This window comes from Flexilinea flocculi, assembly GCF_001192795.1.
GTDB lineage: Bacteria > Chloroflexota > Anaerolineae > Anaerolineales > Anaerolineaceae > Flexilinea > Flexilinea flocculi.
Genome location: NZ_DF968181.1, coordinates 1 through 115343, shown reverse-complemented (window position 1 = coordinate 115343; position 115343 = coordinate 1). Strand labels below are relative to the sequence as shown.

The following is a 115343-nucleotide window of genomic DNA, read 5'->3' as shown; positions in this document are numbered from 1 at the left end:
GTTGTTTTATCCATCGAATTCCTGTCATTTGACAGGTTTATTCTTCTGATCATTTCGAGTATGATAGTATGGACAACATGGTACAGGAGTGATACAAATGAATGATCCAATAAAAAGAAGTTTCGGCTATTTCATTTTCTCATTTTCTGTGCTGTTCCTACTGACATCATTTTTTACAATTCAGGCAAAGCCGCTGGAAGAATCCAAAAAGGTCCGCGTCGGATATTACGTCCTGGATGGCTACCACAATTTCGATAAAAATGGCAACCGATCTGGTTACGGATACGATTATCTTCAAGAGATAGCCAACTATACGGGATGGACGTATGAATATGTTGGAGGAACTTTAAATACCTGTATTCAGAATCTAAAAAACGGAAATATCGATTTACTTTCCAATGTCCAATTCTCGGATGAATTGGCAGAGGTTTTCGATTATTCAGCACAGAGCATTGGAACCAGTTATGGAACGCTTTCAGTAAAAAGCGATAATACGTCTTATTCTCTCGATGATTATGACAGTTTTAATGGGATGCGTGTTGGCATTCTTTCCGGTGATTATCATAACGCCCAATTTTCTGCTTTTTGTCAGGAACATAAACTAAAAATCTCAACCGTATTATTTTTCGATCCAAGTGTAATGGAAAAAGCGCTTCAAGCCGGGAAAGTGGACGGTGTCGTTAAAAGCAATTTTTTGAAGAAAGAAAATGAAAAGATCATCGCTCAATTTAACACCAAACCATTCTATTTTGTTGTAAAAAAAGGAAATACCGAACTGCTGCAACAACTTAATAAAGCAATATCGGAAATAACAACCAATAATCCCGGCATAGAATATCGTCTATACGAAAAATATTATGGTTCAGAAAGAACAGCTCTTTCCCTGACGAAAGAAGAGAAAGCTTTTTTAGAGCAAAAAGGTACAATAAGGATTGTATCCTCTCCGCAGACCTTCCCGCTTTTATGGCAGGATAAGAACGGATATAAAGGGATTTTTGCTGATATTATCAAATTGATCTCAAAGGATTTAGATATCAGGATCGATCTTATCCCGACATTCTCTTACAATGAATCGCTCCAAAAAATCCGAAATGGCGAAGCCGACATCATCCTCGATATTGACCATGATTATTCATGGGCGGAAGAAAATCATGTCGATTTGACAACGCCTTACCTCTCTATGCCGATCAGTATGGTTACGCGGGACGAACCGTTGCCCGCAAATCCATCCCTGGCAATTGTTGAAGGGTATATTTTTAGCAACAGAGAAGTTCATAAGTTATATCCCCGAAGTATTATCATTCCATATAAATCCTCGCAGGAAGCATTGGATGCAGTCAATAACGGGAAACAGGATATCACCTATGTCTCCAGTTATTTTTATCAAAGGTTGAAATTGGACAGAAAATATCAGAAATTAATATCTGATTTCAACAACAGTTTTACTGCTAATATTTCAATGGGCATTAATGAAAATCAGGAAAAAATATTTACTATCATTTTAAACAAGGAGCTCGGTTATATCGGCAACGAACAGATTCAATCGATCATCCGACAAAACACACTGATTGAATCAAAACCGACAACCATCAGTGATTTATTCTATGATCATCCAAAGCCTTTCCTGGCATCGATCGGAGTAATCTTCCTTGGAATTATCAGTATCCTGGCTTTCTATTCAAAATCAAAAATAAACTCTGAAAAAAGAATGGAAGCGCTCGCATATGGCGATGAACTGACTGGATTAAAGAACCGTTATTGGTTGGAAAAAAATTCACATTCCATTTTATTGTCAGACAGATATACACAATACGCCATGATCTCTTTTGATATTAATCGATTTGATATCATCAATGAATGTTATGGCAGAGAAACCGGTTATGCAATCATACGAAATATCGCAGAAGGTTTAAAATCTTATCAAAACGATGGAGTTATTGCTGTTCGGTCGAAAAATGACAATTTTCTTTGCCTTAAACCTTATAATACCAGGGATGATCTGATCAATTGGATCGATCAGTTAAAAAGGAATTACAGCAATTTTCAAACGGAAGATAAAAATATCCTGATCAGTATGAATTATGGCATCTACATGATTCCGGATGGAGGAACCGACATTACCAGTTCCATTGATAACGCGGATACCGCTCGGCACGAAGCGGAAGGGGATCCGACCTCCATCGTTTTCTATGATAATGACATGAGAGACCGTCTCGCTTTGGAAAAAGCAATCGAAAACATCCAGGATCGAGCCTTGAGAGACGGTGAATTTCAGGTATATTACCAACCAAAATTTGATATCCGAAATGATACCTTAATTGGCGCAGAAGCGCTCATTCGCTGGAGCAGCATGGACAGGGGATTCATGGTTCCTTCACAGTTTGTCCCGCTCTTTGAAAAAAATGGTTTTATTATTCAACTGGATTTCTTTGTTGTGGAAGAAGTCTGTAAAATGATCCGACAGAGGTTGGATTCGAATCAAAAAGTTGTACCGATTTCAATCAATCAGTCCAGAGCTCATCTGACGCAAAGCCAATATGTTCAACAGCTTCACGATATGGTGCACAAATATAATATACCACCTAAATTGATTGAACTGGAACTTACAGAAACCGCCTTTTCAGATGCTGCTGCAGCAAAGGTGATTTTGGAACAGATGAAGCAAATTGGATTTTTAACGTCAATTGATGATTTTGGATCCGGATACTCATCGCTGACACTGCTGAATGACATTCCGCTGGATATTCTGAAAATTGATAAATACTTCCTGACAAAATCAGAAGATTCTGAAAGAACACGCTTAATTATTGAAAAAATCGTTGAGATGGCAAAGGTGCTCAACGTCACAGTAATTTGTGAAGGGGTTGAAAAGCAGAAGCATATCGATTTTATGAAACAGGTAGGATGTTTCTACGCACAAGGATACTTCTATTCGAAGCCGATCTCCCAAAAAACCTTTGAAAATCAGATTGATGAGAACAGTTGGAGAAAACAATAAATTCGAACAACAGTCCGAATTCATTTTTCGGATAAGATTCCGTTCGGGGGAAAATTGCAACCTGCCATGGATGGATCATAACGGAAAACGCAGTTTTTTCCATGTCGCTTGGCTTCATATAATGCGATATCTGCTTTCCGGAAAAGCTCTTCATAGGTTTTCCCGTCTTCAGGAAATTCCGAAATACCAACACTGCTGCTGATTGAAAAATTTTGATCAAAGGTATTAAATTGACTGGTCACCAGAGAGCATAGATTCCTGGCCAAATCCACAGTTTTCGTCATCGATGTGACATTTTTCAAAAACACAACGAATTCATCTCCGCCGACGCGCCCGATTATATCAGTCGATCGGAAGGTTTCATAGAGTAATCTGCCCAATTCTGCCAGAACCATATCACCTTTCTGGTGGCCGAAAGTATCATTAACGCTTTTAAAATTATCCAGGTCAATCACCATCAATCCGTGTTTCTCATCAGAACTCTGATCGGACAGGAAGTTCTGGAGCAACCGTTCCGTGTGTTCTTTATTTAATAGTCCAGTCAAAGAATCATGTTCCGCTTTTCTTTTCAGAGCCAGCTCTCTGGTCTTTTGTTGATGGATATCCATCACAAAGAAAAAACCCAATACTTCATTTTGAGTCTGATCCGTAAATAAATATAATTCTGAAAGCGCCCAAATCATTTCATTGGCGGCATTGAGCCGTCTGTGTTCCAGTTTGATTTCTGTCGATCCATGATGAACAGCGTCGACCACGGATTGCCATCCGTAAGTTTTCAGATACTGTTTGCGATCATCTGAATGAATCACGGTCTCGGCAATCAAATTCACAGCATCGGAATATTTTTCAAAAACCTGCCCCTGAAATCTGGCCAGCCAATCGCCTTCCATTTTCAAGATACGATTTTTTGAAAAGTTGATCTCATACGCAGCCAATGCATTGGATAAAAGCGCAGATCGATACTGATTTTCTCTGATAAATGCAAGCTTGGCATTCATCTCTCTGGTGATATCCGATTCGAAACCGATAATACGAATGGATTTTCCGTCATGATCAAGAATATTTGTCAGAGATAATCTGATCCAAATATCCATGCCGATTCGATTTGCCCGAATGATCGCCGATGAGAAAAGAGCGCCATCCGAAATTTTTTGAAAAACCCGATAGAATTCCTCAACGGAATCCGGATGGATAATGCCCATCTTAACAATCGATTCAGGTACATTTTCCATATTTCGCGGAAGACCTAAAAGAATATCCGCTTCAATGAGCGATTGGTAGATCTTTGTCCGCGGATCGTAATCGAAAATAACGATGGATGTTGTAGTCAGCGCAATACGAAAACGTTCTTCTGATAAAAATGCCTCTTTTTCCATTTCTTTTTGAACGCTAATATTCTCACCGCAACAATGAATCCGAAATCTCTCACGACAGGATTCAATATTTCCCCGGATCCGCGTCCATAAAATGGATGAATCAGAGCATATCCAGCGAATTTCAGTTTCAAAGTGAGATAATCCGTCCTGAATGGCATTCTCAATGATCGCTGTAAATCGTTGAAAATCGTCTGGATAAAGCAAGGTTTGAAACGCAAGAATCCCATCCAAGGGAAAAGAATCCTTATCAATTCCAAGCAATTCATAAAAATATGAATTCATATGCAGGATCGTCAGGTTTTTCTCATGGTTACAGGCAAGATCAAACAAAAGAATCGGATATTGATCGAGCAGTTCTTGTCTTACATCCTTATTTATCAAAATCATCCTCTCATCTATTTTTTTTGGAATTGTTCCAAATTTATGTGCTTTTCACAAACCGATCATTTGCAGCAAATCAGAATTTGTAAAATCTCTATTAAAAAAAGACAAGATTTGATGTTGTGTTGTTTTTGCGCCAAACGGGGAAACAACACCATATCAAATAATCTTTCCTATTCTTTAAATAGCTACATCACAAAAAAAATCATAAAATTCGCATAAAATCATTAATCGGGATTGGTTTCGAAAAAAGGAACCCTTGTCCAAATCTGCAGCCGATACTCATCAAGAAATCAGCCTGATCCTGTTTTTCAACGCCCTCACAAACGACCTGGATGCCCAAAGCATGAGCCATCTCGACAACCAGACGAATAATTTCACGAGTCTTTTTGGAGTTATTCGACTCTATCAGGAAATTCCGGTCAATTTTAATGGCATCCAGAGGAACCCGATTCAGCATAGTTAAAGACGAATATCCGGTTCCAAAATCGTCGATTGAAATTCGATAATTCAAAGCTTTTGCCTGATTCAGGATATTTTCCACATCGTCAATCTCAGAGATTGCTGTTTCGGTTAATTCTAATTCAATCAGGCCATCCGGAATTGAATATTTTCTGATGATCTCTCCCAGCCGCTGGACATAGTGTTTTTCAGAAAGATGAACACGCGACTGATTAACTGAAATTGGAACGACTTTTTCACCTGCATCTATCCTTGAACGAAGGAATTTACAGACTTCTTCCAGAACAAAAAAATCGATTTGGATGATAAAGCCATTTTTTTCAAAGATCAGAATAAAATCTGATGGCATTCTGATCCCATGGACCGGATCATTCCAACGAATCAGCGCTTCTGCGCCGATAATTGAATTTTCTTCCATATTATATTTTGGCTGATAATATACTTCAAATTCATGATTTTCCAGTGCGCTTTCTTGCATCTCTTCAATATGTTTATATACGCGAAGCTTATCTTTTAAATAATCATCAAAGAAAACAATACCCGATGATACATTTCTGGCTTCTCTGCGTGCGGTTTCAGCATTGTCGATGCATGCTGTGATATCCTGATCGGAATCTGAAAGAATATAAACACCAACATGAATCCCAAATTTTATTACGGTATCATTCCCACTGTATGAATTCTTCTTTGACTTAATATCACTAATTTTCTTTTCAAGAATTTCTCTGGATTCATAAGGTACCAGACAAAGGAAATGATCTGCTTTTACTCTTGTACAGATCATACCGGGGACGTCAATCGACATCAGCGTATCCGCCATATATTGAATAATCTGATCACCGGTTTTTCTTCCATAATATTCATTAATGATGTCAAAACGGTCCAAATCGAATGAGATGAAAGCGAATTTCTTCGATCGATTTTCCTCGATGATTCTTCCCGCATTTTTCTCCATCCAGTGAAGATTTTTTAATTGTGTCATATCATCGACAAACGCCAGGTTAAATATCTGTTTTTTATCTTTCTGATGCGAATCGATCCGATAAGCAAGCAAATACAAAAAAAGTATAGGAAATACAAGAAAAATAAAGAAAGCATAAGCTGGCTGTGTGTTGATGAAATCAATCAATCGAACTTTCTGCGGTGTAATAAACACATTCTGATTGATGATAGAAAACCGTTGAAAAGAACTGATTGAATTGATTGCCTTTCTCAGAATTTGGACCAATCGTGGATCAGCGTTTCGACTGACAGCATATGAATATTGCAGGGTGAATCCCTGATTGGGATCAATCACTAAATCGTGATATTTCATCTTCCCTAAATTTTTTTGTGCCGCCCAAATATTGATAAAACTGATATCTTGTCCACCCGTGTTTACTGCATCCAGACAAGCCGCGTCGCTTTCATAATAAGTTACCTCTGATTTGGAATAAATCGCACGTAATGACGATGATAGCGGTTGATAGTTATTCGGTTCTGCAATTTTTACAGGATTCTTTACAGATACATCATTTCCTTTTTTATAAACAGCAACAACCTGACTTTCAAGAAATGCTGGCGATAATTGTAGATTGTTTTTCTCAGCAAACCCTTCGTCTATCAAAAAATCTCCGAGGATGTCTGCTTCACCATTTCGGATCTTATCCAGCGCTTCTTCAAACGATGCTGCCTCAACAGGTTCAATCTCCACATTCAGATCCCTGGCAGTTTTGTTCAAAAAGTCAGCAATAATTCCATGATAAGAACCATTTAAATAATAGGAGACCGGGTCTCCATCCGGAGCGATAATCACACGGAATGTCTTCTTATCGGACAGAAAATCCGTTTCCTCTTTCGTGAGATATAAGACTTCGCTGTCTGCATAAGCATAATATTTCTCATATAAACGATTTACGAATAAGGGCTCATGCAAACTGATCAAATTCATCGCACGATTTAATTCTTTCAAAAGCCGGTCATTTCCATTTCTTACAACAAAATAAAATGGCCGCAATGAAAAACGGGATATTACTTTAGTTCCGGGGAATACTGTTATTGAGGAGGAAAGAATACCATCAATTTCTCCGCTTTCCAAAGCAGAATACAGCTTTTCTTGTGGGTATTCCAACAGTTCGGGAGTTTGTTCAAATTCAGTCAGGTTGTCTTCAATAGCATCTGTAAATTTTGAACCGCTAAGTACACCCAATCGAAATCCCGAAGGTATTTTTAGATTTGCCGGATATTTACGAAAATTCTCTTCTAAGACCGAAATCGCGGCATATTCAGTTCCTGATGCTCTGAGAGAGAATAAAAAATTGTTTTCTGTTTTTTGATTTTTTTCGACATAATTTATGAGATCAATTTCTCCATCAGCCAGAAGGCGAAGGCACTCTTGATATTCACATTGCACAAAAGTAATATCCCACTCAGCATACTGCCGAATCTTTTGCAGATAATCAAAACTATAACCGTGATAAAGTCCGGATTGATCCAGTTCCTGAAACTGATTCATTAAAAAATAACCGACCTTCACCTGCCGAGGAGCCGATACAAAAGTCACGAATAACAAACTGAGAGAAAAATCAAGACAAATTACAAATACCAAAATAAGTTTCTTGCTGCAAATTTTCATATCGCGGCTTTCTTAGTTTCACAATGTATTAATAATGTTAAAATGTCATTGGTTTTGCTGATCAATCAATTTATTGCAATTGCAGGAAGGAAAATCCCATTTCTATTTTATATCTATTTTTATTTCTATACGAAGAAAATCATGAAATAGGTCACGCCGAAACTCCCGAATAATCAAGACAAAAGTCAGATACAATTCAAATGACGGTAGTGATTCAGCAATTCGAAAGATCGGAAAGATTCGTTGTTGTTGTGTTGTTTTGGTCGAAGTACAAAAAATACACAACAATCAATCAATCTTCCTATATTTTGTTTTATTGCGAGATATTGCATCATATTGACAATTTAAGATCATTATTTTATAAATAATTTAGTTTCTTCTTGCTTAGAAAGCAAAATGCCAGCAATTCGAGAAATCGATTATCGTATTGAATCGAATAAGACCGATTCGCCGACTGACATGGAATGAGCCCAAACCATTCCTACTATACAGCAATATTGTTCCCTGTCAATATTTTTAATGAAATCGCAGCAATTCCAAACATGGGGAGGATTTTTTATTGAAGTGATGTTTTTGCGCTTTACATAAAAAAATCACATCAATAAGATTTTTTATCTCAATTCGAATAGCAAGTCAGCAAATCAAATAACTGATGAAATCGTCAAATAAGCGATTTTTTCTCAAACAGACAATTCAGAAAGGAAGTACACTATGGCCGAAAAAACAAAAGGCGACTTAATTTCAGACATCGCTGAATCTTTGATTTCCGGGAATGGACCTGATATTCAAAATCTGATCGAAAAGGTTACCGATAACATATCGCAAGGTAAGAAAAATGCTGCATATCCGACACTGACAGCATCAAACTGGTCTGCCATTCGCGATCGATTTAAGAAGAATGTACCGGAAACAATTACAAAAAAGTGGATTGCCGATGTTCTGGATATCACTACTACTGCTGCAGAAAAAAGCATCCTTCCAGATCTGCAGATAACAGGGATCATCAATGCTTCCGGGAAAACAACGGATCGCGCGAAGGCATTGTCCAGCGACACCAGTTATTCCCGTGCATGTGCGAAAATTCTTAACGCTGTATATCCGGAATCATTGCTGGATATGGAGACAGCTACCAAGACAGCACAAAACAAAATTACCGCATGGTTTAAGAAAAATGCTGAAGCATCCGATACAACTGCCAAAAGGATGACCAATTTTTACTTGCTCCTTCACGATGCTTCAGGAGAAGAAGACGAAAACAGCGCGAAAACAACACCGGATAAAAAGGATTCTTCATCCAAATCCGGCAGTTCCGCAGTTGTCATCAATGTTCGCATTGAATTTCCTTCATTGAATGCGGCAAAACAGTTTGATGAAATTCTTACCAAAACAGCAGAACAGGTTCATGCAAAGGTCGAAAATCTGAAATAGAACCCGGTAAATTCAAACATGAAGTAAATCAATAAATTATCTGGATTTATTCAGCAATTCCTACGAAAATAGAATTCTATTTTCGTAGGAATTTCCAGATGGAACCTGTCATTGCGAGCCCTGTATGAGCGTGGCAATCCCCTCTCCACATGTAGGACAGAGCGCCAACAGGAAAGAGATTGCTTCTCTATGATCGTAACGACAGATTAATCCATGAATGATTCTTATAAAAATCTTTGGCAGTAAGCGCAAAAGCGACACAACTGTAATAAATCTTTCCGATATTCGGAATCGCTGGAATCTGACTTATTACATGTCCGGTTTTCAAAATGAAAAAAGATTTATCCAGGAAAATTCTGAAATTTCGTTCGTTGTCCTGCTGGATAAATTTCAATAGCACCATCGGAGTAATTAGGACAAACGACCAGACATTTTCCGCAGCCGCTGCATTTTTGCACATCCACCTGCGGAAATAATCCTTCTCTGCCAATTACGGTTACTTCTGTAAAAGCATGTTCAGGGCATGCAGCTACGCATAAATTGCAGCGTATACATGCAGAATAATTTACCTGAGCCAGACCGATTGGATATTTTGTTTTTTCGAGTTTTGTGAATGGTAAAATCGCACCACTGGGGCATACCGTACCGCACGCATTACAAGAAGGATCGCAAAAACTTCCCGCAAAATGAATCACCGGCGTATTGACTCCTTCCCATCCGCTTTCAAGAATGGAAGGTTTTATGATGTTTTGCGGACAAGCCAGAACGCATTGCCCACAGCGCACACATAACATCAAAAAGGTTCCCGGCTTCATTTCATTCGGGCGCAAACTTCCAGGCGGTCTTAATACATTTTTTGACTCTGGGATCAGCGCTTTGTCTTTCAACGTCATTAACCCTGCAGCGGCAGAACCCAAAAGTACCGTTCCAACAAATTCACGTCTTCCCGGATCAAATTCGTTGTGAAATTGGAAAACTTTCTCATCGGTAAAGTCGATTGCAAACTTCGGACAAACATCAGCACAATCCATGCAAAGGATACACTCTGCAGGATCCGTTCGATAATCTTTATCGGCATCGATGGCTCCTGTCGGGCAAATTTTTGAGCACTGATCACATCGGGAACAAGCATTCTGATTCACATGACGTTTATTTAGAGAGAATTTGGATAAAAGCCCAAGCAATCCACCAAGCGGACAAATATACCGGCACCAAAATCTTTTCTCTATAAAATTCAAGATCAGTGCGAATAGCATTGGCAAAGCAGTCAGCCACCAATACACACCGACAAATCGAAATGTTTTTAAGAATCCTTGATCAAGATATTCGGATGCCGGTTTAAAAAGCAAAAGTATCGGTTGTATTGCCATCGATATTGGATCCAACCATAGAAAAGCGAGACTGCCAAATATTGCAAAAACGAAAAAAACAATCAGAAAAATCCATTTAAAGCGGCGAAAATTTTGAGCTCGTATTCTTCGATCGTTCTTTCCGTAGGATTGAAGGAGCGTACCTGTCGGGCAAATCCATCCGCACCAGAACCGGCCTAAGAACACAGTCATAATCAAGACAACCAACGCAGGCCAATATTGGATTAATACTTTACGACCGGCAATGGCAGTCATGATAGCCTGAAATGGATCAGCAAGAGAAAATAACTGATTGGGTATAAAACTGAGTGATATCCCTGCTGCTGACATCAACATCAAAATCAGGAACAGGGACAAAAACAATTTGTTGGCAAAACGGCGATTCAACACCTGATTGTGATTCTTTTTCTTAATCCGCTGCCCGATGTTCAATCCAAGACTTTCTGTAACTGCTCCGGTTGGACAATAGTGGATGCATTGATTACAGGAATCACATTCACGGGAAGGTTTCCCATTCTTTGTCGAGACAAACCGCTGGTTCCCTTTGCCATAAAAATCAATCACTTTTCGCCCTTTTGTTTGGCAAATCTGAACACAATTTCCACAGGAAATACAATTTGTTTTTGGCGTGTTAATCACGAATGATGGTTCTTGAATACCGTAATGTGCTGCAATCTTCTGAACTTCCGGATGTGTGGGACAAAGAGAAAGCAATAAATTGGCCATCTCAGCGCGTGCATCAATAGCTTCGATGGAATCTGTAAAAATTACCATGCCTTCTTCAATATTCGTATCACATGAAGAGACGATTTTTCTCGTCCCATCAGCGAATATCACGGATACAAGACACATGCGGCATGAGCCGGAAGGAGCGATTTGATTGATATGGCAAAATGTCGGAATTTTAAATCCATGATCTCTTGCCACCTCTAAAATCGTTGTCGCTTCTTCTGCCTGAATTTTCTGATGATTAATCGTAATTTCTACCATCATTACTCACTTTTTTATAACCGGTAATTCGAAATGTGAGAGGCGTTCCGTGATTGACTTGAAAGGCTACGCTATTTTTGGATTCATTGATAGAAAACGAATTGCATAACAGTAATTTCAAAAATAGACTTGCTATTCGAATCAATCATTAAGTATTTGCTGTCGCAATGGTTGTAAGCAAAACACAAAGCCATCACTACGATAAAGAACCCTCCCCATATTTCGAATAGTGGATTGCATGATCATCACAAACGCGAAAACAAAATCCGCACGCAACACAGAGCGTTGCATCGATATTCCTTGCGTCATGATCGGATCCGGAAATTGCTTCTGTCGGGCATACCGATTGGCAGCGACCGCAAGCGCTGCATGAATTGATATCAATTGAATAAACTGTTAATGTAGGGCATTGTCCGCCGGGGCATTCACCCGTGCAGTGCGCCTCATACTCTGCATAAAATGAATTCAACGACGATAAAACCATGATGGGCACATTTTTTCCGAAATTACATTTTGCCGCATTTTGCATCTGGGTGGCAATTTCTTTTAAACGGACCAGTGTCAATTTGTCAGCCTTATTATGAATTAACAAATCCATCAAGCCGATCATCTGCGGAATACCTGCCAGACAGGCTGTGCAACGTCCACAGGATTCTTTTTCTGCGAACTTTAATCGTTTTTGCACTTCCTGAACAATACAGGTGTTTTCCGGAAAACTGTGAATTACGGAACCCAGAAATGATCTGCCACCTTCAAGCGATATGAAATCATAGGGGGTATTCAGATGATCTGCGGGGAGGATCGCCCCAAAGGGAGCACCAATTTGCACTGCCTTGATCGGATGACCCGCTGGAACACTGCCGATTTTTTCTACCAGTGTTTTCAAGGATGTTCCTAGCTGAATTTCTGCATAACCGCTATGACGGACAGCACCGGTCAGAGAAACCAGCGTTGTACCCCCGCTTTGTGCTGTCCCCATCCTGGAAAACCATTCTCCGCCATGATTCAGTATGGGAGGAATACTGCCCCATGTCTTGACATTACAGATAACCGTTGGCTTTCCCCACAAACCGGAAACAGCTGGGTAAGGAGGTTTCTTTCGCGGTTCACCAACAAATCCCTCAATAGAATGAATCAGATTCATTTCTTCGCCGGTTATATATGCGCTTGCAGCCAGTTGAATAACAATTTGAAAATGAAAGCCGCTGTTTAAAATATTGTTTCCAATCAGCCCGTGCTCAGCTGCTTCTTTAACAGCTTTCTCCATCCTTTTCACCGCACTCGAATATTTGTTTCGGATATAAATATATCCTTTGGAAGCCTGAACTGCATAGGCGCCGATGATCAAACCTTCCAGAATCAAATGTGGATTGGAACTCATCAATGCCTGGTCTTCCATCGAGCCAGGATCGCCCGCATCACCATTTACAATCACATATTTTGTTTCACTTGCCGTGGATCGGCAAATATCCAGCTTTTTCCAGGTTGGAAAGCCGGCGCCGCCTCTTCCCCGTAAATTGGATTTTTTGATTTCCTCAATCACCTGGTTTGGATCAGAAGATAGGACATTCGCCAATGCCTGATAGCCACCATGCCGGATGTAATCCTCCAAAGATTCCGGATCCAAATCCATCACAGATTCGGTCAAGACGCGGGTTTGATATTGAAAAAAGGGGATTTCTCTTTCAAGAGGAATTAGCTTCTGATTTTCCGGATTCCGATATAACAGAGAACGGATTAAATTTCCCTTGAGCAGTGTTTCTTCAATGATTTGCTGAACATCAGCCGGTCTGACTTTAACATACAGGATTCTGGAAGGCAGCAGCATGACCAGCGGTCCTTGTCCGCAGAAACCGCTGCAGCCGACCTGCTTGAGCCTCACATTGGTCTCCATATGCATAGAAGTCAGGACACGATGAAATTCTTCAAAAACTTTCTGTCCATTCTGAATGCTGCAACCATCACCTGAACAGATCGAGATGCAAGGAAGATGATCTTCCGTTTTAAGATTTGGAAACCATTCTTCAAGCAAAGAAAAACCGGTATTGTTCTCACGTTTTATGGTTAACGTATCTTCTTTTTGTATAGCGTCATCCGGTTTGGATTCAGATGAAATTTCAGTTGCCCCTTGATCTGAGATTGCAGAGTCCAAAAAAAGATGGGAAACGGTTAAATATTCCGCCTCATAGGCATTAGCTGGCCTTCTTTCAGTAATGGTTTTAGGATCATCTTTTGAAGAAAAACTGGGGGTAACTTTCTCATTTTTAAATGCTGCCGCTGTCCCCGTTTCAAATTCAGAAATTCGATCCAATCCCAGTTGATCGACCTCATGAGGAGGTCTGATCTTCAAGGAACCGGGGATCAGAATCGGCAGCAAATCCGGACAAACAATCATTCGCGTTTCAAGACAGTCATCCATTCGCATCAAAGGATCGTGCTCGGCGTCAAATGAAAAGGAGTGCATCCGAATATAATCTGAACTTGAATCAGCGCTTTTTTCAGCTTGTTGATCAGCCGCAATTTTCTCTTCATGATCAGCAGCAACAGCCTGTTTATCGGAAATCGGAACAGCGGATGGGTGAACAGAATCCACCGGCAGATGAGATGAATCCTGCGGCTCTTTGAAGACAGACGATTCATTCTGCAAAACATCCGCTTTCTTTTCGGACTTTTTTTTATTTTTGGATTTCTTCTTAATCTTGCGAACACCCAGAATGAAAGCACCCATTAAAGCGCTGCCGATTGTGTTTTTTTGAGAATCTGATAATTGCGTATGGCTCGTCGATTTCGTTTCGTCTTCTGCAGCAGAAAGAGGATCCGCAAAAAACAATCCTGTTTTTTTTAGTTCTGCCACAAAATGATCGATAATCGGATCGACTTCATCCAAATGAACCTGCGTAAACGATTGATTCGTTGGAGAAAGAATTACCACAGGACTGAATTCCGAAATGCCACTGATGGGAGTCTCCATCATATCCACGTTGATTTTAACTCTCCGTTTCTTGACAGCTTTTTCAAAAGCTTTTAGAAGATTTACTTCTTCAAGCCCCTCTCCATTTTCGAATAAACATATCGTGACCGTCGGTTTTGCAGGATCATGATCCTGATACATTTGACGCGTCAATTGGTTTAATAAATCAGACGATTGCTCTTGATCATTCATTTTTTTTATTTCTTTTCAGTCGTTGATTGGCTAAGGACTTACGCCTGTCCTTTTCATCTTTTTTTGTCGGGGACAAATCCCAGGCTTTTCGGTCAGCGATTCGAAATATGGACAATCTTTCCAAATAAATAGAGAAAGATTGTAGTTGTGTTGGTTTTACGCGAAGCGTAAAACTAACACAACTACAAGTAATTCTTCCCATATTTAATATTGCTGTTTTTCGGTAAAGTTGGTTCAATAAAAAATTCTGACAAAATTTTATCCGCTTTTTCGGCGGTTACAGCGATGTAAACCTGGTTGTTAACAATCATAATCGGTCCGAATCCGCATAAACCCTGGCAGGGAATCGATTCGACAGAATATATTTCCTGCCCAACGCTCATTTTTTTTCTGGTTTCAAACATCAGTTTCATTTTTTCCATTAAATAATGACTGCCTTTATCGTTGCAAGTAAAGCCATCACAAATACGAATAACATTTTTCTTCCTGGGATCCGAAGTGAAGTCGTCATAGAAATTAAGTATCTTCAAAATCTGAAGCCGGGTAGCAGAAAATTTTTGTGACAGGACAGGATACGCTTCCTCAGGGATGCTGCCAAATGTTTCATGGATCTTCAATAATGCCGGAATCAATCCGCCCGGATCTGAAGCATAGCGTTCCACGATCTCATCGATAATTTTTTTGCTGCCTTTCATTACATACTCCGTTACTTCATTATCGAATTCGTATTTTTAAACAGGCAAATACGAATAGTGGCGGGAATCCTTGTCTTATTTTCAGGTCAGTCATAATATCGAAATATTGCCGATGTTACTCTTTTATGAAGGGCAATGTAATCTTACTTTTCCTCCGAAAAGGCACAGCGGAAACCGCGGCTGTTTGAGATGGATGTCGCATAATTACCGGATCGAACAGAGACTCGCAAATACCAGTCTCTGCTGCCAAAGGATCCACCGCGAAGAACTCGGTAATCTCCATTTTCCGGTCCCTTCGGATTGGAAATCAATGCAGTACCGATATCCTGATAATAGGTTGCTGAATACCAATCAGAAACCCATTCCCAGACGTTTCCAGCCATATCCAATACACCATAAGGACTTTTTCCAGCCAGATATTTTCCGACCTCAACCGTATCACCAATTTGGTTATCAAAATTAACACGATACTCATCCGGTGAAATGTTCCCCCAAGGATAGATTCGATCATCATTTCCTTTTGCAGCTTTTTCCCACTCTGCTTCTGTAGGAAGGCGTTTCCCCTTCCAATTGCAGAAAGCATTTGCCTGATTCCAGTCGACATTGACCACCGGATAATTTGCATAAGCTGGATTTTGAAAATAATCTGAACGGCTTTTACTGCTCTGATCCGCCGGCTCTGAACAACTACCGGAATCAACACATCGTTGATAAGCTTGATTGGTCACTGGTGTCTTATCAATCCAAAAATCATGTAACCAGACTTCATGCAGCGGTTTTTCATCAGCATGCGCATCTGCAGCATCGGATCCCATCATGAAATTTCCCGCAGGAATTTTAACCATCCCGGATGTTACTGGAATTTCACTGGCTTCCGCTTGATTGCCTGCAGCGTTCGGTTCGGAGTCAGTTAATGGGGGAATTGTCCATAATATTAAAGGTGTTTGAGTTGGCTGGATTGTTTCAGTCGGACGCGGCGTTGCAGAAGGAGTAATCCATTTCGCTAAAAGGAGCAATTCTTTCTCAGAACGCGTCCACTCATGCTGCAGTGTCTCTGCCCGATCTTTCAAATCTGAGGAATAAGAATCCAAACCAGTAATCGTTTCTTCTAAAGCGGCAATTTGACGGTTATGAATCCCACTTTCCGCAGTTTGTTTCATCTGCATCATTCCAATTTGTTTTTGGGTATGATTATAAAAAGCATACCAAATAATTGAAGCTGAGATCAGCCCAATAGTAATCCCATAGAATAACATCCAGCCAATACCTTTTTTTTCTTTTCTATTTTTACGACGCAGCAACTTAATCCGGTGAGCAGACGGGATCACCACCGGTGCATCATCTTCAGGTAATTCTGTTTTATCAATCGGATGGATGGAATTCGAATCGTTATGTTCAGCTTGTTTTTCTTTTTCTTCCATCGAACCTGTCCTAATTCTCAGGATTTTTTTACATCGCTCTCATTTTACTGCAAATCATGCCGCGGATCTTTTTCCACAGTAATTCAAAAAATAAAAAGAATTCATTGTTGTTCTTAAGAGGATCGCAACTACAACGCTGCACAAGTTTTTTCGATAGAATCGAGAAATGGATGATTTTTAAACTACTGCCGCAGGATACCGGAATAAGAACAATTCATTGAATGAGATTATGCTTTTCTATTATAAGGAAAGCATAATCTCATTTTATCCGATTTTCTACTGAATTAATCCACAAATCAGCAATTCGAAATATGGGGAGGATTCTTAATTGTTGTAAAGTTTTTGCGCTTCACGCAAAAACTTTACAAAAACATTTTTTCCATAGATTCGAATGTCAAGTCAATAATTCGAATTACTGTTCATAAAAGACAGCGATTCGAAATATCGGATGAATTTTTTCGAATCGCTGATCTAAGAACGATAACCGGATTAATTCCGGTTCAAATCAGATACTTATTGAACGACGATGGAGACCGGTGCGGACACGAGATTCTGCTGCGGTATTTCAAGTTTCCAGCTATAGACTCCCGGATTGATCGTTTCGGTCGGAATATAATACGCCTCACCGCCTGTACAATTCACTCCGCTTTCACCACAGATCAACGGACCAAAAACCACTTCCTGCCCATCGGATCGAGTCAATCGAATCTTGTAATAAATCAGATTCACCGAGGGCGTGCCTCCTCCATCCGGTACTTTCCAGCGGAAAAGCGGCCGGGTGGGTACCGTCTCACCTTCCATCGGACTGAGGGTCAGTATCTGAGAGCTTTCACCGACACTGAATACCAGACGCGCAGCTTGCCCAGGTACACCCTGCCCGGATAATGGCGTTACTTCAATCTGGTAATTCAATGCTTCCGGAATCACCGTGAATCGAAGTGTACAGGTAGCGCCATCGCACCAGGACGCATCCCGCGGTTTGCTCGTGTCCAGCAGAACTTCCTGCTGTGATCCCCATAACTTGATCTTAAAAGACAGAACTGCTGATCCCGGATCTGTCCATTGGATTTCTGGTGCTGTCTTCGGAATCGATCCACCGTTTTCGGGCTTAATAAATCGGATCGCTTCAGCCGGCAAGACGATCGAGAAGTTGGCGCTGGCAGATCCCCACAGAACTCCGGCTGTTGTTCCGCCGGATATCTTCCACGAATACAACCCGTTTCCAGGGAACTTGAATCCCGGCGCAAAGTAGCAATAATCATAGTTGCAGTTTGCTTTGTCTACCGGAACATCCAGCAGTACGATTCCGTTTGCATCGTAGGCAGTCAGCCAATAGGCTCCGGCACCCGTTATTGCGCGCCAGATAAATGTCGGAATATCAGTCTGAATCGCTCCGACAGGGTATGTCGGTGTCGGATAGGTATTGGCATAGGTTGGCGGCTGCCATCCGCTCGCACATGTCGAACAGATTATTGAGAATTGCAGCGGATTCGACCAATGGCTGACGGACGTCTCGCTGTAGCCGCGAACTGACCAGTAGTAATTGCCGGTCGGCAGTTTCAAATCCACCGAGATGGCACAACGTTCTGCATCACAGGTGAAACCTTCCACATTCCAGGAGCGATCCATCATCACTTCACCCGATGAAGAATCATTGACACGGATCCGATATTCATACACCTCATCTTCGACGTTGGAAAACTCAAAGCGGATCTGTGCCGGATCATCCAATTGTCCATTCGGAAGATATCCTTCCGGTGTGTTGATGTTCGGATTCACCTGGAATTCCATCGGAGACGAGTTTGTTGAACCAATCGCATTGGTTGCGATCACATACCAGGAATATTTCCCTTCGGAAGGCAGCGTTGTCGCAATCGTGCAATGACCGCCCAAACAACTGGCATCGGAAGCCGACAGGTTCAGCTCACCGCTTCCGCCCGCTTCCAACGTCCACACCACCTTATAAGACTCAGCGGCGGATGATGGCTGCCAGGTAAAACTTAAGGATCTTGTCGGATGCTCTCCACTCGGACTTTCCAGTACCGGTATCGATGGAGCTGTATCTGCTGACAGAATTGTAAATGAGATCGGATCGGTATTAAGATCTACTCCTCCTAAACTTCCGAAAATCTGCCAGGTGTAATTTCCAGGAGATAACGTCCTTTGATATTGACATAGTCCTTCGGAACAAGAATACATTTGCATTAACCAATAGCCATTCTCCTTGAATGAAAAATTGGGTTCCTCATCAGTACTTTCGCTGACCTCATATCCCCACACAAAGTTGATCACGCCGGGAGAACTGGAAAAGCCTGTGTTCGGTGATATCGGAGTGATAGACTCCAGAACAGCATCCTCTCCACCTAGGGGCAGCGTAGGGATCTCGTAAAACGGTAAATCTTCCAGAACACCGATTTCCCATTCCGGGATCGGCGTAGGGATCTCGTAAAACGGCAAATCCTCAATTAATCCGATATTCCAGGTTGGAACCGCTGTTGCAATCGGAAATACCGGTTCAAATGGCATCACTTGCCAGACTGGCTCCGGTTCCGGCGGAGGCGGTGGAGGAGGCGGAGGCGGTGGAGGAGGTGGAGCCGTTGCGATCGGCACTATCGGTTGGATCGGTATCCTTTCCACTATATTGAATTTTGGCGTCGGCGTCGGGGTGGCAGTCTTTGCTAAAAAAAGCTGATTGGGAATCTTGATCGTCAAGTTGTCGCGTGCTTGACTGATAATTCCACTATCAGCAAAAAGAAACATGAGAATGATCAGTAAAAACAGACCTGATCGAAATTTATTTTTCATAGACCCTCCAATCTTGAAATCCAATTTGCTGTTACATTTCTTTCTGACTGTCTTTTTCCATACCAAGCAACTTAAAATTTGAACTTACTTTTCGAATAAAGAAAGAAATCTTGTAGATGCGATGTTTTTGCGCGAAGGGCAAAAACATCACATCTACACATAATCCTCTCCGTATTTCGGATTAATATTCCATTCCGGGTTGGCAGGGAAAAGGTTTTGTTCCTCCTTATAAATGGTTTATCATCCGGTTTAGACAGTTCATGTTAACTTCATTATCCGATTTTCCAGTTGTTTATACAATAGAAAATAATTCCTCAAACAGGACAAGAATGGATAACTGATGTATAAAATTCCATTGCATCAGAAATAAAAAAGACTCATCTTCCGCTGTCCCTTTCACGGGAGATCCGGAATGAATGAGTCTTTCTTTTATATCAGCTGCGTCTAATTTTGGTCTATGTTCTGCGAATAAAATATCCTACTCGACCGTGATCAAAGCCGGTTCGCTGGAAGCATTGAGCTCAGGACTATGCACAGTCCAGGAATAAGATCCGGAGGGCAAAGAATCAGAAGGAATGAAAAAGGCTTCATTCTCGGTGCAAGTCAGCCCGGATTTGCCGCAAGAGATCGGACCAATCTGCGCTGTATTGCCATCTGAACCGGTCACCTGGATAACAAACGTTATAGTCTCCTCAGGGGACTGCGGGATTTTCCATCGGAAAAGCGGTCTTGGCTGAACTACCGAATTGTCCTTCGGATAGATGATTTCAATCGTCTGTGAAACATCGGACACTGTGAAGTTTAAAGAAGCCGATGCAGCCTGTGCTCCATAGGTGGAATTCGGAGTCACCTCAATTCGATACTGTCCGGCGGGGATGGAAGTAAATTCCAGCGTACATTGTGTGCCGTCACACCACAACGTTCCCCGATCCATCGTTGTATTCAGCAAAACCTGGTTGCTGCTGTCATAGATGACAACTGTAAAATTTTCAACCAACGATCCGGCATCGGTCCATAGAATGGAAGAACCACTTGTCCCGATCACACCGCCATCGACAGGACGGATAAAGGAAATCGCCTTAGGAGCATCTACCAGCGTAAACGTCGTACTGGCAGATCCCCAGGTTACACCTGTGTTTGTTCCACCGGCTACCAGCCAGGAATAATTCCCGGCTGCCGGCAGCGAAAATCCGGGAGAAAACGTGCAGGTTTCATAATTGCAGATCGAGCTGTCGCTCGTATTGTTGTAGAGCACTTTTCCACTGGCATCATACAGCGTGATCCAATAGAAATTCGCGCCGGTCAGCGTCCGCCATTGGAAAACAGGAATCAGGTCTGATATCGTACCAGTAGGGCTGACCGGAGTCGGTACTGTATTGGTCTGAAAAGCAGATACTGTTGGAGATACCGGATTGGTGTAAGCGGAGGTTCCTGTGGAACCGGTACTGTAACCGCAAGTTGTGCAATAAACATAAAATCCAAGCTCATTTGACCAGTTGCTGGCGGAGTTATCGCTATATCCGCGAACACGCCAAACATAATTTCCGCCGGGCAGGAATGTATCGGTGGTGATCGAACATTGGTTCGCTTCGCAGGAAATCTCATCGACGCTCCAATAGCGATCCATCACAACGCGTGAAGAATAGACATCCAGCACCCGGATCCGATATTCTTTGACGTTATCCTGAACGTCAGTAAAAGTAAACGTTGTAAACCGATTGTCGTATACGGTACCGGATGGAGAATAGGCGTCCGGCGTTGAAATGTTGGAATTTAACGTGAAATCGATCGTGTCCGAATTGACCGTACCTTCCGTATTGATTGCGGCGACATACCAATGGTATTCCCCTTCAAATGGCAGTGTGGTTGAAACTGCACAGCGTCCCCCGCCGCAGCTTGCATCCGAAGCGGCAAGCGTCAGATTTCCGGAATCGCCGTTGTCCGAATTCCAATAAACCGTATAATTTTCCGCATTGGCGGCTGGATTCCAATAGAAAGTTAAAGTCCTTGAAAAATTATCATATCCTCTCGGGCTGACCGGATTGGGTTTGTCCGGCACCGCCATGAATGCCGGTTCGGCAGCGGCTGCAAAAAAATTTCCTGTCACACTGATAACAATGATCCATACAACGATCGCGATTTTAAGTTGATTTTTCATATGCACCTTCCTGTTGGTAAAACGAGATTCAGGAGATTTTTGTTTCACTCCTCCCTAAAAATTTTCGTTGATGATTGACTCATCTTTCCATTATATCCTCTGCCGATGAATCGAAATATGGAGCCAGCAATTCGTAATATGGAATGACTTTTCGAATAGAGAAAGAGAATTTTTTTTGTTCTAATGGTTTTGCGCTTCGCGCAAAACCATTAGAACAAAAAAAATTCTTCTCATATTTCTAATTGCAAAATATGGAGTGGCTTCCTGGTTGTTATCGTATGCTTGCGCTTTGCGCAAGCATACGATAACAACCAATTTTCTCTATTCATTCAAAGGGCGTTTCCCGGCAATACAGTGCGATCAGCTCATTGCGGGTATCAACATGCAGTTTTTTCTTGGCTTCCTTGATGTGATAATTGACGGTATCCGTACTGATTCGCATGGCGACCGCAATCTGACTGGCAGATTCACCACATGCCAGGCGCCGCACGATCTTTATTTGCTGAGGAGTCAACAGATGGAACAAGGTCTCCTGGCTCTGACCATAGATGACAAACAAGCCGTCGATCTGCAGCACCTTTGGCGTTTCGTAGCGGAATGGAAATTTCCATTGATGATCCTCCATTTTTTTTAAGATTTCGTCCTTTGAGGCATCGGTTTTGCTGAAAAGCACATTCGTTTCGTCGCATATGTAAATCAATTGTGTCATTTTTATCCTGAATTATTTAGAATTATTGTTCTATTATTTTTTTATTAAAATATAGAACACTTTTACTTGCCTGTCAATGTGCTTTTTGGCATTTTTCAGAAACAATAATTCGAAATAATAATCAATACAGTGCTTATCTATCTGCCGTGTTATGAATCTTTTTGTCTAATAATATGGATTTAAACAAAAAACAGACTGCAAAGAGTCTGTTTTCTTTTCCCCGGCTAAAGGTTTTTTGTCGGGGCACTGAGATTTGAACTCAGGACCTCTTGCACCCCATGCAAGCGCGCTAGCCGGGCTGCGCTATGCCCCGTACAACGTTACCTATTATACTCGCTTTTTCTGTTTCGACAAGGAAAATGCCTGGACGCCAGGAATTCGAAAATGGGCGTGAATTGAATCTGATTTTCATTTGCTTTATAAAACAAAAGATTCATTCATTTCTAGCCTCAAACAGCGTCCCCAAATTACACTTATTTTTCAAAATTGCATAGTAGTTTGATTTTTAAGTGTTATTTTTAACAATAATTACAAATTAGAACAAATTAACAAATACTTCAAAAATTTAGCCACGCTTAATTCGAAATAAATTCAGAAATTCTCCAATATAGGAACGGTAATTTTTCATTTTTTCCAATTTTATTCATCCACTACGATATTTCCATCATCCATTTTCTCAAGGGCATATTCGATACTTTGAACTACCAAATAGTTCAATGAAATGTTATTCTCTATAGCAAGCTGCTCCATCTTATCTACCAAATTTTCAGGAATACGAAACGTTTTAGTAATAGATTGGTATCCTGTTTTACGACAAACTTATTCATTTCCTTTTTCCTTTTTCTAAAAACGATTTGCGAATTTTTATATATTATTTTAGTTCATTTTATAATCATTTTGCAAATAATATTTTTCAATTGTAATAATTATTTGTAATTTTAAATAGATTCGTTAAACGAATAATTATTATCCATCGAAAAATTATTTGGATAAATGTTCAGGTCAATCCTATTATTTTTGATTTATTCTGAAATAATACCAATTTTCATAATCAGACCAATTCAAGAAAAAATCTAAATATTTGGCTACGATCGGATTCTCAGTAAAGCAAATGTACTCTTTTGTTTGATATTATTTCTTTCATTTAAATTTCAAAATAAACAATTCTAAACTCTTCCTTATGTAATCCGTGATTTACTTCGTACCACTCAGCTTCATTTCGCCATTTATATCTTTCAAATTGGAAAGCGCCCATAGGTAGTGAAAACCAGTCATCGCCAGGATTCGTTTCAAATATCAACTTATAAGGATCATTTTTCCCACCAATCATAGAATAAACACATCTGTTTGTATGAACAGTTTTTTCACCTTTTTCATCAGGCGTTGCGATATTGAAAGCTGATTCAAGTTGTTTCTTCATTATTTTGATCTTGGCTTTCTTTATTTCGATATCGTTGTTCATAATTTTCCTCCAAAATAAAAATACTAATATAAAAAAAAGAGGACGTCTAATGACATCCCCTTATCCAAGAAGGCTGGACTAATTAGGGGTTGTTCCATATTATGCAAGTTGTGGAATAGCCCCATTTTTTCTTCCAAAATTAATGAAAATATTGAACTTGCACAGGATTAAAATCCAATCTAAAAATTGCGACAAAAAATCTCTTAGCCTTTTAGCTAAGTTCAGAACTACAAAATACAGAGCAATCATGACCTTGCATGTATGTTCAGTCTTTCCTTTGATACAATCCATTCCATAGAACCGTTTCCCTTCACCAAATTTGCCTTCAACAGCATTCCGTTTTCTGGAATCCATTTGGGCAATTTTTCTTTCCGCTTTCTCCTGATTGACCTGTTTTCTGCCAAGTTTTGGCCCACTCAGTCGTATTCCTAATTCAGCACATTTTCGCCGGTTTTCTTTTGTTCGATAGATTTGATCTGCCAGAACAGCTTCCGGATAATGCCCCGTGCGAAGTTTATACGCTTCTATCTGTGACCAAAGGTCTTCACTTTCATTGTAGGAATCGAATTGGACGCGATCCAAATATGAATACCCATCAATTACGCTGATCGATATCTTTGCTCCGAATTCTGTTTTATTTTTTGCTTTTCCCCGGACAATCGGACGAATGTATGGCTGTGAAATGCTGACAATCCGGTTTTCGACATTATGCTTTTTTGCGCGATACATTTCCTCCTGTTGTTGATATACCAGACGAGTTGTCTCCAATTCCCTTTTTTGTTTCTCACTCAATAATTCAATTAAACCCGGCTCTTTTTCCAGCATCTGATCGATAGTTTTGAAATTCCTCCTGACATAGCCGATTTGTGCTTTTATTGCATTTCGGATCGCTCTTTGACTTGGATTCCGGTTCTTTGCAAACATCAAATACTTTTTTCGGGCAGTTTTTCGATAAGTCCTTGGTTTCTTTTTCCGTTCGCTGCTTCCAGCATACATGATGTCGATGATTTTTTCCTGCTTTTCCCTTCCTTCATTCAATAGATCGGTATCTTTCGGATATCGTATATCGGAGGGTACGCAAGTTGCATCAATTATCAGTTCGCCCTTGTTGTCACCTTTTCTCTCATCATCGCTCTTTTTTCCAGCCGTATTTGAATTTTCTCCGGGACGTCCGATTTCCTCAATCAGTCCCATAATCATCCCCAGATCGATCCTGTCTCGCCATTTGCTCAACATACTGTAACTGAATGGCAGCTCAAATTCAAACCTTTCCAACCCGATAAAGTATTGTAAGTACGGACTTTCCACAATTGCTTCTATCGTTTTCCGATCTGACAAATCCATCATTCGCTGGATTATCAACGTCCCCAATCCCATTCTTACCGGATGCGCTGTGTGCCGGGATTTCTCAGAAAATTGTTTGGCATATTCTTTTTCAAAACTATCCCATGGGATGATTTCTGCTAATCTTACCCATCGGTTTTCCGGATTTAAATTCCGATCGAATTGATACCACTGAGCGGTTTTACACAAATCTTGCTGTTGATTCTTTCGCAGATACATCGGCTTTTCTTTCTGATTGATGCAAGGTTTTTTGGTTCTTTTTGCTTTTTTCCGTGCACTAATTGTATCAGAAAGATCCTTTTTTATCCAATTTTACTCGTAGTTTTATGCCATCCTTAACAAATATTTCCTTTAGGAACAACCCCNNTAGGGGTTGTTCCATATTATGCAAGTTGTGGAATAGCCCCATTTTTTCTTCCAAAATTAATGAAAATATTGAACTTGCACAGGATTAAAATCCAATCTAAAAATTGCGACAAAAAATCTCTTAGCCTTTTAGCTAAGTTCAGAACTACAAAATACAGAGCAATCATGACCTTGCATGTATGTTCAGTCTTTCCTTTGATACAATCCATTCCATAGAACCGTTTCCCTTCACCAAATTTGCCTTCAACAGCATTCCGTTTTCTGGAATCCATTTGGGCAATTTTTCTTTCCGCTTTCTCCTGATTGACCTGTTTTCTGCCAAGTTTTGGCCCACTCAGTCGTATTCCTAATTCAGCACATTTTCGCCGGTTTTCTTTTGTTCGATAGATTTGATCTGCCAGAACAGCTTCCGGATAATGCCCCGTGCGAAGTTTATACGCTTCTATCTGTGACCAAAGGTCTTCACTTTCATTGTAGGAATCGAATTGGACGCGATCCAAATATGAATACCCATCAATTACGCTGATCGATATCTTTGCTCCGAATTCTGTTTTATTTTTTGCTTTTCCCCGGACAATCGGACGAATGTATGGCTGTGAAATGCTGACAATCCGGTTTTCGACATTATGCTTTTTTGCGCGATACATTTCCTCCTGTTGTTGATATACCAGACGAGTTGTCTCCAATTCCCTTTTTTGTTTCTCACTCAATAATTCAATTAAACCCGGCTCTTTTTCCAGCATCTGATCGATAGTTTTGAAATTCCTCCTGACATAGCCGATTTGTGCTTTTATTGCATTTCGGATCGCTCTTTGACTTGGATTCCGGTTCTTTGCAAACATCAAATACTTTTTTCGGGCAGTTTTTCGATAAGTCCTTGGTTTCTTTTTCCGTTCGCTGCTTCCAGCATACATGATGTCGATGATTTTTTCCTGCTTTTCCCTTCCTTCATTCAATAGATCGGTATCTTTCGGATATCGTATATCGGAGGGTACGCAAGTTGCATCAATTATCAGTTCGCCCTTGTTGTCACCTTTTCTCTCATCATCGCTCTTTTTTCCAGCCGTATTTGAATTTTCTCCGGGACGTCCGATTTCCTCAATCAGTCCCATAATCATCCCCAGATCGATCCTGTCTCGCCATTTGCTCAACATACTGTAACTGAATGGCAGCTCAAATTCAAACCTTTCCAACCCGATAAAGTATTGTAAGTACGGACTTTCCACAATTGCTTCTATCGTTTTCCGATCTGACAAATCCATCATTCGCTGGATTATCAACGTCCCCAATCCCATTCTTACCGGATGCGCTGTGTGCCGGGATTTCTCAGAAAATTGTTTGGCATATTCTTTTTCAAAACTATCCCATGGGATGATTTCTGCTAATCTTACCCATCGGTTTTCCGGATTTAAATTCCGATCGAATTGATACCACTGAGCGGTTTTACACAAATCTTGCTGTTGATTCTTTCGCAGATACATCGGCTTTTCTTTCTGATTGATGCAAGGTTTTTTGGTTCTTTTTGCTTTTTTCCGTGCACTAATTGTATCAGAAAGATCCTTTTTTATCCAATTTTACTCGTAGTTTTATGCCATCCTTAACAAATATTTCCTTTAGGAACAACCCCTAATTAAATTATACGTTTTTTTCTCGTAATTTTCAAACCACCCAGGAATTCGAAACAGAAGCGTGAATTGAAAAAGTATAGTAACGACTTGCGGAAAAAGCACCTATTCGATTCGCCAAACAAATTTGGCAATCTTATATTTGGAGCTCCTGGGCATATTGGTAGGAAATGATTTCACCGTCTTTCGTATTTCGATACCCATTTTCCTGGTGGGAGAAATCCTGGATTTGTCGGGCACTATATTTTTGGAATTTATTCTTGACAAATGCGAGAGCCGCCAGCTCAGAAGTGGAGAAAACAGTCAAATCAGGCTCGTTACTGGTGTAGACTTCGCCAACAAAATCGCCAAAAGCTTGTTCCTCGCTTGTTATTTGTTTGTCCCAATCCAAAATTGCAGTCAGCCAGGTATTAAATTGATCAGGAACTGGACCGTAATAGGCGTGGGCATAACGAGCACCGGAAATTGAAACACCATTCTCTTTAAAGTGTTTAAAATCCGCATAGAACAGCAGTTTATTGAGCTTTGTCTTTAAAACCTGATCTTTATAACAGAAAAATTTGATAGCCTGGAACAGCTTATTGGCATTAAAGCGAATGAATCCGCTCAATAAGCTCGGAGAATAACTGCCGAATTGCTCAATCGCTTCTTCAAGCAAATCACCACAATCTTGTTCTTTTTCCTGGAGACGTTGAACGATCCGATTCCTGTTATGTTCGGAAAGCAATTCTGGCTTTTTTTCCAGAATTTGTAACAAATTAGCCGATTGCATACTCAATCGAATAACCTGATCATGTGCTTCAGATTGCAGAGCCCCATTTTCATATCGATTTAAAGAAGCGATTCCAATTCCAAGAATTTCACTCAATTCTTTTTGAGTGAGCCCTAATTCCTTGCGATATTTTTTGATCTCTTCCGGCTGCACCATTCCTTTTCTATTTCGATATTCGCGATAGGCTGCATCCAATGGATCATAATCGGGGCGGGGAATTTCAAAATCCTCACCACATTCTTCACAATGATAATACTCCATATGAACAGGGATCATTTCACCCCGGATGACGATCTCTTCAAGTTTGTCCACAAATTTTTGTTCAGTTACTTTTTCGCAATTTGGACAAAATGCGTTCATTGTTTCGCCTCTTCTTCTTTACTCATTACAGATACTTTTTTCATCTTCGAAGCGGGTAATTCAAAGGGTATTCTGAAAGATGGAATGAATAACACACAGCCCGATCATTCCCGTTGTTATAAGTAACAATCTTAAGTTTGATGTAAATCTCATTTGAATCGATGTTTTTGCCAAAAATCCAATAATAACCAGGATGATACTCATCGGGATTGGGGCCAGAAGAATAATCCTCCATTGCAACCGAAAGAATTATTTCGTCACGGATTCTGGAAGTAATTCCCAAATTTTTCAGTGTTTGGACGTTTTTATGATGTTCTTTGACAAAATAGTAACCTTGACCCATCAGTTCCTTAAAGTCTTTCAGGAAAATAAGGATTTGACGACGTAGTTCTTCTTCAGAAAAACCTTCCATGTACGCCTCAATGATTGATCTTCTTAAGGTCTAACGTTAGTATATCAAATGATAAATATCTTGTCAATATTTATCATTTGATAAATACTAAATCAATCCCATTGATGAATTAAAAAAGTAAATGCAACAAAAATGGAAATTAAGTCCGAATAGAAGTGCATATAATTTGTAAAATTATTATTAATTCAGGGAAAGAATGATATGGCTTTATGTTGTTTAGCGCCGGACACAGCCTCCTGCTGATATGATCCCGAATGACTCAGGAAAATATCAGCAGGAGTAAAAGAACGCTATTTTGCCAGTTCGTACATCGCCATCGTACAGATCACACAATGGTCGATGAAGGCGTCGATGGTGACGTGTTCATCGACATTATGCACATTGGAGGGTTCAGCTCCCGGAAATTCCGGACCAAAGGCTACGAATTGCTTCCCGAGCGCCTTGGCATAAGTGCCGCCGCCGATAGTAAACGCATCTGCATTTTGATCTCCTGTGACATCACGATAAACCTGCAGAAGTTTTTTGACCACTTCGCTGTCTTTTGGAACATAATGCGGTTCAGAACATTCAACAAGCTGATACTGCAAACCAAAACGCGCTGTCATGGCTTCATACTTGCTTTTCAATTCACTTAATGAGCTGGTTACCGGATAACGGATATCAATGCCAAGCCAGCTCGCGTCAGCAGTCATTTCGATATAGCCCAAATTCAGACTTAACCCGCCGGAAATCTCATCCCGGTATGCTAATCCAAGCGTTGCGCCATCCGGTTCTCGGCGAATCTGATCACGCACAAAGAACAGCATGCTGCCTGCCTTTTCCCCCAGGAAACGGCACAGGATGATGGATGTCGACACAATGGCATTGACGCCTATTTCCGGCGTACTGCCGTGCGCTGCCAGTCCTTTGACCACCAGGATGACATTTCCATCGGCATCGGTTGTTACTTCAGCATCATACCCCAGCGTGTCCTCAGATTGGATGGAATCTTTCAGCGCCTGTGCAGATACTTTTGAACCGTCGAGTTTGGTAATGCACTCGGAACAGACTGCATTGAAAGCGACACCGCCTTTTATCTCCAAAATCGGAGTCTCTTCCGCAGCAAAATGTAATTTCGTCCAGAAATTACCTTTTTCTCCATAGATCAACGGATACTCCGCATCGGGTGTAAATCCCATCGCTGGCACCGGACGATGCGCAGCATAATACTTCATACAGGAAGAGCCCTGTTCTTCATTGGTCCCGATGATAAGACGAATATTTCGTTTGATCGGCAGACCAAGATCACGGATAATCCGCATACCGTATAAAGCAGCGGTTACGGCGCCCTTGTTATCCAGCACACCGCGGCCATACAGGCGATTATCCTTGATGACCAGTTCAAATGGATCGGTAGCCCAGCCTTTTCCTGCCGGAACAATATCCAGGTGTGCCAGCACACCGATGGATTCATCGAAATCGCCATATTCAATCGCTCCGGCGTAATTGTCGACATTATCGACTTTGAATCCATATTTTTCGCCCTGTTTCAGTGCAAGATCCAAAACACGAGCCGGTTCTGATCCAAACGGCAAACCGGGAGCCTCTTCACCACGCACACTGTTGACAGAAATAATTTCCGCTAAATCCTGAAACATTTCTTTTTGATAAGCCAAAAATTTTTCTCGAATTCGTTCTTTCATGTTCTTCATCCCCTCAAAGTGATAATTGAATTATATTCGATCAATTCAATCCGGCAGTCTTTTTATCAGCAATTCGAATTTTAGAAATACCTTTTACACAAATAGAGAACAAATGTTGTTGTGTTATTTTTCCGCTTCGCATAAAAAACATCACGCCAAAAAGTTTTTCCAGACGAATTCGAATACAAGTCTATATCTCGAATTACTGAAGAAAGATCTCCTCAGTGGTAAAATCTTTTCATGAATCCATTGCTTCGCAAGATTTCCAGAAAAATTCCCAATCCAATTCTCAGCCGATTGATATACCTTTATACATCGGGTATCAAATCCGCACTCTTTCGGAAACCCCAGTTCAAAGATGAAGTCTTGCAGGAAATGGCTTTTTATGTAAATCAAGCCGCGCCAAAAAGGCTGCTGGTTGACGTGAGCCATCAGGTCTATTCCACACAAAAAAGCGGTATTCCGCGTGTTGTGAATAAAATCGCTGCCGCGCTCCTCCAGACAGATCAATCGGACTTTTCTTTTGAATTTGTGATGATCCTGAACGGAGAACTCTATACAGCGCGCAGATTTACGGAAAGAATTCTATCTCTCGAAACCGGTTCGCTGGGAATTGACGAGAAAATTGAAATACAAAGAGGGGATCAGATTCTGATCCTGGATAATGCATGGGACAAATTGCCTTCCTATCTGCCCTATTTTGAAAAGGTCAGATCGTTTCAGGGGAAAATCGGTACAGTCGTCAATGATCTTTTACCGACGCAGCACCCGGAATGGTTTCCAAAGGACTTTTTAGCGGTTTTTCTCAGTACTTTGCCGTTAATCTGCCAATGGAATGACATCCTTTTCTGTATCTCTCAGACAACCCGCAAAGACATGGCAGCATGGGTGCAACGAAACTGCCCGCAGGAAATCAGTCGCTTACAACTCCTTACCTTTACACAGGGAGCTGAAATCGGAGATACTGACACACAGAAATCGCCAATCCGGGAATCATTACAGCAATTTTTACAAAATGCAAAAGCTGAAAAAGCGTGCATATTCGTTCAGGTCAGTGTGATTCAGCCGAGAAAAGGCCAGGATTATGCGCTGGACGCCTTTGAGAAATTGTGGAGTCGAGACAAAAATTATCGTCTGATTTATGTCGGCAGCAAAGGCTGGATGGCAGATGAATTATACGAAAGGATTCTGAATCATCCGGAAGCGGGAAAACGGTTCTTCTATACAGGGAGAGCCTCCGAATCGGAGTTGGTTGAAATTTTGGATCAATCCACTGCGCTGATTTCACCCTCACGCGGAGAAGGATATGGACTGCCGGTGGTTGAAGCCGCATTGCGCGGTCTGCCGGTCCTTGTCAGCGATATACCGATATATCATGAAGTGGTCGGAGAAGGCGGATTGTTTTTCTCACTGGATAACACAGACACGCTCTGTGATTGTGTGTGCGAAATCAGCCAATGGACGGACGCAATGCGTAAAGAAAAAGCGGCAAAAGTACCTGTCGGAACCTGGCAACAAGGCGCAAACGAATTGCTTGCCGGTTATTTATGAGATCCATTTATGATTCAGTGTGGCAATTTATGAAACAGAAAATTTATGAAAACTGGGTTGAAATCGATTTAGAAGCGATTCGAACAAATATTCGCCTGATTCGCAAGATATCCGGCTGTCCGGTAATCGCAGTCATTAAGGCAAATGCCTATGGTCATGGCGTCTTATCGGTTGCGCAGGCAGCCATGGATGCCGGAAGCAATTTTTTTGCTGTCGCACGGTTTTGCGAAGCGATGGAACTGAGGAATGCGGGATTTCAAAATCCGATTCTGCTTTTCGGAAGATTGTCCCCGAAAGATGCAGTTCAAGCAGCTCATGAAAAAATCCGGGCTGCCATCTTTTGCCGGGAACAAATTACCGAACTGTCGGAAGTCCTTCATACATCCGGTCAAAAATTACTCGTTCATGCAAAAGTAGACACAGGCATGGGACGGCTCGGAATACCCTCTGAATCCGGGTTGGAACTGGTACAGGCAATACACGACACACCAGAGCTGGAAATTGAGGGGCTGTATTCGCATTTTGCACGAGCCGATGAAACAGAACCGGCAACAACCAATCTGCAGATCGAACGATTTGATCGGCTTGTCGACCAGCTGACAAAAAACGATCTGCGTCCAAAAATCGTGCACACTGCAAACTCAGCCGGCGCCTTATTTCACCCTGCTGCCTGCCGTTATGACATGGTTCGCGGAGGAATTGCAATCTACGGGTTAAATCCCTCATCGCAAACCAGACTGCCTGCAGAATTTCGCCCGGCTTTATCCTGGAAAGCTCAAATCATTTCGATAAAAACGCTGCCATCCGGATCAGGTATCAGCTACGGGCACAAATACGTGACAAAATCTGATGGTCAACGGATCGGCGTCATCCCTGTCGGATATGCGGACGGATTTCGCCGAATTGCCGGAAACGTTGTTTTAGCTGGAGGGCAACGCGTTCCTGTTTTAGGCAATGTTTGCATGGATCAGTGCATGATTGATTTGAACCCGGTGCCAGACGTTCAACCTGGCGATGAGGTCATTCTCATTGGAACGCAAGGCGATGAAAGCATAACGGCTGATGAAGTCGCTGATCGCTGGGGAACGATTAACTATGAAGTAACCTGCGGGGTTTCCAACCGCGTAAAACGTATGTATTTTTAATAAGCAGCAACTCGAAATACCAACTGTCCCTTCAAATAAAGCGAGAAAAAATTATTGTTCTAATTTTAATGATTAATTAACAAGGATTCATTTTGGCAAATTCACTCTATCGATGGAATCTCTATCCCGATATTCCGCTGGAAATATCGGAAGCGTTATCCGCATACCCGCGAATACAAAGAAAACTGCTTTTCAACCGAGGAATACGCACAGCGTTAGATGCCAGTATTTTTCTCAGACAGGAAGGATCTTTGTATGATCCTTTTCTGCTGGATGATATGGACAAAGCGGTAAAAACCATTTTTTCTGTGATTCAAAGCGGCAACGCCATCGCTATTTATGGCGATTATGATGTCGATGGCGTTACTGCAACCAGTTTGCTGGTTCAGGTCTTGCGAAAATATCATGCGAATGTACGGGGGTATATTCCGAATCGATTTGAAGAAGGATACGGTGTGAATATGGATGCCGTTCAGATCCTGCATGATGAACAAATCCAGTTAATGATCACGGTAGATTGCGGAATTCGATCTGCAAAAGAGACCGACTTTGCCAAATCGTTGGGGATGGAGGTTATCATATCAGACCACCATGAGCCTTCGGATGAGCTGCCGACTGCAGCCGCTGCAATTCTCTGTCCGAAAAAGACCACGGATTCCTATCCGGATAAAAATTTAGCAGGTGTCGGATTGGCGTACAAAATCGCCGAAGCCATGCTGAAAACCAAACCGATTGAAGGAGTTTCTGCAGATGACTGGCTGGATCTGGTAGCAATTGGTACTGTCGCAGACATGGTTCCGCTGATCCATGAAAATCGAAGTCTGGTTAAAAAAGGGCTCCAAAAATTGCAGCAAAGCACCAAACCCGGGATTCAGGCGCTCGCTGATGTTTCGGGTCTCAAATTATCCAATATGAAAGCTTCCCATATCGGATTTGCGTTAGGACCGCGCTTGAATGCAGCCGGCAGACTGGAAACGGCAAAACTTTCCTTTGATTTGCTGATGAGCGAAAATTACGAAGATGCCTGCAATTTTGCCCGCGCATTGGATGAACAGAATAAATTCCGGCAGGAATTAACGAAAGTCACTCAGGAAAATGTCATCCGCAAGATTGATTCAGAAAATATCCCGCACTTGATCGCTGCTTCAGATCCGGCGTTCAATATGGGGATTGTCGGATTGGTTGCATCCAGATTGACCGAAAAATACTATCGGCCGGCAATCGTCGGCGCCAGCGGTGAAGAATTCACCCGGGCTTCTTGCAGAAGTATACCGGAATTTCATATTACGCATGCCCTGGATCAATGCGCTGATTTACTCGAACGGCACGGCGGTCATGCCATGGCGGCAGGATTGACCGTGAAGAATAAAAACTGGGAAACGCTGATTTCTCGACTTTTTGAAATCGCTCAGAATGAATTAAACGGGAAGGACCTTTGCCCATCTAAAACGGCTGATTTAGAAATATCGCTGGATTACTTACAGGGATTTGTCCTGGATCAGATAGCGGAAATGGAACCATTTGGTTACAGTAATCCGGAGGCTGTTTTTATCGTCAAAAATCTTCAAGTGAAATCCGCCCGGTCTGTCGGAACAGATCAAAATCATTTACGCCTTTCATTGATTTCGGACAACAATCTCAGTATTGATGGCATTGCGTTCAGACAATCCAGTTGGGCTGAAGATATGCCTGCGAAAATTGATGTGCTGTGTTATTTTGAAAAAAATGTCTGGCATGACAGGGAAAACTACCAACTGAATATCCTCGATATTCGTCCTTCCGACGATAAAGGAAAAAACGGCCAATAAAAAAACAGATCCATGAATGGAAGGCTCCATTTATGAATCTGCGATTCGAAATATGAGAAAGATTATTTGTTATCGTGTTGTTTTTGCACAGAGTGCAAAAACAACACGATAACAGGCTTTATTAAATTTTGAATTATGGATATTCATCCGAAAAAATCAGAACGGCTTTCCGGTTCAATCAATCGATAAAGCGATATTTAATCAGCGTCCAAACAGCGATAAAACCATCCCGAGCTTTAATTTTTTTCCCTTCGGTATAATAGCGGGGAGTAAATTCAATCGGAACTTCATATAAACGAAAACCGCGTTTCAACACCTTCGCAGTAAACTCCGGCTCAAAATCGAAACTGTGCGCATGAAGCGGGATATCACGGATCATAGAAACTTTGAATAATTTATAACCGGTTTCCATGTCCGACAAAATATTGTTATAAAGAATATTTGTCAGAAATGTCAGCAGGCGATTCGCCACCATATTCCAGAATAAAATCGGTCTTCGGGCTCCGCCCAGAAAACGCGATCCATAAACCACATCGGCGACACCGTCCTCGATTGGTTTAATCAGTTTCGGATAACAATTCGGGTCATATTCTAAATCGGCATCCTGGATAATTGCATATTCACAGCGCGCATGTTGAATCCCTTTTCTGACAGCGGCGCCTTTCCCTTCATTCTTCTCACTTGTAATAACTCGTACCAGCGGATCCGATGCATATCCTTTTAAAATTTCTTTTGTCCCATCGGTTGATCCATCATCCACCACTAATATTTCAGAGGCCAAGTTTGTTGCTTTAACCCTGGAAATAATCTCTTTCAGCGTTTTTTCTTCATTCAGAACTGGAATTATGACAGTTAAGTCCATGAGCAGCCTTTCCACTTTCAAAGTTGCTGTTAGTATAATCGAAAAAAATAAGACGGAAAAGGTCATCCTCGGAGACCCAGTAATTCGAAATATTAACTTACTAAGCAAATCAATCGGATAAAACGTATTGTTATAATGAATCATCAACATATTTTGAATTGCTGAAAATTTTTCAATATTTCCAAAAGTTCTTTGGTATCATTATTTCATCGGTATTATCAAGAATATTTTTCTTTGCTCATGCAAAAACTGCTGAAACAGATTGATAAGAAAGCGGATTGGTAGAGGAAGCCCTATGGAGATTTTTGCACATCGCGGTTATTCGGCCGTTTACCCGGAAAATACCCTGCTGGCGTTTCGAAAAGCGCTTGAATTTGGCGCATCCGGAATCGAGTTGGATGCTCGCCTTACAGCCGACAACGTTGTCGTGGTCATGCATGACAGCAGTGTTGACAGGACCACGAACGGATCCGGGCAGGTTGCGAATCTGACTTACGATCAAATCAAGAAACTGGATGCCGGTATAAAAAAAGGGATCTCTTTTGAAAATGAACCTGTCCCGACATTGGAAAGCGTCTTTAAGGATCTGGGAAACCAGATGACAATCAACGTCGAGCTGGCGAATTATGACAATAAGAAAGAAGATGGATTGGTGGACATTGTCATGGAAATGATTGGCGATTTTAATTTAAAGGAATCGATCATTTTATCTTCTTTTAGTTTTCGGAATCTGGTACGCGCAAAAGACATTATGCCGGAAGTTCAGTGTGCGCTCATTGCACAAAAAGGCATCAAAGGATGGAGTGCGCGCAATATTCTAAATCATTCGATCGATGTGGATGCATTACATCCCAATATCGCGGACATCACGGAAAGAATGATCAAGCATGAACATCTGTGCCGCAGAATGATTCGTCCCTGGGTTGTGAATGAATCCTACGATATGATGCAGATGCAAAAATTTGGCGTGGATGCGATTATTACAGATGATCCGGTACTTGGGTTAGTTTACAGCGACAATCAAAAGAAATAAAAAAAAAGGCTGCGATCGAATTTTGAATTAAACGAAGATTCGAAATTGGAAAAGGATCTTTAGTTATTGTGTTTTCTTTGCGCTCTGCGCCAAATATTTATATAATGAAGAAATCTTGGATTAATCTGTCATTGCGAGGAGGGCGTCAGCCCGACGAAGCAATCTATTTTTGTGTGGCACCCTTTTCATAATGGGGCAGGGAGATTGCCACGCCCCTTCGGGGCTCGCAATGACAAATATCACCCCTCTGATAATAAGTGATAAGAAAACATCTCAGATACGCAATAAATGAATATCTGAGATGCAGGAAGTATATGGGTGAGAGTTGCTTTGTCGCCCCATGTTGCATGCGAAGCATGACTTCTGAACGTAGATTTGCAACTCACCTACGGGACTCGCAATAACAGGTCTCATCCATTACATTTGACTTGTTATCAAATAATTTCATATCTAACGTTATTATTTACAGCATTTCGAAATATGGATTGACTTTTCAAATAAAGAAAGAATTCTTTTCATATTACGAATCGCTATTCAGTCAATTTTTGGATGAACCGAATGCGAGCGATAATTTCGGGATCCGCTTCTTGCGTTTTTGACAGCTCCTGAATCAGAGAACCGAGCATCGCTTTGAATTCATCATTGACCAAAGCTTGATTTTCATGGAAAGCTGCTTCCACTTCCGCTTCATCCGTTTTGGATAAAAGATCTTCCAAAAGTTCAACTTCCGGCGAGGGTTTGGTCATTTTTTCAACGGTATCCAAAATCTTCTGAATTTTTCCACTGCGCATAAAATCGCCGTTTTTTCTTGCATTCTGAAGCTCAGTTTTTACGATAACCAAGAAACTGTCATCGATTGCCCGTGCATATTTCAACAAACTCTGTTCGATGTCATCTTCCTTCATGATCTCATCGAATACTTTTTTCCTGAGCTGCATCTGTTCAGCAACCGCCTGATCAATTTTTTTGGTCAAATTCAGCAGTTTCTCGCGAATTTCGGAATACTTTTTATTGTCTTCGCCTTCAGCAGCCTGAATTCGCGCGCTCAGTTTTGAAAAGAATTCGTAGTCCATGCCGTTCCGGGCAAGGCCGGTCAATGTCTGGAGATAGGAATCGTCCGGTGCATTAAGGACAAGGTTCAGCAGGGAGTCACGATTTAATTGTTCTCCCAAATCCTGAATATCCTGGATCGCTTTCTGCGTGCTTTCCGCCCGTGCTTTTACTTCCCGTCCGTAAACAGTCTGATTCAGCAAGGCATCTTGTATCGGTTTCAGTACAGCCAGTACCTTTTCGTCTCGTGATTGGACGGCGCTGTTCTGAACATTCGAGAATAACGCAAAAAAGGATTGATCAATCAAAGATTCTTCCTGCTTAATGATCTCCGCAATTCTGTCTTCCGGACTGGTCAACAATCTCCGCAGGAGAGCGATCTTCTTCTCCTGATCCTTGATCATTTCTTTTGTAATCCCATCCGCTTCCAGAATCTTTTCAATCAGTGTATCGTACGTCAGCATCGATTGCGGACGCAGCAGATAGCCTTTCTTTTTCTCAGGCGGTAGTCTGTTGACCACTTGTGTAATCATTGGGCCAAGGATCCGCTCCTGTTCATTGATGGGCAAGCCCAATTCGGACGGGAAGTAGGTTAAAAATAATTCTTTTTCCGGATCATGATACACAACCGGAACTCCAACTGCACTCTGGTAACCGCAGGAAGGACAAACCGCGACATTCACCTGCCCGCTGAGCAGGCGTTCTTTTGCCGCAGGATCCTGAAATAAGTCAAATACTTGTTGAACGTCCGCAATCATCTGTTGGTGACAGCGCGGACAAGGTGTGGTTGTTTGAGCCATAAAAGCTCCCTTCATTAAATTGATCTGTAAAATTATACCAAATTCCGCCAGATTTCCGGCTGAGGGTTCGGCAATCACAGTCATTCGAAATTTGGATTGACTTTTCGAATAAAGAAATAAAATTTGGTGTTCTTATGGTTGTGTGCTTCGCGTAAAAGATTTATATGAGGAATAATTCATGGATTAATCTGTCATTGCGAGGAGGGCGTTAGTCCGACGAAGCAATCTATTCTTGCATGTGGCAGGAGATTGCTTGCCTCTAAGGGACTCGCAATGACAGGTTTCATTTATTACATTTGACTTGGTATCGAATAATTTAATATATAACATCATTCATTAATGCAAAAGTCATTAATATTCTTAGACAATTATGAATTGTTGCTCCGTATTCCCATATTTCAAATTGCTGGTTTTGATTGTCTTTATTCGCGTTTCTGGCTAAAATTTATTGAGGCACAATACAAAAACAGGCCAGCAATTTAAAATATGGGAAGGATGCTTTCATGTTGTGATGGTTTTGCTCGAAGCGTAAAAACCATCACAACATCAAGTTTTTCCCGATTGATTCAAATTACAAGTTAATATTTCGAATTACTGAAATCTGACAGAAAGAGAACCTTGTTTTGAAAATATCCATTACGGCTGATGTTCATCTATCTTCCTATGAAGAAACTCCGGAAAGATACCATGCATTGGAGGATATTATCCTCCAGTCCCTGAATGAAAACATCCACAAGCTATGGATCATCGGAGATCTTTTTCATGCAAATATTGACCGCTATTCGGACTTTGAAAATCTGGCTAAGAAATATCCGGACATGACCTTTCAGATCATACCCGGCAACCATGATTCAACACTCTCATCCAGAAGTTTGGCAGGACAAAATATCCGGGTTTTTGATGAACCTGCAATCATCACGGAAGATTACCAGTTCTTAATCCTGCCTTACAGACATGGAAAAACGATGGGAGAGTTGATTGCGGAAAGAAAAGATCAATTGCTCCCTAAAAATTGGATTTTACTCAGCCATGGAGACTGGCTTGACGGAAGGCGGAGTTTCAATGCAATTGAAAGCGGAACGTATATGCCGCTGACAAGATCTGATCTTGAACGATACCAGCCGGCGAGAGTATTTTTAGGGCACATTCATGCTCCTTCAGACGGGCCGGTTTTCTATCCAGGTTCTCCCTGCGGACTGGATATCACTGAGACAGGTTTAAGACGCTTTTTAATCTATGATCCGCAAACGAATACCGTCGAAAGCCGGGAAATTGACACGGATTTTCTCTATCAGCAATGCAGTATATTTGTGATGCCGGTTGATGATGAAGCGGACTCTGTCAGGCAGATGGCCAGTGAGATAAAAAGGAAATGGAATATCCGTGAAAAAGATCGTCAAAAAACAAGGATTCGAGTCCAGGCAAGCGGTTACACGCGAAACAAAAGCGAACTGTTAGCGGTACTGCTGGAGGAATTTGAAACATTTCTATTTTATAAAAATGAATCGCCGAACATTGAAAAAGTTTCCGTAACGATCGACGAAAACCGCATCAAAATTGCCCAGTCGGTTAAAGAACGAATTGACGCTTTGGAGCTGAATTGCTCACCGGATGAACCAGATCGGGATCAAATTCTGATGGAAGCGTTTCAGCTCATTTTCAAGGAGTAGATGATGGCAATTCGCATCCAAAAGCTTAACGTGAAAAATTTAGGGCCCATCCATGAATTCAGCCATCAATTCCGGTTAGTCAATTTGATCTATGGCCATAACGAACAGGGAAAAACGTATCTGGTTGAATTTATTTATCGATCGCTTTTCAAAAATATGGCGTTATTGAACCCTAGGCCTATCACAGCTTCAGGCCAGTTGATTGTAACCGGATTGCGCGATGAGGAAATATCATTTTCACCTGCATCGAAAACAAAGATGGAGAATTTTTGGACAGAGACAACTCCAGGACTACCAGGCGATTTCAGCAAATTGCTGGTAGTAAAAGGCGGCGATCTGGACCTGACACCGAACGATCCGGCAGGATTGGACGATCAAATTTTAAAAAACTTTTTGTCCGGGGAAAGATTGCTCGGAAAAATTTCCGCAAAAATCCGATCCACAGACAGTTCAGCCGCGTATGAACATGGAAAAATCATTGGAGCACAGCGAGGCTCCGTCAAGAACTATGCTGATTTATTTGAAAGCATTCAGCAGATCGATGCATTAATGCAAGAAATTCAATTAAAAATTTCCGGCGGGAAAAGATGGGAGCTTTCGCAAGAGATTGAAAGGATAAAAAAAGAACTTCGATATCAAGAGCAGGCAAAAAAGCGTCTGGCTTTAACCTTATCTCGTGAAATTGAAGAAATTGAAGCGCAATTGGAAAAAATTCCCAAAGAACCGTTGGATGATGCAAAAAGACTGATCGCAAAATATGCGCTGAATCAATCCATCCTGCTGAAAAAGGAACAGGAATTGTCAGAAAATCTGCAAGTCAGCCGCGATTATCCCTGGCTGGCTGCAGCAGTGGAGGAATATCAGAAACAAATCCTTTTAGAAAAACGGACTGACGATCAGACCGGAAATGCCTGGCTGATTGCCACAGTCCTGGCAGCATTTCTATCCATATCGCTCATTCTGATCCAGCAACCTTATTTTGGAATTGCAACCATTCTTCTGACGTTGCTGTTCGGTTTTTTCTACATCCAAAGCTACCGCAAACAGCAATCCAACGAAATCCATAAAATGGAAATCGAAAAAATCGAACAGATTTTTCGCGAGCGGTTTTCTGCAAATGGAGCAATCGGATTGTCCGTTTTGTTGAGCAAACAGCAAGCATTGCAGCCGATTTATTATTCCATTCAACAAATTCGAAACGACATCCGGTCATCTGCCAGAGAATCAGAGGACACCCGACAGGATATTCTCCATCTCCTCAAGAAATACACCAGTCAGCAGATTGATCCGAAGGATTGGCAGTCAACCATTGACACTTTGCAGAAGAAACGGAAAGCTCTCGAAACCTGTCTGCACCAAAAAGAGGATGAATTATCCAAATTGGATTTTGATGAGGATTCCGATCTCTATTTCCAGGATTCCGGTTCAGATGAGACATTCGGCACTCCTATTTGGGATAAAGCCGAAGAGTTGGATCACGCGGATTCGGAATTGAATGCAGTACTGCCGATATACGACAAAGCCAGGAAGCATGAACTGACCATTCTTCTGAAAAAACAGCAACATGAATTGAATGTGATTGATCAACAGATGCAGCAATTGAAGCAAGCGGTTTGTGCGATTACAAAATCGGATATCAATATGGTATGGGAAGAATTGATAGAAAAACTCACAAAAAAAAGAGCGGAAATTGTCAGTCAATATAAGGAAGTAACTGCTGCAATTATCGCTCAAATGCAAGTAAATAAAGTATTGGATGAATTGAAACAGATCGAGGGAGAAAAAATCGAAAAGAATCTGCATTCGCCTCTGGTCAGCGAAACACTGTTGGCAGCGACAGGGCGATACAATCAAATCGAACAGGAAAACGGAGAGCTAATCCTCTCTGATCCGTATGGGAAATACAAACTGAAAGAATTAAGCACAGGCGCCAAAGAACAGGTTTTATTCGGATTACGCATCGGCTTTGCTGCCAGACTCCTTTCCGGTGAACCGCAGTTTCTGATCCTGGATGATGCATTTCAATATTCCGATTGGGAACGACGCGAACGGCTGGTGGATCTGCTTGCAAACCTTGCCAAACACGGGTGGCAGATTTTTTACTTTTCCATGGATGATCATATAAAACAGCTTTTTGAAGAGAAGATTCGTCCGGAATTTCAAGAGGATTATTGTTCGATCATGCTGGACCAATCATAGGCTACTTATCATGAAGTGTGCTAATCTCGGTTAACCACAGTAATTTAAAATATTGACTTTTCTTTCGAATTACTCGAGAAATTATGTTGTTCTTTTGTTTTGCGCTTTGCGCAAAACAAAAGAACAACAAAGAATCCATCCCGGGATGCCGGACAGGTGTGTTAAAATCAGAAGATCATGCCTGCAAATATCAGCGCTTTCCATTCCGATCAATATCAAATTGAGACCGATCTGTACCAGGGTCCGTTGGATGTTTTGCTCGATCTGATTGAAAAGGCTGAACTGGATATCACCGTTCTCTCCCTCGCCCAGGTTACAGATCAATTCTTGGCTTATATTGAACGCATGGAAGATGATAATCCGGCAGAAGTTTCCGCGTTCATTGTCATTGCAGCCCGTCTGATCCAAATCAAATCCGCAGCACTGCTGCCTAATGCTGCAGTGCAACTGCAAAATCTGGATGAAGACAGCGGTGAATCCCTGGCGCAGCAGTTAATTCTGTATCGCAAATTCAAACAACTGGCAGCCTGGCTGGCAGCACGGGAAGATCAGGACTTGCGTTCCTGGGAACGCCTGCACGCTCCGGATGTCGGCATTGAACCGCCGCTGGATTTGAGTGACCTGAAATTGTCAAGACTGGCAGAAATTGCCGGCTATTTATTCAGCAAAAGGCAAGATTTACCGGAACTGAGCACGGTGATGGGAGTACCGCGGATCACAATCGGACAACGCATCAGATTTCTGATTCAAAGGATAAAAATCGGTGAAAAACTAAATCTTTCCTCTCTCCTGAGAAGCGGATCAAGGGTAGAAGCCGTTGTCACCTTTCTGGCGATGCTGGAATTGATGAAAAGGAACGTCATTCAAATAGAACAATCCGGAATTTTTGCAGATATCGAAATCACCGCTGCAGAACCGCTCTCGCAGGATGCCGAAATCACATCAGAATTCGGTGAATAAAACCCTTCCATCTTCCCCATTAAATAAGACTCGTTTAGAAAAATCAACCGCTGCGCAGTTTTAGAATGACCGCCGACAGATCATCCAATTGAGTTACCTGGTCCTCGGTCAGCGACCAGCCGACAGCCTGATTGTTCTGCATCACCTGATCCGCGTTTTTTGCTCCCGGAATCGGGATTACATGCTTTTGGATTAACCAGTTTAATGAAACTTGTGCGCTGTTCATCCCGGCATGTTCTGATCCGATGTGGTTCATCAGACGGATTAACGCCTGCAAATTCTGACTAAAATACTTATCCATAAACTTTCTGCGAATCCCGGTCAGATCCTTTTGAGAAACGTATTTACCCGTCAGAGCGCCCATTGCCAGCGGACTCTGTGCAATGACTCGGATCGAAAGCTGGTTACACATCTCCAGCACGCCATTGGTTTCAATGTCACGTTGAAGAAGGTTATATTCTGTTTCCAGGCAGGATAGCGGGATGCCAAAACGATTCAGATATCCGTAAAACTTTTCAAGTTGTACCGCAGAAAAATTAGAAACACCGGCATAGCGGATCAATCCAGACTCAAAAGCATCAGACATACATTCCGCAAGGAGCGGAAGTTGCATCAGTCCGGCAGGAGGTAAAACCTGATACAGATCGATTGCCGGAACGTGCAGCCGTGCTAAAGAATCTTTCAGCGCTTTGATGAAATCCTTCCGCCGTATACGCCAGAAAAATGGTGCAAATTTCGTAGAAATAAATGTCTGTGCCGCACTTTTTCCAATGAAATTTCCCAGCATCTGTTCCGCCCTGCCATCGGAAAAAGTTTCGCTGGTGCTAAAAAACAGAACGCCGTCTCGCATGGATTGCGAAAAAGCATCGAAGAGTGAAGTTTCGTCATAATCGGAACCATAATTCCAGACGAGATGATCTCCCCATGCCCAGGTTCCTACACCGATTTTAAAATCCGGAAACATCGATTCTCCTGATTGTTGCAAGGTAATTGCTTTCCGAAAAGCATTCCTTTTCCATTATACGTGTGTTTGATCAGCAATTCCTATGAAAATAGAATTCTATTTTCATGATCGGATGTGCAATTTCTTTCATCTGCTGTTCGAAATATTGATTGACCTGTCATTGCGATCATAGAGAAGCAATCTCTTTCCGGATGGTGCTCTGCCCTACATGTGGCGAGGAGATTGCCACGCCCCTTCGGGGCTCGCAATGACAGGTTCCTTATAGCAATTCCTATAAAAATAGAATTCTATTTTCATGATCGGATGTGTAATTTCTTTCACCTGCTGTTCGAAATATGGAGAAACTCTTCGAATTTCGAATCGCTGCGAATTACTGCATTTACACTATTTTCAGCATATAATTTCAAGCATCAATCCAAAAATTCCGGAGACACCTATGACGCAATATATCGCTGCAATGGATCAGGGTACGACCAGTACGCGCTGCATCCTGTTCGGACACGATGGAAAGATCGTCGCCTCAGACCAGATCGAACATGCGCAAATTTTCCCCAAACCCGGCTGGGTGGAACATAATCCGATAGAAATTATTGAAAATACGTATTCCGTACTGCGAAATGCTTTACAAAAGGCTGATCTGACCGCAAAGGATGTTGCATCCATCGGCATCACCAACCAGCGTGAAACCACCATTGTGTGGAACCGCTATACCGGACTGCCCTATCAAAATGCAATCGTCTGGCAGGACACACGCACAGCGGAGTTATGTGAACTTTTAGCCCGCCGGCATGGAGGTCAGGATCGTTTTCGGGCAAAGACCGGTCTTCCCATTTCCGTCTATTTTTCGGGTATCAAACTGCGCTGGCTTTTTGATCATATCGAAGGATTGTATGAAGAAGCCGTAAAAGGAAATCTGCTTTTTGGAACAGTCGATTCCTGGCTGATCTGGAACCTCACCGGAGGTCCGGACCATGGTATTCATTGCACCGATGTGACGAATGCATCGCGAACGATGCTGATGAATCTGAAAACGCTATCCTGGGATCAGGAAATTCTGGATGAGCTGGATATTCCATCAGCCATACTTCCGCGTATCCTGCCATCCTCCGCGGAATTCGGTCACTGCCGGATCGACCAGGCCGAAATCCCGATCACCGGCATTCTGGGAGATCAACAGGCAGCGCTTTTCGGGCAGACCTGCTTTACAGCCGGAGAGGTGAAAAACACTTATGGTACTGGTTGTTTTATGCTGCTGAACACCGGTTCTGTACCGGTTCAGAGTAAAAACGGGCTCATCACCACCGTCGGCTATCAAATCGGCAGCCTGCCGCCGGTCTATTGTCTGGAGGGATCCATCGCTGTCACCGGAGCGCTGGTACAATGGCTGCGGGATAATCTGAAGTTGATCACTTCTTCCTCGGAGATCGAATCATTGGCGCGGGAAGTTCCTGATAACGGGGATGTGTATGTTGTGCCGGCATTTTCCGGTCTCTTCGCACCCTATTGGTGCAGCGATGCCCGGGGCATCATCGTCGGGTTGACAAGGTTTGCCAATCGCGGACATATCGCCCGCGCTGTGCTGGAAGCCACCGCCTTTCAGACGCAGGAAGTTCTTGAAGCCATGGAAAAGGATTCCGGAGTGAACATCCGCATGATGAAAGTGGACGGCGGAATGGTCGTCAACGAGCTGCTGATGCAATTTCAGTCGGACATTTTAGGAGTGCCGATTGTGCGTCCGCAGGTCGCTGAGACGACTGCACTGGGCGCTGCATATGCCGCCGGCCTTGCCATCGGATACTGGAAAAGCCTTTCAGAGCTGCGCGACAATTGGGCAATTGATAAGACCTGGATCCCGCAGATGGATGCGGATCAGCGAATCCGGCTTTGCGCCCGTTGGAAAAAAGCCGTGTCCAAATCCTTTGACTGGGTGTAAGGGATTGGGAAAAACCGGTATTATTTATAATCACAAAAATAACCCTGTATCTGGTTACGTTTTTTTGCTATTTAGCTCATAATCTGGTTATATATCCAGCTATGAATATACCAGCTTTATCGTTGAATTATCCCAATTCTTAATTAATGCACATTATATGACAATCATCATGATCCGAATAAAATGTTTATCGTGTATAATGACGCAGTGGTTTTGCAATCCATTACGAATAATTTAGCACAAAGGAAATTTAATGAAAAAAGCAATTTATGTCTTACTTGCAGTATTGTTACTGACCCCGTCTATTGTCTATGCCCAAGATTTCACAACGTGGGAAGACCTCATTCCATACGTCCAGCAGCTCGAAACGCGAATTACTAACCTTGAAGCACAAATAAACACTGAAGACGAAACGGCATCTCCAAAAGCTGAAGAACAGATTTCTGGATCTCCAGACACACAAATTGGAGAATATACCGTTGTCTTGAAAAAATTCACACTCGCAAAAGATAGCAATGGCGAAGATATACTGAATGTCTATTTTGACTACACTAATAATTCCAGCGAAACAGATAGTTTCGGCTTTTCAATAAAAGCGGATGTTTTTCAGAACGGTATCGAGATGGAACCGGCATATTTTAGTGCAGGTAATTCAAACTTAATCACAAAAATTCGCCCTGGTTCAACGATTGAAGTATTCAAATCATTCAAATTGGCTGATAAAACGAATCCTGTAGAACTTGAATTATCGAAATTAATTGATTTCAGCGGAAAAGCTCCTGTATTGTATGTTCTTGACTTGTCGCAAGCATCGGAAGAATAAATAGGTCTTTAGGGCTTTATTTTGCCTGAAAACGTAAAGGAAGGGCGATAGCCTTTCTCATAATCCTGCAATAGCTTTTTGATAGCTTATTGAATAATCCCGTGCCTGTTTGGAAGTCCTGCTTTCGTTGTTTGCTTGGCTTCAATCGCGATCAGGTCTAGGGCGTGCGCTGTGTCTCATCCAGAAAAACGGTTATTGTGTTATTTCGTTTTTGTTGTATGTTGGGGGCTTCCTGCGCTATGCTGGGGGCTGCTGCCGCCTGATAGGCGGCTCTACCAATTTTATGAATAGCTGCAAGAGCTTTATTTTTATTGGTGGTTATCATTTCGTTCATGGTATGCCCTTTTCTTACCATCTTATCTGATATCTATAAAATATCTCGATGACTTTCCCGTCAGCCTCTTTTTGCCAGTCCTGATCTTCCATTGAGAAGCTTTTTCCTCAGATAGACGACGATGAAAAACAGCGTTGAGACCAGAACGATGGAAGCTCCCGAGCTGATATCGGCAAAGTAGCTGAGATACAATCCGAAAAATCCGGACAGAGCGCCAAAAACAGCGGCAGTCAGCATGGTCTGCCAGAGTTTTTTGGTCAGCATCAACGCTGTCGCAGCCGGCGTGATCAACATCGCCGTGACCAGACTGGCTCCCACGGTGTTGATCGAGATGGTAATCGTACAGGCGATTAAAACCAGCAGCATGGATCGAATCAAACGAACATTCCATTTCAGGGTTTTTGCCATGACCGGATCAAACGTAACCACCAGGAAAAAGCGGTAAAAGAGGAAAACAGCCAGCAGCACCAGCAATCCGACTCCGACGATAAACTGTAAATCCTCAACCGTCACACCCAGAACATTGCCAAACAGGATATGTGTAAGGTCAATGGCGTAGGTTTGAATCGTACTGATTAATGCCACGCCCAGCGCCAGCGCAGCAGTGAAAAAAATCCCGATCGCTGTGTCTTCTTTAATTTCTTCCTCATCGCTCAGGAAGGAGATTCCAAGCGCCACAACCACCGCAGCGACCAAAGCTCCGAAGGTCAAGGATCCACCTGTCAGATAGGCAATTGCGACGCCGGGAAGCACGGCATGAGAGAGCGCATCCCCCAGAAATGCCATCGACTGAACCACAATGTAGCAGCCCACAATGGAACACACGATACCCACCATGATCGCAGCGGCGAAACTGCGCAGCAGGAAATCATATTGGAATGGTTCAAAAAGCAGGTTCATTTCGGCTCCTCATACATAAACAGCCTTTTTGCCGAAAGCTTCCTGAAGATTTTCGGGAGTCATCACTTCTTTGGTCAGACCATAAGCGACAATGCGATGATTTAAAATGAGCGTCCGTTCAAAATTTTCGTAGACAAGTCCCAGATCGTGCGTGGCGACCAGTGTCGTCACTTTGAATTCCCGAAGCTGGCGCAGGTTTTCCAGAATCACCTGTTCGGTGGCGACATCTACCGCGCTGAACGGTTCATCCATCAATAGAATATGCGGGTGTTGAGCCAGCGATCTTGCCAAAAAAACGCGCTGCTGCTGACCGCCGGAACAATCCCGAATTTTACGGTCTGCCAGGTCAGCAACGCCCATGCGCTGAATCGCAGAATTGACAATCTCGATATCTTTTTTTCCGGGTTTTTGATAGAAAGAGAGTTTTCCGAATCGTCCCATCATCACAACTTCTCGTACGGTAATCGGATAATTCCAATCAATGGCTTCTTTTTGCGGGATATAGGAGACACAATCTTTATGATTGCCGCCCCTGCCGCCATGCACAGTGACTTCCCCCTGCATCAGCGGGATCAAACCCACAATCGTTTTAAACAAAGTGGATTTTCCTGCGCCATTCGGGCCGATGACAGCCACTTCGTCCCCAGGAAAGAAATCAATTGTAATATTCTTTAGGACAAGCTCCCGATCATTGCGGTACCCCAGACAGGCGTTTTTGAGATGGATCATCGGAGTAGATTGAAGGTCATTGTTCATATGCTGTATTGTAATTGATTTTCTTTGGACGTGCACGTTTCGCCGCAACGATTCTGAACATCGACTTGCTATTCGAATCAATCGGGAAATACTTTTCGTTGTGATGATTTTTGCCCTTTGCACAGAAATCATCACAACGAAAAAAATCCTCCCCATATTTCGAATCGCTGGTTCCAGCGTACGAAGGATGACAGCTATAGTATAATGTGGCCATGGATTTTATTACAGAAGTTGATTTATATTTACGCTCAAAAGCAACGTTGATTCTGATACTGTCTCCAGAAGAAGAACGTATCATCGACACATTGAAAATGTTGTGTCAGAACACCGGACGATCTTGTATTGCCTGGGATATCGCTGATGGATTTCAGCCGATCATCGGAAATGCAGCTCCAAAAGGGGGCCGCGACGCCCTGACTGTTCTGGAACAAATCGAAAAAGCGGATCCGCAGGAGCCCTGCCTTTTCATCCTCAAAGACTATCATGAATTCTGGAATAATTCCAGCATCAAACGAAAACTGTGCACGCTGGCCGAGACATTAAAATTTTCAAAAAAGTCAATTATTATCACTGCCGCCGGTGCAGAGATTCCTTCTGAATTGATCAATGAAAGCGTGATTCTGGATTACCCGCTACCATATATCACGCAGCTTGAAGAGGTTCTGGATAAACTCCAATTGACTCCGGGTGTCGAAATTCGGCTCAGCCCTTCCGGAAAAGAAAAATTGCTGCAGGCAGCATTGGGATTAACTGCATCGCAGGCTCAGCGCGTGTTTGCAAAATCAATTGTCAGCCGAGGATTTTTGAGTGAGGCGGATATTGATTTTGTAAGCCAGGAAAAGAAACAAATTATTCGGGAGGTTGAAGCGCTCGAATACACGGATACCGACGAGACGCCTGCTGATGTCGGAGGACTGGGAGCGTTGAAACAGTGGCTCAACTTGCGCGAACAGGCATTCGGGCATGAGGCAGCTGCATATGGTCTGCCGGCGCCAAAAGGCGTTGCACTGATCGGAATTCCAGGCACTGGAAAAAGTCTGACGGCAAAGATGATCAGCCGGCTGTGGCATCTGCCGCTCCTGCGGTTGGATGTTGGCGCATTGTTCGGCAGTCTGGTCGGAGAATCCGAAGAGCGGGTTCGCCGGGCACTTTCGATTGTTGAAATCATCGCGCCCTGCATTCTGTGGATTGATGAATTAGAAAAGGCGCTTTCACACGGCGGATTAGATGCCGGAACAAGCACCCGCGTGTTTGGATCCTTGTTAACCTGGATGCAGGAAAAAACAGCGCCGGTTTTCGTTGTCGCCACAGCCAATGATATCACTGCGCTGCCGCCGGAATTGCTGCGGCGCGGACGTTTTGATGAGGTTTTTTTCCTTGACCTTCCTACAGAATCGGAACGCAAAGAAATCTTTGAAGTTCATATTTTAAAACGCAAACGGCTTCCGGATGCTTATGACCTGCAGCGGCTGGCACAGGCATCCCGCGGATATGTCGGATCAGAAATCGAACAGGCAGTAATTGATGCGATGTATATCGGTTTTAATGACCATCGCAGAGAATTTACCACAGAGGACATACTGGCGGCGCTTCAAAAACAGGTCCCGATCTCCATTTCTCAGCGCGAAAATGTGGAAAAGCTGCGGGATTGGCTGCGGGAAGGACGAGCTCAATCCGCATCGTTCCGAGACTCATCAGTGGCGGAAAGCCAGTTTGTTCCCATTCAAATTGAAATAAAAACCTTACCCGAGTAAGCGAGCATGTCTCATATTTCGATCGTTCAAACCAGACTTATGGATCGCGATATTTTACTGGAAGCGCTGCAGCAACTCGGTTATGTCGTGAATCAAGCAGAAAATCTGGAAATCCGGAGCATGGACCGAACAGTGAAAGTGGATTTTCTGGTAGAGATTCCCTATTCAGCTCCGATTGGTTTCCGAAAAAGTAAAACCGGGTATAAGATTGCAGCGGACTGGTTCCAAATTCAGCTCGATCCGAAAAAATTCAAAAATCAGGTTCTGCAACAATATGCGTATCTCTCTGTGCTAAAAACACTTTCTGAACAGGGATTTCAAATTGCGCAGGAAGAAAAAGATGAAAAAAATCAGATTCATCTGGTATTGAGAAGAATGAATGAGTCATGACGCAAAATCCGGATCTAAAACTCTTACTCGCACTATTAACCACCCCTGTGATCCCGCAAAATATCCCTTTGGATTTGCTGTACCAGACTGCCAGTATCGGCGCAATTGCGATGCTTTCAGAAGCGGTTGAAAAATCCCCACAGGAAAATAAACAGGAGATCATTCAAACTTTAAGAACTGCGGTAAAAAGTGCCGTTTCAGAAGAATTGCAAAAGAGAGCGTTTGCAGTACTGATATTTTTCGGCAAAAAGAATGATGCAGACGCCATTCAGGCAGTTTTCGATCTGGCGATTCAGGATCGGAATGAATTGGCGCTGGAAGCAATGCGACAATACGATTTCCAACTTCCCGTTTCCGAACAAAACAGCGCGAAATACTGGATCCTGAACAATAGAGAGGGATTAAAGAAAATCGATCCGGAGCTGCGTTTTCTGACCAAATACTTTCTGCAGTCATCTATCGGGATCCAAAACAGGCTGCTACATACAGAAAAAGCCATTCAGCCCAATTGGATGATCATCGCAGCTTATTTTCAATCGATATCAAGCGGTCAGCCAGACACGCAACGAATCACTAAAAATTATGGATCTTTCTCAGATCAAGAAAAACTGCTGTTTGTTGAAACAATGTCTGAATCATTCATAGCCCAGAGATCCATCATTGCAGATTTTTTTCTACAATATGGTGATCCGATCAGTTATCAAGCCTGCATGAAATATCAGCTTCGCCCACAGGATCCAGACCAGCATGCGGTCTTTTTTTTCCTGACAGAACAATGGGATTTATACAATCAGTCGGATTTTGAATATCGAAAGATTCGCAAAACGTTTATTGCGGCCGATGATGTTTTTAAACGCAGACTGATTTTAATCAGCCGCAAAACCGGCCATGTCGCATGGCTCAGAGATCTTGATGCTTCAGTGCAATTTCAAACAGAGCGTAAAACGCTTTCCCTTTCCCAATGGTTCGAATTGATTCAATCGCTGCAGGATAGCGGGAAGATGCAAAAACTTTGGGAACTGCTTCCGATTGTTCCTTTCTGTTTCACACCGATGCTTTATCAGATACTGGAATCAGCATCTTTTTTCCCGCAAAATTCTGAGGAGATAAACTTTTTTACCCGGATCGGGAATATGATGAATACACTGCCACAAACCATTCCTGTCCCGTTGGTACACCGCTATTTTTCACAAAAAAAGAACCCAATTCAGCTCTGCATTAGCCCTGATTCTGAGCATCTGGCTGCATCATTTCTGAACGATGAGATCCAGATCTGGAATATCCGTGATCGTCGTATTCCTCCCATCTCTCTAAACAGTTGCAGCAGCTTCCGAGCCATGAGCTTTTCCATGGATGGATCTCATTTGCTTACTGCCACCCGCGATAATCGTATTCAGATCTTTCAAATTCCATCCGGAAGAATGATTAAATCCATTCCATCGCAAAAAATGCCGCTGATCGGATTATTTGTCGACCGGGACAATAAACGGTTTTATACGGTCGATCAAGCCGGTTTTGGCGCGATTTGGGGATTTCCGCACGGTACTTTAATCCGGGAGTTCAATTGTCAGACATCCGATCTCCTGCGAGTTTCTTTCGATTCAGAGAACAGCCGCATCATTATATTAAGTCAAAATGGAAAACTGACCTGCTTTGATCCCAACAAAAGTCAAACCGTATCATCGTTTATGACAGCGCCGGACAACTTTATCCTCGGACAGAATCATCAGAGAGGGCTGGTAACCTGCGGATCAAGCAGCAATCGTATATCGTGCTGGAACCTGATGAGTCAAAAGGCGATCATCGAAGATACATCTCCGGAAATTGATGACCGGATTCTCTCGATTCTGGATATTCTGCCAGGGGAAATCTGCGCCCTGGGAACACAATCCGGTACATGCTCTGTTTTCAATCTTTGTTCTGGTAGCAAAATGGCAGAGATATACAACCAGGAAAATGTCGGAGCGATTACTGCGATGCAAATCAGCAGCGACTGTTCCACTTTCTTTCTTGCAAGAATGAACAGTGAAATTACGGAATGGGATCTGACACTGTTCCACTGGTTTACAAAAACGTATTCCATCCTCGAAATACCATCCGCAAAAGAGCTCGATGATTTTCTCAATCGCAGTTCGCTGCCTGCGGTTAAAAATTCGGTATTATTAATGAAGGCAATTGCAGACTGGCGCCGCAGGTTTGATATCGAGATAGAATTTTCAGAATAGTGAATCCTCTGCAACAAGCACCTTCAGCATAGCTGAAGTTTTAAATTGTGCATACGGACAGCAATTCGAAATTTCGACATACTTTCCAAATAGAGAGAAAATATTTATTGTTGTGTTATTTTTCCCCGAAGTACAAAATAACACAACAATGAATATTTCTTCCTACATTTCGAATTTTTGGATAATTGGAGGAATAATGACTGGAAAACTTGATTATAAAAAAGATGAAAAAATGTATTACCTTCCGGCAGAACATCCGGTTTTAATCACCATTCCTGAAATGAAATTTTTTATGATTTCGGGTAAGGGAGATCCGAACACCAGCGAATCCTTTTCGGATGCGGTTCAGGCTCTTTATTCTATTTCCTATTCCATAAAAATGTCACCCAAATCCGGAAACGCACCAGAGCAGTATCAGGAATACACGATTTATCCACTGGAAGGTGTCTGGGATTTGGAACAGGCCGATGAGAGCAGTGACTTTTCGAGATTAGATAAAAATCGATTTATTTATACTTTAATGATTCGGCAGCCGGATTTTGTCAGCGAGTCCTTTGCTGAGGATATTCTCGGAATCGTCAAGAAGAAAAAACCAAATCCAAAACTGGATGAAGCAAGATTTGAAACCTTCCAGGAAGGTTTGTGCGTCCAAATGATGCACATCGGTTCATTTGACAGCGAATCCAGAAGTTTCCAAAAGATAGAACAATTTCTTATTGAACAGGGATTGTCAAGGATTTCCCACACACATCGCGAAATCTACCTTTCTGATCCACGTAAAACCGCACCGGAGAAACTGCGCACCGTATTGCGCTGTCAAATTCATTAAGGATCCGAATATCAGCCCGTTTCTTATCTGGAATTCGACATTTGGGAAAGCTTTATGAAGTATGAAAGAAATTACACATCCGATAATGAAAATAGAATTCAATTTTCACAGGAATCGCAATAAGGAGCCTATCATTGCGTGGCAATCTCCCCGCCACATGTTTGGCAGAGCACCATCCGGAAAGAGATTGCTTCTCTTTGATCGCAATGACAGATCAATAAATATTTCAAAACAGAGTAAAGTTTTTTTTTATTGACACACTGATACAAAAATGAAAATTGAGGCCTTTTTGAAGAAACGGAACAGCTTTTCAGAACTTTCCATTACTGCTCAGATGAAATATCTGCAGAAAACATTTCAGAATTCTGCACAAAAACCGGTTTTTACCAAATCCGATGACGAACAAATTTGGAGCCTGATGGAGTCAGCAAAAATGAATATCGGAATATTAGCTGCCAAAGGGATTGTTGAAACCAGCCGCAGCTATGCGATTTATAACCGTTGGATAAATTTTCTGTATTGGGAAAAACAATACCGCCTGCATATATTCTTTCTGCAGAAATTTCTTAAATCGTTGAGTGAAAACCGTAAAACTTTTCATCCTTTGATCAATATACAGATTTACCCATTTTCCGTTTTTTTATCGTATCAGGAAACAAGAGATGTGATTTCAATCCAAATGCAGGAGGCAGTCATCGGACTGGCAGATTCTCAGATCAAAGATCTCGCTCATGCAATTTCCTCCCGCAAAAAAGAACATTTGAATCAGATCTTCAAAGCCATTCAACAAGAACCGCAAATTGGAAAGATCAGGGATTATTTTCAAGAAAATCTACCTGTCAGAAAAGAGATGATAAAAACCAATGGGAGATACTTCAATTTGGTAGAAGTCTTCTCGAAAGTTAACAAGACTTTTTTCAACAATACGATGAAGCAACCAATCATTAAGTGGTCAGCCCAGCCTAATAAATGCAGAATGGGGACTTACAATTATCAAACCGACACCATTATGATCAATAAAGCGCTGGATCAAAAACAGACACCCGACTATGTAATCGAATTTGTCATGTATCATGAGATGCTGCACAAAGCGCTGGGTTTTGACCAAAAAGGGAACCGCCGAATTGCTCATACAACAAAATTCCGAAAACTGGAAAAATCATTCCCCGATTATGAAAAGGCAGAAGCTTATATCAATCATCTGAGCATGCCGGCTGCTTGATTATTTGCTGTTTTACACTTTTTACCAGATTTGCGGCACCAATAACAGATACGCTTTCTGTATTCAGGGGACTGGCTAAAGTTACGAATTGCGGAAAATTCTGATAAGGTCCCGGCAATTCGAGATATGGGGAGGATTCTTTTGTAGTTGTATTGTTTTTTAGCTTCGCTAAAAAACAATACAACTACAAGGAATTCTTTCCCTGTTTGGATTTGCTGTTTCATATTTCGAATTACTGCGAAATATGAAAGAAATTGATTTTTTGTGGTAAAGTTGAGCCGTTGAGGTCTCTATATGTTTCATTTTTTGTTTTCTGATAAAGAGTATTACCGAAAAATCTGGAATCTTGCAATTCCATTGATTCTCCAAAACGCCATTAATTCCTCCATAAATCTGATTGACAGTCTGATGATCGGATCCTTGGGAGATGTTGCGCTTGGATCGGTCAATATCTGCAATCAATTCTATTTTTATCTGTTCAACACGATTATTTTTGGTTTGGTTGGAGGTGGCGCCATTCTCAATGCCCAATACTGGGGTGCAAGAGACACACAGAACATCCATCGCATCATGGGAATCCAACTGATCGGTTGTGCCAGTGTAGGAATTATCTTTTTTACTTTAACTGCGATCCTGCCGAACCAGATCCTTTCCCTTTATTCCGACGATCCTGAAGTAATCCGTACCGGCGCAATGTATCTCTCGACCTTGTCCATCAGCTACCTTCTATTCCCGATCACCAATATGTTTGCCAGCGCGCATCGCTGTACGGGCAATACCAGAGTGCCGATGTTCACCACAGGAATTTCTCTGATATTAAAAGTCATACTCAGTTGGATTTTTATTTTTGGTCATTTTGGTTTTCCGGCTATGGGAGTCAAAGGAGCAGCCATCGGAACGCTGATCGCCCGGTCCGGTGAATTTGTTCTGCTGATATCGCTCACCTATTTAAAAAAGTATCCTGTGGCAGCTACCTTCCGAAATATGTTCGATTTTCAAAAACGGGTAACGAGAGCCGCCATAAAGAATATTCTGCCAGTGATGATCAACGAAGGAATCTGGGGGCTGGGAACGAATGTTTACTCTTCAATCTATGCAAATATTTCAACCGCCTCCATTGCCGCTGTCGGCGCTGTGAGTCCAATTGACAGTCTTATGTTTACGATTTTTCTGGGTGTCGGAGATGCCTGCGGTATTATGACAGGCAATTTATTGGGGTCCAATGAGAAGGAAAAAGCATATACATACAGTAAACGTTCGGTTACATTATCCATTCTGCTGTCATTAACCATTGGTTCAGCAGTTTTTCTGGCTCGCAAGAAAATATTGGGCATCTATTCCCTGTCACCGGAAGCTACCGACTATGCGGCTCATATTCTGGCGATCATGGCAGCCTGTCTCTGGGCAAGAACAACATCGTATACCTTGATTATCGGCGTTTTGCGTGCCGGAGGCGATGTGCGATTTTGCCTGATTGTTGACTCCGGCTGCTCCTGGTTTATCGGAATTCCGATTGCTTTCATATTGGCGAATGTTTTTCATCAGCCAATTTCAATCGTATATTTTGGCGTTATGATGGAAGAAATCTTCAAAAGTGTGATCGTCTTTTCACGGTTCATTTCCAAAAAATGGATGAACAACCTCGCCATGGAGGATATTGTCTATCAATAAATTTGTTGAAATTTCTGAATTTCTTTGAACAGCATATCTCTCCCGGAAAAATGAACGTTGGCAGCCCATTCTTTAAATAAGCGTTGATAACTTTTCGTTGTGCTTGTATTCCAGTCCAGGCCAAGTTTACCCGCATGGTCACGGATCGTTTTCTCATCCGTCCCTTCGATTTCCAGATAATCGCCGATTGGAGTATGATCCACCATCAATAGAACATCATCAAATCGAAAAACGCTGCGAAATTTTTCATACATAAAATACACTTCAAAACCAAGTTTTTCGAGAATCGCTTGCATCTGTTTTTCATCGGAAACATGCGTCTCAATTTCTTCACGGTAAGCAATCCCATCTTGTGCCTTTTCCGCACATTTAAAAGTCAATGTCACTGCGCCGTTTTCTGTTCGCAGGCGCAGCACCTGATGAGCTGCAGACAATTTCCGTTCAGCCGTGTCAAAGCGGTAGTTCATCTCATGACACTTTCTTTGTTCACAAACAAGATCCATAGCTTCCAGCCTGGCAATCCATTCACCGGCATCTTGAATCGGAAATTTTGCCTCAATTTCCCGATCTGTGAGATAATTTTCAATAGTATTCGTCATATCTCTTATTGTAGCATCTTCGCCAGTCGGTATAATGCTTCAGTAATTTGAAATATGAAAAAAATTCATTATTGTTCGTATTCAGGAAGTATGTCTATATTTCGAATCGCTGCGATTTTGTCACATATCTTGCTTTTTTTTTGAAAGAATGATATAAATATATCTGTGGTTAAGGAGATTGTGTAGCAGAACCGCTTTCCTCAATTATCAGGGAAGGTGGTTTTTTTATAAATAATTTCTTCTTCATCAGTTCGAAACGATATGGCTGCGAAGCCAAATCGAAATTTTTTGTAAGCTCGGTAATCCCGAGGGAAAGTTTTTAGGAGAGTTTCATAATGAGTGACACAGTAAAAGGTACAGTTAAGTGGTTCAATGAATCAAAAGGTTATGGTTTTCTTTCTCAGCCGGAAGGTGAAGATATTTTCGTTCATTATACCGCCATTCAGGGCAACGGTTTCCGCACTTTGAAAGAGGGCGCAGAAGTTGAATTTGTGATTGAACACGGTCCCAAAGGTCTTCAGGCCAGCAACGTCGTTCTTCTCTAATTCAGAGAAAAAACCTTAGGGAAATGAAGTTATCAATTTCAAATCTGTACCAAGGTATCTAATAAAAAAAACGAAAGCGGTTGAATAATTCAACCGCTTTTTATTTTCCTTAAAATGAGCTTAGCAAGCAAATTCCCGTAAAAGCGAATTCCATTCCTCAATTGACAGCGTTTCCGCTCTGCGCATCGGATCAATTCCGGATTTTTGCAGTTTTTCAGTCACATCCGCAATTCCAAGCGGAAAATTTGCGGAGATTGAATTGCGCAGCGTTTTTCTTTTTTGTCCATATCCTGCTTTTGCCAACCTGAAAAACATAGGAATAAGTTCCGGCGCAATTCGCGGTTCTTCATAAAGGCGGATCCGTACCACTGCGGAATCAACATTGGGTTCAGGGTAAAACGATGCGGCAGGGATTAAAAGCGGCATATCGGTCTCCCCATAAATCTGAACGCTTAAAGCCAATAAACTGAGTTTCCCAGGCTTCGCACAAATTCTTTCAGCAACTTCTTTCTGTACAGTCAGAATCATTTTTTCCGGTTTCACTGTGGATTCCAACAGATGACGAATTACAGCGGAAGTAATGTAATATGGGATATTGGCAATAACAGAATACGATTCCTGAAAGGCATCTGCCGGTTGGAAATCCAAAATATCACCCTGGATTACAGAGACATTCTGAAAAGAAGATAATAATGTTTTCAAGACAGGAATTAGACTTTTATCCAATTCCACTGCAACCACTTTATTAAATCGCCGTGCAAGGTGACGGGTCAGACTGCCTAATCCGGGTCCTATCTCCAATACGGCTGAATCTGAGGATATTTCCGCAGTATCAATAATTTTTTCCAGAATACCATCATCAGACAGGAAGTTTTGCCCCAGACCTTTATGTGGTTTTAAACCATATTGTTTCAATATTTTTTGTATCGAAAAAGATTCGGATCCATCCATTATAAAACCCATTGTATTTCTGTCGGAACCGGAGTCAAAAAATACAGCGTCGTATGATCACTCCAGCCAACAAAGTCATTATCAGAATAAGCTAAATCAACCCAGCGATTATCATTCGTGGGAGATTTTCCCACATCTCCGATCACTCCTGTTCCATATCCGGGAATATAGACACGCTGACCGCCGAATTTTAAATACCAGTCATAACTGACCGCAATGATACCTTTTTCGACTCTGGCGCCAGAAGATGTGCCGTTGAGGCAGGCGTCAACTCCACTCCTGCAAGGCGAATATGAAGTGGCATATACGGGAATAGAACGCCAATATTCGAATGTTCCATCTGCAGTTGTGATGGTCTGAGTTTGAATCTGCGTCCCATATGAATGGACAGCTTTCTCAGGCTCAATCAGGACAGTTTCCGGTTCTGATACATTGGAGATTTCAACATCATCCTGATAGCGGATTTTCGTTAATACGCCTTTTACCCCGGCATGTCCTTCCTTAATCACTCCTGTGGAGTCTAATGGTTTGGTATTATCCGGAATCCATTCGATTTCATTTGGTAGAGCAGAGGCAGTAAGCAACATATCTTCATGCACTCGAAAAACTGAAATTTTGCCATCTGATGGAAGCGGACTGCCTTCTGAAGGGATACTATAATCCAAATTCTCCAGCGGAACACCTGCTCTGGACAGCGCTTCTCCGACAGTTTTTCCACAGGCTGAGATTTGAGATTCAATACCGTTGGAAGAGATGGTCAGTATCTTTGGCTCACAAATCTCAATTGTCATTCCATTTTGAAAAACGGTTTCCCTTTCAGGGAATATCAATGCACCCTGCGGAATGCTCACATCAAGCTGTTGCAGCGCCTCCCCGACAGTCAACGCCTGCGTATAGCGTATTTGCGGACTATCCCATGAATCGCGAACCAATTTGAAAAAATTCTGAGACGTTATGGATAGTTGAATATTGGATTCCATTCCGATCAGCGAATCGGCTTGAATTTCTGTCTGATTCCAGAGAATTTTGTCTCCGGGGAATAATTTGACTCCTCCTGAAAGTAAAATATTTCCAGCGATATTTTCATAACTAATAAAAGAAATCTGTTCATCCTGCCGCATCAGTTCAACAGTCGATGGATGGTCTACGCGCAATAAATAATTCTCGGTCATCCAATAGTTTAAGCGCGGAAAGATTCTGTCAATATCGGAAAAAGGGATCCCGGTTTCCTTTAAAATTGCATCCGTTCGAATCTTCCGTGTCTTGATTTTCATCGGCACACCGTCCACTAAAAGCTGAATTCGGCGTGGAGAATTCGTCAGGTAAAGCATGCTTCCGGTAAAAATCAGACAGAAACCCAGAAAAACAAACCAGATTCGTTTCTTCATAGAGAAATTTTACCGTCAAATCAGAGAAAAAGAATAAAAAAAAAGACCCAAATATCCGGGTCTTCAGTGCCGAGACACAGAATCGAACTGTGGACACTACAATTTTCAGTCGTATGCTCTACCAACTGAGCTATCTCGGCAAACCATCATTAATTAATGACGTCCCCTATTTTAGCTGTTTTACGCTACCCTGTCAAGGAAACAATATTTTTTGTAAAATTCCGTAATTCTAAATTTTTTTTGGAATAGAACTTCTGTCGTTTGCGATATCCAAAACAACTCAGAAGACACCGCCTACAGCACGCCAGCAAGCCTCTAAATGGGATGCACTGTCTTTTCCGCATTTCTTTGAGACTTTTTTTAAGATTTCTTCCATCAAAGGGATTCCGCCGATACTATAGAGACGTTCTCCAATTTCTCGTGCACGAGCATGGCGACAGTTCCGATCAAACAGACCGCCAGATCTTTCCGACAGATAATCTTCCTTCAATCCAATCTGGATTAATTCGCTTGTTAATGCTGCGACCTCACTTTTATACTGAGATGGATAAGATTTATGAAAGAAGCACATCTTTTTATCCTTTCCACATTTTAACTGATTATATCATGTCGAATTCGGAAGCAGTAATTCGAACAGCAAATCCTACAAAAATAGAATTCAATTTTCATTATCGGATGAGTAATATCTTTCACCTGCTGTTCGAAATATAAAACGAACGCTTCGGCGTTCTTGCGGTTTTGCGCTTTGTGTCAAAGACATATATGATGAATGATTCATAGATTGATCAGTCATTGCGAGGAGAGCGTCAACCCGACGGAACAATCTTTTAGCACTTAAGGATAGATTGCTACGCCTCGACGGGATAAATAACAACGACAGGTTTCATCCATTCCATCTGATTTGTTATCCAATAATTTCATTTATCAATAATCAGAGTAAAACTCGTAAATCTTCAAAGACATATTTGATTCTTTTCCCCGAATTTCCCAATTTCAAATCGCCGATTCTCAATTCATTTCGCAACACTTGAAGTAGTATAATTTTTATAGACAAACTACACGGAAGTCATGGAACCATAATCTTGTTGATGAAAAGCCAAGATTTATTCATAAGAACACAGCACACATCCCGGTAAATATAACTTCTGATGGCATTCTCAATGGATACGTCAGATAAATACAATTGCAACGGTTGGATAAATAGAATAATTGAATATGGAGGAACGAATGAAGAAGTCAAACCTCGCCAAACTGGTCATGACCTTTTTCATGTTGTGTCTGTTCACAATTCCGGTTTTCGCTGCTGATATTGAAACCGAGATTTCTTCTGCATCCTATTATATTACCGGTATGGATGGAAAGATCACGCTGGGAATTTCAAACCCCAATCCAGATCCTGTTTTGTTATCACTCCCGGAATTTTTTACAATAGATCCTTCAGTGACGGTACCTGTCAATTGGGATTTGTCAGAAATAGGATCACCTTATAACCTGCCGGCATTGAGTTCTCCTCCGGATATTCCCTATATCCATGGCTCATTTGAAATCGACGAGTTATTGGCTGCTGACAATGCGTCACTGGATGTATCGCTGAACGTGAATTCCGTAATTGCCAACGGAATTGCATATCGAACAGGGGAATTTTCCGCTATTGGAGATGACGGCCGATATGTATTTGGGATTTTTCCGCAATGTCTTGCTAAAGCTGAATTCTATTTTGTCTACTACAATGAGGGTACATCCATCCTTGATTTTTCCCAAACCGGAATTCGAATCAACGATTCTTATGATGCTGTGTCCATCGGTCCAATCCATTATGCTGAGATTGATCAGGCAGCGCTTGCAACCGATGAGACATTTCTCGCTGCAGTGACGGGAGCAAACTGGACACAAATTCCTGCTGAGGGGTTTGAAAGCGCCACAGCAGGATGTTATGTGTTCCGCGTTATTGCATCCGACTTCAGCCAATTCGCAGGAAATCAGCCAGATCCGGAAGTTGATCTGTCATTTGTGTTGGGAACCACACCGATTCTGATTGAAGGACAGCTCCACTTTGATGCATCCAATACAGAAAATTGTCAGTTGGGTACAATCCGCTACGCTGTTTATGATATGACCGGTCTGGATGGAGCTCTTCAATTGGAACTCTATAATTATGGTACTGAAACGCTTTCGATCGACCTTCCGACAGTTTTGAATTATGACAGCGGATACGCAAAACAGTCTCAAATCACATGGACTTCTCCTGATTCGCCCGTTTCACTTGGTTCAGGAGAACGATTAATCGCATATGGTTTATTCACTGTTGATGAAACCGCTGCTGCGAACGACTCCCTTCCAATCTCGCTAATGATTAACAATCTGCCTGTTGAAGGTACTGCCGTTGCAGGAGGCTATATCACCAGTGATGAACAATGTTTAGAAACCTCGATTGGCAGCACCAACCTGTCCCTGCATTTTTCATTAACCAACCACTATGATCAGGGACGGGTTCTGATTGAATTACCCGGTACAATTCAGGTTCTTAACCAGACTGGAAGTAATCCCGCCTTATCCTATACAAGCTGTACCGATGGGGAAAGGTCAGACTGCCTCACAAGAATCCAAAATTGTGGCATTTATCAATGTATCTACCTTGCACAAGATGAAACGATTGATTTATCAGCATCAGCGACAGCTGCGACTCCGCTGGCTGAAAACCAGATGCAGGTTAAGACATCCTTCCGATACACCTCAGGCAGTGAACTCACCGCAGCTTCACCAGCGATGAGCCTGGGATGGATATCCGATGCATGTTATTCAGCTTCGGATCTGGAACTGACTGCCAATTCCAGCGAATATGATACTTGTGACACGGATGACGGAATTGTCCATGTGAATTACACATTGACGAACCGCGGAACGGGAGCGATCACAATCGACCTGACAAAAATATATTATTACAAAGAATCGGTTACCTATTCCTACGGTGAGGAAGTAACAAACCTTACTTGTTCTCTTTCAAACACCAATCTATGTAATCCGGAGTCTGTCATCATTCCGGCAGGGGAATCGGTCACAATCACTTCCGAATTGGATACCGCAACGCGAATTCTGTCTGAAACTTTTGCGTTTGCAGGCAGTTCTTCGATTGATCCGAATTTATCTATTCCAACGCTCACAGCAACACAAAGCCATAATTACTGTGATGCAGCGTTAAATTTCAGCATCATTTCAGGAACCTATCAATCCCAGGGAACGGGTGCCACAATTTCTTTAACCATCCTCAATGACGGCGAATCGGACGCCTGGTTTGTTCCGGAAAATATTCTGTTCCACGAAACATCAGCCGCTTATACAGGGCAAGTATCCATCGGCCCATCCGCAAAGGCAGTTGCAGCGCTGGTCCAAGGGCAACGATATCTGCTAACCCCGGGTGAAGAAGGTGTCATCACCGCGACGCTTCAAACCGCTGAAGTATTAACCAATGGTCAGATATCCTGGGCCTTTCTTACCGGAACAGGTTCTCAAAATGTAACCGGCACACTGGTAACCAATACGCCAGGACAAAATGGGGATTTGCCGGATTATTACTGGGGTGGACATGGGAGAAAACCTGAAGTGTTGCCTGGAACCGGATTCCCGGCAGGCAAGCGCACCGTGCTGCCGGCACAACCTGCCGCCCTTGCCTATCGCAATCTGAGCGGATTCTCCATTGAAATTCCGATCATCGACAGTTTTGCCGATCTGGTCGTTGTTCCGCAAGACGATGAAACCAAATTTTCAGTGGAATGGCTGGGAGACCGCGCCGGTCTCCTCGAAGGAACAGCCCTGCCTGGAGATGGTACTTCAATCATTGCAGGACATAATCATATTGATCTCGGAAGTGCTGGGCCTTTTGCTTTTTTGCTGAATTTGAAAGAAAATGACCGCATCTTTGTTCATACGGCAGAGGATAAAATCCTTGGATACAGCGTTTATGCCAATCAACTTGTACAACCAGATGATGTCGACGCCGTTTTTCAAAATACAATCCCCGGTTCGCTTGTTCTGATTACCTGCGAGCAGGAGCTTCTGGAAGGCGGATACCAGTACAGAAGAATTGTCTATGCAAAGCCGCTTCTGTAAATTTGGCGATCATATTCGGTGATTTTCTGATAATGAATAAGACCGGTGCGAGATTCAAGATAAGCGATTCATATCGGTCTTTTCATCGATGGAACAAACAGTAAATAGAAATATGAAAAGAATTCATGATTGTTCCAGCAATTCGAATTATGAGAGGGATTAGTTGTTGTTGTGTTGTTTTTGCACGGAGCGCAAAAACAACACAACAACAATTTTTTTCTTTTTTCTCAAAAGGCTTTTCCGTATTTCGAATTGCTAACATTTAATAAATTCGTTGGTAAAAAAGAATATACTTTATATATATAATTATTACCTATTACAAGAAACGGATTATAAGCAGCAATTCGAATTATGAGCGGGAGTATTTGTTGTTGTATTGTTTTTGAGCGGAGCGCAAAAACAATACAACAACAAGTTTTCTCTCTTTTCTCAAAAGGCTTTTCCAAATTTCGAATCGCTGGATTATCAGGATAATCGTCGATAAAATAATTTAGTCCTAATGTCGGATTTAATTAGATCGTTGATGATCTTAACTGTAGAATTGCTTTAATCGATAAATACAAAGACTATTTCAGCAGGTTTTTTCTTTGCCTTTTTCCCCAATGAATTGAGTAATTTATTATTGTTACGAGATTTTATTAGCAGTGTTGAGGAGCGAAATTGAAACAATTCTTTTTGAGTCAGCAGAATATCTCGTTATTAAAAAGAAAACGAATTCTTTTTCTTTTTGCAATATTGTTGATTGCAGTTTTCGTTCAGCCCCGATGGTCGGTTAATGCCGCATCTGCACCGTTGACAATTACGCTCACATCACAAGAAAAATTGTGGCTCGATGCCAACCGATGCAATGCTCAGGGGCCTCGCGGTGCCTGATTGTCATTTCAGATCACAAATACCAGCGCTGCTGCGTTATCCAATGTTGTGGTTAATTTCTCGAGTTTCACAGGTACGAATGCTTCTTATTTTAAGACCCCGAGCGATCAAACGAGAACGATCGTGTCACTGGCTGCAGGCGCAAGTGTGGGGACTTATTTCTATGTAGACTATTCGGAAGTCTGCAACCATTCCAAGGGGGGAGGAGATCCATTCGGGGGATACACTGCCAACTATACAATTTCAGCGACTGCAACAGGATATACCGCGGTGAACCGTGCGGGAACGGTGACAACCAGTACCTTGCTAAGTGCGAATGCAGGCGGAATTGCCCAGAGTTCCGTGCTTGGTCCTGGAGTATTTCTCGGCCAATTGTTGACTCAAAAAGTGGTCTATTCATTTGGAAATAACACCGATTTGTTCTTCCAACCGGCAGGCGAGGCTGGCTTCCCAGATAGTTGTGTGAGACTGGTTGCTTCAACTGTCACTGCCATTTCTGGAGGTGTGACGGGAGTCACAGTTGGGCAACAAAATTATCTTGCGTTCCCAACAGCCAGCATTCCGGGCGGAGGTGGAACGATCACCATTACTTACTCCTGGGAGATTAACTGCCGCAATTCGCAAGTGATGGTGCATCCTTGGTCAGCCGCAAGGAGTGGCTCGCAGTATAAATACACGGGTTTTGCTTCCTCGACAATTCTATCAGCTGCGTTACCTACACTCACCATGGCCAAGACGGCATCTCCATCTACGCTGGCAAGTAATACAGCAGGGCCAATCACCTGGACAGTGGTTTTCAGTAATAGTACACCTGTCGCAATTACTCTTGACTCGATCACGGACGTTTTACCCACTTGTATGACCGTCGCAAACCCGGCTGCCTCTGGCAGTGATGTAACCGCTGCAAATTCGTCCAGCCTCCCATCGGTAGGTGCAAATGGAACTGTTAACTGGATAGGCAGTGGACTCGGCTATCCTATTGCTGCAAATTCATCTCTTAAGTTGATTTATACGACTGCAATTACTGGCTGTCCCAATGGATTTAACTACTCAAATTCGGCAACTGGTCTTCAGGGTTCAACCACTGTTGGACCAGCTACAGCAACGGTTAACATCGGTTTACCCACCGCTTTGGGTTTGACGAAAAACATATCAACTTTATCCTTTAACGCTGTTGGACAAATTCTTACATATACTTACATCATCAAAAACACAGGAACAAGCGGGTCAGTGGACGGTCCATTCACAGTGACAGATGACAAACCGCTCACGGTTTTAGGAATAGACTACCCGGCAGGAGACCCATTTCCATGTGGAAACGGACCGTTGGCAGCAGGCATGACGACGAGCTGCATCGCGACTTACACTGTCACTGCCGCTGACGTCATTTCTGGAACGATAACAAACACGGCTATCGCTGCCGGAAGCGGGTTGACCTCTGATTCAGCCAAAGCTATGACAATCTACGCTGGTCCCGGCCTTTCCCTTACAAAAACACCGTCGCTCCCGACTTTTCAAACTGCTGGGAACATTATTACTTATACTTATGTAATTAAAAATACCGGCAATGTGGTGCTTTCAGGCCCTTTCACGGTTACAGATGATCATATCGGCAGCCCGCTCGGTACTCCGTTTATTTGTGGTTCTGGACCTCTGGCTATAGGAGGGACGACAAGCTGCACAGCGGCTTACACCATTACTTCTGCTGATGCCACCGCTGGATTTGTTCTTAATACAGCTTCCGCCACAGGAAACGGAATTACCACGAATCAGACCCAGGCAAATGTAATCCAGGCTCAAACTCCCGGAGTAACTGTTGCCAAGAGTGTATTACCCACTGCTTTTACGACTGCCGGTAACACCCTAACTTATACGTACACGGTAACAAATACCGGTAATACAACCTTGAGCAGCATCACCATTAGTGATGATCATATCGGCAGCCCGGCAGGCACCGCTTTTGCATGCGGGTCCGGTACGCTGGCAGCAGGGGCAACCCGAACCTGTAGTGTAAGCTACACTGTTACGGCTGCAGACATCGCTTCTGGTTCTGTAAAGAACACTGCCACAGCGTCAAGCATCTCAGGCTCCGGAGGAAACCAGATCGTGGTAAATTCTGATCCTGTTAGCGTGACGGCTAACAAGGCTGCACCAGCGCTTACTATGTCAAAAAACGTAACCGAGACTTCCTACTCGAATGTTGGCACGGTCATCCATTATGCGTATACGGTAAAGAATACCGGCAATGTCTCAGTTACTGGACCGATCACCATCTCAGACAACATGATCAATGGCGGCAGTTCCTTCACTTGCAGCAATAACAATCTTGCTGTAGGTGGATCTATCAGTTGCAATGCAATTTATCTCGTCAATCAAACTGATCTTGATAAAGGCTCAGTGACGAACACCGCCTCGGCTTCAGGTGTTGGGGTGACATCACCTACTGACAGTAAAACAATATACGCCGATCAAACTCCAGCGCTTTCACTGACAAAAAATCCAAGCCTCGAAAACTTTACAGCTGCCGGTCAAACGATCGCTTACACATATACGATCAGAAACACTGGCAACGTGACTCTGAATGGCCCATTTTGGGTCAGCGACGATCACCTGGGCAGCCCCCTGGGAACTCCTTTTACCTGCGGTTCAGGCCCGCTGACTCCAGACGCCACTACGAGCTGCACTTCATCTTATACAACTACAGAAACTGACTTGACTGCCAGAAAAGTTACCAATTTCGCCAGTGTGTCAGGCAATGGTATTACATCAGCCGTCGCTTCGGCCACAGTGTCGGTTCTTGAGAGCGATCTCTCTATTAGTAAAAATGACGGCTCAGCGACCTATACAGCGGGTAATCCGATTAGTTATACGATTATTGTGAGTAACAATGGTCCATCGAATGCGAATGGAGTAAGTATCTCTGACGCAGTTCCAGCAACAATTACCGGTATCACACAGAATTGTGTGGCGAGTGGAATCGCAAGCTGCGGAATCGATGCGTCATCCGGTAACGATATTTCCTTCTCTGGAGTGAACATCAATGCAGGAGCAGCAAATTACTTAACCATCACCGTAAACGGAATAATCTCTGCAACCATGACTGAACCTCTGGTTAATACTGCCACAGTGGTTGTTGGTACCGGACAAGTCGATCCAATTTCAGACAATAACACAGCTACAGATACGGACACATCACAACCGCAGACTGAACTATTAATTTTTAAGAGTGATGATCGTGGTACCTATACGGCAGGAAGCCCGATCAGCTATACGATTATTGTGAAAAATAATGGTCCATCGAATGCAAGCGGAGTAAGTATTTCAGATACTGTTCCAGTCTCGATCACCGGGGTCACAGAAAACTGTGTAGCAAGTGGAACAGCAAGTTGTGGATCTAATGGTTCATCAGGCAACGACATTTTATTCACCGGAATAAGTATCAATGCCGGGGCTGCTAACTACCTGACAATCACGGTCAATGGCACGGTTTCTGCGGGGGCCAGTGGAACTCTGGTAAACACCGCAATCGTTGAACCTGGAACAGGTCAAACCGATCCAATCTCAGGGAACAATAGTGCACCGGATGCAAATTTAGCGAATCCTCAAACAGATCTCATAATTACGAAAACTGCTGGAAGTGGCTCTTATACGGCAGGAAATCCGATCAGCTACATCATTAAGGTCAGCAACAACGGTCCGTCGGATGCAAGCGGAGCAAGTATTTCAGATACTGTTCCAGACTGGATCACCGGGGTCACAGAAAACTGTGTCGCAAGTGGAACAGCAAGTTGTGGAGCTAATGGATCATCAGGCAACGACATTTTATTTACCGGAATGAGTATCAGTGCCGGAGCAGAGAATTACCTTACGATTACAGTCAACGGAACGGTGTCTGCGTCCGCAAGAGGGAACCTGGAAAACACCGTGCAAGTAAATGCTGGCTCTGGTCAAACTGATCCAACTTCTGAGAATAACAGCGCGACCGAAAGTGTAACTATTAATCCAGCGCTGGCACCTGTTATCACGAAAGTTTTTTCTCCAAATTCCATCCCGGTTGGCGGTCTAACAACATTGACGCTCAATATCACTAACCCCAACACCGATACTGCTTTGAGCGGGGTAGCCTTTTCAGATACATATCCAGCAGGTCTGATCAATAATTCACCGCTAAGTACGATCAATACCTGCGGCGGAACACTGGTGGCCAGTGAAGGCGGAAACACACTCTCTTATACGGGTGGATCTATCCCCGCCAATGGCACTTGCAGCGTTTCTGTGGTTGTTAAAGCGACTTCTTCTGGCTCATTAACCAATACCAGCAGTGAAGTGACTGCGGTCAACTCTGATCCTGGCGGGGCGTCTTCTGATGTGTTGACAGTAATCGCAGTTGCAGACCTGGGTATCACAAAGACCGATGGAGTTTTGACTGTTAAATCCGTAGATTCTCCTCTTACTCCTGTCACTTATACACTAACGGTTGTGAACACGGGTACCATCACAGCCGCAGGTGTGGAGCTGAAGGACACGATTCCAGCAAATCTTAACTTTGTAAGCAGCACTTGTGGAACACCTGCAATTGAAGGCTCAATTTATACATGGGCATTGGCAGATATTGCTGCCAATGCGTCTTACAGTTGTACTGTGACTTGCTCAGTCGCTGCCGGGTTAAGTGATGGCACACGGATTAGTAATTACGCTCACATCTCCACAACATCTACAGAGCCAAATCTGACCAATAATGAAGTTGCAGATATTAATATTGTCCAATCAACGGATGCGCCAGATTTGAGAGTGACCAAGACAGATGGTCAAACGTCCGTTTTATCTGGAGATACGATCACATATACCATCTCATACACGAATGCCTCTTTGACAGCGGATGCCACAGGTGTCGTATTAACGGACACAATCCCATCCAACGCTTCTTATATTTCTTCCAGTGATAGTGGCGTTAACGTCGGTTCCACTGTGACCTGGACGATTGGTAATTTGGCTGCTAATGAAACAGGTACAAGAACTGTTACCATTCAAGTAAATGATTCACTGTTATCAGGCGCGGCGGTGCTAAACCGGGTGAACATTCATGGCACTGAAACTGATTACAACCTGATGGATAACAGCTCTACAGATAGCGATGTGGTGGTGGCGCCTTATGTGGTGATCGAGAAGAGTGTGTCCGGCGATGCCTCTATTGGTGGTATTTTGACCTATTCCATCCATTGGCAAAATAACAGCACAGCCGATGCTGCGGAGGTGGTCATCACAGATGCTATCCCATCCCATACAACACTTGTTCCTGGAAGTATCACCGCTTCCGGTTCAGAATCGGGCGGAACTATCACCTGGAACCTGGGTACACAGCCACCAGGTTCGAGTGGGACAGTTTCATTTCAGGTGTCGGCAGCGGAAGGTGCGGGTGGAGATGTCAGCACGACACCAAGCCTTAGTACCGAAACCGGTTCTGGCAGCGTCACCGTGGTCAGTAAAACCAGCGCTTACACTACGCTGCCATGGTGCGATTCCTCCAGGTGCCTTGGTTATAAGACAATATACCAGGGGACAGGAAATGCCAACAGTGTCGGTCCAATAGGCTGGAATGATAATCCGCGTGCTGTTGCTGCAAGCGACGCAGACGCTTTTGCCAGTTCTCCCTGGATACAGCCCACCGCTGCAGATGTAGAAACATTTTACTGGATGAATTCTTCAGTCTTAAATGCAGAATGGACTGCGGCTCAAACTGATTATCAACTGACCGGCACGATAGCTGTCACGCAGGGAAGTGATTCTGTAACTGGAACAGGCACATTATTCACAAGCGAATTAACTGTGGGAGATTCCATATCCATTGATAATAATGACTACAAAGTTGCTTCAATAACTGATGATTTTCATTTGACACTTACCGCTCCCTATGCTGGTGATACGAATAGTGGATTATCTTATTACACTGAAGGTATTGTAGATCCCAATTACTCCTTCTTCCGCCAGGCTTTCTGCCTTCCGCTCAACGCCAGCAATCTGAACGGCACCTTGAACATTTCCAGTGATGATACCTCATCCATTTATATCAATGGCATCTATCTGGGTCAGCACACAGGAGCAGGCGCCTACGGAACTTACTCAGGCGCAAACAGTATTCAGTCTGGTATCAACATCCTCGCAGTTGAGCTCGAAAACAATATTCATAATGGACATAAAGTATATTCAGGAGGAGACCACAGCGGTCTGCTCTTTAATCTGCAGGCCAATTATGGAAGTTTGCGTCCCTTTGCTTCCGCGCCAACCATGATCATGACTGGGCAGGCTGCTACCTTTACGATTGATGAGAATGCTCTCGGTGGACGTACTCCCTACGATTATTCGGTTGATTTTGGTGATGGCAGTTCAGCGCCATACCAGGCCTCGACCACAATAACACACGTATACGATGCTCCTGGTGTTTATGTCGCTCAAGTGACAGCACGTGCTCAATATGGTTGCACAGGCACTGATCAGGTTACGATTAACGTGCTGCCTATTGGAAATCAGATTTTGGCCAACACAGCCAACGTGGCATATAAAAACTCCACTCTTACAGGAACTTATGCAGGTCAAAGTGGAGCTGGTATCAACCTTTTGCCCGGATTGATCCTGGAGAAGACGACTAGTACGTCCGGATACACCATGGTCGGTGATACGATTAGCTACAATTTCACTTTGACGAACAATGGCAATGTAACATTGACTGCTCCCACGATTCGTGATGACCATATCGGTGAATTCAATTGCGGCACCGGTCCTTTGAACCCTGAAGCCACCACAAGTTGTACGCAAACTTATACTGTTACACAGGCCGATTTGGATGCAGGAAATGTAAAGAACATTGCAACAGGGCATGCCAGCTTCAACGGTGATAATGTAGACTCAAATGTAGATGAAGTCACGGTCAGCGGTTCCCAATCCCCATCTTTATTACTGACCAAGACCGCAGAACCCTCGATTTATTCCGCGGTGGGTCAGACCATCCAATACACCTATACGATCAAGAACAACGGTAATGTCACCTTATCAGGTCCGTTTTCCATCACGGATGACAAGACTACCGTGGCCTGTACGCAACCTGAAGATGGTTTACTCTCTCTCGATGAAGAGATGACCTGTGCCGCTGTCTACAAAATTACCCTGGGCGATTTGGATAGCGGCATTGTAACAAATAACGCTACAGGTCATGCCAACTTTAAAGGTGTTGCTGTTGATTCAAATTCAGATGATTTTACGGTGAATGCAACCCAATCTCCATCTATATCGTTGACCAAGACCGCAGAACCCTTGACTTATTCCGCGGTGGATGATGAAATCACCTACAGCTATACCCTCACAAATACTGGCAACGTGACTCTTTCAAGCCCTTTCAATATTACGGATGATCATATCGGCAACCCTACCAATACTCCGTTTGATTGTGGTTCTCTTACCAGTCTGCCTGTAGGAGAGACGACAAGCTGCACAGCGACCTATGCTATTACCCAGGCTGATTTGGATAGCGGCAGTGTAACAAATACCGCTCAAGGTCATGCCAAGTTTAATGATGTTCCGGTTATTTCAGAGCCAGATGTTTTTACGGTGAATGCAATCCAATCTCCGGAATTGTCGGTGACCAAGACGGATGATCGCAACCCTGCGAATTTTAATACACTCGGTCAGGTTGTTACTTATACGCTGACTGCTACAAACAACGGTAATATCACATTGCACAATGTTACCGTCAGTGACTCGCCCACACTGGATGATTTTACCTGCGATCCGCTCAACGGATCTGTCCTGGCTCCAGATGAGAAGTTGACCTGCAGTGGCAAGCATACGATCAACCAGGACGATTTGGACAATGGCTTCTTTAATGACATGGCGAGCGCCTCAAGCACTGAGATCACTGCATCGAATGCAACGAATGTGATCAATGCCAATCAGAATGGACTGCTCAGTTTGACCAAGACGGATGATCTCAGCCCTGCGAATTTCGATACACTCGGTCAGGTTGTTACTTATACACTGACTGCTACAAACAACGGTAATATCACATTGCATAATGTTACCGTCAATGACTCGCCCATGCTGGATGATTTCAGTTGTGATCCTGTTAACGGGTCTGACCTTGAACCATTCGCTTCGATGGTCTGCAATGGTACACACACCATTAACCAGACTGACCTGGATAACGGCTACTTGATTGATACGGCTAGCGCTTCGAGTGACGAAGCCACGGCTCCTTACAGTAGTGTTACGCTCACAGCCACGCAAACAGCCAGGCTGGAATTATCAAAAGCTGCCAATCCATCGGAATACTATCAAGTGGGTCAGATCATCAACTACACATATACCATCAAAAATACCGGCAACGTCAACCTGACTGGCATTTTCTCCGTCTCAGATGATAAGGCCAGTGTAACCTGTTCCGCACCAGAAGATGGCACTCTTTCTCCGAATGAAGAGATGATCTGCTCAGCGACCTATGCTATTACCCAGGCTGATCTTATAACGGGTATTGTCACGAACTCAGCTTTTGCAAGTGGCTTTTTTGGCTCAAATCCGATTAACTCAGATCCAGTCGATGAAACAATCATTATCGGTGAAATTCCCTCTATTCTCGTCGTAAAATCATCAACCACAAATGAGATTTCATCAGCCGGTGATGTTGTGCCTTACACGTTTACTGTGACCAATCAGGGAGAAATGCCCTTGACAGGGGTTACGGTGGTTGATCCTAATTGCACAGGCAGTATCAGCCTTCCGACAGGAGATACAAATTTAGATGGTAAATTGCAAGTCGATGAAAACTGGATTTATCATTGCAATCACACAGTTACCCAGTCTGAAATTGATGCTGGTGGAACCCTTTCGAATACCGTCACAGTCGACTCCAATGAATCGACGCCATATACCGACACGTTGGAGATCAATATCGTACAAAATGCAGGGTTGACCTTAGAAAAAACTGCTGAGGAATATACTTACAATCAAGTTGGAGATATTCTCCATTTTTCTATTACTGCCCATAACTCAGGAAATGTAACTCTGACAGCCGTAGAAATTAGTGATCCGAAAATTACCGGTTTGGATTGCGACCTCGACATACCTGCCATACTTCTACCAAATGAATCTCTGGTTTGCAGGGGTACCCATATCGTAGTTCAAGCAGATCTGGACGCTGGTTTTTATTCAAACGCTTCAAGCGCCAGCGGCACTCCTCCTGACGGTACAGCTCTTACTCCAAATTCTGACCTGATTATCTATGCTGCTCCTATGATTGGCCTTGCTAAGAATCTGGTTTCTATTAAACCAGTAACTGGTTCTGCTGGAACCTGGGATGTTGAATTTGGTTTTCTGATTCGTAATTATGATGCCAAATTGATCACTGGGTTGCATGTTGTTGATGATCTTGAATCGACATTCCCTGTTCCTGCAGAAATCCTGAGTATTCAAGAATTAACTAGCCCCACACTTCATGTAAACAACGGTTTTAATGGGATTTCAGATCAAAACCTATTAACTGGTGAAGATATCCTTGCAGGCAACGCAGATGCGACTATTACACTTGTAGTGCGGCTGATCCCAGCTTCAAGCTCATATTTTAATACTGCTCAGGTAAGCGGGATTGATCCTGATGGAAAAACGGTTGGTGATGCATCTGAGAATGGGACGAATCCTGACCCGGACGGCAATAATATGCCAGGAGACAATTGGACGCCTACTCCAATAACTTTTAACGCATATATTTTCGACCCACCTCATGGCGTTAAAACTTTTGATGCAACAGGTCTTCCATTATTGGAATGGACGATGGAATGGATCAATAATACGAATATCATTGCGATCAATGCTGAGATACATGATCCGATCCCGGTAGGCGCCAGTTATAGCGCCGCTGGTATATCCAGTGGATATGGTTTGCCCGCCTCATACCCTCCCGGGTCAACAAATATCGGAGTCGCATGTACGGATTCTTCAACGATAACCACCACCGAACTTTGTTATTACGAAGGTCCGACACCTGCGAATCCGCGCGGGCAGATCATCTGGAAAGGAATACTTGGACCCGATCTGGGAGGGTTTGATCCGATTGTGGCTGTAAACGATTTGCAAATCAATTTCTTTGTGAAGGTTAACGACGGCATCACTGGCGTAGAAAATAGAGCCACCATCGATTCTGATCGAAATGGGGATGGTGATACGATTGATTCTGGCGAAACAGATGTCGCTTCCGCTGACGCAAATTGGAAAACAATTCCACCGATACCTGAAGTGTTGCCTGAAACTGGATTTCCGGCAGGCAAGCGCACCGTGCTGCCGGCACAACCTGCCGCCCTTGCCTATCGCAATCTGAGCGGATTCACCATTGAAATTCCAATCATCGACAGTTTTGCCGAACTGGTCGTTGTACCGCAAGATGATAAAACCAAATTTTCAGTGGAATGGCTGGGAAACCGCGCCGGTCTTCTCGAAGGAACAGCTCTACCTGGAGAAGGTACTTCAATTATCGCAGGACATAATCATATCGATCTCGGAACTGCAGGACCTTTTGCTTTTTTGCTGAATTTGAAAGAAAATGACCGCATCTTTGTTAATACGGCAAAGGATAAATTTCTTGTATACAGTGTTTATGCCAATCAACTTGTACAACCAGATGATGTCGACGCCGTTTTTCAAAATACAATCCCCGGTTCGCTTGTTCTGATTACCTGCGAGCAGGAGCTTCTGGAAGGCGGATACCAGTACAGAAGAATTGTCTATGCAAAGCCGCTTCTGTAAATTTGGCAATCATATTCGGTGATTTTCTGATAATGAATAAGACCGGTGCGAGATTCAAGACAAACGATTCATATCGGTCTTTTCATCAATGGAACAAAGCTTTATCAGATTAAGCAGCGGGGTAAAAGATGGGAAGGATTTATTGTTGTTGTGTTGTTTCTGCACAAAATGCAGAAACAACACAACAACAAGTTTTCCCGATTGGTTCGAAAAACAAGTTAATATTTCGAATTGCTATTCAGAGAGTTCGTTCAAAAGAATTGGATGCGTTTTATCATAAAAGGTCAAGCTTGCGAAGCGCATAGAGAATCCCATCCTGATCGGCATCCAATGTAACGAAATCCGCAATGGCCTTCACTTTGTTATCCGCATTCCCCATAGCAATGCCTGTCCCGACATGTTTGAGCATATCGATATCATTGCCGCCATCACCAAATGCAGCCGTCTCATCCAGACGGATATGATAAGCCTCCAACATTTTATCAATACCGACTGGTTTACCGCCATCTGCAGAAATCACATCCACATAATTTGGAAACCAGCGCAGGAATTTGCATGCAGGGAGGAAATTTTTCAGCCGAAATTCTTCAGATTCCTGAACAAAGATGTTTAATTGATATACTTTATGTGTCTCAATGCGTCTGACATCATCGACCGGATCCATTTTTTGGGTTTGACCGATCGTCTGATACAAATTTATGATCCGATCATTGATAAAATTGTTGTAACTGTAATCCAGCTCCATAAAAGTACACGCAATTTGTTCTTTTTCAAGAAAAGGTGTTAAAAGACGAAGGTCTTCCTGAGAAATCCAATTTTCATAGACCAATCCGCCGCTGTGATAACAGTATTGCCCGTTCATTGTAATGAATCCGTCGAATTCAAAATCCATCATATCCTGTACATATCGGATATTTTTCGGCGGGCGTCCGGATGCCAAAAAGAGCAGAATACCTTTTTGATGCAATGACAGTAAAGCTTTTTTTGCAGATTCCGGAATCTGTTGCGTCTTCAAACTGATCAGCGTTCCGTCGATGTCAAAAAATATTGCTTTAATCATTCAATATGTCTCCTTGTACCTCAATCGGCATTCTTTTGTTCATGAATCGAGAATTCATTATAACCATTCTGTCAGTGAACCGCAAAGTGACCAGCAGCGATTCGAAATGTGAGAAGAATTATTTATTGTTTTTTTGATTTTGCGCGGAATGCAAAAACAACACAACAACAAGCTATCCTTCATATATATCAAACAGCTGATTCTTCAAAGGGATCGTTTTTTGAAGTAAAATTTATTTCTCGATATGAACAGCAATTGCAGATGATGATCAGCAATTCGAAAAATGGGGAAAATTCTTTGTTATTGAGATGTTTTCCCCGATTAATTCGAATAACAAGTTGATAGCTCGCATTACTGGATTAAGATGAAAATCCTGATGAACAACGGAATATTTGAAAACGATAAAAAAGGAGAAAATGAAATGATGCAAAAGAGAATTATCATCACAGATAAAGCTCCCAAAGCGCTGGGTCCATATTCTGCAGGCGTAGCCGCAGGTAATCTCATTTTTACGGCAGGACAATTGGGCATTGTTCCGGAAACGGGTGAACCGGCTTCTGACGAAATTAAAGGACAGACCCGTCAATCGCTCTTGAACATATCAGCCATTTTGGAAGCTGCAGGTACAGAATTAAAAAATGTTGTCAAAACCACTGTTTTTTTGCGGGACATGAATGATTTCGCAGCGATGAACGAAATTTATGCTGAATTTTTCACCTCCGATTGTCCGGCTCGATCTGCTGTCCAGGTTGCAAAACTTCCGAAAGGAATGGCCGTCGAAATTGAAGTGATTGCTCTGGTTCCATAAACCTATGCCGACTGTCTCGGTTATCGTTCCATTTTATAACGAAGAGAAAACCATTGAATTATTGCTGGATGCTGTTTATGGACAGACATACCCCGCATCAAAAATGGAAATCGTCCTGGCAAACGGCAATTCCAGTGATCATTCTGTGGAAAAAATCCTTCAATGGCAAAAAGAGCATCCTGCCCTGCAAATTAAAATTGTTGAGAATCCAAAACGGATTATCCCGTCAGGATTGAACCTTGCGATTCAGCATGCATCGGGCGAATTTATTATTCGCCTGGATGCTCATTGCATTCCCGCAGAAAATTATGTTGAACTTTGCATTGATGCCCTGCAGGCAGATAAAGGATCCAATGTAGGCGGACGCTGGGATATTCAGCCCGGCAGCAAGAAAGGAATTGCCCGCGCAATCGCAAAAGCGGCCAGCTCACCGTTCGGTGTTGGGGATGCAAAGTATCGATACAGCGAAGAAGCATCGTATGTTGATACGGTTCCTTTTGGAGCTTATCGAAAATCCACACTCCTGGAACTGGGAGGATTTGATGAATCGCTGCTGACCAATGAAGATTATGATTTGAATGTCCGCCTTCGAAGGAACGGTAAAAAAATCTGGTTTGATCCGAAAATACGCTGCACTTATTTTGCTCGATCATCGTTGACAGCACTGGCAAAACAATATTGGCGATACGGGTACTGGAAAATGCGGATGCTGCGAAAAGATCCGCGGAGTTTACGCTTGCGCCAATTGATTCCCCCTTTATTTGTCTTCAGTATTCCAATGCTCTTGATCGGGCAGCTATTTTTTTCATTTTTTGCAACTGTGATATCATTGGAATTAATTGCGTATATCATGGGATTGACATTGATCGCGATTCGAGCTGCCGGAGATGAAAACGACCTCGCGCTGTTTTGGGGGATGCCGGTTGCGATTTCAGTCATGCATTTCTGTTGGGGAAGCGGATTTCTTTGGAGTTTGCTGACGCTCAGCAGGAAACGTAAATCCTGAATAAAAGGCTGGTTTTGTTTGATACTGAAAATCAAAACAATAAACCTTCAAAATAATTGTATTGACACCAATTGTAAAAAATTCCATTTTTCAATACAATCTATTCAAATTTTAAAGAAACGAAACTGATTAATAAGAAAAAAGATGGCTGAATATTCTTTTCGAAGCCCCATACAATCACGCTTCAATTTACGAGAACGCAAAATTATTCTGTTCTTTGGAGATTTTTTTGTGACCATCCTTGCGTTATTGATCGCATTGGTCACCTGGGCTCATGGTGATGATTGGCTCGGATTATCGCCACAGTTTTTTGCAGAACGACCAGAAAACTGGTTTTATATCCTACCGTTTATTTGGCTCCTTTTTATGGCTCCGTTATACGATTCCAACCGATCCGGCTCCATATCTTACACGCTTAGTTTTATTTTTATTGCCAGTTTAATCGCGTTTGGTTCTTATTTAATCCTTTTCTTCGTTTCTCCCCCGAAAGCGCTTCCCCGTCGCGGTGTCGCAGTTTTTCTAATTTTTGCACCTATCCTGTCAATCCTGTGGAGACTTCTTTATATCCGCATTTTTACTTTGCCTGAAAATTTATTAAACACCTTGATTGTCGGAGCAGGGAAAGCCGGGTCCAGAATTGCGGAAATTATCTACACCACAAAACCAACTCCTTTTAAGGTTATCGGATTTCTGGATGATGACCCGAATAAAATCGGTAAAATAATCTCATCCTATCCGGTTTTAGGGGATTCAAGCGCCTTTTTTGAAATAGTCGAAAAATATCAGATCTCACAGGTGATCATGGCAATCAGTAACCGCATGAATCCTAATCTGTTTGAAGCGCTAACGATGGCAGAAGAAAAAGGACTGATTGTCACGACCATGCCAACTGTATATGAAGAAATTCTGAAACGATTGCCGGTATATTTGCTTGGAACCGACTGGATGGTTCGCAGTTTCTACGATCAGGCACATTCCAGCGCGCTGCAGGAACTTGCAAAAAGGCTGCTGGATATCATTTTTGGATTTTTCGGGACACTTTTTTTCATCGTTCTTTTCCCATTAATCTCTTTACTGATCCTGATCGATTCCGGCAGGCCGATCTTTTACACACAGGAACGTCTGGGTCTGCGCGGAACACCTTTTCGGATCCTGAAATTTAGAACTATGATTCAGAATGCCGAAGCAGATGGAATTGCAAGGCCGGCATCCGCTCACGACAACCGAATAACACGCATCGGAAAATTTTTACGAAAAAGTCATCTGGATGAAACGCCGCAGTTTATTAATGTATTGCGGGGTGATCTTAGCCTTGTAGGTCCTCGTGCTGAGCGGCCGGACATTATTGTTGATCTTCAAAAAGAAATTCCGTTTTATCGAGGCAGATTGCTCGTTCGACCGGGAATCACAGGCTGGGCTCAGATCAATTACGGATATGCCTCCGGAGCTGAACAAAACGCTATCAAACTGGAATATGACCTTTACTATATTAAACATCGGAACCTGATTTTAGATTTTTCGATTCTTTTACGAACCTTCAGCACGATTTTTGGATTGAAAGGGAGATAGAATTTTTTTATGGCGCTCCATTTGAGGAAAAATCTGCGGAATCGTTATATCTTTCTGATTGATGTGATGTTCATCGTAATTTGTGTTTTTGGGAGCTACTTCCTGCGTTTCGAACTTGGAGCTGCATTCCAGAAATATCTTCCATCCACTCTTTGGATGGTTGCTGTCTCTGTTTTAATCAAACCGGTTGTATATTTCCTTTTCGGGATGTATCGCCGTTTATGGAACTACGCCAGTATTAACGAATTAAAAGGCATCATCATCGCCGTAACGTGCGCGTCTGCGGTTGTTTCGGCGGTCTTGATCATTCTGGCTGCGTTCAGAGTCTTTATCGGATTTCCAAGGCTGGTTCTGATCATTGATTGGATGTTGTCACTGTTTGCAGTCGGCGGTGTCCGTTTCTCTTTGCGCTATCTGGCTGAGATGGAGAATAATACAGTCAGTAAAGCTCGCAACGACGTAAAAAGGGCTTTTATCATCGGTGCCGGTGACGCCGGCGCCTTAGTTTGCCGTGAGATCCAGAAAAATCCGCAATTGAATGTGAATCCGGTCGGATTCATTGATGATGACCCCAAGAAGTTGAATCAGGAAATCTATGGTATCCGTGTTCTTGGCAATCTGAATGATTTGAGCCGTCAAATTGACCGCCATCATGTTACAACCTGTTTCTTCGCAATCCCAAGTGCACCGGGGCGTACAGTTCGCCTGGCATCCGATGCCTGCCGCGAAAAAGGGATTTCTTTCCAGACAATGCCCGGTATTTATGAATTATTAGGCGGGAAAATATCCTTCAGCAAACTGCGTGAAGTCGAAATTACCGATCTGCTGCGGCGTGATCCGGTTAAGCTGAATCAGGACAACATCGGGACAATTTTGACCGGCAAGATCGTCCTCGTCAGCGGTGCAGGCGGTTCCATCGGCAGAGAATTATGCCGTCAAATTGCACGCTGGAATCCAGTGGAGATTATTCTTCTGGGACATGGTGAAAACAGTATTTTTGAAACGCTGATTGAAATGCGCGAGAATTATCCGGATTTGCCGATCAGTCCGGAGATCGCTGATATTCGGAATTTGACCAGACTGGAAGAAATTTTCGAAAAACGACGGCCAAATATCGTTTTTCATGCAGCAGCGCACAAACACGTTCCTTTGATGGAAGTCAACGCGGAAGAAGCTATCACCAACAACATTCAGGGAACCTGGAACATGGCAATCACTGCCAGTAAAAATCACACAGAACGATTCGTCATGATTTCCACAGACAAGGCAGTGCGGCCAGTTAATATAATGGGGGCATCCAAACGCCTTGCAGAAAATGTTGTGCTGAATGAATCCAAAAAATCGGAGACAAAGTTTACCGTTGTGCGTTTTGGAAATGTTTTGGGCAGCCGCGGCAGTGTCGTTCCCATCTTTAAAAATCAGATCAAAAAGGGCGGTCCTGTCACCATAACGCATCCTGAAATGCAGCGTTATTTCATGACGATCCCCGAAGCAGTCTATCTGGTGCTGGAAGCGGCAGGACTTGGCTCGAATGATGAAACATTCGTCTTGAATATGGGCAAACAAATTCGCATTCTGGATCTGGCAGAAGATTTAATCCGGCTTTCCGGATTGGAGCCAGGACGCGATATTGAAATTAAGTTCACCGGAATCCGCGCAGGTGAAAAACTGAGTGAAGATCTGTGGAACGAAGGGCAATCGCTTGAACCGACTGCTCATCCGGATATTTTTAAATTAAACAGGGATGACCTCCTAAGCGATCGAGAGCTTACAGAAGTTATCGAAAAATTGACAACTTTTGCAAAAGAAGGAAGAGACAGCGAAATCCGGCAATATCTGAACGAAGTAATACCGGACTCAAATCTGGTCAGCATGCAGACAACGGACATGTTCACTGTATAAAAAGACTTAGTCATCCTTATGACACAAATAAACGCTCAACAATGGCAAGCTTTGCTTGCAAAGAATACGAATGCTTCCATACTACAGACCGCGGAATGGGGGAAATTAAAAACCGCATTCGGTTGGGAACCGATTTATGTCGCTAATGAAACTGCAGGCGCAATGGTCCTTTTCCGTAAATTGCCGCATCACATTCCCTGGTTCACGATCGCTTATATCCCGCGCGGACCCGTCTCATTCTCCCAAGAATCACCGGATTATCAGAATCTCTGGCTCGAAATCCATCAAATATGCCGAAAACGGCATGCAATTTTTTTGCGTGTCGAACCGGATGAATGGCAAAATTCTCCTCAAGCAGAAATCTTGTTACAAAGCATGAATGGATTCCAACCCGGTTTCGCGACGATTCAGCCTCCGAATACTATGGTTATTTCGCTGGCAGGCACAGAAGAAGACTGGCTCAACCGGATGAACCAAAAAACACGCTATAATATCCGGCTTTCCCAAAAGAAAGACCTTGTTGTCGAAGAATCGGATCAGATCGCCGCTTTCTCCCATCTCATGGAACAAACCGGCGATCGTGACAATTTCGGCGTACATACCCCGACTTATTATCAAAAATGTTATGACAGTTTTAAACCTGGAAACACAGTGCACCTTCTGATGGTTTCCTTTGAAGGGAAACCGCTTTCAGCGCTGATGCTGTTCATCCGCGGGAAGCGCGGCTATTATTTATATGGAGCTTCTTCGAACGAGGAACGTAATCGGATGCCAAATCATTTGCTGCAGTGGACTGCCATGAAAATGTGCGCACAATATGGCTGCACAGAGTATGACTTATGGGGAATTCCAGACGAATCCGAGGAAACACTGGAATCGCAGTTTCAGAATCGCCAGGACGGACTTTGGAGCGTCTATCGCTTTAAACGCGGATTTGGCGGAGAAATTCGCCGAACCGTTGGAACACTGGATTTTTCTTATATACCGTTGTTTTACCGGTTTATTGCTGCTGTATCCAAAAGGAAAAAGCGATAATGAATACTGTTTCATGGAATCAACTGATCGCTGATCTGCCGGGAGCATCCATTCTGCAAACTTCCGAATGGGCGGAAATTAAAAGAAATGTTGGATGGGAACCAGCATTTCAACAATGGAAAGACAAAGACGGAAAAATTGAAGCAGCAGCAATGATCCTGAAAAAACCGCTGGGATTAGGTAAATCGTTCTGGTATATTCCACGTGGTCCGCTGCTGGACTGGAACAATCTGGCGCTACGCGATCGTGTCATCGATGATATTCTCCGGAAAGCAAAAGAAGAGCATGCCATATTTCTGAAAATCGATCCGGATGTACCGGTTGGTTTTGGCATTCCGAACTCGGATTCATATCAGCCGATTTATGCCGGAAACACACTATTGGGAATGTACAAAAAGAAAAGCTGGCATTTTTCGGATCAGCAAATCCAGTTTGCCAACAGTGTCTGGATTGACCTGCATCGGTCTGAAGAAGAGTTGCTGACTGCCATGAAACAGCGCACTCGATACAAGATCAGATTGGCTGAGAAAAAAGGCGTCATTGTCCGTATTGGAACTCCGTCAGATTTTGAAGAAATTTATGCTATGTATGCGGAGACTTCTTCTCGTGACCAGTTTATCATCCGTGAAAAGAGCTATTATCTGGATGTGTGGAATCGGTTTTTCTCCGCCGGGATTTTAAAACCGTTGATCGCAGAAGTGGATGGCGAAGCTGTTGCAGGACTGATGCTTTTTATCTATGCGCAAAAAGCCTGGTATATCTATGGAATGTCTCGCGATCTCCATCGCGAAAAAATGCCCAATTATCTGTTGCAATGGGAAGCTATCCGAACCGCCAAAGCAGCCGGAGCTGCAGTCTACGACCTCTGGGGTGCGCCAGACCATTTTGATGAGAACGATCGCATGTGGGGCGTCTATCAATTTAAGAAAGGGCTTGGAGGATACGAAGTGATCACGCCGGGCGCCTGGGATTATCCGTTAAACAAGCCCATTTACCGATTGTTTGTTAAAACGCTGCCAAAATTTTTAACATATTTGAAGAAGAAAAATCGTAATACTTCTGTAAACTGATTCTTCCAGTTTTTCAGATAATTTTCCGCAATTAGAACATGAGTTTCTCACTTTTTGAAACAAAATCCCTTTGACACTCAAATTTGGAGATTTCTGGGCACAAAATCGAGATACCCGGGAGTACTACCATGTCGATCTGTCATTGCGATCTTAAAGAAGCAATCCATTTTCTGCGTGATATAATCCCAATCATGAATATCTTCAACCGGTTCAAACTGAATCTCGACATAACAGCAGGAATCGGAACTGCTTTTCTGCTCGCCTTAGGCGGAGCTGTGCTGGCATTTTTATTAGGTGTGAATGCCATCAAAAAAGGGAACCGTATTGTCTACTTCCGAAAACGTCAGGCTATGGTCTCAAGAGGATGGCGTTTGATTCTGGTCTCGATGCTGCTTGTCGGAGCCGCATTTGTCTTGAACAATTTTGGCGAATCCGCGATATATAGTATTTTTCCACCTTCACCCACCATTACAAATACACCGACAGTTACTTTAACCCCGACAATCACACTTTCACCGACTGTCTCATTAACCCCAACGATTACCAATACACCTTCCATCACCGATACACCTGCATTTCCAGAGTTCCTGAAACCACTGAGCACATCTGAAACATCGCCTGGTGAAGCTCTGATTTTCAGCCCGATTCAATTCACGCGTGAATTGGGTGATGACGGGATGCCGATCGAATCGCTGGAAATCTTTGAAAATCCGATCCGACAGATCATCGGTTTTTTCAGCTTTGACAAAATGATCGCCGGCGGACAGTTCTTTTTTGTCTGGTATCGTGTGGATGACAGAATGGTCGTATGCAGTTCCGCGACAACAGAAGGAATCAGTACGGGCGGTTACGCATCGGCGATCTGCGCACCCGACGATTCGGACATTTGGCTTCCCGGAGAATATGAACTCCAAATTTTCGCCGGTAATCAGTGGTATACATCCGGACGATTTCAAATCAGCGGAATGCCGTTGACGAAAACGCCAACGATTACACCAACATCCACGATCAGTCCTTCACCGACACGAACTTATACGCATACGGCTTCTGCGACTTTTACGGCAACTGCTACAGCAACAGCTACGATCACCAGAACACCGACAGTCACACGCACGCCGACCATTACACGGACACCCAGTCTGACCTGGACTCCATCCAGAACAGTATCACCAACAAACACGCGAACACCCACGCCGACATGGACACCATCCAAAACGCCAACGATAACTTCTACAATTACAATGACACCGACAAAAACGGCTACCCGTACGCTGCGGCCGACAGATACACGCATACCGACGCTCACCTTAACCCATACTGCCACATTATGGCCGACCAAGACACTGCGGCCGACCGACACATCCCGCCCGACATTGACGAAAGAACCATGAAAACGATCCGAATCGATTGCCACCTCCATACCGAATATTCTCCGGACTCAATCTCGCCGATAGAAGATCTGGCAGATCAGGCTCGAAGAATCGGGCTGGATAAGCTGATCATCACCGACCATAATACGATTGCCGGCGCTATGATCCTGAAAAAGCGTTATCCGGATTTTGTGATTGTTGGAGAGGAAATACAAACCACTTGCGGAGAAATCCTGGCATATTTTGTGGAAGAAGAAATCCCGCCATGGTTGGAACCGGAAGAGGCTTTTCAACGACTGACTGCTCAGAATGCGTTCATTTCGCTCTCTCATCCGTATGCTTTTTCTCGCATGGGCTGGACAGAGCCAGAAATGCTGCGATATCAGCCCTATCTGGATGCCATCGAAACCGCCAATGGGAGAAACACCCCAAGATTGAATCAAAAAGCCGCCGATTTCGCAAATGCGCATGGCTTGGCAGCTACAGCCGGATCAGACGGCCATGCAGTACACGAATTGGGCAGAATGGGATTAGAATTACCGGATTTTCATACAGCGGATGAAATGCGGCTGGCGGTCCGGGAAGCGACTGTTTTCGGTGACGAATCGTCGCTACTGGTTCGATTTTATTCCCGGAAAGCCGTGCTATTAAAAAAATTGCATCTTAAATAATATGATAATCAGCGCCAGCCGCCGAACCGATCTTCCGGCATGCTATTCAGATTGGCTCGTCAAACGTTTTCAAGAAGGTTTTGTCCTGGTCAGGAATCCGTTTCGTTTCCATCAGATCAGCCGCATCAGCCTTTCGCCGGAAGTCGTGGATGGCGTTGTTTTCTGGACAAAAAATCCACTGCCATTGATACCAAAATTGGATGCTTTTCAGGAATATGCGTACTATTTTTTGTTTACGCTTAATTCCTATGACCGATCTCTGGAACCCGGAATACCTCCAAAAAAAGAAGTCCTGATCTCTGCATTTAAGAGATTGTCCGATCAAATCGGACCGGATCGGGTAATCTGGCGTTATGATCCGATCATCATCAGTGAATCGTATTCCATTGCGTATCATCTGGAGAATTTTGAGCGGATCGCTCATGAACTGAGCGGATACACGCATCAATGCATCATCAGTTTTCTTGATTTTTACCGTGATACGGGAAAAAATCTGGCTGCTTTCCATTTGCATCCATTTTCGGATGAAAGTCAGCGCATTTTGGCAAACAATCTCGGGAAAATAGCCAGAAGCAACCGTCTGGAGCTCTGCGCCTGTGCTGAAAACATGGATCTATCAGCGTTCCAGATTCAGCCTTCCCACTGCATCGACAGTCAATTGCTGAGTAAACTGGCTGGATATCCGGTTTTGGCTGAGAAAGATAAAAATCAACGCAAGGAATGCGACTGTGCAGCTTCGATCGATATCGGAACCTATAACACCTGCCGGATCGGCTGCCGCTATTGCTATGCGGTTCATCCCGGCAACAGGAGATTCCTGACAGATCAAACGCATGATTCGAATGCGCCGCTTTTGTTTGGAGAGGTGTCCGCACAGGACATCATCACGGATCGCAGCGTCCGCTCCTGCAGAATCGGCTGACGCTTTTCATCAACGGATGATGATCTGAAATGTTCTGAATATGACAGCACAGATATTTTGCCATTAAGGACAGATGGGGTCGTAATATGAACAAACATTCGAAATATGGAGAGAATTTTTTTATTGATTAAGTCGAATAGCAATTAAATATAACCAATTACTGAGATTTCGGGAAATACCTTGACTTAATGTTAGGGTGGATTAAAATAAAGTGACTCCATCAAGGAGATGTTGGCGCGATGGCGGAATAGGCAGACGCAACAGACTTAAAATCTGTCGGTGGTAACATCATGTGGGTTCGACCCCCACTCGCGCTACAAGAAACGATCTCTGAAACATGAGATCGTTTTTGTATTCGTATGTTACCCTTAATGTACCTCTGCAAATTTTCGCAGTGGATGGATGTATTGAAACACATTCATATTATTGCCATCAATAGGGCCGAAGCATCCGCCTCGAGAAATCCTGGAAAAGCATAGCAATGATTGGCGGATGCTTCGCCCCACTCTGCGATTTCAATCCAATTTTTTACCAATTTGCACATTTTCGATGTCAATATCGTTATAATATTTTCAGTCATTCAATCATCAACTCCGGCGACTTTGGCAGAAGCGCATGATGATTGTCACACTTGATTCCCATTCTTTACAATATAATCAATATATCCAACGTATAAAAACACCTTTCGACAAACAGGAGTATTTCATGAAGTTAGAAGAAGAACGAAATCTGATTGTAGAGTACGGTAAGAAATTGATAGCCTCCCAATTAACGACCGGATCCGGCGGAAATCTCAGCATTTTCAACCGGAAAGAGAACCTGATCGCCATCAAACCCTCCGGCATGGATTACCTGCTGATGCAGCCGGAAGATGTGGTGGTTCTCTCTCCGGATGGAAGCATTGTTGAAGGCAGCCGTCAACCCTCCAGCGAGACAAAATTCCATCTGGCATTATTGAACCGCCGCACCGACATTAATGCCGTGGTGCATACGCATCAGGTTTATGCCACAACCATAGCCTGTATGAACTGGGAACTGCCGGCAGTGCATTATCTGGTCGGTTTTTCCGGTAATAAGGTTCCGCTGGCAAAGTATGCCACCTACGGTTCACAGGAGCTTTCGGATAACATTCTGGAAGCCATCGGGAATTACAACGCCTGTCTGATGGCTAATCACGGTATAGTCACAGTCGGAGCCAGTATCCTTTCAGCCTTTGCCGTCGCCGAAGAGATCGAACTGGTCGCAAGGCTCTATGTGCAGTGCAAGAGCATGGGCGAACCGGTCATCCTGTCAAAAGAAGAAATGGTCGTAGTCGGAGAAAAATTTAAAACCTACGGACAACGCAGATAAATCAGGACTGTCCCCCTGATCCTTGTGTATCCAGCATTACGAAATCTACATAAGAAATTTTGAATTCATCGAGAGAACGCTTTATTGGTGATTTTTGCGCTGAGTGCAAAAACAACAGAACCTTATGATATTCCAAATTATTAATGTGTGTTTCGATTTTTTCGGCAGATCGAGTCATTTGGACTCTATCATAGTAGCAACAATAGATAAAAGGAGAGTTTTATGAATAAGAGGTTTTTGTCAAAATTATTGGTTGTTTTCGCTGCGCTTTGTGTGCTGACAGCAGGTGTCGTTATGAGTGTATCCGCTGCGGATGAACCATACGAAATCGCCGTAGTTGTAAAAATCACCGGTATTCCTTGGTTCAATGTCGTGGAAACAGGCGTTGACAGGGCAGCTAAAGAATTGGGCGTCAACGCCTATCAGACCGGTCCGGCACAAGCGGATCCGGCTGCGCAGGTTAAGATTGTTGAAGATCTGGTCGCCAAGGGTGTCGATGCAATTGCTGTCGTCCCGAATGATGCAAAAGCACTCGAACCGGTCTTTAAGAAAGCCAAGGAAAAAGGAATTCTGGTTTTAACCCATGAATCACCGGATCAGGTTGGAATCGATTATGACTTTGAACTGATTGACAACGTCAAATTCGGACAGCAGGCTTTCGATCAGCTCGTTGCCGCCATGGGTGATTCCGGCGAATATGCCATTTTTGTCGGCGGATTAACCGTACCGCTCCACAACTTCTGGGCTGACACCGGAATTGAATATGCGAAAGAAAAATATCCGAATCTGAAACTGGTCACCGATCGCATTCCTTGCGGTGAAGATCAGGAACTTGCCCGCCAGAAGACACTGGAACTGATTAAAGCCTATCCGAATCTGAAGGGTATCGTTGGTTTTGGCAGTCTCGGCCCGATTGGCGCTGCCCAGGCACTGAAAGAAAAAGGTCTGGCGGATAAAATTGGCGTTGTCGGTACTGTGATTCCTTCTCAGGCAGCCCCGTATTTGAAAGAGGGTTCGCTGAAACAGGGAATCCTGTGGAATCCATCTGATGCCGGCTTCGGCATGGTCTGGCTGGCAAAATACATGCTGGACGGCAATAAAGTTGAAACCGGAACCGAAATCCCCGGAATCGGCAAAATCACAGTTGAAGGAACATTGGTCAAGGCAGATGCGATCCTGTCCATCACTGCCGAGAATGCGGAATCACTGGGATTCTAATTTGTTTGTACGGAGCTTCATTCCGAATCGGAATGGGGCTCCATTTTTTCGTCCAGACGTCTGCGTTCAGTCTTCCTTTCAACCCGATGAAGGGAAGACTGTATCAAAGGTTTTTTCTTTTTTTTTCAACAGCAGTTTTTCGCAATTTGGAAAAGCTTTTCGAAAAATAATTGTTGATGTGTTGTTCTGCATTTCTGAAAAAAACCAGTGATTTTTCTCGTATTTCAGATCGCTGTTTCGGCGGTCGTCCTATTGCAGACGTTTTTTCGTATTGTTCTCCGATAATTTCATCATGAGGTTTTTGAATGGCAGAACCTTTTCTTTCATTAAAGCAGGTCAGCAAACATTATGCCGGTGTGACAGCGCTGGATAAGATTAACTTCGAAATCAACCCCGGGGAGATTCATTGTCTGGCCGGTGAAAATGGATCCGGCAAATCCACCATGATCAAGATCATCTCCGGAACTGTCAAAGCAGACTCAGGATCTGTGATTGAAATCAATGGCGCTCCGATTCAATCCATGAACGCGATGGACGCCATCAACCGCGGTATCCAGGTCATCTATCAGGACCTTTCCTCCTTTCCTAACCTGACCGTTGCAGAAAATATCGCACTGGATTATTATGTCGCCAATCATCGAAAAGTCGTCAATTGGAAAGAACTCAACCAGATTGCAGAAAGAGCGCAATCCAGAATCGGCGTACATCTGCCGCTGGATGCCAATGTAAACGAAATTTCCATCGCCGATCAGCAACTGGCAGCTATCTGCCGAGCGTTAACGCGCGATGTTAAGCTATTAATTATGGACGAACCCACATCTTCCCTGACCAAACGTGAAGTCGATTCACTGCTCGCTGTTGTGCTGGAGATGAAAAAAAAGGGGATATCCACCATTTTTGTCAGTCATAAATTGAATGAAGTTCTTGAGATTGCCGACCGCGTCAGTGTGCTGCGGGACGGGAAAATGATCGGCACTTATCCTGCCAAAGAACTGGACAATGACAGCCTGACATTCCTGATGACCGGGATGAAGGTTGAATATGAACCATTTCAATTTGCCGGAAAATTCGATCATCCCATCTTAGAATTGAATCATGTCTCCAAAAAAGGAGAGTATAAAGATGTCTCATTCGAACTTTTTCCAGGAGAAATTTTAGGATTGACCGGACTGCTGGGTTCCGGGCGTACAGAACTGGCGTTGTCAATTTTTGGCAAAACGAAACCGGATCAGGGAGAAATCCTCATTAATGGACAGCCGGTAAAAATCAACTCTATTCAGGACGCCCTCCGATACGGGATCGCCTATGTTCCGGAAGATCGATTGATTCAAGGACTGGTGACTACGCAATCTGTCGGACAGAACATCATTTTAACGACACTGGATCAAATGACCACTCGCCGCCACTTTTTGGACGCGGTAAAAATTCGTAATAGCATTGAACACTGGGTCAAAGACCTCTCGATTAAAGTACCATCGGTACAATCGCCGGTTCAGACGCTTTCCGGAGGAAATCAACAGCGGGTCGTCCTCGCCAAGTGGATTGCTGCTGATCCGAAAATTCTTATTCTGGACGGTCCAACCATCGGCATTGACGTGGCTGCAAAACGTTCCATCCATGAAATCATTCGCAGTCTTGCAAAAAGAGGAATTTCGGTCATCATGATTTCTGAAGAAATTCCAGAAGTTTATCATAACTGCAGCCGGATCCTCGTTATGCACAAAGGTAGCCTGATGAAGACATTTATTACCCAGAATACATCGATTGATGAAATCCAGAATTATGTCAACGGTACGGTCTAATGATTAACCATTTAAAATATCGACCGACATTTCGAATCAATCGAGAAAATATGAAGTTTTTCTATTTTTGCGCTGCATGTAAAAATCGAAGAATATCAGAGAATCCTCTCCATATTTCCAATTGCTGTTTTATGGTCTCCCTATGAAAAAAATACTTTTTCGACACGAATCTTTTCTGGCATTTGCCATCATCCTCTTTTCGATCATCATTACACTGATCAATCCAAGCTTCTTCACACTGGAAAACTTCTTTGATCTGTTAAAGAGTTTCAGTCTGACCGGCACCTTTGCAATCGGGATGTTGTTTGTCCTGATATCCGGCGGAATTGATCTGTCATTCACCGCCATTGCGACTGTGTCAGGGTACACGATCGCAGTGCTGCTGCTGAATATGGGCGATCGGCTGAATATCTTGCTAATTTTCCTGATTGCCGGTGTGATCGGAGTATTATTAGGAATCCTGAATGGCGCTATTATCGATATGTTCAAGATTCCCAGCATGATCACTACGATTGCCACATCCAACATCTTCTATGGATTGCTGACAGTCATCACAAAAGGTAAGTGGCTGTACGGATTCCCGACCTGGTTTGGCGACTTTGCTCAGATTCGGATTATCACCCTTCGAACTGCCGAAGGCTGGCCATATGGCCTTTCCATCATCACGTTAATCTGGATTGTGCTGCTGTTGGCTGCCTGGTTTATCCTGAAATTTACCGTACTGGGGCGCAGTATCTATGCGATGGGGAGCAATCCGGTTTCCGCTCAGCGCGCCGGTTTTAATTTACGGCGGCTGCATCTTTTTGTTTATGGGTTTATGGGCTTGATGGCGGGCTTCGGCAGCGTCATCCAGGCATTGCTGGTTCAGACCGTGGCGCCGAATTCGCTGGTTGGAAAAGAGATGGATGTCATCGCAGCTGTTGTGCTGGGAGGCGCAAGCCTGACCGGCGGAACAGGTACCGTTCTCGGTGCGCTGCTCGGTGTGACACTGCTTGGCATTTTGGGAAACGGGATGACGCTGATGCACGTACCCTCGCTCTGGTATAAAGTCATCATTGGTGTCGTGATCCTGGTGAGTGTCAGCTTTACGGCATACCGCCGAAAACAATCGATACGAAAACGCGTTATTACCGAATAAAACGGATCCGGAGGCTTTTTCCATATGACCAAAAAATTTTCTCAAATCCATGTTTTACTCATTGTGATGGTAATTGTCATCCTCACCATGTGGACTCTCACCGGATCTGATTTCTTGAATCCAGGCAACTTCCAATCAATGGCATATCAGATGCCTGAGCTTGGAATTCTCACATTGGCGATGATGATCCCCATGCTGACCGCCGGCATCAATCTTTCCATCATCGCCACTGCCAATTTATCCGGAATCGTTATGGCATTGATCCTGACGTCCGAAACCTCACTGCAGGCTACAGGCTGGCAAAGTATTTTAATCGTGGCAGGAGCCATCCTGGTCGGATTTCTCATTGCTGCGCTGATCGGAGCCATTAACGGATTTTTCATCGCTTATCTGGATCTGCCGCCGATCCTTGCGACATTGGGCATGATGGTCATGCTGAATGGCATATCCATCGTCATCACGCAAGGATATGTCATATCCGGATTTCCGGAAGCGATGCTGGAAATCGGCAGCGCAGATATTCTCGGAATTCCAGTCCCATTTCTGCTGCTCCTGATCTGTGCCGGAATTGTTTCATTGGTGCTGAATCGAACACCGACTGGTACCAGAATTTATATGATCGGGTCCAATCCGGTCGCCTGTTTTTACTCCGGTGTAAACAATAAAACCGTGTTGTTGCGAACCTACATCCTTTCCGGTATCCTTTCCGGAGTAGCAGCCGTCGTGATGACTTCCCGCTTCAATTCTGCCAAAGCAGATTATGGAGAATCGTATCTGCTGCTGACCGTTCTGGCATCGGTTTTGGGAGGCGTCAGCGCATCCGGCGGATTTGGAAAAGTCGCTGGAGTATTGGTTTCTCTGATCATTCTGCAAATGGTTTCCAGCGGTTTGAATTTGATGGGAATCAGCAATTTCCTGACGCTGGCTTTATGGGGCATTATTCTGCTGCTCGTGATGATTTTAAAATTCCTGATTGAAAAATTCCAACAGAAGAGGGTTTGAATATGAATGTTCTTTTAGGTATCGACCTGGGAACCACCAGCCTGAAAGTAAGCCTGTATTCAGAAACAGGATTAAGAATCGGTTCGCAATCCCGGGAATATCCCATCCAGGTACCCCAGCCCGGATTTGCAGAACAGGATCCGCTGGACTGGTGGAATGCCTTTATCAATTGTTGTCAGCAATTAAAAGCGGATTATCCGGAAGCATTTGAGCAAATCGCAGGAATCGGAATCTGCGGTCAGATGCATTCGCAAGTGTATCTTGATCAGCATGATCAGATTTTGCGCCCCGCTATCTCCTGGATGGATCAGCGAACCGCCTCCATTGCTGAGCGTTATAATCGGGATGCTTCCATCAAGGATTTGATTTTTGAAAATACATCGAACACGGCATCGACGACCTATTCCGCCATGCATATCCGCTGGGTGAAAGAAAACCAGCCGGAGATTTGGGAGAAAACGGAAAGCATTCTGATTGCCAAAGATTATCTGAAATTTCGATTGACCGGTCAAAAGGCCACCGACTATTCCGAAGCCAGCGGCACACTGCTTTTTGACAATCAAAGAGAAAAATGGTCTCAGGAAATGTTCGATCTATTCGAGATTCCTTCACAACTGATTCCGGAAGTCTCGGCATCGGATGTCATCATCGGCACTGTTTCCGCTGAAGCGGCAAAGATCACCGGACTGCGTGCCGGAATCCCGGTGGCAAACGGCAGTACAGACAATTCCGCATCTGCCTTCGGCGCGGGCATGATCTCATCCAGCCAGGTAACGCTAATTATTGGCACCGCCGGCGTGATCACCGTTTGCTCCGATAAACCATTGATCGATCATCTGGACCGCACGCTATGCTGGCATTATTGTCTGCCAAAGCATTGGGTGACACTGGGAATCATGCAAACTGCGGGAGAATCGCTGCAATGGTTTAAAAACAGCTTTGATCCACCAGATGAAACAGGAACGGAATCAGGTGATATTTTCAACCGTTATAATGAATCGATCCGGAATGTACCGGATGGCAGCGACGGACTGATCTTTCTGCCCTATCTGAACGGGGAACGCACGCCATATTGGGATTCCAATGCGCGCGGAGTGTTTTTTGGCATTAATCTGAAAACTGAAAAATCGCATTTCATCAAGGCGATCATGGAAGGCGTTTCCTTTGGCTTGCGCAACAACATTGAGACGGTTGAGTCGCTGGGCATCCAAATCCAGGATGTTCGAGCTGTCGGCGGGGGTTTAAAGAGCCAGGTTTGGCTGGATATTCTCGGTAAAATCATCCGCAAACCGATTACCACGATCTCCGGTCATGACACTGCCAATCTTGGAAACATCATCTTATGCGGAAAAGCAATCGGTTTATATACTTCGTATGCGGAAACCATTCAGCAGTTGGTGAAAACAGACCGGACAGTCGCCTACCCGGACGGATCTGAGATCTACGAAAAACAGTATCCGTTGTTCCTGGAGCTCTATCAGGATCTGAAACCAACTTTTAAAAAAGCTGCAGGTTGATCGATCGTTTGCAGGGGCGACCGGCCGGTCGCCCCTACGCGACATGTAATGAATCCTGTTCCCATTGCATTGGATTTTCAAGGATATAACGGCGAATTTTCAAGAATGATTTTTCGTTCCGAATGATGTGTTCATAATAGTTGCGTTGCCAGACAGGCAGACCCGATGTCAAACATTTTTGATTGATCTGATGTGTAACGGCAGATTTGAATCCGGCAACCAATGCGCCAATTGATTTTGGGGTTGGTCCCGCCGAGATGGTTGTTGTAGGGGCGATCGGCCGGTCGCCCCTACAACGATGAACGTCAAAATTGTCCGTAATGTATACGATTGCATGAAAATGATTAGGCATGACAACATAAACATCCAATTCAATTTCTGCCCGGATTAATGCCGATTTTTTCCATTCATTGACTACGATTTCCCCGTATTCGTTTATTTTCATTTCTCGATTAATAATTTTCCCAAACCTGTTTTCCCGCTGATATGTTACCAGCGTGATGAAATACGCGCCCGACTGGGTATAATCGTAATCTTTCAGGCGGATGGAATGGCGATTTTTGGGGTGTGAAAAGGTCAAATCTTGAATCCTCCAATAAGGCATTTTTAGATCACTTACAGAGATGATTATTGTAGGAGTGATAACTATTCCATTCAATGTAATATGGAATGCATCTTAAATAGAATATTGGATTATCTTTCAAAATGAAATGATAATTCAATATTAAAATAAATACAATAATGTAAGATACTTGTAGAAGGAATCGAGTCTGTTTTTATAATAAATCCGCAATATAACGGATTGGGGATAAGGATTGGGACGGGTCAGGGTAGGGGCGACCGGCCGGTCGCCCCTACCCTGATCATCATTGCCTCTACGACGAATAGATGCCATATTCGTGCAGCGTGTCCCACATTGCGACAATATTTTCCGGAGGAACATTCGCCTGAATATTATGCACTGCGGCAAAGACAAAACCTCCGCCCGGTGCCAAATCGTCGATCCGGCGACGGACATCATCCTTTACATCCTGCACCGAACCGGTCCCCAGCACCCGCTGCGTATCGACGGCGCCGCCCCAGAATGTGAGATCCGCGCCAAATTCCTTTTTCAATTCTGCCGAATCCATCCCGACTGCACTGACCTGCACCGGATTCAGGATGTCCACCCCGACATCAATCAGATCACCAATCACTTTCCGAACTGAGCCGCAGGAATGGAAAAAGATTTTGGCATTGGTTCGAGACTTGATAAAATCGAATAACTTCTTATGGCGTGGTTTAACAAATTTCCGATACGTATTCGGTGAAATCAGCATATTGTTCTGTCCCGCCATATCGTCAGCTTCGACAACCGCATCAGCAAATTCTCCTGCCTCTGCCAGCGCTTTTTCCCAATAAGCCATTTTAAGTTCAACGATTTTATCAAGAAGATACTCCAAACAATCAGAATTGCCGCAAAAATCACGATAACAATTTTCGAATCCGCGCATCCAGGCAGCAAGCTCCAAAATGCCGGCAGACATACTGCTGATGATGACCCCCTGCTTTTTTTCAAAAGCGCCAGTATAGGCTTGCTCCCGCATCCCCTTAAAACGGCCGGTATTCCCCGGATCCGGCCAGGGATAGTGATCGACATCCGCTTTTGTAAAGTCACCTTTCAGAGGATGATCAAACATATCATAGTACAGTCCTCCAATTTTCGGCATCTTCCACCCGATGCCCCATTCGTCATAAAAGTAAGTATATCGATCCATATCCGTTTTAATTTCAAAGTGAAATTTGTCAGAATCATTCGGAACCACAGCGCTGACATCCACACGGAAATGATCCCTCACATCATCATCGACAGTGACAATTTGCTGTACCTGATCACGGATCCTCACATTTGTATCCGGAAGTCCTAAATATCGACGCAATCGGGTATATGCTGATTGGTTAATACTGGTCAGTACGGTAGCGCCCAAGTCAGAAGGGATTAAATCCGGTTCCTGATGGTTCAATGCCATTTGCAGTCGTTCACGTGAGTTCATTTTTCATCATCCTTACTTATTGGTCTCATCTTGAAAAATCATTATTGACCAATTTTTTATCTCTTTTCAATTCTCCGTAAAATTTATCGTATTTAAAAAATGGACAAATTTTTCCTAAGTGTAAATCATTTTCTCAAGAACTGAGCCAACCAGAAACTCTGATCAGCAATTTCAAATATGGAAAGAAATAATTTTAATTGTGTTGTTTGTGCGCGAAGCGGAAAACCAACACAACAATAATTTTTAACACGACAAACTTTCGAATTGCATATTCTGAAAATTTAATTTAAGGGTTTTTGACATAAAAAAAACCCGGCGTAGAAGTTGCTGGGCTTTTTCGAGGAAATAGAATAAACAAATCCTTTATGCTTTCAAAGCTGCTTCGACATAGGAATCGATGTCTTCCGGTTTGTAAGCCGGAGAAAATCTGGCGATAATATTTCCATTTCGGCCAATCAGGAACTTAGTGAAATTCCATTTGATACCGTTACCGGTAAAGCTCTGCGCCAGATCCATCAAGACTTTTTTAAATCCGGCTGCTTCCTCATTTTCTGTCTCATCGGGAGAATTTTCTTTCAGCCAGGTATAGAGCGGATGCTCCTTTTCTCCGTTTACTTCAATTTTTGAAAAAGTTTTAAAAGTTGTCCCATATTTCATCTGGCAGAAACTCTGAATTTCCTCATCGCTTCCTGGTGCCTGATGGAGAAATTGATTGCATGGAAAATCCAATATTTCAAACCCCTGATCCTTATATTTTTTATATAAAGATTCCAGGGCTTCGTATTGCGGGGTATAGCCGCAACCCGTGGCTGTATTGACAATCAACAAGACTTTCCCTGCATATTCAGAGAGAGAGATCTTATTTTTCTGTACATCTAAAACGGAAAAGTCATAAATACCCATCTTCATATCCTTCCTCAGGTACTTTCAACCTGATCAGCGCCGATTTAGCGCCATTTATTTACAACAAGTTATTATTTTGTTTCAAACGGTTCTGCAAAGACCACTCTTCGATAGGCATAACCGCCATCGATGGATTGATCCTCGCAGGTCACAAGAATCAGACAATCTGTTTTTGCCAGTTCATCGAGCTTCTCTACTTCATCCGGAGTAATGCGAATATTTGCATAAACCGCATAGGACAGCATATCGCCGCCAGTTTTTCGTATAAAAATTCGGTCTTTTTGCTGTAAATCCATCAAGAACAGGAACGGACCAGTTTCTCCGGTACTCAAATGGTTATGCGCTGCGATAATCGAAATCCCCTCCCCGGGCAAATTCGAACCTTGCAGCAAACCGGCATCCTTCCCCAGCCAGTCTGCCGCAAACCCTGTATCGGTCAGCGGCAAAGATACAATCTGCGAATTGCTGTCAATAGCCGGAATTTCAATACTCAGACCGAGATTTTGATATTGAATGCCGGAAGGCATATCCGTCAGCGTTGTCAAGCGTCCCGCAGGGAAACCAGTTGAAGGCAGATGATCAAAATCCCAGCGCCAGGCTTTCTGAGGGAATAGCAAAGAATCGTTATATGCTGCAGAAATTTCTGTATTCCCTGATCCACCGATGGTTCCGGGCTCAAGGTTCTTTTGAATTGAATCGACCATCACCGGATCATCCGGTATTACCGCGGCAATAGACGGATTATCAGTTTCAGATATTATTTCATCGTCGGAAAGAGTAACGGGGATTATCTGAGATGGTCGATCCAGCGTTTTATCAGAAAAAACTGTGTGAAAATTCAGACTCTTCCTGGAAACGCCTGATTTTTGATAAGAGACAGTGCTGATTTTCTGTAAAAAAGCGGCCGCATCCAATCCGGAAGCTCCCTGGAAATTACCCTTAACCAGCGCAATCGCGCCTGATACCGCCGGCGCCGCCATGGACGTACCCGATTTTTCGCAATAACCGCTCAGACAGGCTGAGTTGATTTTTGTACCGGGAGCGAGCAGATCGACCAGATTGTTGTAACTGGAAAAATCCGCAATCTTCGGTTTTCCGCCATGATAATCCAGCGCACCAACAGTAAAAGATCCGGAATAACACGCAGGTGCGCTGATCCAGCCATCATACCCTTGTTCAGTACCCGAATTGCCGGCAGCCGTCACAACCGTGATGCCCAGTTCATTCAATTTGCGGAAAAGTGTGGAAATACCCAGTCGATCAGAGTCATCACACACGTCATAATATTCTCCGCTTCCGAGGCTCAGATTGACAGCCGCAATCGGCACACCCTCCTGCGCCAGACCATAAATATAGTCCAGACCTTTCAGATAATCGCTGTCAAACGCAGCGGTAGTTGCCCAGCGCGTCCCACTCTGATCTTTATAAAGATATTGAGAAAAAACTTGTACAGCAATGATATTCGCTTCCGGAGCCATTCCGCCTTTTCCAGCAGCAATACCAGCCACATGCGATCCATGAGTCACAGTTTGCGGATAATCACTATAAGGGTAGGCAGAATCCGCTGTCAGTTTCTGGTCTTTGCAGAGCGAAAGATAATACGCATCATCGCTTCCGGCATCGCCAAATTTGGTTGAAAAGCATTTTTCAAGAATGACTCGATCACCAAATTCCACGTGACTCGCATCCAATCCGGTGTCCAAAATCGCGATTGCAGTACCTTTGCCAGTATATCCGGCTTGATGGAGCCGTGATACTTCGGTTATTTCTTCCGTACCTCCACCCAATGTAAAGGTGTTGAATTCGTTCTCTGTCAGCGTATCACTGATCTCGTTCACACTGTCTGTATTGACACTGATCACTGTGTCTTCGCCTTCTTTCAGTACATTCGCCAGAATATCTCCCCGGATTTGTACAGAAACCAAATTGAGAGCGTTGTAAAAATATACTTCTTCCGTGTCGGACTGTCCAAGCAGCCGTTTCAGATTTTCACGCTCACCCTCCTGATATTTAATAAAGACTTTAAAAGCCTTTGCTTCAGCCGGGGCTGATTTTTCTGATCGGATCTGCGTCACATAAGACAGAAACGCCGCATCTTCAATTTTCGAAAGGTCAGTTGAAGTCAATTCGGAAAAAATGGTCGTATCCATCACAGCAGCCGGTTGCGGTTGATCATCAGCCAACACAGCAGCAAATTCCTGGTCACTGATTTGAACACGATTTTTCATCTCAAATAAAGAATCGACGACAGGTGCTTCCGGTGTCTTTTCTGTATGATTCAATGAGCGTCCGAGAACGCTGATCGATATCAATATGATTAGAACGAGTACAAACAGGAAAATTGCTTTTGGTGGAATCAATCGTTTCATCAGGAGTTTCACTTTCAAAAAAATTGGAAATTTTCCCAGCATTTTTGGCAAAGCATTTTTATTGATTTATTTCTTTTTAATTAAGCAATTATCATGCCATTTTTTTCGTATGTGGCTGTTTGCAGTAATTCGAAATTTTAACCATCCTTTCAAATCACTGGTCTTGACCATTTTTTGTAGTTGAAAGATTGGCTCCAATCAAGTATCGTAATTATAGAACTTATATTCTATTTTGAAAGGAGAGAGGCAAAAAGTCAATGGCACGCACAAAGAACAATTATGACATCGAAACGCTGATTGAGATGCTGGGGAAGCAACTGGACGCTGTTGACCGTCTGACCGATGAATCGCGCCCATTGAATGAGCAATTAAAACTCCTGGATACGCTTGGAAAGACCTGTTCGCGGATTGCGAATCTGATCGAACAGCAGAGAAAACTGGAGGGTGACAATAACAATCAATTGAGCAGCGTTCTTAATCAGGTACTGCGGGAAATTCGAAAAGAGCAATCCATATAAACGGAGGCTGTTTTATTCGGATGTATTCATTTGAGATTCGGAAAACCTTTTAAATAAAGAGAGAAAATTTATTATTGTGTTGTTTTGGGTAGAGCGCAAAATAACGCAACAACAATTAATCCTCCCCGTTTCTCGAATTACTGCAAAAATAAATTCTTATTGAATTGAAAAGATCGGTTTTGTGCTCAAATAGATGAAAAAAAAGGAGGAGAAGCCATGGAGAATGAGTTGTTATATGAACAATTGACCCATACGCTCGATCTGATCCAAAATGAGATCAATGCATTACGGACAGAGATTATTCATCATCGCGAAATGATCGGGCAACATGTTGAAGCGCTCGAAAAGCAGTCTCTGGATCATGAAACGAGATTGCGGGATGCTACCAACGGTGTGACGCAATTCAGGCTATGGAGCACGCTTTCCAACAGCGGATCGGCACTTTTATCCGTTACTGCTCTGATCCGATCCTTTTTTGCATGAAAATCGGAAGTCAGGCAGATCTGGTTTCATCCTTGAAAGAAGCGTTTGCGAACATCACTGTTTTCACGAATTCTTTCTCAGGGATACGGTTGAGAAATTACCAGCGTGATGTCGCAGAAGCGATCGTATCTTCTGTACTTCATCAAGAAGGCGGATCGTTTGTGGTGATGTTTCCGCGCCAGAGCGGCAAGAACGAGCTGCAGGCACAAATAGAAACCTATCTATTGATGTTGTTTTCTCAGAGTGGAGGAGAGATTGTAAAAATCAGCCCGACCTGGAAACCTCAAAGCTTGAATGCCATGCGCAGACTTGAAAGCACGTTACGGCGGAACATCATCACAAAGGATTTGTGGCAAAAGGAATCCGGATATATCTATCGGATCGGGGAAGCCCGCATTCTGTTCCTCAGCGGAGCACCTGAATCGAACATCGTCGGAGCCACTGCCAGTTTGTTGTTGGAGGTAGATGAAGCGCAAGATGTGCTTGCAGCAAAATATGAGCGTGAAATCGCACCTATGGCATCCTCCCGCAACAGCACCCGAGTTTTTTGGGGAACTGCCTGGACAGCCGAAACATTGCTCGCGCGTGAACTTGCAGCAGCCCGAAAATTTGAGCAGGAGTCTTGTCAATCCGGTAACCTGCTGGCACGCCGAGCCTTCTGCATCAACGCGGAAATTGTCGCTGCTGAGGTTCCCGCATATGGCCGCTTTGTACAGGAACAAGTCAGAAAACTGGGGAGACAGCACCCGATGATTCGAACACAATATTTTTGCGAAGAATTTGGAGGAGAAAACCAATTGTTTCATGAAGATCGGATCAAGTCCATGCAAAGTGACCATCCTCCGCGGACGGCACCTCAAGCTTCCGATTGGATTGTCATCCTGGCAGATGTGGCAGGCGCGGATGAAACTTCCGGAAAAACCTTCGGTGAAACTGAGGCTGTCGATCGCCGTGATGCGACAGCTATCACAATATGCAGTATCGCCTATCCGGATGCAAAGTCCGAATTTGCACGCTCAGATTCTGTTCAGCCGGTTTGGTCAGTTCTTCAACGCGTCCTCTGGACAAATCTACCGCTCAGTGAACAATATGTACGCTTGACGGAGATGATCCGCATTTGGGACCCTAAAAGGATCATCATCGATGCTACTGGAATCGGCGCCGGCCTTTCCAGTTTCCTGATACGAACTGTGGGTGCCTCGCGTGTGATTCCGTTTACATTCTCCGCTTCTTCCAAGAGCAAACTTGGCTGGGATTTTCTTGCCTTGATTGATTCCGGTCGATGGCATGAATATTTAACCGCTCTGGACGATTTCGACAAGGAACAATCCGCGCTGCAAACGCTCTTTTTCCAACAATTACGCTCCTGCAGATCCGAAATTCATCCGGGACCTGCCAGAATATTGCGCTGGGGAGTACCGGAGGGTGTTCGAGATCCAGTCAACGGAGATATTGTTCATGACGATCTGGTTTTCAGTGCGGCATTGGCAGCCTGTCTGGATCATGATTTGACCAGCGATGCTTTCGAGACGTTGATTATTCCCGGTTCAGATCCATTAGAGGAAATGGACAAGGGTTTTTAGACTGCAATTCGAAATATAGACAAGATTTTTGGATGGATAGAAAAATGTTGGTGTATTTTTTTTACACAAAACGCAAAACATGACAACAATCAGTATTTTTTCAAATTTCGAATCGCTGGAAGGAGGAGCAATGCAATTTAAAAAACCGTATTCAGGTATCGCGCCGATCACACAAGAATTTGGAGAGAAAATCACCAATCCCGAAGGACACACTGGAATCGATTATGCGCTGTGTTCCGGCACGCCCATTCATGCATCGGAAGCCGGCGCTGTGGCACTAGCTGTTTATAGTACAACTCCATACGGGAATTATGTCATTCTCAACCATGCCGAGGGATTCCAGACACTGTACGCTCACCTTTCAAGGATTCTTATCTCCACAGGCGATCCAGTATCGCAGAATCAGGTCATCGGGTACAGCGGCAACACTGGGAATTCCACCGGTCCGCATCTTCATTTTGAGCTGCGTTATAACAAAACACCAATTAATCCGCAGCCATATCTGGATCAAGCCAATGAAACCGGGCAACTGGCAGCTTCCGATGGGAAAAAGCCCGGATTGGTTCAATGGCAAGTTGTTTGCGATGTATTAAATGTCCGTAGCGGTCCCGGGATTCATTTTCCCATCTGTGGTCAATTAGCAGAAGGTGCAGCAGTTATTGAAGAGGACCGATCGGAATCCTGCTGGATTCAAATCTGCAGCGGGCGTTGGGTAGCAATGAAGTATGATAATGGAATTTTGATGCTGCCTTTGAATGAATGAGCCGCAATGCAAAATTTGGAAATATTTACCGAATTTAAGGAGGAAAATTTACAGGTGGTTTTGCGCGAAGTGTAAAACCACCTGTAAATCATTCTTTCCATATATCGTATTACGAGTGAATGGAGCAGCACAATTCCTACACCGTTTTAGAACGATTGAGCGCCTTCCAAATCATTTTCATGACATCAATAGATTGGACGATGATCAAAATGATCAGAACGAAATGCGGCAATCGATCGAAAAAAGCGATGATCGTTTCTGAAGCTTCGCCAAAAATTGACTGAAAGTGCTGCATATCCAAATCGATCAGGGAAGGCCCGACTAACATTACACAAGCCAGCGCAATAAAACCACTTTCAATAATGCAATAGAGTATTCGCGTTACAGTTTTCCATATTCCTTCGCGGATTAAAACCAGATCTATCACGATTTGCAAGAGGAACAAAATATTAATCCAGGGCAGATATTGGAAAAAAGCCTCTGAAAATCCAGGACAAATAATCCATTTATCACCGCTGACCCATTCAAACTTGGGAAAATCAGGATAAAAGTTAAACAGAATCAGTCCCAATACCGTGAAAAGGACTTCAAAAATCAGTTCTACACGGTTGACTTTATCCGGATCGGAAACCGAGTTCAATTCCTTTGGATCCCATTTCTCTTCTTCCATCTCATACTGCGAAGCTGGCATTGTCCGTTCCAGAATCGCAAAAATCAGAACAATGTTCCCAAAAGCCGAGAGAATCCCTGTCAGGAAATTCATTGTATTCTGTCCGATAATTTTCAAAAACGTTGTCCATGAAAGCGTGTCTTTAGACAGTGCGATCCCCAGACGGACCAACGCGATCACAAACAAGACAGAAAAAACAATCCGCAGCACCAGGGTAAAAAATGGATACATCCGCGGTCCGATCAGATAACGTACCGGTAAATACGATGCAGCCACTTTTGAAGGCGCTCCATACTCTTTCAATACCTCCTGTACGAGTGAATCATCCAAAGGCCTGCCATTCTGTGCTGCACGATCTTCCAGCATATCCTCGATCGTAGAACGGATTTCTTTTTGAATATCTGAACGATTTTTGCGTGGCAGATGTTTGCCAACTTCTTCAATATAACGATCCAAAATGATCATTCCAACTCCTTCAAATTTATCAAAGCATTTTTTGCACGGTACCGACAATCTGATTCCATTCGTTCATCAGACGTACAAGGGCATCTGTGCCGGCAGAACTGATTACATAATAACGACGAGGATGAGCATCATCTTCAATACGCCAGATGGACTGCAACAATCCCTGAGATTCGAGACGACGAAGCAGTGGATACAGCGTCCCCTGATCCATTTCAAAACCCTGATCCGCTAGTCGTTTTAGAAGTGAATAACCATATTGTTCTTCCTTCAACTGACTGAGAACAGCGATTACAATGACACCGCGTCGCAATTCCGATAATATACTTTGTACAGCATCATTATTTTCCATATACCACCTTTTTATTTATATTACTGTATTATACATAGTATGTCAAGGATTAACAGCAATACGAAATACCAAAAGAAACAGGTCGCGTTCTATGCTGCCAGAATTGGTAGTTGTCAGCAATCGATAGAATTGCATACAATCGATTAGAACTAAATTTCTATTTTTTAGGAGGAATATGATGGCAGTCATCAATCCAAAAAAAATCATCCGCGAATGGCTTGGTATTCACGATAATGCTGCAGATCCGGAATTTTTTGTCGGAACATCACCACAAGCATTCCGGGACAGACCCCGATATAACCTGCAGGAGACGATTGAAGACTCACTGACTGCATGGCGGGAGAATCCAATTGCGCGCAGAATCGTCTCCATCACAACGCAATATGTGATCGGTAAGGGCATCCATTTTAAAGCTGAGCAGGAGTCTGATGACCGCTTTCTGCATCAGTTTTGGAATCATCCATTAAACCGCATGGATATCCGTATTCATGAATGGAGTGATGAATTATGCCGCTCCGGAAATCTGTTCATTCTTTTATCCTCAGATCCATCCGGAATGAGTTATGTCCGGGCAGTTCCTGCCAGTCAGATTCAGGAGATAAAATCCCGCGATAACGATCTGGAACAACCGATCAGCTTCGGTATCCTGCAACCGTTCTCCATCAATCAAGTTCCGGACTCATGCAGTTACGGGATCCGCCATTTTCCGGCAGCAGACCGTCTGGATCCGACATTGGAGCCCGCAATGCTGCATTTTACGGTCAACCGACCTGTCGGAGCACAGTGGGGAGAACCGGATCTGTCACCCTTGCTGCGTTGGATCAGCCGGTATTCCAACTGGCTGGAGGATCGGGCGCGGTTAAATCGCTACCGTAACAGTTTCCTGTTCGTCGTTAAGGCACGTTTTGGCAATGAAGCACAGCGTTTACAGCGACAGCAGCAGCTTAATGCAATTCCGCCCGCACCTGGATCCATCCTGGTAACCGGTGAACAAGAAGATTGGTCGGTGCTGTCACCGCAACTTGAAAGCGCTGATGCGAATACTGACGGTCTCGCCATGAAAAAAATGATTGCTGCCGGAGCGGGCATTCCGCTGCATTTTCTGGCTGAACCGGAATCTGAAAATAAAACCAGCGCCGAGTCCGCCGGTGAATCAACGTATCGTCATTTTGAACAAAGGCAGAAATATTTTCTCTGGTTGATCAGCGATCTGCTGCAGCATACGCTGGCACGCCGCGCACAGATTGATCCGCAGATTAATCCTGATTGCAGCATACAGGTTACCGGAGACGACATCAGCGCTGCCGACAATCTGGTTTTAAGCGAAGCAGGCTCAAAAATCGGGGAATTGATGCTGCAACTAACAGACCGTGAGATGATTAGTGACGAAGAAGCGTTGCGTATCATTTACCGCTTTATGGGTGAAAACAAATCCATAAAAGCGATTGGATAGCACGTTCGATGTTATGTGTTTTTGTTCATCGTGCATAAAACACATAACATCAAATTTGTTCTCTTTTCTTTAATTTCGGAGACTGATTGGGCATACATTAATCAACTACAGGAGTTCTCAGCGATCGATTGAGCAGCCCCCATACTATCCAAAATACCGGCGATACAATAATGGTGCTGGATGTAAAAAAAAGCTGGACCGATGCACAAATCAGCGGAGACAGGAAGATGATTCTTTCCGTGGTCTTATTCATTTTCAAAAAGCGCAGGATCTGTGAACTCAATAGGGTCAGATACAGAATCAAACCGATCAGTCCCAGATTTACAAGCAGTGACAAATATTCATTTTCAGCGTGATCAAAAAGTAGCATTTTTTTAAATCGGATCAACATATCCTGTTGATAAGCTGCCGAGAAACGCGGACCGAACGAATCCGGGCCGCTGCCAAGAACAGGATACTGCCGAAAAAGCGCCGGCACGCGTTTCCAGACAAAAAACCGGTTACTGCCGAAGGATTCTTCCATATTGCCATGCAGAACCTGAGTGCCTTCATATATCAACCCATGCTGCGGATTTTTGCCAGCCGGGGAAAAATACAAAAACAAAAGCCCTGCAATCAGACCAACAGCCAGACAGGTTCCAATTATCCTGGAAATCGTTGACGCTTGCAGTGTTAGTTTTTGTCCGAAGTATCGCAGAAGAAAACAGCTCACTGCGCAAATCAATGCCAACAGAATGAAAAGCAGACTCGTTTTCCCGAAGGAAAAACTGAAATGAACAACAGCTCCGTTCGCATATTCCGATCCCAGCATAACCGCAGGTGCCAGCATTTGTTGAAATGCTGCTGTTAAAAAGATGAGACCAAGCGCCACCATGGTGTTACGCATACGCTGCACCGTATTACTGACAAAAGGCAACATCAGGATGAGTCCTGCGCCCAAACCAACCACACCTTGCTGCACACCGGTAAACAACAAGACAAAAATATTCAACAGCAATGGGATGAGCAAAAAGAAACGAGACCTGTTCCGATAAAGGACAAAGGAACAGAAAAAGATCGGCAGCATAATACAGCTCATCCCGGCTGTCGAATCGATATTGCCGACCGTTCCGATAAACATTCGGGTTAAATCACTGACCAGATAACAGGTACCTGCCGGAAACAGTGTAAAAGGATTTTTTCCGGTATATTGCAGGATTGATATTACGCCCATGAACGTTGAGGAACACCACAATGCGCACAGCAGCGTCCAATGGAAACTTCCAAATACGGATATTGCCAGAAATGTCAACCAGTACAACAGCTTTGTTTGCAATCCTTCAAAACGGACAAAACCATTCCACACCATGGACTTGTCAGGCGCAAGAGCAGCAGAGATACTCGCAACGATCATCAAGCAAAAAATTGCTTTTTGCGGGATGTCAGTACTACGCCAGATTTTTCCCGGAATCTTTCGAAACGGGGGAACCACCCAGACTCGCTTCAAAACGAGAAGGATGCAAATCATCAGCAGAAGGATCAGATAACCGACAGTCAAATTGAAAAAAAAGTTGTATTTTGCCTGTAATATCGCAGTGAATCCAAAATTATCAAAGTAAACCGGGAATAATCCCAGCATGATCAGCATATAGATCCGTGTCAGCCATTTCGGCAGATACAGCCAATAATTATTTTTCATTCGTTTCGTTTGATTTTTTTCTTCCCTATGCGATTGCTTTTTTTTCATTCGCTTAACTCCGATGATTTAACGAATCGATAAATTTCAACATTTTTCATATTAAGAACTTATTACTTCTCTGCACATTGACTGTGATCCGGAATCAGGTGATTCATCGGATCAGTCGGAAAAATTTGCTTTTCATTTGTTTCTGCATGGAGCGTAAAAATAAGGCAACGGCAAATAATTCTATTCATATTTCCAATCGCAGCTCGAACTACTGTTTCACTGTAATTCAAACCATAAGAACACCATTATTTCTTTCTTTATTTGAAAAGTCAATCCATATTTCGAACTGCTGGTTTATTGAAATTTTTTTCGTAATTTGTTGTAATTATAGTGTAGCTTTTGTGACCAATCTTAAATATTGGATGTGTGATATTCTTCATCTGGTGTTCGAAATATGGACATGCTTTTCGATTAGCGAGAGAAAATATATTGATATGTTGATTTTGCGCTTTGTGCCAAAGATTTATATAATGAATCAATCATGGATTAATCAGTCATTGATATGAGGGCGTCATCTCGACAATCTGTCATTGCGAGGAGGGTATTGCCCGACGAAGCAATCTCTTTCCGGATGGCGCTCTGTCCTACATGTTCAGGTGAGATTGCCACGCCTCGACGGGGCTCGCAATGACAGGTTTCATCTAGCAATTCCTATGAAAATAGAATCCTATTTTCATTATTGGATGTGTAATATTTTTCATCTGGTGTTCGAAATATAGACTTGTTATTCGGATCAATTGAGGAATACTTGCTGCAGTGATGTTTTTGCGCAAAGCGCAAAGCCATCACTACAACAAAGGATCCTCCACATATTATAAATTGCTGATTCCAGATATAAATTCAAATTTTGAATAACAACGTTTACGTTCAAGTGATATAAAAATCAAAAGCCCTTTTCTCATAGGTTGAGAGGGAGAAATTCTTATTAATATTTTGGCACAAAACTTGAATTATGGCATATTAATTGCGCTATTCCTAGTAATTGAGTTTGGTATTAATAGACAAGCTGAGGAAAGAAAATACCGCAACATAAATACGAGTGAAATTTAGCTTATCTTCTTAGGAGTTCCATCATGAAAAATCGTCTGTTCCTGGTACTTTTTACGCTTTTGTTTTATTTCGCTTTGACATCAACGGTCATGGCTGACGCCGATTGCAGCCTTCCTGGCGGATGTACAACAAGCCTTACGATCACAAATAAGTCGCCGTCAGTTCCAATATTATATGACGGCACAAATGATTGGGCTTCGCCAGGAAATATCGGGAATTATTTTGATTTTACAGCTGAATTTTATGAATATGCAACTCCGGCTAATGTCACTATAAGTACACCTCCCGATCTTAATCTTTCAGACCTGACTTTTTCCTGTTCTACTTCATTAGTCGATCCCTATGTCAATGGTTGCACCAATGCGATCGACGCAGGGTCTTATTATCTGAGAGCGGTACTTCCGGCATCACCGGCTGATTTTACAGCAGGCGGAGCTGAAGGCGGATACGAAGAGGCCATATTTATCGATTGGCCCTTTACAATTGAACCGTTAACTCCGACTGTTACCTGGGCGGCTTCGCCGGCAAACTTTGTTTTTGACGGGACAGTAAAACCAGTAACTGCAACTGTTGATTCCAACAGCGTTGTATCTGCTGATCTTGCCACAATTCAGGCAAATTTTGATCATTTTTTGTTCTACTATTCGACCTATCCTACTTTAACGACAACAGCCGACAATGGATCAGATTCTGAAGGGACGGCGCCAAAGTATGTTCTACGGGATGGAGATGTAGCAAGTCCTTATAATGTTCAAGCCTCCTATTCACCAAGTTCAGATCCTGCAGCAAGCCCATGGAATCTGGCGACGCCCTCGAATTATACAGCAGTCACCTATGAGCATTGGTTAACAATTTCACCCAACCAGCTTACTGTGGAATGGGCAACGCCATCCAACATTTCAGTCGTCTACAACGGATTGGCTCACCACGAATTGGAAACTCTGGATTCGTTGTCGATTACATCAGACCCGGTAATAACGAATAATATCGATTTTGATCCACAATATACCTATTATCCCTATGATGGAACGACCTGCGGTTCCATCAGTCTGGCAGGTGCTCCAGTCAATACGGGATCATACTGTGTGCATGCATCGGTTGCTGATGACGCCTCACCTCAGATCAATTATCTGGGCGATACAACCGATCAGCCGGTTATCCTGACCATCACACCCAATCAGATTACTGTTGATTGGGCATCTTCGGATGCAGTAAGTTTTGTATACGACGGGGAACCTCATGACGAGCTGGAAGACAGCGTCACCTATCCAATTACAGTCACCAGTACTCCGGAAATTTCCGGTTTCTCAGCAACTCCCGGTTACTCTTATTATTCGTATGATGGATCGGTCTGTGATACAACCCCGATTGGATCGGCTCCAACGGATGCCGGTACATATTGTGTGATAGCGGAAATCCCGGATGACCCCTCCGGCAATGAAAACTATTTGGGTGGTGTCACAGATCCTGCAAGATTATTGACTATCACTCCCAATCAGTTATCCGTTGAATGGGCGTCTCCGTCTGAACTGATCGTTCCTTACAATGGACTGCCGCATCCGGAGCTGGAGGACAGTACATCGCATCCGTTAAATGTCGCCGGAAATCCTGCCATCACCGGACTGGTCTACGACGCACCGACCTATTCATACTATGACTATGCAGGTGATTCTTCCTGCGATACAACTCCGCTTTCCGGCGCCCCCATACTGGTCGGTTCCTACTGCGTGACTGCCACCATTCCAGATGATACCAACGGGAATTTCCTGGGTGATACTACAAATCCGGCAAAACTGCTGACCATTGAACCAATTTCTGACCTGGCGATCGATTTTACGACACTATCGCGTACCGAACCCTACACCGGAAATCCGATACCCTGGCTTGAATCGGATCTTTACCTGTACAGGACATCGCTGGCAACTCCGGCCAATCTGGTAACCTTGCTGGATTCCGACATCGTTACCTTCAATTACTATACGGATCCTGGATTGAGCAGCCCTGCCAATTTCGATGCAGAAGCTGTCAGCAAAGTCGGCAACGTCCCGGTTGATGCCGGTACCTATTATGTCACTGCGGAAATCGCAGAAAATGAAAATCATAACGGTGATCTGTCCGAATTAAGCGCCATGCTGGAGATCACACCGGCTGAAACGGAACTGAAGGCGACCTGGCCTGAAGATAATGTATTGCGAATCGCCATTACCGTCGACAATCAGATCCCCGGTTCTGGCAGTCCGATTTCCGGCACGGTCTGTCTATTCAGTGACGCTGCGATGAGTCCGGAAAATCAAATTGCCTGTCAGGAGGTTTCCGGTTTGATTCCGCTGACAGTCGTGTTCGAAAACCTTCCGGATGGCATCAATCCGTTTTACGCGAAATTCACCTCAACCAGCCCGAATTTCGGCGATTCAGACGGATCTTTCGTCCCGGGTGAGAATACATTCTTCTTTACAGTGACCTATGACGGAAACGGTGCAGACTCTGGAACCGTACCGGTCGATACAACAGGATATGTGCTGGATCAACCAGTAACCGTTTCCGGTAATACTGGTCTGCTTGGACGCAGCGGGTATTTCTTCGGCGGATGGTATATCGAAACCGATCCGGACACAATATACGGTCCCGAATATATACCAACATTTGAGATTACTTCCGATATCACTCTGCTTGCAAAATGGGGACATGGCATCGTCTATGATCCGGGAACACTGACAGAAAGCGGTACTGCTCCGACCGACAACAAGAATCCGTACGATCCAGGTGAATCTTTTACAATTCTCAACAATAACTCTGTCGATCCGCTGATCCGTACTGGTTATCATTTTCAGAAATGGAATACCAGCCCGGATGGATATTCAGGTGACGACTACCTCATCGGAAGAACGTATCCATTCACATTTGATACCAATCTGGTCCTCTATCCGCATTGGGAAGCGAATTTCCCGCGTCCGGATGGAGAACCGGGGCAGGAAGGCTGGTATGTTATTGGCAATCCAAGAATTCCGGGAAGGCAGGAAGAACAAGATCCATTTCGGCCGCACATGCCAAATACCGGATTCTCGACCAGGAATATGACATTATTGCGCCCGCAACCAGCAGCCCTGGCTTACAGTACGCTTGACATCGCGATTGAAATTCCAGTGCTGGATGTCCAAACAGAGTTGGTCTCTGTTCCGGAAGAAGGCGGAAGCTGGGCAGTGGATTGGCTGGGTGCCCGCGCCGGTCTGCTGGAAGGCAGTGTCCTTCCCGGACAGGGTATCAGTTACATAGCCGCGCATAATCATCTGAACAATCTCGAAGCCGGCCCGTTCCTCTTCCTTTTGGATTTGAAAGAAAACGATCGTATCTTTGTTCGTAACGGTGATGAACTGCTCACGTATACGGTTTATGCCAATGAACTGTTTGAGCCGGATGATTTTGATCTCGTTGAACAGAAAGCATCCGAATTTGAGAACTCGGTAGTTCTGATCACCTGTGAAAATGAATCGACCGATGGCGGATATCTCAATCGGCGCGTCGTGTTTGCCAAACCGCTGTAAAATAATTATTCTTAATGATAAAAGCGCGATATGGCAACTGCCGTATCGCGTTTTTATTTAGGTATTAATGAAATCCCTCACTTGCATAGCGTAGGGAGAATAGAATCCTTAACTGAAGACATATACAGAGTATGGTTAATGGAATGCCCGGCACAAACCGACCTGTCATTGCGAGGAGGGCGTCAGCCCGACGTGGCAATCTTTACTAACAGGCTAGGAGATTGCTTCACCCCTGCGGAGATTCGCAATGACATGGTAATTACAATGACAAAGACTGCGGGGTACACACCGACCTGTCATTGCGAGGAGGGCCTCAGCCCAACGTGGCAATCTTTACTAACAGGCTAGGAGATTGCTTCACCCCTGCGGGGATTCGAAATGACATGGTAATAACAATGACAAAGACTGCGGGGTACACACCGACCTGTCATTGCGAGGAGGGTGTCAGCCCGACGTGGCAATCTTTACTAACAGGCAAGGAGATTGCTTCACCCCTGCGGGGATTCGCCCCAACAGGGTAATAACAATGTCAAAGACTGCGGGGTACACACCGACCTGTCATTGCGAGGAGGGCATCAGCCCGACGTGGCAATCTTTACTAACAGGCCAGGAGATTGCTTCACCCCTGCGGGGGTTCGTCCCAACAGGGTAATAACAATGACAAAGACTGCGGGGTACACACCGACCTGTCATTGCGAGGAGGGCGTCAGCCCGACGTGGCAATCTTTACTAACAGGCTAGGAGATTGCTTCACCCCTGCGGGGATTCGCAATGACAGAGTAATTACAATGACAAAGACTGCGGGGTACACACCGACCTGTCATTGCGAGGAGGGCCTCAGCCCGACGTGGCAATCTTTACTAACAGGCTAGGAGATTGCTTCACCCCTGCGGGGATTCGAAATGACATGGTAATAACAATGACAAAGACTGCGGGGTACACACCGACCTGTCATTGCGAGGAGGGTGTCAGCCCGACGTGGCAATCTATTCATATGATTCAATCCAGGTGAAAAATCTATCAACAGTTGTTTCTCGGTAATGCGAAATTCAAAAAGCCCTTATAAGAAAAGAGAGAAAATAAATAATCGGGTTGTTTTTGAGCAAACGATAAAGCATCATAATCAACATGGATTTTTCCATAATTCATGATTATGCAACCCTTTTTCTGTAAATTAGAGTCTGAAATATCCATAGATCTTTAAGAATTCATAAACTTGCCAGTACAAAAATGTTTTCCGATCTGCCATTCTTCGCAGGTCTCCATCAGTAATGCC

Annotated in this window: 75 protein-coding genes and 3 tRNA genes; 43 read left to right on the top strand and 35 right to left on the bottom strand. The window is 43.5% G+C overall.

The window, feature by feature from the left end; genetic code table 11:
• Positions 1 to 97 precede the first annotated feature (97 nt).
• On the top strand, positions 98 to 2998 hold the full coding sequence (locus tag ATC1_RS05460) for an EAL domain-containing protein (protein WP_062279135.1): 2901 nt from the start codon (positions 98 to 100) through the stop codon (positions 2996 to 2998).
• A gap of 20 nt (positions 2999 to 3018) precedes the next feature.
• Here the strand turns inward: ATC1_RS05460 and ATC1_RS05455 are convergent, their stop codons facing one another.
• The gene (locus tag ATC1_RS05455; protein WP_236688116.1) at positions 3019 to 4755 is read right to left on the bottom strand and encodes a GGDEF domain-containing protein; all 1737 of its coding nucleotides are present in this window, start codon (positions 4753 to 4755) and stop codon (positions 3019 to 3021) included.
• A 205-nt stretch (positions 4756 to 4960) separates the two neighbouring features.
• Positions 4961 to 7711, bottom strand: a complete 2751-nt coding sequence (locus ATC1_RS05450) for an EAL domain-containing protein (RefSeq protein ID WP_172667725.1) — start codon at positions 7709 to 7711, stop codon at positions 4961 to 4963.
• Positions 7712 to 8542: 831 nt separating this feature from the next.
• Between ATC1_RS05450 and ATC1_RS05445 the strand changes: the two genes are divergently transcribed.
• Positions 8543 to 9259 carry a DUF5343 domain-containing protein gene (locus tag ATC1_RS05445; protein ID WP_062279130.1) on the top strand — a complete coding sequence of 239 codons (717 nt, stop codon included), beginning with the start codon at positions 8543 to 8545 and terminating at the stop codon, positions 9257 to 9259.
• A gap of 341 nt (positions 9260 to 9600) precedes the next feature.
• Here the strand turns inward: ATC1_RS05445 and ATC1_RS05435 are convergent, their stop codons facing one another.
• From ATC1_RS05435 to pepV, 14 genes are all read right to left on the bottom strand, one after another.
• Positions 9601 to 11622, bottom strand: coding sequence for a 4Fe-4S binding protein (locus tag ATC1_RS05435; protein ID WP_082174682.1), 2022 nt, complete (start codon positions 11620 to 11622; stop codon positions 9601 to 9603).
• Between the two features lie 193 nt (positions 11623 to 11815).
• Positions 11816 to 14782 (bottom strand): NADH-ubiquinone oxidoreductase-F iron-sulfur binding region domain-containing protein, encoded by a 2967-nt coding sequence (locus tag ATC1_RS05430; RefSeq protein WP_062279125.1) that lies wholly within the window; start codon positions 14780 to 14782, stop codon positions 11816 to 11818.
• A gap of 182 nt (positions 14783 to 14964) precedes the next feature.
• Positions 14965 to 15477 carry an NADH-quinone oxidoreductase subunit NuoE family protein gene (locus ATC1_RS05425; protein ID WP_062279123.1) on the bottom strand — a complete coding sequence of 171 codons (513 nt, stop codon included), beginning with the start codon at positions 15475 to 15477 and terminating at the stop codon, positions 14965 to 14967.
• A gap of 143 nt (positions 15478 to 15620) precedes the next feature.
• Positions 15621 to 16898, bottom strand: coding sequence for a formylglycine-generating enzyme family protein (locus tag ATC1_RS05420; RefSeq protein ID WP_062279122.1), 1278 nt, complete (start codon positions 16896 to 16898; stop codon positions 15621 to 15623).
• 513 nt (positions 16899 to 17411) lie between these two features.
• Positions 17412 to 19703, bottom strand: a complete 2292-nt coding sequence (locus ATC1_RS14815) for a hypothetical protein (RefSeq protein ID WP_062279120.1) — start codon at positions 19701 to 19703, stop codon at positions 17412 to 17414.
• 478 nt (positions 19704 to 20181) lie between these two features.
• Entirely contained in the window at positions 20182 to 21861 is a 1680-nt protein-coding gene (locus ATC1_RS05410) for a hypothetical protein (RefSeq protein WP_062279118.1), read from the bottom strand.
• Positions 21862 to 22186: 325 nt separating this feature from the next.
• Positions 22187 to 22570 (bottom strand): helix-turn-helix transcriptional regulator, encoded by a 384-nt coding sequence (locus ATC1_RS05405; RefSeq protein ID WP_062279116.1) that lies wholly within the window; start codon positions 22568 to 22570, stop codon positions 22187 to 22189.
• Between the two features lie 238 nt (positions 22571 to 22808).
• A tRNA-Pro gene (locus ATC1_RS05400) sits at positions 22809 to 22883 on the bottom strand.
• A gap of 831 nt (positions 22884 to 23714) precedes the next feature.
• Positions 23715 to 24032: a hypothetical protein gene (locus ATC1_RS05395; protein WP_062279114.1), complete on the bottom strand. Its 318-nt coding sequence runs from the start codon at positions 24030 to 24032 to the stop codon at positions 23715 to 23717.
• Between the two features lie 99 nt (positions 24033 to 24131).
• Positions 24132 to 25595, bottom strand: a complete 1464-nt coding sequence (locus tag ATC1_RS05390) for an IS5 family transposase (RefSeq protein WP_062277905.1) — start codon at positions 25593 to 25595, stop codon at positions 24132 to 24134.
• A gap of 164 nt (positions 25596 to 25759) precedes the next feature.
• Positions 25760 to 27223: an IS5 family transposase gene (locus ATC1_RS05385; RefSeq protein WP_062277905.1), complete on the bottom strand. Its 1464-nt coding sequence runs from the start codon at positions 27221 to 27223 to the stop codon at positions 25760 to 25762.
• A gap of 280 nt (positions 27224 to 27503) precedes the next feature.
• On the bottom strand, positions 27504 to 28499 hold the full coding sequence (locus ATC1_RS05380; RefSeq protein WP_062279112.1) for a type II TA system antitoxin MqsA family protein: 996 nt from the start codon (positions 28497 to 28499) through the stop codon (positions 27504 to 27506).
• Between the two features lie 40 nt (positions 28500 to 28539).
• Positions 28540 to 28911, bottom strand: a complete 372-nt coding sequence (locus ATC1_RS05375; RefSeq protein WP_062279110.1) for a type II toxin-antitoxin system MqsR family toxin — start codon at positions 28909 to 28911, stop codon at positions 28540 to 28542.
• A 290-nt stretch (positions 28912 to 29201) separates the two neighbouring features.
• Positions 29202 to 30593: a dipeptidase PepV gene (gene pepV, locus ATC1_RS05370; RefSeq protein ID WP_062279108.1), complete on the bottom strand. Its 1392-nt coding sequence runs from the start codon at positions 30591 to 30593 to the stop codon at positions 29202 to 29204.
• Between the two features lie 240 nt (positions 30594 to 30833).
• Between pepV and ATC1_RS05365 the strand changes: the two genes are divergently transcribed.
• From ATC1_RS05365 to recJ, 3 genes are all read left to right on the top strand, one after another.
• Complete coding sequence (locus tag ATC1_RS05365) at positions 30834 to 32144, top strand: glycosyltransferase family 4 protein (RefSeq protein WP_062279106.1); 1311 nt, start codon at positions 30834 to 30836, stop codon at positions 32142 to 32144.
• Between the two features lie 29 nt (positions 32145 to 32173).
• Positions 32174 to 33289 carry an alanine racemase gene (gene alr / locus ATC1_RS05360; protein WP_062279104.1) on the top strand — a complete coding sequence of 372 codons (1116 nt, stop codon included), beginning with the start codon at positions 32174 to 32176 and terminating at the stop codon, positions 33287 to 33289.
• 92 nt (positions 33290 to 33381) lie between these two features.
• Positions 33382 to 35097 (top strand): single-stranded-DNA-specific exonuclease RecJ, encoded by a 1716-nt coding sequence (gene recJ / locus ATC1_RS05355; protein ID WP_062279102.1) that lies wholly within the window; start codon positions 33382 to 33384, stop codon positions 35095 to 35097.
• A gap of 178 nt (positions 35098 to 35275) precedes the next feature.
• Here the strand turns inward: recJ and ATC1_RS05350 are convergent, their stop codons facing one another.
• Positions 35276 to 35959, bottom strand: a complete 684-nt coding sequence (locus ATC1_RS05350) for a glycosyltransferase family 2 protein (RefSeq protein ID WP_062283940.1) — start codon at positions 35957 to 35959, stop codon at positions 35276 to 35278.
• 295 nt (positions 35960 to 36254) lie between these two features.
• On the opposite strand from ATC1_RS05350, the gene ATC1_RS05345 reads away from it, so the two are divergent.
• Complete coding sequence (locus ATC1_RS05345) at positions 36255 to 36992, top strand: glycerophosphodiester phosphodiesterase (RefSeq protein ID WP_062279100.1); 738 nt, start codon at positions 36255 to 36257, stop codon at positions 36990 to 36992.
• A gap of 530 nt (positions 36993 to 37522) precedes the next feature.
• Here the strand turns inward: ATC1_RS05345 and ATC1_RS05340 are convergent.
• Positions 37523 to 38842 (bottom strand): CpXC domain-containing protein, encoded by a 1320-nt coding sequence (locus tag ATC1_RS05340; RefSeq protein ID WP_172667724.1) that lies wholly within the window; start codon positions 38840 to 38842, stop codon positions 37523 to 37525.
• Between the two features lie 623 nt (positions 38843 to 39465).
• On the opposite strand from ATC1_RS05340, the gene ATC1_RS05335 reads away from it, so the two are divergent.
• The 3 genes from ATC1_RS05335 (at position 39466) to ATC1_RS05325 (ending at position 43671) form a co-directional block, all read left to right on the top strand.
• A complete protein-coding gene (locus tag ATC1_RS05335) occupies positions 39466 to 40512 on the top strand; it encodes a metallophosphoesterase family protein (RefSeq protein ID WP_062279097.1) in 1047 nt (348 codons plus the stop codon).
• A 3-nt stretch (positions 40513 to 40515) separates the two neighbouring features.
• Complete coding sequence (locus ATC1_RS05330; RefSeq protein WP_152024237.1) at positions 40516 to 42711, top strand: ATP-binding protein; 2196 nt, start codon at positions 40516 to 40518, stop codon at positions 42709 to 42711.
• Between the two features lie 177 nt (positions 42712 to 42888).
• Entirely contained in the window at positions 42889 to 43671 is a 783-nt protein-coding gene (locus ATC1_RS05325; RefSeq protein WP_062279094.1) for a segregation and condensation protein A, read from the top strand.
• Between the two features lie 43 nt (positions 43672 to 43714).
• Here ATC1_RS05325 and ATC1_RS05320 read toward each other — a convergent pair whose 3' ends face one another.
• Positions 43715 to 44635 carry an aldo/keto reductase gene (locus ATC1_RS05320; protein WP_062279092.1) on the bottom strand — a complete coding sequence of 307 codons (921 nt, stop codon included), beginning with the start codon at positions 44633 to 44635 and terminating at the stop codon, positions 43715 to 43717.
• 436 nt (positions 44636 to 45071) lie between these two features.
• On the opposite strand from ATC1_RS05320, the gene glpK reads away from it, so the two are divergent.
• On the top strand, positions 45072 to 46568 hold the full coding sequence (gene glpK, locus ATC1_RS05315; protein WP_062283935.1) for a glycerol kinase GlpK: 1497 nt from the start codon (positions 45072 to 45074) through the stop codon (positions 46566 to 46568).
• A 253-nt stretch (positions 46569 to 46821) separates the two neighbouring features.
• Positions 46822 to 47391 carry a DUF5067 domain-containing protein gene (locus ATC1_RS05310; protein WP_062279090.1) on the top strand — a complete coding sequence of 190 codons (570 nt, stop codon included), beginning with the start codon at positions 46822 to 46824 and terminating at the stop codon, positions 47389 to 47391.
• A 157-nt stretch (positions 47392 to 47548) separates the two neighbouring features.
• Here ATC1_RS05310 and ATC1_RS14810 read toward each other — a convergent pair whose 3' ends face one another.
• The 3 genes from ATC1_RS14810 to ATC1_RS05295 all read right to left on the bottom strand — a co-directional run bounded on the left by ATC1_RS14810 (position 47549) and on the right by ATC1_RS05295 (position 49381).
• Complete coding sequence (locus ATC1_RS14810; RefSeq protein ID WP_154664738.1) at positions 47549 to 47716, bottom strand: hypothetical protein; 168 nt, start codon at positions 47714 to 47716, stop codon at positions 47549 to 47551.
• A 69-nt stretch (positions 47717 to 47785) separates the two neighbouring features.
• On the bottom strand, positions 47786 to 48625 hold the full coding sequence (locus tag ATC1_RS05300; RefSeq protein WP_062279087.1) for a metal ABC transporter permease: 840 nt from the start codon (positions 48623 to 48625) through the stop codon (positions 47786 to 47788).
• A 9-nt stretch (positions 48626 to 48634) separates the two neighbouring features.
• Complete coding sequence (locus tag ATC1_RS05295) at positions 48635 to 49381, bottom strand: metal ABC transporter ATP-binding protein (protein ID WP_062279085.1); 747 nt, start codon at positions 49379 to 49381, stop codon at positions 48635 to 48637.
• Between the two features lie 212 nt (positions 49382 to 49593).
• Here ATC1_RS05295 and ATC1_RS05285 point away from each other — a divergent pair, with 212 nt between their 5' ends.
• From ATC1_RS05285 to ATC1_RS05260, 6 genes are all read left to right on the top strand, one after another.
• Positions 49594 to 51135 (top strand): AAA family ATPase, encoded by a 1542-nt coding sequence (locus ATC1_RS05285; RefSeq protein WP_062279082.1) that lies wholly within the window; start codon positions 49594 to 49596, stop codon positions 51133 to 51135.
• Between the two features lie 6 nt (positions 51136 to 51141).
• Positions 51142 to 51525 carry a DUF1257 domain-containing protein gene (locus ATC1_RS05280; RefSeq protein WP_062279080.1) on the top strand — a complete coding sequence of 128 codons (384 nt, stop codon included), beginning with the start codon at positions 51142 to 51144 and terminating at the stop codon, positions 51523 to 51525.
• The gene (locus tag ATC1_RS05275; protein WP_062279078.1) at positions 51522 to 53750 is read left to right on the top strand and encodes a WD40 repeat domain-containing protein; all 2229 of its coding nucleotides are present in this window, start codon (positions 51522 to 51524) and stop codon (positions 53748 to 53750) included. Before ATC1_RS05280 ends, ATC1_RS05275 begins: the two co-directional genes overlap by 4 nt.
• Positions 53751 to 53946: 196 nt before the next feature.
• Positions 53947 to 54579, top strand: a complete 633-nt coding sequence (locus tag ATC1_RS05270) for a GyrI-like domain-containing protein (protein WP_062279076.1) — start codon at positions 53947 to 53949, stop codon at positions 54577 to 54579.
• 289 nt (positions 54580 to 54868) lie between these two features.
• Positions 54869 to 55801 (top strand): SprT-like domain-containing protein, encoded by a 933-nt coding sequence (locus tag ATC1_RS05265; RefSeq protein WP_172667723.1) that lies wholly within the window; start codon positions 54869 to 54871, stop codon positions 55799 to 55801.
• Positions 55802 to 56095: 294 nt separating this feature from the next.
• On the top strand, positions 56096 to 57472 hold the full coding sequence (locus ATC1_RS05260; RefSeq protein ID WP_062279073.1) for an MATE family efflux transporter: 1377 nt from the start codon (positions 56096 to 56098) through the stop codon (positions 57470 to 57472).
• Here the strand turns inward: ATC1_RS05260 and cyaB are convergent.
• Entirely contained in the window at positions 57466 to 58071 is a 606-nt protein-coding gene (gene cyaB / locus ATC1_RS05255; protein WP_062279072.1) for a class IV adenylate cyclase, read from the bottom strand. The genes ATC1_RS05260 and cyaB overlap by 7 nt on opposite strands.
• Positions 58072 to 58406: 335 nt before the next feature.
• Here cyaB and ATC1_RS05250 point away from each other — a divergent pair, with 335 nt between their 5' ends.
• Entirely contained in the window at positions 58407 to 58616 is a 210-nt protein-coding gene (locus ATC1_RS05250) for a cold-shock protein (protein WP_062279070.1), read from the top strand.
• Positions 58617 to 58736: 120 nt separating this feature from the next.
• Here ATC1_RS05250 and rsmA read toward each other — a convergent pair whose 3' ends face one another.
• The 4 genes from rsmA to ATC1_RS05230 form a co-directional block, all read right to left on the bottom strand.
• Positions 58737 to 59579 (bottom strand): 16S rRNA (adenine(1518)-N(6)/adenine(1519)-N(6))-dimethyltransferase RsmA, encoded by an 843-nt coding sequence (gene rsmA, locus ATC1_RS05245; RefSeq protein ID WP_062279068.1) that lies wholly within the window; start codon positions 59577 to 59579, stop codon positions 58737 to 58739.
• Positions 59567 to 60955, bottom strand: a complete 1389-nt coding sequence (locus ATC1_RS05240; protein ID WP_062279066.1) for a ubiquitin-like domain-containing protein — start codon at positions 60953 to 60955, stop codon at positions 59567 to 59569. Before ATC1_RS05240 ends, rsmA begins: the two co-directional genes overlap by 13 nt.
• Positions 60956 to 61022: 67 nt before the next feature.
• Positions 61023 to 61095: transfer RNA gene (locus ATC1_RS05235), tRNA-Phe, on the bottom strand.
• Positions 61096 to 61235: 140 nt separating this feature from the next.
• On the bottom strand, positions 61236 to 61526 hold the full coding sequence (locus tag ATC1_RS05230; protein WP_062279064.1) for a hypothetical protein: 291 nt from the start codon (positions 61524 to 61526) through the stop codon (positions 61236 to 61238).
• Between the two features lie 656 nt (positions 61527 to 62182).
• Between ATC1_RS05230 and ATC1_RS05225 the strand changes: the two genes are divergently transcribed.
• The 3 genes from ATC1_RS05225 to ATC1_RS05210 all read left to right on the top strand — a co-directional run bounded on the left by ATC1_RS05225 (position 62183) and on the right by ATC1_RS05210 (position 76720).
• Positions 62183 to 65062, top strand: coding sequence for a sortase domain-containing protein (locus tag ATC1_RS05225; protein ID WP_062279062.1), 2880 nt, complete (start codon positions 62183 to 62185; stop codon positions 65060 to 65062).
• A 660-nt stretch (positions 65063 to 65722) separates the two neighbouring features.
• Entirely contained in the window at positions 65723 to 65935 is a 213-nt protein-coding gene (locus ATC1_RS05215) for a hypothetical protein (RefSeq protein WP_062279058.1), read from the top strand.
• Positions 65936 to 76720 carry a DUF7507 domain-containing protein gene (locus tag ATC1_RS05210; protein ID WP_062279056.1) on the top strand — a complete coding sequence of 3595 codons (10785 nt, stop codon included), beginning with the start codon at positions 65936 to 65938 and terminating at the stop codon, positions 76718 to 76720.
• A gap of 274 nt (positions 76721 to 76994) precedes the next feature.
• Here the strand turns inward: ATC1_RS05210 and ATC1_RS05205 are convergent, their stop codons facing one another.
• A complete protein-coding gene (locus tag ATC1_RS05205; protein WP_062279054.1) occupies positions 76995 to 77780 on the bottom strand; it encodes a Cof-type HAD-IIB family hydrolase in 786 nt (261 codons plus the stop codon).
• A gap of 424 nt (positions 77781 to 78204) precedes the next feature.
• Between ATC1_RS05205 and ATC1_RS05195 the strand changes: the two genes are divergently transcribed.
• The 16 genes from ATC1_RS05195 (at position 78205) to xylB (ending at position 96160) form a co-directional block, all read left to right on the top strand.
• On the top strand, positions 78205 to 78588 hold the full coding sequence (locus tag ATC1_RS05195) for a RidA family protein (RefSeq protein WP_062283932.1): 384 nt from the start codon (positions 78205 to 78207) through the stop codon (positions 78586 to 78588).
• Positions 78589 to 78592: 4 nt separating this feature from the next.
• Positions 78593 to 79594: a glycosyltransferase family 2 protein gene (locus ATC1_RS05190; protein WP_062279050.1), complete on the top strand. Its 1002-nt coding sequence runs from the start codon at positions 78593 to 78595 to the stop codon at positions 79592 to 79594.
• A gap of 231 nt (positions 79595 to 79825) precedes the next feature.
• On the top strand, positions 79826 to 81163 hold the full coding sequence (locus ATC1_RS05185) for a sugar transferase (RefSeq protein ID WP_172667722.1): 1338 nt from the start codon (positions 79826 to 79828) through the stop codon (positions 81161 to 81163).
• Between the two features lie 9 nt (positions 81164 to 81172).
• The gene (locus ATC1_RS05180; RefSeq protein WP_062279047.1) at positions 81173 to 83065 is read left to right on the top strand and encodes a polysaccharide biosynthesis protein; all 1893 of its coding nucleotides are present in this window, start codon (positions 81173 to 81175) and stop codon (positions 83063 to 83065) included.
• An 18-nt stretch (positions 83066 to 83083) separates the two neighbouring features.
• Positions 83084 to 84100 carry a lipid II:glycine glycyltransferase FemX gene (locus ATC1_RS05175; RefSeq protein WP_062279046.1) on the top strand — a complete coding sequence of 339 codons (1017 nt, stop codon included), beginning with the start codon at positions 83084 to 83086 and terminating at the stop codon, positions 84098 to 84100.
• Positions 84100 to 85170: a lipid II:glycine glycyltransferase FemX gene (locus ATC1_RS05170; protein WP_062279044.1), complete on the top strand. Its 1071-nt coding sequence runs from the start codon at positions 84100 to 84102 to the stop codon at positions 85168 to 85170. The genes ATC1_RS05175 and ATC1_RS05170 overlap by 1 nt, the downstream gene beginning before the upstream one ends.
• 128 nt (positions 85171 to 85298) lie before the next feature.
• Positions 85299 to 86561: a hypothetical protein gene (locus ATC1_RS14910; protein ID WP_062279042.1), complete on the top strand. Its 1263-nt coding sequence runs from the start codon at positions 85299 to 85301 to the stop codon at positions 86559 to 86561.
• Positions 86558 to 87211: a PHP domain-containing protein gene (locus ATC1_RS05160; RefSeq protein ID WP_062279041.1), complete on the top strand. Its 654-nt coding sequence runs from the start codon at positions 86558 to 86560 to the stop codon at positions 87209 to 87211. Before ATC1_RS14910 ends, ATC1_RS05160 begins: the two co-directional genes overlap by 4 nt.
• A 1-nt stretch (position 87212) precedes the next feature.
• Positions 87213 to 88133: a DUF1848 domain-containing protein gene (locus tag ATC1_RS05155; protein ID WP_062279039.1), complete on the top strand. Its 921-nt coding sequence runs from the start codon at positions 87213 to 87215 to the stop codon at positions 88131 to 88133.
• 233 nt (positions 88134 to 88366) lie between these two features.
• A tRNA-Leu gene (locus ATC1_RS05150) sits at positions 88367 to 88450 on the top strand.
• Between the two features lie 388 nt (positions 88451 to 88838).
• Positions 88839 to 89483, top strand: a complete 645-nt coding sequence (locus ATC1_RS05145; RefSeq protein WP_062279038.1) for an L-fuculose-phosphate aldolase — start codon at positions 88839 to 88841, stop codon at positions 89481 to 89483.
• A gap of 222 nt (positions 89484 to 89705) precedes the next feature.
• Positions 89706 to 90701 (top strand): autoinducer 2 ABC transporter substrate-binding protein, encoded by a 996-nt coding sequence (locus ATC1_RS05140; protein WP_062279036.1) that lies wholly within the window; start codon positions 89706 to 89708, stop codon positions 90699 to 90701.
• Between the two features lie 305 nt (positions 90702 to 91006).
• Positions 91007 to 92503 (top strand): sugar ABC transporter ATP-binding protein, encoded by a 1497-nt coding sequence (locus tag ATC1_RS05130; RefSeq protein WP_062279033.1) that lies wholly within the window; start codon positions 91007 to 91009, stop codon positions 92501 to 92503.
• A 142-nt stretch (positions 92504 to 92645) separates the two neighbouring features.
• Positions 92646 to 93641, top strand: a complete 996-nt coding sequence (locus tag ATC1_RS05125; RefSeq protein WP_062279031.1) for an ABC transporter permease — start codon at positions 92646 to 92648, stop codon at positions 93639 to 93641.
• A gap of 24 nt (positions 93642 to 93665) precedes the next feature.
• Positions 93666 to 94643 carry an ABC transporter permease gene (locus ATC1_RS05120; protein ID WP_062279030.1) on the top strand — a complete coding sequence of 326 codons (978 nt, stop codon included), beginning with the start codon at positions 93666 to 93668 and terminating at the stop codon, positions 94641 to 94643.
• 2 nt (positions 94644 to 94645) lie between these two features.
• Complete coding sequence (xylB, locus tag ATC1_RS05115) at positions 94646 to 96160, top strand: xylulokinase (RefSeq protein ID WP_062279028.1); 1515 nt, start codon at positions 94646 to 94648, stop codon at positions 96158 to 96160.
• Positions 96161 to 96194: 34 nt separating this feature from the next.
• Here the strand turns inward: xylB and ATC1_RS05110 are convergent, their stop codons facing one another.
• The 4 genes from ATC1_RS05110 to ATC1_RS05095 form a co-directional block, all read right to left on the bottom strand.
• Positions 96195 to 96764, bottom strand: a complete 570-nt coding sequence (locus ATC1_RS05110; RefSeq protein ID WP_062279027.1) for a transposase — start codon at positions 96762 to 96764, stop codon at positions 96195 to 96197.
• Positions 96765 to 97035: 271 nt separating this feature from the next.
• Positions 97036 to 98193, bottom strand: coding sequence for a uroporphyrinogen decarboxylase family protein (locus ATC1_RS05105; protein ID WP_201777243.1), 1158 nt, complete (start codon positions 98191 to 98193; stop codon positions 97036 to 97038).
• 363 nt (positions 98194 to 98556) lie between these two features.
• Positions 98557 to 99096: a glutathione peroxidase gene (locus tag ATC1_RS05100; protein WP_062279025.1), complete on the bottom strand. Its 540-nt coding sequence runs from the start codon at positions 99094 to 99096 to the stop codon at positions 98557 to 98559.
• Positions 99097 to 99167: 71 nt separating this feature from the next.
• The gene (locus ATC1_RS05095) at positions 99168 to 101465 is read right to left on the bottom strand and encodes a sortase (RefSeq protein WP_172667721.1); all 2298 of its coding nucleotides are present in this window, start codon (positions 101463 to 101465) and stop codon (positions 99168 to 99170) included.
• A gap of 257 nt (positions 101466 to 101722) precedes the next feature.
• Here ATC1_RS05095 and ATC1_RS05090 point away from each other — a divergent pair, with 257 nt between their 5' ends.
• The 4 genes from ATC1_RS05090 (at position 101723) to ATC1_RS05075 (ending at position 104812) form a co-directional block, all read left to right on the top strand.
• Positions 101723 to 101983: a hypothetical protein gene (locus tag ATC1_RS05090; protein ID WP_062279021.1), complete on the top strand. Its 261-nt coding sequence runs from the start codon at positions 101723 to 101725 to the stop codon at positions 101981 to 101983.
• Positions 101984 to 102199: 216 nt separating this feature from the next.
• Positions 102200 to 102466: a hypothetical protein gene (locus ATC1_RS05085; protein WP_062279019.1), complete on the top strand. Its 267-nt coding sequence runs from the start codon at positions 102200 to 102202 to the stop codon at positions 102464 to 102466.
• Positions 102463 to 104049, top strand: a complete 1587-nt coding sequence (locus ATC1_RS05080; protein WP_062279018.1) for a hypothetical protein — start codon at positions 102463 to 102465, stop codon at positions 104047 to 104049. The genes ATC1_RS05085 and ATC1_RS05080 overlap by 4 nt, the downstream gene beginning before the upstream one ends.
• Positions 104050 to 104179: 130 nt before the next feature.
• Positions 104180 to 104812: a M23 family metallopeptidase gene (locus ATC1_RS05075; RefSeq protein WP_062279016.1), complete on the top strand. Its 633-nt coding sequence runs from the start codon at positions 104180 to 104182 to the stop codon at positions 104810 to 104812.
• 136 nt (positions 104813 to 104948) lie between these two features.
• Here the strand turns inward: ATC1_RS05075 and ATC1_RS05070 are convergent, their stop codons facing one another.
• Both ATC1_RS05070 and ATC1_RS05065 read right to left on the bottom strand, forming a co-directional pair.
• Positions 104949 to 105947 carry an HAAS signaling domain-containing protein gene (locus ATC1_RS05070; protein ID WP_062279014.1) on the bottom strand — a complete coding sequence of 333 codons (999 nt, stop codon included), beginning with the start codon at positions 105945 to 105947 and terminating at the stop codon, positions 104949 to 104951.
• 19 nt (positions 105948 to 105966) lie between these two features.
• The gene (locus ATC1_RS05065) at positions 105967 to 106296 is read right to left on the bottom strand and encodes a PadR family transcriptional regulator (protein ID WP_062279013.1); all 330 of its coding nucleotides are present in this window, start codon (positions 106294 to 106296) and stop codon (positions 105967 to 105969) included.
• 175 nt (positions 106297 to 106471) lie between these two features.
• Between ATC1_RS05065 and ATC1_RS05060 the strand changes: the two genes are divergently transcribed.
• Complete coding sequence (locus ATC1_RS05060; protein WP_152024236.1) at positions 106472 to 107749, top strand: hypothetical protein; 1278 nt, start codon at positions 106472 to 106474, stop codon at positions 107747 to 107749.
• Between the two features lie 97 nt (positions 107750 to 107846).
• On the opposite strand, the gene ATC1_RS05055 is transcribed toward ATC1_RS05060, so the two are convergent.
• A complete protein-coding gene (locus ATC1_RS05055) occupies positions 107847 to 109475 on the bottom strand; it encodes an O-antigen ligase family protein (RefSeq protein ID WP_062279009.1) in 1629 nt (542 codons plus the stop codon).
• 1073 nt (positions 109476 to 110548) lie between these two features.
• Between ATC1_RS05055 and ATC1_RS05050 the strand changes: the two genes are divergently transcribed.
• A complete protein-coding gene (locus ATC1_RS05050; protein ID WP_062279007.1) occupies positions 110549 to 114067 on the top strand; it encodes a sortase domain-containing protein in 3519 nt (1172 codons plus the stop codon).
• The last annotated feature ends 1276 nt before the right edge of the window (positions 114068 to 115343 follow it).

Bases quoted from the DNA above. Each gene is read 5' to 3' on its own strand.
- ATC1_RS05460 (WP_062279135.1), top strand. From the start codon at position 98: ATGAATGATCCAATAAAAAGAAGTTTCGGCTATTTCATTTTCTCATTT.
- ATC1_RS05450 (WP_172667725.1), bottom strand. From the start codon at position 7,711: ATGAATCAGTTTCAGGAACTGGATCAATCCGGACTTTATCACGGTTAT.
- ATC1_RS05445 (WP_062279130.1), top strand. From the start codon at position 8,543: ATGGCCGAAAAAACAAAAGGCGACTTAATTTCAGACATCGCTGAATCT.
- ATC1_RS05435 (WP_082174682.1), bottom strand. From the start codon at position 11,622: ATGATGGTAGAAATTACGATTAATCATCAGAAAATTCAGGCAGAAGAA.
- ATC1_RS05430 (WP_062279125.1), bottom strand. From the start codon at position 14,782: ATGAATGATCAAGAGCAATCGTCTGATTTATTAAACCAATTGACGCGT.
- ATC1_RS05425 (WP_062279123.1), bottom strand. From the start codon at position 15,477: ATGAAAGGCAGCAAAAAAATTATCGATGAGATCGTGGAACGCTATGCT.
- ATC1_RS05420 (WP_062279122.1), bottom strand. From the start codon at position 16,898: ATGGAAGAAAAAGAAAAACAAGCTGAACATAACGATTCGAATTCCATC.
- ATC1_RS14815 (WP_062279120.1), bottom strand. From the start codon at position 19,703: ATGAAAAATAAATTTCGATCAGGTCTGTTTTTACTGATCATTCTCATG.
- ATC1_RS05410 (WP_062279118.1), bottom strand. From the start codon at position 21,861: ATGAAAAATCAACTTAAAATCGCGATCGTTGTATGGATCATTGTTATC.
- ATC1_RS05405 (WP_062279116.1), bottom strand. From the start codon at position 22,570: ATGACACAATTGATTTACATATGCGACGAAACGAATGTGCTTTTCAGC.
- ATC1_RS05395 (WP_062279114.1), bottom strand. From the start codon at position 24,032: ATGAACAACGATATCGAAATAAAGAAAGCCAAGATCAAAATAATGAAG.
- ATC1_RS05390 (WP_062277905.1), bottom strand. From the start codon at position 25,595: ATGTATCTGCGAAAGAATCAACAGCAAGATTTGTGTAAAACCGCTCAG.
- ATC1_RS05385 (WP_062277905.1), bottom strand. From the start codon at position 27,223: ATGTATCTGCGAAAGAATCAACAGCAAGATTTGTGTAAAACCGCTCAG.
- ATC1_RS05380 (WP_062279112.1), bottom strand. From the start codon at position 28,499: ATGAACGCATTTTGTCCAAATTGCGAAAAAGTAACTGAACAAAAATTT.
- ATC1_RS05375 (WP_062279110.1), bottom strand. From the start codon at position 28,911: ATGGAAGGTTTTTCTGAAGAAGAACTACGTCGTCAAATCCTTATTTTC.
- pepV (WP_062279108.1), bottom strand. From the start codon at position 30,593: ATGAAAGAACGAATTCGAGAAAAATTTTTGGCTTATCAAAAAGAAATG.
- ATC1_RS05365 (WP_062279106.1), top strand. From the start codon at position 30,834: ATGAATCCATTGCTTCGCAAGATTTCCAGAAAAATTCCCAATCCAATT.
- alr (WP_062279104.1), top strand. From the start codon at position 32,174: ATGAAACAGAAAATTTATGAAAACTGGGTTGAAATCGATTTAGAAGCG.
- ATC1_RS05350 (WP_062283940.1), bottom strand. From the start codon at position 35,959: ATGGACTTAACTGTCATAATTCCAGTTCTGAATGAAGAAAAAACGCTG.
- ATC1_RS05345 (WP_062279100.1), top strand. From the start codon at position 36,255: ATGGAGATTTTTGCACATCGCGGTTATTCGGCCGTTTACCCGGAAAAT.
- ATC1_RS05340 (WP_172667724.1), bottom strand. From the start codon at position 38,842: ATGGCTCAAACAACCACACCTTGTCCGCGCTGTCACCAACAGATGATT.
- ATC1_RS05330 (WP_152024237.1), top strand. From the start codon at position 40,516: ATGGCAATTCGCATCCAAAAGCTTAACGTGAAAAATTTAGGGCCCATC.
- ATC1_RS05325 (WP_062279094.1), top strand. From the start codon at position 42,889: ATGCCTGCAAATATCAGCGCTTTCCATTCCGATCAATATCAAATTGAG.
- ATC1_RS05320 (WP_062279092.1), bottom strand. From the start codon at position 44,635: ATGTTTCCGGATTTTAAAATCGGTGTAGGAACCTGGGCATGGGGAGAT.
- glpK (WP_062283935.1), top strand. From the start codon at position 45,072: ATGACGCAATATATCGCTGCAATGGATCAGGGTACGACCAGTACGCGC.
- ATC1_RS05310 (WP_062279090.1), top strand. From the start codon at position 46,822: ATGAAAAAAGCAATTTATGTCTTACTTGCAGTATTGTTACTGACCCCG.
- ATC1_RS14810 (WP_154664738.1), bottom strand. From the start codon at position 47,716: ATGATAACCACCAATAAAAATAAAGCTCTTGCAGCTATTCATAAAATT.
- ATC1_RS05300 (WP_062279087.1), bottom strand. From the start codon at position 48,625: ATGAACCTGCTTTTTGAACCATTCCAATATGATTTCCTGCTGCGCAGT.
- ATC1_RS05295 (WP_062279085.1), bottom strand. From the start codon at position 49,381: ATGAACAATGACCTTCAATCTACTCCGATGATCCATCTCAAAAACGCC.
- ATC1_RS05285 (WP_062279082.1), top strand. From the start codon at position 49,594: ATGGATTTTATTACAGAAGTTGATTTATATTTACGCTCAAAAGCAACG.
- ATC1_RS05280 (WP_062279080.1), top strand. From the start codon at position 51,142: ATGTCTCATATTTCGATCGTTCAAACCAGACTTATGGATCGCGATATT.
- ATC1_RS05275 (WP_062279078.1), top strand. From the start codon at position 51,522: ATGACGCAAAATCCGGATCTAAAACTCTTACTCGCACTATTAACCACC.
- ATC1_RS05270 (WP_062279076.1), top strand. From the start codon at position 53,947: ATGACTGGAAAACTTGATTATAAAAAAGATGAAAAAATGTATTACCTT.
- ATC1_RS05260 (WP_062279073.1), top strand. From the start codon at position 56,096: ATGTTTCATTTTTTGTTTTCTGATAAAGAGTATTACCGAAAAATCTGG.
- cyaB (WP_062279072.1), bottom strand. From the start codon at position 58,071: ATGACGAATACTATTGAAAATTATCTCACAGATCGGGAAATTGAGGCA.
- ATC1_RS05250 (WP_062279070.1), top strand. From the start codon at position 58,407: ATGAGTGACACAGTAAAAGGTACAGTTAAGTGGTTCAATGAATCAAAA.
- rsmA (WP_062279068.1), bottom strand. From the start codon at position 59,579: ATGGGTTTTATAATGGATGGATCCGAATCTTTTTCGATACAAAAAATA.
- ATC1_RS05240 (WP_062279066.1), bottom strand. From the start codon at position 60,955: ATGAAGAAACGAATCTGGTTTGTTTTTCTGGGTTTCTGTCTGATTTTT.
- ATC1_RS05230 (WP_062279064.1), bottom strand. From the start codon at position 61,526: ATGTGCTTCTTTCATAAATCTTATCCATCTCAGTATAAAAGTGAGGTC.
- ATC1_RS05225 (WP_062279062.1), top strand. From the start codon at position 62,183: ATGAAGAAGTCAAACCTCGCCAAACTGGTCATGACCTTTTTCATGTTG.
- ATC1_RS05205 (WP_062279054.1), bottom strand. From the start codon at position 77,780: ATGATTAAAGCAATATTTTTTGACATCGACGGAACGCTGATCAGTTTG.
- ATC1_RS05195 (WP_062283932.1), top strand. From the start codon at position 78,205: ATGCAAAAGAGAATTATCATCACAGATAAAGCTCCCAAAGCGCTGGGT.
- ATC1_RS05190 (WP_062279050.1), top strand. From the start codon at position 78,593: ATGCCGACTGTCTCGGTTATCGTTCCATTTTATAACGAAGAGAAAACC.
- ATC1_RS05180 (WP_062279047.1), top strand. From the start codon at position 81,173: ATGGCGCTCCATTTGAGGAAAAATCTGCGGAATCGTTATATCTTTCTG.
- ATC1_RS05175 (WP_062279046.1), top strand. From the start codon at position 83,084: ATGACACAAATAAACGCTCAACAATGGCAAGCTTTGCTTGCAAAGAAT.
- ATC1_RS05170 (WP_062279044.1), top strand. From the start codon at position 84,100: ATGAATACTGTTTCATGGAATCAACTGATCGCTGATCTGCCGGGAGCA.
- ATC1_RS14910 (WP_062279042.1), top strand. From the start codon at position 85,299: ATGTCGATCTGTCATTGCGATCTTAAAGAAGCAATCCATTTTCTGCGT.
- ATC1_RS05160 (WP_062279041.1), top strand. From the start codon at position 86,558: ATGAAAACGATCCGAATCGATTGCCACCTCCATACCGAATATTCTCCG.
- ATC1_RS05155 (WP_062279039.1), top strand. From the start codon at position 87,213: ATGATAATCAGCGCCAGCCGCCGAACCGATCTTCCGGCATGCTATTCA.
- ATC1_RS05145 (WP_062279038.1), top strand. From the start codon at position 88,839: ATGAAGTTAGAAGAAGAACGAAATCTGATTGTAGAGTACGGTAAGAAA.
- ATC1_RS05140 (WP_062279036.1), top strand. From the start codon at position 89,706: ATGAATAAGAGGTTTTTGTCAAAATTATTGGTTGTTTTCGCTGCGCTT.
- ATC1_RS05130 (WP_062279033.1), top strand. From the start codon at position 91,007: ATGGCAGAACCTTTTCTTTCATTAAAGCAGGTCAGCAAACATTATGCC.
- ATC1_RS05125 (WP_062279031.1), top strand. From the start codon at position 92,646: ATGAAAAAAATACTTTTTCGACACGAATCTTTTCTGGCATTTGCCATC.
- ATC1_RS05120 (WP_062279030.1), top strand. From the start codon at position 93,666: ATGACCAAAAAATTTTCTCAAATCCATGTTTTACTCATTGTGATGGTA.
- xylB (WP_062279028.1), top strand. From the start codon at position 94,646: ATGAATGTTCTTTTAGGTATCGACCTGGGAACCACCAGCCTGAAAGTA.
- ATC1_RS05110 (WP_062279027.1), bottom strand. From the start codon at position 96,764: ATGCCTTATTGGAGGATTCAAGATTTGACCTTTTCACACCCCAAAAAT.
- ATC1_RS05105 (WP_201777243.1), bottom strand. From the start codon at position 98,193: ATGAACTCACGTGAACGACTGCAAATGGCATTGAACCATCAGGAACCG.
- ATC1_RS05100 (WP_062279025.1), bottom strand. From the start codon at position 99,096: ATGGGTATTTATGACTTTTCCGTTTTAGATGTACAGAAAAATAAGATC.
- ATC1_RS05095 (WP_172667721.1), bottom strand. From the start codon at position 101,465: ATGAAACGATTGATTCCACCAAAAGCAATTTTCCTGTTTGTACTCGTT.
- ATC1_RS05090 (WP_062279021.1), top strand. From the start codon at position 101,723: ATGGCACGCACAAAGAACAATTATGACATCGAAACGCTGATTGAGATG.
- ATC1_RS05085 (WP_062279019.1), top strand. From the start codon at position 102,200: ATGGAGAATGAGTTGTTATATGAACAATTGACCCATACGCTCGATCTG.
- ATC1_RS05080 (WP_062279018.1), top strand. From the start codon at position 102,463: ATGAAAATCGGAAGTCAGGCAGATCTGGTTTCATCCTTGAAAGAAGCG.
- ATC1_RS05075 (WP_062279016.1), top strand. From the start codon at position 104,180: ATGCAATTTAAAAAACCGTATTCAGGTATCGCGCCGATCACACAAGAA.
- ATC1_RS05070 (WP_062279014.1), bottom strand. From the start codon at position 105,947: ATGATCATTTTGGATCGTTATATTGAAGAAGTTGGCAAACATCTGCCA.
- ATC1_RS05065 (WP_062279013.1), bottom strand. From the start codon at position 106,296: ATGGAAAATAATGATGCTGTACAAAGTATATTATCGGAATTGCGACGC.
- ATC1_RS05060 (WP_152024236.1), top strand. From the start codon at position 106,472: ATGATGGCAGTCATCAATCCAAAAAAAATCATCCGCGAATGGCTTGGT.
- ATC1_RS05055 (WP_062279009.1), bottom strand. From the start codon at position 109,475: ATGAAAAAAAAGCAATCGCATAGGGAAGAAAAAAATCAAACGAAACGA.
- ATC1_RS05050 (WP_062279007.1), top strand. From the start codon at position 110,549: ATGAAAAATCGTCTGTTCCTGGTACTTTTTACGCTTTTGTTTTATTTC.